The sequence below is a fragment of the Neisseria subflava genome (genome assembly GCF_003044645.1).
Lineage (GTDB): Bacteria > Pseudomonadota > Gammaproteobacteria > Burkholderiales > Neisseriaceae > Neisseria > Neisseria subflava_B.
In genome coordinates this window covers 56,234-142,833 of record NZ_POXL01000008.1, presented here as the reverse complement: position 1 = coordinate 142,833, position 86,600 = coordinate 56,234, and the positions used below count along the sequence as shown (strand labels likewise).

The following is an 86,600-nucleotide window of genomic DNA, read 5'->3' as shown; positions in this document are numbered from 1 at the left end:
GCGAATCGAATTATACAGTACATTTAGCAAATGTCAACTAAAATTATCGAAAATTTTAACTAACTGTGTTATACTGTCTGCTTCGTTTTCTTCACCGCGTCAGCAGCGAAGAACCGAACTATACGCCCCAAAACAAAACCAGTCAACACCTTTCGCAAAATTATTTCTAGAAATTTAACCACCACCCTGTTTTAACAGGGTTTTTATTTTTCCAAAAACACCTCAGATCTTCCCTATTCTCTTTCCAAATCCAACCCTATTCAATACTAAGGCTGTCTGAAATTTTGGTTTCAGACGGCCTTTTTTATGTTTTCCATTTATCCAATACGGTGAAGGATAATTTCTAGGACAAATTTACTGCCTACATAGGCAAAAATCAGACTAACAAATCCGACAATAGTCCAAACGGCGGCTTTTTTGCCACGCCATGCGGTCATACTGTGTTTCAACAATAATGCGCCATAAATCAGCCACGACATAATACTGAAGATGGTTTTATGCGTGAAGGTCATGGGTTTGCCGAAAACGACTTCGGCAAAAAACGTACCGCTGATAACGGAATAGGTCAATAAAATGAAACCTGCCCAAATACCTTGGAACATGAGTTTCTCCAAACTCAATAAAGGTGGCAAGAAGCTGACCAATGCGGAAAAACGGCGTTTGTGCAGATTGCGGTCGAGCAAAAGGATCAGGATGGCAAATAAGGTAACGATACCAAATAGTCCGTATGCAAGCAATGATGATGCGATGTGCGACAGCGGTAATAAGTCTACGATTTGACGACCTGAAAAATCCCCCGGGAAAAGGAAACCCAACAATAAGGTCAATGCGGCACAGGGATACAATAAGAGTTGTACCCCGCGCAGACAATAAAAGAAGCTGCCCAAACAGTACATCATCAGCATCAGCCAGACTATCAGACTGAGCGAATAGCCAAAACCGGTAATCAATACCCTGTCCTGCAATACTGGGAACATCAATGCTGCGCCATGTACCAATAATGCGCCACTTAAAATTAGCAGCTCGGTTTTCAGCGGGTAAGACTTATTATTGTGCTTTTTATGTTGCAACCAGGAAAATGCGCCCAATCCAGCATACACCAGCATAAGGCAGATTAAGACAATCGGCATAAATATCTTTCTCAATAGAGGTGAGAACACTTGACGGACAGCTGGCAGGGTTTCAGACGGCCTTGGTGCGCGTATTTGTGTTCTTGAAGCATAACTTCGGACTATCGTGTAAAATAATCCGAATTTTATTTTAACAAAGAATGCCCTGTATTGGGCAGCTATTCTCATTATCAAGGATAAGTATGTTAGACAACCTAACCAACCGCTTCAGCAAGGTACTTAAAAATATTCGCGGCCAATCAACGCTGACCGAAGACAATATTAAAGAAGCCTTGCGCGAGGTTCGTCTTGCCCTGCTGGAAGCCGACGTTGCATTGCCCGTCGTTAAGGAATTCGTCAACACAGTCAAAGAACAGGCCCTTGGCCAAGAAGTCGTCGGCAGCCTGACGCCTGACCAAGCCTTTATCGGCGTGGTCAACCAAGCCTTAGTCGAACTGATGGGCAAGGAAAACAAAACGCTGGATTTGTCGGTTTCACCGCCTGCCATTGTTTTGATGGCCGGTTTGCAGGGTGCCGGTAAGACAACAACTGTCGGCAAACTCGCCCGCCTGTTGAAAAACGATCAGAAGAAAAAAGTTTTGGTGGTATCTGCCGACGTTTACCGCCCTGCCGCGATTGAACAGCTGCGCCTATTGGCCGAACAAGTCGGCGTGGACTTTTTCCCATCCGATACCAACCAAAAACCGGTTGAGATTGCAACTGCCGCCGTTGATTACGCCAAAAAACATTTTTACGATGTATTGATGGTCGATACCGCAGGCCGTTTGGCAATCGATGAAGAGATGATGAACGAAATCAAAGCGCTTCATGCGGCGGTCAATCCGGTTGAAACCTTGTTCGTTATTGATGCCATGTTGGGTCAGGATGCGGTGAACACTGCTCAGGCATTTAATGAAGCCCTGCCGCTGACCGGTGTCGTATTAACCAAGATGGACGGCGACTCGCGCGGCGGTGCGGCATTGTCCGTACGCCATGTAACCGGCAAACCGATTAAATTTATCGGTGTCGGCGAGAAAATCAACGGCCTCGAACCTTTCCACCCCGACCGTCTTGCCAGCCGTATCCTCGGCATGGGCGACGTATTGACCCTGATTGAAGACGTTCAAAAAGGTATTGATGAAGAAGCCGCCGCCAAAATGGCGAAAAAGCTGCAAAAAGGCAAAGGCTTCGACCTCAATGACTTTAAAGAACAAATCCAACAGATGCGCAATATGGGCGGCTTGGAAAACCTGATGTCAAAAATGCCGGGCGAACTGGGTCAAATATCGAAACAAATCCCCGAAGGTACGGCTGAAAAAGCGATGGGCAAAGTAGAAGCCATCATCAACTCAATGACTCCAAAAGAACGCGCCAACCCTGCCCTGCTCAAAGCCAGCCGCAAACGCCGTATTGCGATGGGTGCGGGCACGACCGTGCAGGAAGTGAACAAATTGCTCAAACAGTTTGAACAAATGCAACAAATGATGAAGATGTTCAGCGGCAACGGCTTGGGCAAACTGATGCGCTTGGCCAAAGGCATGAAGGGAATGAAAGGCATGTTCCCAGGTTTGTAAGCCGATTTGACAGAAAACGCCGTCTGAAAAGTTTCAGACGGCGTTTTTGTTTTGTATTCAGATTTAAAATCATGAGGCCTTAAGCAACCATTTCTTCTATAACATCTAATATAAAAGGCCGTCTGAAATCTATTTTCAGACGGCCTTTATTCATTCAGCCTTCAACTTATTGTGGCTTTTTCTGCTCTTCGCGTACTTTGTCCACCAACTGGTCAATCGTGGTCATGCCGGACTGCCAGTCTTTAAATTCGACTTGGTATTTGCCGCCGACAATAACGGTCGGTGTGCCGCTGATTTGGAATTTATTGGTCAATTCTTCCATTTGAGCCGCACGCGCTTGGCTTTCAGGAGCCTCAAATGCAGCCAATACTTTTTTGCCGTCAAACGCTGTTTGCTCGGACAGCCATTTTTTCAGGGTATCGGTATCGGCCAAGTTGATTTTTTGGTTAACCATCGCATCGAAAATATGGCTGTTGGCTTTATCTGATTCACCGGCCATTTCCACTGCGGCCGCCAAACGTGCCAAAGGTTTCATTTCATCACCCCACACGACATGCTCGCGACGCATATAGGTATCGTCTTTAAACGTTTTGATGTGCTCGCTCAAAACCGGTTCAAGATGGGCGCAATGCGGGCAGAAGTAGCCGAAGAATTCCAATACTTCGATTTTGCCGGCCTGCTGTTGCGGAATCGGATTGGACAATACGGTGTAATTGACACCTTCGGTCAATGCGGCAGGGGCTGCTGGAGCGGATGTGTTGCTTTGGGCGCTGTCTGCCGGAACGCTGGTTTCCGCCTGTTTGCCGCAAGCGGCCAATGCCAACAGGGTTAATGAGGTCAAGGCTAAGGTTTTCAGTTTCATAGGTATCTCTTTACATTCAAATCAATGGGCGGATTTTATGGCATTTTGTTGGAGGTGTGTTCGATTTGAGTGAAAAAATGTGTTTAGTTTTATTTCAACCTTTATAAAAGGCCGTCTGAAATATGGCTTAGATCATAGCCTTATTTTCAGACGGCCTTTGCCTGATTTCATCAGAAACGGTAATTTACCCGGGCAGTATAGCCGCGCGGATTACCCGGCATGGCATCCGAACGCCAATATTTTTGATTGAGCAGATTGGCCGCGGCAAAGGTAACGTTGACGTTTTTATGGTTCCAGCCGAGCATGGCATCAACTCGGGCAAAGCCGGGAAGCGTGGTGGTTGCTTTTTGGCTAGAGTTGTAGCCGTAGCGTTTACCCGTACCGGTTACGCCGATTTCGCCGTAGAGGTTTTCGGTTGGTGTGTAACGGAAAAACAGGTTGCCGGTAACGTTGCTGGTGTTATTCAAATGGATGCCCACTCGGTCGGGATTGTCTTTGTCTTCAACGACTTTCGCCTGCATCACGCCCAACGAACCGCGCAGATAGAGTTTTTTGGGAATGATTTGCCCGATGGCGGACAATTCCACGCCGCGCGAACGATGTTTACCGCCGACTGCCCAAGTATAGGGATCATTTTGCGCGTCGGGGCGGTAGCGGATATTGAAGCGTTCGATTTGGTAGGCGGACAATGTGGTGCTGAGGCGGTCGTCCAGCCAACTGCTTTTGACGCCGGTTTCGTATTGGCGGGTGTACTCGGGATCGGCGTTGAACACGGCGGAAGACGACGTATCGATGCTCAAATAGCCGCGTCCGCCATAAGGTGCGAAGCCTTTGTTATACGAGGCGTAGAGCGTGTGGGCGGGCGTTACGTTCCACACTGCGCCGATGTTGGGGCTGAATGAGTGACCGCTGTATTGGCGGCTGTTGCCGGTGAGTTTGTTTTCTGAATTGAAGGTGTACTTGTCGTAACGGCCGCCGAGGACGAATTTCAAATCGGGCGTGGCGGAGAAGATGTTTTGCACAAAGATGCCGTAGGAGTCGGCTTTGTGGCGGTTTTGGGTGAGGACGGGCTGCAATCTGCCCGAAGCCGGCCAGCTTGCGCGGTCGTAAGGGTCGATGGAGGCAGTAAAGGCGCGGCTGTAACCCAATGTCGGGTTGCGGTGTTCGCGGCTGTAATCCATGCCTACGGTCAGGTGGTTTTCAAAACGGCCGATGTTGTAGTCGCCGTTGAGCGTGAAATTGGACGACAGGGTTTTGTTGTCGGTTTGCTGCCAGGCGTAGTTGCGTTTGATTCGGCTGCCGTTTTCGCTGCCTGCATGAAAATGGTCGAAATCCTGCGCCGCCGTGCGGTGGGCAAGCTGCCATTGGGCGCGCCATTTGTCGTTGAAGGCGTATTCGAGGTCGGAACGCCAAACTTGCAGCTTGTCTTTGACAAAATCATTCGGGTGGGCGAACCCCATGCGGTAAGGCAGTCCGAAGCGGTCGTACACGGACTTGGTCGGGCTGCGGTCGGGCGTGCGCTCCACATTGTCGTAGGTGTATTGCCCCGTCCATTTCAAGCCGTTGTCGAGTTTGACGGTAATGCTGGGCGAAACCATGACGTTTTTGCTGTCTATGCCGCTGCGGAACGAATTGGCGCGCCCGACTTCGCCGGTAAGGCGGATGGCGACGTTTTTGTTCAGCACTTCGTTGATGTCCATATTCAAGCTGCGGTTTGCCCACGAGCCGTAAACCGCTCCGATGTTGCGGCTTTGTTTGAAGTTGGCGTATTTGCTGACCATGTTGATGACGCCACCGCCGTTGGTGCGGCCGTAAAGCACGGAAGACGGGCCTTTCAGAATTTCCACGCGCTCGATGTTGGCAGTGCTGCGGCGCACTTGTCCGCTCTCGCGCACGCCGTCGCGGTAAATATCGGATGCGTCAGCTTGAAAACCGCGCAGGAAAATGCTTTCGCCGCGCATATCGTAGGCAGCGTCAATGCCGGCATTGCCTTCGAGGATGGAACTCAAATCGTTCGTACCGTAATTTTTGTTTTTCTGGATATTGAGCGTATCGACGGTTTGCGGCGTTTCTTTGATGAGCTGGCCGTTGCGGGTAACGGCGGCTTCGTCGTAGTTGATGTAGCCTTTGAGTACGCTGGTATCGGACTGTCCGACCACGGAAACGGTAGGTAGCGTGGCGGTGTAATGTTCACCATTGTCCTGCGTATCGGCGGCAGCAACAGGGAAGGAAGCGATAATCAGCGTGGGTAATAAAGCCAAATGAAATGGTATTTGCATTTTTATACTCAATTTAACGAAACAGCTGAATTATATTGCCTCATAAAAGAAATGAGAATAGTTTCTTTTAATTATATTTAACATGATATTTGCAAACAAAGGCCGTCTGAAACACATATCGGTTTCAGACGGCCTTTGTTTATTAATAGACATTTCTAAACTACTTACTCAACAGCATTTCCTGCATCAGCTTCATGCCCCATTGCCAGCCGCCGAGTGCGCCGTTTAACCGGCCGGAATGCGGCGATTGAAGCAGGCGTGCATGCCAGCGGTCGGCCTGTTCTTGCGCCCAATCGCGTGGCGTGCCGTTTGTTTCGGCAATAACCAGCGCTGTACGACAAGGGCAACGGACGCGTTGGAACGTATGGATTTCGTCTTCGGGAAAAGCTTCGGGACGCGGCGAGACCAAAATAATATTGGTCAGGCGTTTTTGCGTCAGGATGTCGGCTTGGTACAGCCATGCTAAAAATGCAGACACGCCGGCACCATGAGCCACGACGGCAATATTTTTGCTGACGATATGGTCAAAGGCCGTCTGAATGGCGTGTTGCCATTCGGAAATGGTTTGCCGCCCATCGGCTTCGGCAGTTTGGACAATCGGATAGCTGACCGCCCAGCGGTCTATCCACATTTCCGCTTCATCCGCATCGCGAATCAGAAACAGCGCCATTTCTTCGAGTTCGAAGCTCTGCATTTTCAGACGGCCTATTTGAGCAAGTCGTTGAGTGTAAATGCGATCAACAAAGCGGCAGGCACGCTGAGGATGGCACAAGTCGCCAGACAAAGTACGATGTTGGCAATCAGCCGCCAGCCCTTCCAAGCAAAGCATTTGGCCGCAATCAACAGGCAAGGCAGAGAAAACAGCAGCCATACCAACGCCCACGTTGGATTGGCCTTGGTCGGCGCAACCCAGCCGGACATCCGCGCCAGCATGAATATTGCCCACACCAGCATAGGCAGCACAAATGCCGCTACAACCCAAACCGCACCTACGCCGGTTTTACTGTTTATATTCCAGTCGTACTTACCAAAAAACTTATTCGGCAACATAGTCATACTCCACAACTAAAGGGGCGTGATCCGAGAATTTTTCATCTTTATAAACATGTGCGGAAACGGCTTTGGCGGCCAGCTCCGGCGTAACCATCTGATAATCGATGCGCCACCCGACATCTTTCGCGTACGCTTGTCCGCGGTTGCTCCACCAGGTATAGCCCGGCACATCGGGATAAAGTGTGCGCCACATATCCGTCCAACCGAGCTTGTGGATGACTTTGCCTATCCATTCGCGTTCTTCAGGCAAGAAGCCTGAGTTTTTCTGATTGCCCTTCCAGTTTTTCAAGTCGATGTTTTGGTGGGCAATGTTCCAGTCGCCGCAGACGACGATGTCGCGTCCTTCGTTTTTCATGGCTTCGAGCATGGGATAGAACGCGTCCAAAAAGCGGTATTTCACTTGTTGGCGCTCTTCCGCGCTGCTGCCGCTGGGCAGATACAGCGAAATTACCGACAATTTGCCGAAATCGCAACGGACAAAACGGCCTTCTCTGTCAAATTCTTCAATGCCCATACCGATTTGAACATTGTCGGGTTTGCGTTTACTGTACACCGCCACGCCACTGTAACCGCGTTTTTCGGCGCAATGCCAGTAGCCGTGCATACCGTGCGGATTTTTCATATCGTCTGACAGATCAGCCTCTTGAGCTTTCAGTTCCTGCACGCAAACTATGTCAGCACCGGAAGCGGCGATGTATTCATAAAAACCTTTTTTATAGGCGGAGCGGATACCGTTGACGTTGGCAGAGGTGATTTTCAACATAAGATTTGAGTAATTTTTAAAAACGGATAATAGGATTGAGGTTTTCAGACGGCCTGCAAGTCATAAACAAATACTTTGGAATTGCGGCCGTTGGCATTGTATTCCTGCCGGCGTTCGGCAGGCAGGTCATCGGCTGAGGCCGTCTGAAAGCCCCGTTCGACAAACCATTCGCCCGTATGCGTGGATAAGGCGAAGAGCGTTTTAATATTTAAGGCGCGTGCTTTTTGAAACAGATGTTCCAACAGCAATTCGCCGTAGCCGCCATCACGCGCTTCGGGCGACACCACCAGGCAGGCCAATTCACCGCAGTCCGGTTCGGCAAAAGTTTTCAGCGCCACGCAACCGTAAATGTTTTGATCGTGTTCCAATACGGAAAAACTGGAAATATGGTTTTCCAAATACTCGCGGCTACGGTGTAACAAGATGCCTTGTTCCGCCAACGGACGGATTAAGGCGATGATGTGCGGAATGTCGTCGCTGCGTGCCTGACGGATGGAAACAAACGGCTCACGCGCAATAGATGTACCGCTGCCCTCGCGGGTAAACAGCTCGCGCAACAGGCTGCCGTCTTCACGGCCGTTGAGAATCTGTACCCGCGATACGCCGTTTTCCAACGCACCTACCGCCGCATGCAGTAAATCGGCCGGCGCATCGGGATTCTCGTGTATCAGTTCCTGCACTTCACCGACAGACAAAGTATTGGCCAACGAGCCGTCGGCACGACGAATACCGGCTTCTTCGGTCAAGAAAACCAGTTTCTCCGCCTGCAAAGCCATGGCCACTTCCTGAGCGGTTTCGCACATGCTCAGATTGAAGGTTTTGCCGCTGTACGAATGTCCCAAAGGGCTGATAAGCACCACCGCGCCGCCATCCAAGCGCAAACGGATTTCTTCCGCGTCGATTTTGCGGACGGTACCGGTATAGCCCATGTCCACGCCGTCGATAACGCCCAACGGACGGGCGGTAATAAAGTTGCCGCACGCGATAACCGGCGGCTTGCTCCGTTGTTGTGCAGATACGCTGCTGAACAAGGCGGCTTCGATATCGCTGCGGATAATTCCCGCCACCTGCTTCACTTCCATCAGGGTCGCTTCATCGGTAATCCGTCGGCTGCCGCTGTATTTCGGAACAAAATTCCGACCCGAAGCCAATTTGTCGAGCAAATGCCGCGAACCGTGTACCAAGACCAAACGCAAGCCCAAACTGGCCAACAGATTCAAATCTGCGGCCAAACGAATCAAGGTTTCGCCTTCCAACAGGCTGTCGGTCACGCCGACCACCATGGTTTTGCCGCGCAAATATTGGATATAGGGCGCGGCCTCACGAAAGCTGGCGACAAAATGGGCGATGGCACTCATAGCAGGGCAAGATAAAAGAGTTGCATAATCAAAACCGTCAGCGCAATCAGCGATGCCAACGTCCAGTTGAAACCGTCCTTGCGCGTTTTGACCACCGCCTGCTCTTCCGCCTTAGGCTCTTCCTTAAGCGCGCTATTGAGCAAATCGGAAATTTCTTTGCGCGAGAGTTTGGAATGCTTGAGGATTTGCGCGCCGATGTTATGCACGAGGCGCACATCCGTTACCGCCACAGGCAGATGGGCCGGATCGGCCGGCAGGTTGCCCGACAGATAATCCTTGGCCTTAAACATCCCCGAACAACGCGTGCAGACCACGAAACCCTGCGCCACGTTCAACTGGGCATCTTTCACCCAATGCGGTGTTTTACAATGAGGACAAGAACAAGCAGGCATGAGTATTTCCGTAAGTGTATTGAATCAAAAATATATTTTAACTAATGTTTCAGGCCGTCTGAAAACTGTTTCAGACGACCTGAGCATGATGTTATGGTTTAAACCGCGCCGTAACGTTCACGATAGGCCTTGACCGGCTCGAAGAAGCCGCCAAATTCGGCATTGTTTTGCAAGAGCGTGAACAAGTCGTTCAAGTTGGCAATCGAAACCACCGGCAGGCCGTATTGTTTTTCCACTTCCTGCACCGCCGACAATTCACCCGTGCCTTTTTCCATACGGTCGAGCGCAATGGCCACTGCGGCTGGCGTTGCGCCTTCGGCCTCAATCAGTTTGACCGACTCGCGCACGGATGTACCGGCGGAAATCACATCATCGATAATCAGCACGCGGCCTTTCAAAGGCGCGCCCACCAACACGCCGCCCTCGCCGTGGTCTTTGGCTTCTTTGCGGTTGTAGGCAAACGGTACGTTTACGCCTTTTTCCGCCAACATCATCGCTGTTGCCGCCGCCAAAATAATGCCTTTATAGGCCGGGCCGAACAGCATATCGAACTTCACGCCGCTGGCAATAATGGCCTCGGCGTAAAACTTCGCCAGCTGCAAAGTCGATGCGCCGTCATTGAACAAACCGGCATTGAAAAAATAAGGCGACTGACGGCCGGCCTTGGTCGTAAATTCGCCGAATTTCAACACGTTTTGTGCCAAAGCGAATTTGAGGAAGTCTTGACGGAAATCGGACATTTGGGTTCTCCCGAAAGATGTTGATTTATCAAAGAAACGATTATAAAGGATTCATGCGGAAAAATCAGGCCGTCTGAAAGCAGGTTCAGCCCCGCTTTAAACCAACTTGCCCTATTCCCTTTCAAACTGACAAGGCGGCATTGCCGTCTTATCCCAGCAATCAAAACAGATTATTCCCGATGATACGGATGATTGTGCAAAATCGAAACGGCACGATAAAGCTGCTCGGTCAGCAAAACGCGCACCATGCCGTGCGGTAAGGTCAGGCTGGAAAGGCGCATCATCATGTTTGCCTGCTGCTTCAATCGGTCGGTCATGCCGTCTGCGCCGCCGATAATAAAGCAGACGTGTTCGCCGTTTTGCTGCCAGCCTTTCAAATGTTGCGCCAATTCGACCGAAGTCGGCGCTTTGCCGCGCTCGTCCAATACCACCAGAAACGCGCCCTGCGGTATGGCTTCCAACAGGCGTTTTTCTTCAGCCGCCATGCCCTGAGCCGCATTCACACCCGCGCCGCGTTTCTCTGGCTTGATTTCTTTCAGCGCATAATTGACATCGCGCCCGAAGCGTTTGGCGTACTCGCCGACGGCTTCATCCACCCAACGCGGCATTTTCGTGCCGACAGCCAAGACGGTGATATTCATGGAGTATCCTTTTGTTATCGAATTGTCGGTTGGATATTATGGTCAAGCAGGTTCTTAACCTTTCAAACCATGAGCCAATGCCCACGCAACCGACTGAAAATAAAAGGCCGTCTGAAAGCCGAATGTATCCCGTTCGGCTGTTTCAGACGGCCTTTCAATGATTAGCAGTGAACCAGCGTACCTTCGTTTTCGCCGGTTACTACGCGTTTGAGCGAGCCTTCTTTAGCAATACCGAATACCACGATATTGAGCTTGCGTTCGCGGCAGAGGGCGAAGGCGGTGGCATCCATCACTTTGAGGTTTTTCAACAAGGCTTCATCAAAAGTAATGGTTTCATAGCGTGTTGCAGATGGGTCTTTTTTCGGGTCTGCGGTGTACACGCCGTCAACGTTGGTCGCTTTGAGCATCACGTCGCAGTTCATTTCCGCACCGCGCAATGCGGCGGCAGTGTCGGTCGTGAAGAATGGGTTACCTGTACCGGCGGCGAAAATCACGACTTTGCCTTCTTCCAAATATTGAATGGCTTTGGGGCGAGCGTAAGTTTCAGCGATTTGCTGCATAGACAGTGCGGATTGTACGCGCGCTTTGATGCCCAAAGTTTCAAATGCGTCTTTGAGTGCCAACGCGTTCATCACGGTTGCCATCATACCCATGTAGTCGGCAGTGGCGCGATCCATGCTGCCTGCTTGTGCAGATACGCCGCGGAAAATGTTACCGCCGCCGACAACGATACCGACTTGCACGCCCATTCTCACGATTTCGGCAATTTCGCCGACAGTTTGAACGATGGTATCGTGATTGATGCCGAACGGATCGGAACCCATCAGAGATTCGCCGGAGAGTTTCAGTAATACGCGTTTGTATTTGATTTGCTGTGTCATGGGATACCTTGCTTTCTTGAATGTCGTCGGTCGGAGTTTGGGTCGTCTGAATTTTCAAACGGTCGGATTACAATGATATGGTGTGTCGTTCTATTATTGTTTTGGTTTTCAGACGGCCTTTATATTCGGTCGTCTTAAAATAGGTACCGTAAAGGGTTTTCTCAAAAAAAAGCACCCTGATTCGTTTGGAATCTAGGTGCTTTCTTTTTCATAAGTGCCTTACACTTTAGCAGCGGCAGCAACTTCGGCTGCGTAGTCAACAACAGCTTTCTCGATACCGTCGCCTACTTTGTAGCGTACGAAGCTGATCACTTCAGTGCCGTTTTCTTTAGCGAATTGGGCAACAGTTTGGTCAGGGTTCATCACGAATGCTTGGCCGTTCAGAGTGATTTCAGCCAAGAATTTACGGATACGGCCTTCAACCATTTTAGCGGCGATGTCGGCAGGTTTGCCGGAAGCGATAGCTTGTTCGGTGTAGATGTGGCGTTCTTTTTCAACGGTTTCAGCATCTACTTCGGCTTCGCTTACGCATTGTGGTTTAGCGGCAACGATGTGCATACCGATTTTGCGTGCTACGTCTTCAGAGCCTTTGAACTCAACCAATACGCCTTCGGTAGCCAATGCACCGTGGATGTAGGCAACCAGTTGGTTGGCAGTGTCAATCACTTGGAAGCGGCGAACAGACATGTTTTCGCCCAATTTAGCGATGATGGCTTTACGTTCTGCTTCAACCAGTTCGCTCAGTTCTTCAACAGAAGCCGGTTTTTTCTCAGCAGCAGTTTTAGCAACGAAGTTGGCAAATTCTACGAAGCCGGCGTCTTTAGCAACGAAGTCGGTCTCGCAGTTTACTTCAACCAATGCACCAACATTACCGTTGATTGCATAAGCCAATACGCCTTCGGCAGCAGTACGGCCAGCCAGTTTACCGGCTTTCGCACCAGATTTAATACGCAGGATTTCTTCGGCTTTGTCGAAGTTGCCTTCAGCTTCAACCAAGGCTTTTTTGCATTCCATCATGCCCAGGCCGGTAGCGGCGCGCAGGTCGGCAACCATTTTTGCAGTAATTTCTGCCATTTTGAATCTCCTAGATTTTTGGGAACACGGCCATTGCCGTGTTTGGAAATAGTGGCCGTCTGAAACGGATTTCAGAACGGGATTTGAGAAAAGGGGCATAACGCCCCTCTTCTGTGTACCGAATTACTCGGCAGCAGCTTCTTGGGCAGCGGCTACAGTTTCTTGCAGCGCTTGGTTTTTGCCTTCCAAAACTGCGTCGGCGATGCCGCGGCAGTACAGGCGGATAGCTTTCGCGGAGTCATCGTTACCAGGGATAACGTATTTCACGCCGTCAGGGCTGTTGTTGGTATCGACTACGGCGATAACAGGGATGCCCAGTTTTTCAGCTTCAACCAGAGTACCTTTTTGGTAGCCGGTATCGATAACGAAAATCGCGTCAGGCAGGCCTTTCATGTTTTTGATACCGCCCAAAGAACGTTCCAGTTTTTCAACGTCGCGTTGCATTTCCAGAATTTCTTTTTTGTTGAAACCGCCTTCAGCAGCGTTTTCCAGGGCAGCAGTTTTTTCTTCCAGGCGTTTGATGGATTGCTTAACGGTTTTGTAGTTGGTCAGCATACCGCCCAACCAGCGGTAATCAACGAAAGGCATACCGGCACGGGTAGCTTCTTCGCGGATGATGTCGCGGGCTTGGCGTTTGGTACCTACGAACAATACTGTACCTTTGTTGGCAACCAGACGACGTACGGCTTCTTGCGCCTCTTGGAACATCGGCAGGGTTTTTTCCAAGTTTACGATATGGATTTTGTTGCGCGCACCGAAAATGTATTGAGCCATTTTCGGGTTCCAGAAACGGGTTTGGTGACCGAAGTGAACACCGGCTTCAATCATCTGACGCATAGTAATTTGAGACATGTTATTTCCTTGAAAGGGTTAAAGAGCACACATTCAATCGCATAGAACTTGATAGGCGGCGCCTATTGTCAAGCACCCTTCGGCGAAAGTGGGCATAAGTTTTAAAAAATAAAAGAGTGTTTCCGAAATGGAAAACTGACGGATTATAGCTGATAAGAGGCCGTCTGAAAAGGGATTTTATACCTTTCCGTCCTGTTTTTCATCCGTCTGTACCGCCTTTTGTCGGGCCGCCTCAAACTCCGCCTGCTCCTGCCGTTTCATCAGGCGGTTGCGGCGGCGGATGGTCACGACGAAGACCGTGAACACAGTGGGCAACACTGCCCAAAAAACCAAATAAATCAACGCGCGCGCAATACTCGGCTGCGCGGCGGAAAACATCACGGCAACAAAAAGATAGCCGATGGCGACAATGTGCCACATCGTGTGCGTCCTGTTTGAATGTTAACAAAATCGTTATAATCGCAACATTCTACCGCAATCCCGAAAGGCCGTCTGAAAATGAGGAATCCCGAAAAATCGGCACTACGCAAACAGTTCCGCCGCGCACGCGCCCAAATGAGCGCCGACGAGCGCAACGCCGCCACAGAAACCATCAACCGCCTGCTCAAACCCTACATCAAAAAAGGACGGAAAATCGGCGTGTATTGGCCGATGGGCAAGGAATTGCGATTGGACGGCTTTGTCCGTGCCGCACAAAAACGCGGCGCAAAACTCTACCTGCCCTATATCGAACCGAACACGCGGCGGATGTGGTTCACCCCCTACCCTGCCGACGGCGCCAAACAAGAACGCAAACGCGGCCGCGCCAAATTGCATGTCCCCCAATTCACCGGCCAAAAAATCCGTGTCCACCAACTCAGCCTACTGCTTGTCCCCATCGTCGGCATCGACAAACGCGGCTACCGCCTCGGACAGGCCGGCGGCTATTACGACGCCACCCTCTCCGCCACGAAATACCGCCTGCAAACCCAAACCCTGGGCGTAGGCTTCGGCTGCCAACTGACTGACACCCTACCGACCGAACCGCACGACCTGCCGCTGGACGGGTTTGTATCGGAGTCGGGCGTGCTGGTGTTCAAACATCATTAATCAATAGCTTTCAGACGACCTCAGAGATGCTGTCCGCTAAGACACTATAAAAGGTCGTCTGAAAACTCAAACCATCAAATACAAAGGAAACCCCATGACTGATTTCTCATCCACTCCCGTTTTATCCTTCGACCGCGTCCGTCTCGAACCTTTAACAACGGCACACGAAGCCGGTTTGCGCGAAGCTGTTTGCGACGGCGAAGTTTGGAAGCTCAACGTAACCACCGCGCCCGAACCCCACCAAGTGGCGGACTATATCCGTACTGCTATGCAAACCCGTCTCGCCTTTGCCGTCATCGACGAAGATACGGGCAAAATCGTCGGTTCGACTTCGCTTTACCACATCGACCCCGCCATCCCGCGTCTGTATATCGGTTACACATGGTATGCCCTGTCGGCACGGCGCACACGCATCAATACCGCCTGCAAAATCATGTTGCTCGACTACGTTTTCGACACTTTAAACTGCCGCTGCGCCTGCTGGCAGACCGACAACCTCAACACCGCCTCCCAACGCGCCATCGAACGCTTGGGTGCACACCAAGACGGCATCTTGCGCTGCCACAAGCTGCGGAAAGACGGCAGCGTGCGCGATACGGTTGAATACAGCCTGCTGCGTGAGGAATGGCCGCAGGCAAGGGTAAAACTGCTCGAAAAAGCGGCAGCTTATGACGCGTCCTGAAAAAACGTTTTCTTCTTCATTTTTTCATCAGAACACGCCCATCTTGCTGACAATCCGAACTCTTTAAAAAATTAATGAAATAAGGTGCAACACCGTCAATCCCCTGATAAATAAAGGCCGTCTGAAAGTTTCAGACGGCCTTTTTTCTGTTTTATATTTCTCTTTTATATCAATCAGCGGCATTCAAAGCTATCTGCTTTATTTTCATTCCCGCCGGTATAAGTGGCGACTTTCGGATAGGCGCAAATCGGCATTTGTTTATTCGGGAAGGATTTCCCTTGTGCAATCATGCGCCCGGGGGCTTGGTTTTTGCCATGCCAGTTTTCCAAAAGTGTGAGCGGATCTACATCATTGAAGGCTTGGCCGCCGCCGCAGTGGTTCATGCCGGGTATCATAAACAGGCGGCTGAAGTTTTGGGCGCTTGGCGTGTCGGCATTCATTTGGCGGAACCATGCCACCTGGTCTTTGGCGGAAAACACGGGGTCGGACACGCCGGTGAGCACAATCAGTTTGCCACCGCGTGCGCGGAAGGTGCTCAAATCGGTGGACACCGCATCGTTAATTGCGCCGGTTTGGTATGTTTTGGGCGTATCGCGGTCAAAATCAAATTTGCTCACATCAAAGTTCGGCACGGCGGGAGTCATGAAATACCAAGTAAGCGAACCTGCACCGAGCGTTACGCCGCGTGAATCAGGATTGGCGGTTTGCGAGCTGCCGAGCTTCCATTTACGCCAGTCGGGCTGATTCATACCCACATCGTAATACCAGCCGCTGTAAATCGGGTTGCCGCGTGAGTCGCGTGCGCCGTCCATCACGGCTTTGAGGGCGGCGGTTTTGGCAGGGGAGAGGCCGGCGTGTTCGGCTTTGAAATCGCAGCTTTCCCATGCGTTAATCACGCCGTCTTTCAGGCCGTCGCGCGCGTCGCAACGGTTTTTCACCGCTTCGCTCACTTTGTCCAAATCGGCTTGGGTCAGGGCATTAGCTAGGATTTTGTTGCCTTGTGCGTCTTTGGGGGCAATTTTCATAAACTGCTGGTAATCCCACTGTTGGGCGACGGCAGCACGCGACAGGCGGAAGCCGGGATTGGCGGCAATCACACCGTCAAATTCTAAAGGATAGCGTTGTGCGGCCATCATCGCTTCACGTCCGCCGTTGGAGCAGCCCATGAAATAGCTGTGTTTCGGCGCAACGGCATACATCTTTTGAATCAACTGCTTGGCAACGGCGGTTACTTTTCCTGTGGACTGGTAAGCGAAGTCTAAACGCGCCTGCTGGTCTGCGCCGAAGTTGGGCGTGGGCGTAGGATGGCCGCCGTCCATGCTGACCACGGCGTAACCACGCATCAGCGCTGGCGTAGAGGTAGAGGTGCGCACGGGGATACTACCCACGGCGGGTGCAACAAAGCCGTCCACCCCGCCACCGCCTTGAAACAGGAAACCTCCGTTCCAATTTTCAGGTAGCCTGAGTTGGAATTTCGTGCCGTAATGCTTGCCGTCTGCACCGGTGCGCGCGCCAATTTCGCCTTCCACCACGCAATGCGGTTTGGACTGTAAGACATTGGTTGAACCACCGGTGAGGGAAGACATTCTGTCGGCACTGATTTCGCCGTTCGACCATTCGGCTTTAGTGATGACAGTATCGGTGATAGAGATATTTTTCAGGGTAATGCACTGATTTTGTGCATTTTGAGCGGGTGCTGCATGAACAGAGGAAATACCGGCCAAAAATAGCACGACAGCAAATGGGGAAAGTCGGGGTTTCATTGATACAGCTCCAATTTGAAGGTGGGCTTAAGGAATTTAAAAATTCCCGTAACTGAAAAATAAATTGATAAAACTGTCTGGAATGATATTTTTAGACTGCCTTTCAAGGGCGAGTATGGTAATCCATATGTTCGGCATTTTTTACATAAATTTCATAATTCCAGCCGTTATCATAGGGATAAATCAAATGTTTACCGACTAAACCTCTTGAATCTTGTGTATCAAATGTTGCAATTTTACTCCTTTTTACTATTTATCGAGTATTAGTACCGTAGCAACTGTATTTTTTACCCCGTCGGGCAAAAATACAGTTGCTACAGAATACGGCTTTTCCAAGCTTGAAACTGATGGAATCCGTTTAAAAGCAGCATTTGCAGCTCTTCTCCAGAAGATATGACGGTATAGTTATTACTATATTCTTCCGGCAAATGTTGTGCAGTATCTTGTTCTAATAAGATAAATAAGGGTTCAGTATCGCTAAATTGCGGATTAACAATCACCCAATCCGCAGCACGGCACAACTCATAGATGAAACTACACTCCTCATCCGTTAAATATGCATGGCCAATATTTCCTTCAAACTGGCATTCCCTATCATTGAAATCCGTTATTTCCAAATCTGTGGAACAGTTATCAAATTCTAAATAGTTGCCGTCCTTATCACGAAGGCAGCTATCTAGTCCCCTGCTGTTTAAAAATGATTTTGCTCCTTCGCGGTTGCCGTCTACCTGTTCGCCATTTTCAAAGCGGTAGAAATATAGGGAAAAGCCCATTGTTACTCCTTATTTAATCTTCAGGTTGGGTTTTACACATCAATTTTAATGTGTAGGCTGCTTTTGTAGACTTTGAAAACCTACCGCAAGTCAGATTCTTGAATCTGACATCTTGTAGTAACAGATGTGTCGAAACACAAGAATTATCTGACCTGCGGCTGCTCCGCGTTCAGGTAGCTTACTTCGCATCTTTAAACCCGCGCTTCAAATGCACCATCAGCAAAGCCACCGCTGCTGGGGTTACTCCGGAAATTCGGCTGGCTTGTCCGACGGTTTCGGGTTTGTGTTGGTTGAGCTTTTGCTGCACTTCGGCGGATAAGCCTTTGACTTTGCTGTAATCAATGTTTTCAGGTAGCCTCAATGTTTCCAAATCGCGGCGGCTGTCGATTTCTTCGTTTTGGCGGTCGATATAGCCTTGGTATTTGACTTGGATTTCGACTTGTTCGACCACGCTGTCGGCAAGTTCGGTTTCAGGTTGTGCGTCGGGCAGGGTCATCAGCGCGGCGTAGTCGAGGTTCGGGCGGCGCAGGAGGTCGTGCAGGTTGGCTTCGCGGCTGAGTTTTTGGCCGAATACGCGCAGCTGCTCTTCTTCGGCGAGTTTTTGCGGCGTGTACCACGTTGTTTTCAAACGTTGGATTTCGCGCTCAATGGCTTCGCGTTTTTCGTTGAACATACGCCATTGTTCTTCACCCACCAAGCCGATTTTGTAGCCGTCTTCGGTCAGGCGCATGTCGGCGTTGTCTTCCCTGAGTTGCAGGCGGTATTCGGCGCGGCTGGTGAACATTCGGTAAGGTTCGTTCACGCCTTTGGTGATGAGGTCGTCCACCAATACGCCGAGATAGGCTTGTTCGCGGCGCAGCAGGAGCGGGTCTTGTTCACGGATGTATTGCACGGCGTTTGCACCGGCGAGCAGGCCTTGCGCGGCGGCTTCTTCGTAGCCGGTCGTGCCGTTGATTTGTCCGGCAAAGAAGAGGCCTTGGATGGTTTTGGTTTCGAGGCTGGCTTTAAGGTTGCGCGGATCGAAATAGTCGTATTCGATGGCGTAGCCGGGGCGCAGGATATGGGCGTTTTCAAGGCCTTTCATGCTGCGGACGAGCGCGATTTGGATGTCGAACGGCAGGCTGGTGGAGATACCGTTGGGGTAGTATTCGTGCGTGGTCAGGCCTTCGGGTTCGAGGAAAATCTGGTGGCTGTCTTTGTCGGCGAAGCGGTTGATTTTGTCTTCAATAGACGGACAATAACGCGGACCCACGCCTTCGATTTTGCCGGTAAACATCGGGCTGCGGTCGAAGCCTGAGCGGATGATGTCGTGGGTTTGCGTGTTGGTATGCGTAATCCAGCAGGACACTTGGCGCGGGTGCATATCGGCGCTGCCGCGTACGGACATTACGGGCACAGGCGTGTCACCGGGCTGTTCGGTCAGTTGGGAGAAGTCAATCGTGCGTCCGTCAATACGCGGCGGCGTGCCGGTTTTCAGACGGCCTTGAGGCAGGTTCAATTCACGCAAACGGCCGCCCAAGGATTTGGCGGCGGGATCGCCGGCGCGGCCGCCTTCGTAGTTTTCCAAACCAATGTGGATTTTGCCGGACAAAAACGTGCCTGCGGTCAATACGACGGCGCGTGCTTTAAACTCCACGCCCATCGCGGTAACCACGCCGCTGATGCGTTCGCCGTCGAGCGTTACGTCTTCGACGGCTTGTTGGAAAAGGTCGAGGTTTTCTTGGTTTTCCAACATTTCGCGGATGGCGGCTTTATATAGGATGCGATCGGCCTGCGCGCGCGTGGCACGGACGGCCGCGCCTTTGCTGGCGTTCAAGCGGCGGAACTGGATGCCGGATTTATCGGTCGCCAACGCCATCGCGCCGCCGAGCGCGTCAAGTTCGCGTACTAAATGTCCTTTGCCGATGCCGCCGATGGACGGGTTGCACGACATTTGTCCGAGCGTTTCGATGTTGTGTGTGAGCAAAAGCGTCTGCGCGCCCATGCGTGCGGCGGCAAGCGCGGCTTCGGTACCAGCATGGCCGCCACCGACAACAATCACGTCGTAGGTTTTGGGGTAAATCATGTAAGTCATGTTTGTGTGTTCTGTAAAGGTTTCAGACGGCCTTTTGTTGATCAGACCGTCTGAAAAGTGGAATCAAATCTTAAAACCAAGCTTAGAAGGTATAGCCTGTTTCCAATTCGTCATCGCCGACCAATTCGACCAGCAACGCATAAAGCGGCGCCAAATCGTTGTAACGGCGGGATACACGGCGCAAATAGTTCAAGAAGCGCGGGATTTCAGGGCGGTATTTGTCTTTGCCGTCGCGGTAGTACAGGCGGGCAAAAATACCGGCCACTTTCAAATGGCGTTGTACACCCATCCATTCAAACCAGCGGTAGAACTCGTCAAACTCGGCAGGTACAGGCAGCTGGGCAGCGCGTGCTTTTTCCCAGTAACGGATGACCAAGTCCAATACAAATTCTTCTTCCCATTCGATAAACGCATCACGCAGCAGCGACACCAAATCATAGGAAATCGGGCCGTAAAGCGCGTCTTGGAAGTCCAACACGCCCGGACGGCCTTTCGCCAGCATCAGATTGCGGACGATAAAGTCGCGGTGGACATACACTTTAGGTTGTTCCAACAAGGGCGGCAGCAGCGTATCGACGGTTTGCTGCCACAACTGGCGTTGCTTGAAGGTCAACTCGCGGCCCAATTCTTTGGCCACAAACCATTCGGGGAATAAGTTAATCTCGCGCAGCATGACTTCACGGTCGTATTCCGGCAGTTTGTCCGGCTGGCTGGCTTTTTGCAGTTCGATCAGTTCGTCGATGGCTTCGAGCAACAGGGCTTTGTGGGCGGTTTCGCTGTTTTCCTGATTCATGGCGGTCAGGAATGTGGTATTGCCCAAATCGTTCAACACCATAAAGCCCAACGCTTCATCCACATGAAGCACTTGCGGCACATTGACCATGTTAAACAGTTTTTGCACTTTCAAATAAGGCGCAACACTCATCTTCTCAGGAGGCGCGTCCATACAGATAACGGTCTGCCCGTCTGAAAACGTCGCACGGAAATAACGGCGGAAGTCGGCATCGGCTGCCGCAAAGCTCAATTCGAACGACTGGTTCGGGTAAACAGACTCCAGCCAGTTTTGTAATTCGGTTTGTCGTTGCATAGCGGTATCGCAGAATTTCAGGTTACAATAACCGCTATTCTAACTGGCAAACCGATTTAAGGGGCGATTTTGGCTCGTTTATTTTCACTCAAACCCTTGGTACTCGCCTTAATTATGGGCTTTGGCGCAACAGCCGTGCGCGCGGAAGATGCTTCTGTTCCGCAGGCGGAAGACTATACCCCTGCCCACACCGCCGCATCCAAACCGGCAAAAACCAGCCAAAGCGAAGCTGATCCGCTTTCCTTGGGCAGCACTTGCCTGTTTTGCGACCACGAAGATGCCAAGCCGGCCGAAACCGCCGAAATCAAACGCAGCGGCGAGCCTGCCCTGCCTGCCGATTACACCCGCGTCAACGCCGATAAAATAGAAGGTCAGACCCAAGTCGGCGTCCGTGCCGAAGGCGACGTCATTGTCGAGCGCAATGCCGATGTTCTCAACTCCGATTGGGCGCAATACGACCAAGCCACCGATACCGTTACCGCCGGCGACCGCTTCACCCTGTATCAAAACGGTTCGACCGTATCCGGCGATCAATTGGTTTACAACCTCAAAGACCAGACCGGTTCCGGCACCGCCGTGCGCCTCAATACCGAACAAGGCGGCCGCCGTCTTCAAAGTGTCAGCGAAAAAGCCGAACTCAAAGGCAAAGGCCTCTACAAGCTCATCAATACCAAATTCAACACCTGTTCGCCCGGCGATGCCAGCTGGTATATCCAAGCGCAAAGCATTGAAGCCGATGAGTCGACAGGTATCGGCGTGGCCAAACACGCTTCGCTCGTATTCGGCGGCGTCCCCGTCCTCTACACGCCTTGGGCAGACTTTCCCATCAACGGCAACCGCAAAAGCGGCCTGCTCGTTCCGACCATTGCCACAGGTTCAGACGGCCTTGAGCTGAGCCTGCCCTACTACTTCAACCTTGCCCCAAATTTGGATGCCACCATCCGCCCGGGCATCATCAGCAAACGAGGTGTGCAACTGGGCGGCCAAGTCCGTTATCTGCAACCGAATTACAGCGGCGAAGTCGATGGCGACTGGATGCCCAACGACCAAAAAAGCATCCACAACAACCGCTACCAGTTCAAATGGAAACACCAGCAGCAGCTGAACAGTAAAATCAGCGGCGGCATCAACTACAACCAAGTTTCCGACGACGATTACTACCGCGACTTCTACGGCCGCGAAGACATCGCGCGCAACGTCAATCTCGACCGTCAGGCATGGCTCAATTACAGCGACAAACTGCTAGGCGGCAGCTTCGACGGCTCGTTGCGCGTACAAAAATATCAAACGCTGGCCAACCAAGACGGTTATAAAGACGAACCTTATGCCATCATGCCCCGCCTGACCGGCCGTTGGCAAAGCCATATCGGCAAGGCGCAACTTAACGTATTAGGCCAATTCACCCACTTTGACCACGATACTAAGCAAGACGGCAGCCGCGTGGTGCTCTACCCGAGCATCAAATGGGATTTCCACAACCAATGGGGCTACATCCGACCTAAAGTCGGTGTACATGCCACTTATTACAGCCTCAACAGCTTCAACGGTCAAAGCGGCCGCAATGTCAGCCGCGTCCTGCCGATTATCAACGTCGACAGCGGCCTGACTTTCGAGCGCAGGGCCCGGCTCTTCGGCGGAGAATACCTGCAAACGCTTGAACCGCGCCTGTTTTACAACTACATTCCGACCAAGTCCCAAAACGACCTGCCCAATTTTGACAGCTCCGAAAACAGCTTTAGCTACTCGCAGCTGTTCCGCGAAAACCTGTATTCGGGCAACGACCGCATCAATTCGGCCAACAGCCTGACGCTGGCCACACAAAGCCGTATCCTCAACCCCAACACCGGTGCGGAACTCTTCCGTGCAGGTATCGGCCAGAAGTTTTATTTCAAAAAAGACAACGTCCTGCCTGACGGCAACGTCAGCAATTATCCGCGCAGCCAATCCGACTGGGTAGCCTTTGCACACGGCAACCTTACTCCGAGCACACGCATTGATTTGGACATCCACTACAACCAAAACTTAAGCCGTGCCGAAAGCTACGCCGCAGGGATTACCTACAATCCTGAACCCGGCAAAGTCTTAAGCGCGCGCTACAAATACGGACGCAACGAGCGCATCTATCTGCAGGCCAACGGCGACTATTTCTATGACAGGCTTAGCCAAATCGACCTTGCCGCCCAATGGCCGTTGAGTAAAAACCTGTATGCCGTTGCCCGTTACAACTATGAAATCGAAGCCAAAAAACCGCTGGAAATGCTCATCGGTGCAGAATACAAAAGCAACTGCGGCTGCTGGAGCGCAAGCTTGGTCGGCCAACGCTATGTTACTGGCGAAAACAGCCACAAAAACGCCGTATTCTTCAACCTCCAACTCAAAGACTTGAGCAATATCGGCAACAACCCATTCGAAAAACTCCGCTTAGCCATCCCCGGTTACAGCAAAACCAACGAGGTAGCCAAACAATGAACTTCAAACCCCTGATTCTCGTCGCCGCACTCACTCTCGCAGCAGGCGCACACGCCGCCCCTAAAGCCAAAGCGACCAAAGCGCGTGCCAACAAAACTCCAGTCGTCAGCGCCACCACCATGCCTGCCGTACAAAGCAGCGTACATCTTTCAGACGGCATTGCCGCAGTTGTCGACAACGAAGTCATTACCCACCGCCAAGTAGAACAAGCCGTAGCACAAGCGCGTCAAACCATGCCGAAAGGCACACAAATGGACGCCAACGAGCTGCGCCAACAGGTTTTGGCACAAATGATCAACCAATCCCTGATCCTCCAAGCCGGCAAACGCCGCAACATCCAAGCGACCGATAGCGAAATTGAAGCCGTCATCGCGCACAACCCCAACATCAAAAATCCTTCTGCCGCCGTCCGTCAAGACATCGCCGACAGCATTATTGTTGAAAAAGTGCGCCAACAGGCCATCATGCAAAACAGCCGCGTGAGCGACTCCGAAGTGGCACGCTACATCGAGCAGGCCAAACAACAAGGCATCACCCTGCCCGAAGCCGACCCTGTGCGCCAATATCATGCCCAACACATCCTCATTAAAGCCGACAACGACAATGCCGCCGTCGGCGCAGAAAGCACCATCCGCAAAATCTACTCACAAGCCCGCAGCGGCGCAGATTTCGGCGGTTTGGCACGCCAATACTCGCAAGACAGCAGCGCCGGCAACGGCGGCGACTTGGGCTGGTTTGCCGACGGCATGATGGTTGCCCCATTTGAAGAAGCCGTCCACAAACTCAAACCCGGCCAAATCAGCGCCCCTGTCCGCACCCAATTCGGCTGGCACATCATCAAGCTAAACGATGTCCGCGAAGCAGGTACGCCTGAAGAGCGCCAACAAAACGCCGTCCGCCAATACCTGTCCCAACAAAAAGCGCAACAGGCGACCACCAACCTCCTGCGCGAACTGCACAGCAGCTCCTACGTTGACGTACGCTAATCGCGCGTATTGTTAAAAAGGCAGAAATCCGTACAATAAGGCCGTCTGAAAACCATTATTCAGACGGCCTTTTTCCTTCAGTAACCCATTGATTAAAGCACCCCATCATGTCGATCCGTCCCAACTGGCAAGCCGCCACCCTGCTGCAAGCCGAAGAAACTGCCCTTACTTCCGCCCACACCGGCCGCACCTACCGCATTCAAGCCGCGGCACTCGGCGAGCGTCCGACAAGCGGCTATCCCGTGCTGTATATTCTTGACGGAGATGCCTTTTTCCCCGCCATCCTCAATATGGCGCAATCCCTGCTCATCAACCCCATCACCAAAAGCCATGCCGCCTGCCTGATTGTCGGTATCGGCTACACCGGCGGCACCATCCGCGACTTAAGCCAACGCGCCCTCGACTACACGCCGCCGCTGCCCGACAACGCGCCCGAATCCGAACGCAAACAATACGGCCAAGCCGACCGCTTCAGCCGCTTTATCGATGACGAACTCTCCACCCTGCTCAACAGCAAATACCGCATCGATACCCAAAACCAAGCCGTCTTCGGCCACTCATTCGGCGCCTTGTACGGTCTCTATTCCCTGTTCACCCGCCCCGAACGATTCCGCCATTATTTGCTGGTGTCACCGTCTATCTGGTGGCAAGACCGCCGCGTCCTCGATTGGCTGCCCGGCACATTGCCGCAAGGAATCGGTATCCTCCTCGGTGCAGGCGAACATGAAGGCAGAAACAACCGCCCCGACCAAACCAGCCGCGGCATGGTTGCACAAGCCAAAATTCTTGCCGGCACTTTGCACCACCTCGGCGCGGATGTCCGCTTTACCCTCTACCCCAACGCCAATCACGGCAACGCCCCGTTTTACGCCCTGACCGACTGCATCGAATATTTACGCAGCGCATGGCAGCGTTGAAACAGGTTTGCCAAACACTCAGGCCGTCTGAAACGCAAACACCAAAGCGTATTGAACCTATCGGATCAATTTAAAACCTCTAAAGCCCAATCAAAAAAGGCCGTCTGAAATCTATTGTTCAGACGGCCTTTGATATACGGTTTGCCAATCAGCCATTATCCCTGCTTTTTCCACTCCAAAGCCAAATCATACAGCGCCTTTTTATTCTCGCCGGTAATCTTAGCGGCAAGCTCGGCGGCTTGTTTGGTCGGCAACTCGGCCGCAAGGATTTTCATGGTATTTTGCGCCGCCTCGGGCAAATCGCTGTGCTTCTCTTTCACGGCAGGGTGCAACACCAGCACCATCTCGCCACGCGTTTGGTTGCTGTCGTTTTTGAGGGCAGCTTGGATTTCGGCAACCGTGCCGCTGAGGAAGGTTTCAAATGTTTTGGTGATTTCGCGCGCCAAAGTCAAACGGCGTTCGGGGAACTGCGCGACCATATCCGCAAGGCTTGCCTCGATACGGTGCGGCGTTTCAAACATCACAATCGGAAAATCGGCTTCCGCCCATTTGGCCAGCAGCTTTTGGCGTTCGCCGGCCTTAGGCGGCAGGAAACCGTTGAAGTAAAAATCAGATTCCGTCACACCGGCCACGCTCAACGCCCCCATGACCGCGCTTGCGCCGACCACAGGCACCACTTTAAATCCGGCTTCGCGCACGCGGGCGGCAAGTTTCGCACCGGGATCGCAAACCGCAGGCGTACCCGCATCCGAAACTTGGGCAACGCTCAGGCCGTCTGAAAGATAGGCGATGATTTTATCGGCCATTTGCTGCTCGTTGTGTTCGCGAACGCTCACGAGTTTGCCCTGAATACCGTACGCACTCAAAAGCTGGGCGGTAACACGGGTATCCTCGGCGCAGATAATGTCGGCCTTTTGCAGCACGGCCAGTGCGCGCAACGTTATGTCGGCTAAATTGCCGATGGGTGTGGCAACAACGTATAATATCTGTTTTTCGATGCTGTCGACGGCTTTTTGCAGGTGTTTTGTGTACATAGATTCAAGGCCGTCTGAAACGGCGTCTCTTTAAAAACAATGATTATATAACGGGTAAACTTTTCATGCGCTTAAACCACAAACAGGGGGCGGCGGCCGAAGATGCGGCGCTGGCATTCCTGCTGGACAAAGGCTGCTCGCTGTTGGCGCGGAACTGGCATTGTGCCTACGGCGAAATCGATTTAATCGTCAAAAACGGCGGTACGATTGTGTTTGTTGAAGTAAAATACCGCAAAAACCGAGGTTTCGGTGGAGCCGCATACAGCATCTCGCCGTCCAAATTATTGAAATTGCAACGAAGTGTAGAGTATTATCTGCAAAAGCACGGGTTAAACCATGCGCCCTGCCGCCTGGATGCGGTACTGATCGAGGGCGACGGCCCGCCCGAATGGATTCAAAATATTACAGGTTAACCTCATGACAACATTACAAGAACGCGTTTCCGCACATTTTGCCGAGAGCATCCGCGCCAAGCAGGAAGCTGAAAAAGTACTGGTCGAGCCGACCGCACAGGCCGCCGAGCTGATGCTGCAATGCCTGATGAACGACGGCAAAATCCTGGCCTGCGGCAACGGCGGTTCGGCTGCCGACGCGCAGCACTTCGCCGCAGAAATGACCGGCCGTTTTGAAAAAGAACGCATGGAATTGGCCGCTGTCGCGCTGACAACAGACACTTCCGCCCTGACCGCCATCGGCAACGACTACGGTTTCGACCATGTATTCAGCAAACAAGTGCGCGCACTCGGACGTGCCGGCGACGTATTGGTCGGCATCTCCACCTCCGGCAATTCCGCCAACGTCATCGAAGCCATCAAAGCGGCACACGAACGCGATATGCACGTCATCGCCATGACCGGCCGCGACGGCGGAAAAATCGCCGCCATGCTCAAAGATACCGACGTTTTGCTCAACGTCCCTTATCCGCGCACTGCCCGCATTCAAGAAAGCCATATTTTGCTGATTCACGCCATGTGCGACTGCATCGACTCCGTCCTGCTTGAAGGCATGTAACCCTTTCTTTTCAGACGGCCCATCCCTTAGAGGCCGTCTGAACGCCCACCCGTCCATACCCAAGGAAAAGGATATGAAGAATATCAAACGCTACGCCCTCCCCGTTCTGACAGCGACCCTCTTGAGCCTGAGTCTGAGCGGCTGCGTCGGCGCACTGATCGGCGGTGCAGCCGTCGGCACCAAATCCGCCGTCGACCGCCGCACCACCGGTGCGCAAACCGACGACAACGTTATGGCCCTGCGCGTCGAAACCACTGCACGCTCCTACCTGCGCCAAAACAACCAAGTCGAAGGCTACAAGCCCAAACTGAACGTTGTCGGCTACAACCGCCACCTGCTCCTGCTCGGCCAAGTGGCTACCGAAGGCGAAAAACAATTTGTTGAACGCATCGCCCGCTCCGAACAAGCCGCAGAAGGCGTGTACAACTACATCACCGTTGCCTCGCAAGCGCGTTCGCTCGGTGATGTGACCAACGATACTTGGGGTACATCTAAAGTTCGTGCAACCCTGTTGGGCCTCAGCCCGGCCACCCAGGCACGCGTCAAAATCGTGACTTACGGCAACGTGACCTATGTGATGGGCATCCTCACGCCTGACGAACAAGCCCGCGTGACCCAAAAAGTCAGCACGACCGTTGGTGTACAAAAAGTCGTGACCCTCTATCAAAACTACGTTGCCAACTGATTCACAGGCAACCCGGGGCCGTCTGAATATTCAGACGGCCATTCCTCCAACGATTACCCGCCCCATCATGTCCAAGAATAATAAAACCCCTTTCCAACTTAAGCCCAAACACCTAATCCGCGCTTTATTCCTTGTCAGCTTTATCGCCGTCGCAGCCCTTGTTGCCGGCGTATTCAGCACCCTAAACTCCGGTAAAACCGACGTACCCGAAAAAAGCCCTGCCGAACAAACCGACACACGCATTGAAGTTTGGCGCCCCAACGGCACTGTCGAACCTGAAACCGTTCAGCCTACCAAAGACGGCGACGCAAAAACCGCCTCCGGCAACCCGATTGTTCCCCAAACCGAAAAAAGCGATAACGCCGAAGAAGGTGCAAAAAACGACCGTCCTGCCGCACACCGCAGCAAACGCACAGAAAACAAACGCACTGAAACCGACAAATCAGAAAACACACAATCCGACAACAACAGCTCTGCCGCTCAAAACAAACCTAAAGCAGACAGCCAGCCGGTAGAAAACAAAGCCGCAAGCAACAAACCTACCGCACAAGCAGTAGAAAACAAACCGGAAAAAGCCAAAGCCCCCGAGTCCAAACCGACTCCGAAAGCCGAGCCTGAGGCCAAACCACAAGCCAAACCGCGCAATAAAGACAATCTCGACAACCTGTTTTAAACAGACGGCACACCCGTCCCGTTCAGACGGCCTCCATGCCGTCTGAAACAAGAAGGAAACCTCATGGACAAAGTCATCATCAAAACCCCCGAAGAAATCGAAAAAATGCGTGAACTCGGCCGCTTGGTCGCCGAAGCCCTCGACTACATCGGCCAATTCGTCAAACCCGGCGTAACCACCAACGAAATCGACAAACTCGTTTACGACTACCACGTCAACGTTCAAGGCGGTTATCCGGCCCCCCTCAACTACGGCAACCCGCCCTACCCAAAATCCTGCTGCACCTCCGTCAACCACGTTATCTGCCACGGTATTCCCGACGACAAGCCGCTGAAAGAAGGCGATATCGTCAACATCGACCTGACCATTAAAAAAGACGGCTTCCACGGCGATTCCAGCCGTATGTTTACCGTCGGCAAAGTCTCCCCGATTGCCCAACGCCTGATCGACGTGACCCACGCCTCCATGATGGCAGGTATCGAAGCGGTCAAACCCGGCGCCACCCTCGGCGACGTCGGCTATGCCTGCCAACAGGTTGCCGAAAATGCCGGCTACTCCGTCGTACAGGAATTCTGCGGACACGGCATCGGCCGCGGCTTCCACGAAGCGCCGCAAGTAGTCCATTACGGCCGCAAAGGCGAGGGCCTCGTTCTGAAACCGGGCATGATTTTCACCATCGAGCCGATGATCAACCAAGGCAAACGCCACCTGCGCATCCTGAACGACGGTTGGACAGTGGTCACCAAAGACCGTTCCCTCTCCGCCCAATGGGAACACGAAGTTTTGGTTACCGAAACCGGCTACGAAATCCTTACCATCAGCCCTGCCACCGGCAAGCCTTAAACTTGAGAAATTTTCAGGCCGTCTGAAAATACAGATTCAGACGGCCTGAAATTTATCCACTTTCCCAACCTGTCAAACCGAATAAAAGCTCAAAATTAAGTTTTTACCCATAATGAATTGTTTAGTTATGTAAAAATTTGCCCACGCCATATTTAAGATAATCGCATAATTTAATGATTTATATGCCAAAAATTATACGAAATAATGAATTAAGAAATATTTACACAAATTATGGCAAACAGCGGCAAACTTCTTTCGAATATACTGTCTAATTATCTAGATCAGTCATTTGCAATACGCCCACATATCACCCCAAAAGCCTACAGGAAAAGGGATGCCGGCATTCTTGCAGACCCATTTTTATGCCTAGAGGCATGCAACAAATACCACAATAAGGAAGATTCATGAAATCGTTCGAAAAAATTGAAAACATCCGCGATATCCGTAAAAAACTCGGCCTGAACCAAATGGACTTCTGGAGCCGCATTGGTGTGACTCAATCCGGTGGTTCCCGTTACGAATCCGGCCGCAATATGCCTAAACCTGTACGCGAATTGCTGCGTTTGGTACACATCGAGCGCGTAGATTTGGCTAAAGTAAACCGTGACGACTTGGCCGTTGCTTCCCTGCTGAAAAACCGCGACCCTGAGTTGTACGCTTCTCTGAAAAAAGAAGCCAAAGCCGACAACAAAGGCAAATAATCAAGCCATTCAAAAAGCCGTCTGAAATTCGTTTTCAGACGGCCTTTTTACTTTCTACACACTAAGGGCATGTCTGCATACATGCCCTTTTTCATTTACGGCTGATACTGTTTGAAATAGTCCAACACTGTTTGCGGCAGCCATTGCAGATTCAGACGGCCTTGATCGCGGCTGACGAAGCCGACATGACCGCCGTATGCCGGTTGCAGCAGCGTAACGGCCGAGGACACGTCCCGCCCGGTCGGCAGGGCTTCCGGCGGCAGGAAAGGGTCATTGACAGCATTGAGCAGCAGCAACGGCGTATCCACGCCTTTCAGGAACGGTTTGCAGGAGTTGCGGCGGTAGTAATCATGACGGTCGGCAAAACCGTGTAGCGGCGCGGTAAAGCGGTCGTCAAAATCGCCAAGCGTTTTGCAGTTTTGCTGGCTTAAGGCCGTCTGAAACTGAGGAATCGCCTGGGCTTTCGGCAACAGCGAATTTAAAAAATAGCGCGTGTAAATCAGTCGCGTCATGCCCTGATCAAAACGCGTACCGGCCGCCACAGCATCAACCGGTGCGGAAACGACGGCAGAAGCGCGCGGAACGGCATTGCTGCCCTGCTCGCCCAAATATTTGGCCAAGGCATTGCCTCCCAAAGAAACGCCGACGGCGTAGATGGTTGAATAGCGTCGGGCCAGCGTGTCGAGCATAAAGGCGATTTCGGGCGTATCGCCGAGGTGGTAGAACACGGGCGCGGTGTTTGCTATGCCGCCGCAACTGCGGAAATGGGCAACCACGCCGTTCCAACCGCGCTGCTGAACGGCTTTCATCAGCTCGACCGCGTAATGACTCTCGCTGCTGCCTTCCAGTCCGTGGAACAAAACCACCAGCGGCGCATCAGGATCGGCGCTGTCGACAAAATCGTAGGCAACTTGGGTTTTGCCGGTACTGTCGGGCAGAAGCTCGCGGCGGTAGTCGGGCGCCTTGCCTTGCAGCAGCTTGGCAAACAGGGTGTCGGCATGGCCGTTTCTGAGCCAATAAGGCGTGTTGGGTGAACGTGTATTCATGATTTATTTCTTCTATTTTTCAGACGGCCTGAAGATGAGCATATACACCAGCAAGGCAGTCAGCGTGCCGTTTGTCCAGCCTGCCCAAACGTCGGTGGGATAATGCACGCCCAAATAAATGCGTGAAAACCCGGTCAGCAAGGCAAAGGAAATACCGCCTATCCAAGCGGCGCGGCGGTAGCGCGTGCGGCGGCAAAGCAATATCAGCATGACGGCAATGGCGGCGGAAAACGTACTGTGGCCGCTGGGGAAGGAAAAATTGCTCTCTTCAATCAGGCGCGGCCAAAGCAACGGGCGTTCGCGGGCAAACCATACCTTCACAATCAGCATGTTCAAAGTCGGCACCAATGCCGCCAACACGCAAAACAGTGCTTCGCGCTTCTTATCGGCAAAATACAGGGCGGCGGCGACCGCGCCGATCAGTGGCACGGCAATCGCGGTTTTGCCCAGATAGTGCAACACGGTAGCAATCGGATCAAACCATGTGCCCGCATGGGCATGGACGGCGTGCATCAGCGGCGGCTCAAAAGCAAAGCCGCCATATTGCGCCAGCCAAATGCCGATGATGAGGGTCGGCGGCAAAAACAGCAAAGAGGCAAAAGTCAGTGCGCGTCTGGATTGGGCCGGGGATAAGTGCATCATTCCACCGTTTCTTTCAAAGTCGCGCCAATCGCCTGCAAACCCTGCAACGCATCTTCCCACGCAGCATCCAGCAAGCAGCAGGCCTCGCCTTCCGCTTTAATGCCGAACTCGATATGCGGCGGAGTGTAACGGCCGTCTGAATCGGTACGGCCCACGGTGGGCAGGCTGTACGAACGGATACCGGCGTAGGTATGTTCAAGATGTTCCATAATCGGCGTAATGCGCGATTCTGGTTGGTCGAACACATACACGCTGCGGCTGCCGCGTTCGGTTTGGTTGAAGCGGTCGGCGTAATAAGTTTCCAAAACCCATTCGGCCATCGGGTGCGCCATCACGGGGAAACCGGGGAAGAAATAATGCTCGCGGATGGAAAATCCGGCGATGTTGTTAAACGGATTGGGCACCAATTCCGCGCCTTCGGGAAAATCCGCCATCTTCAGGCGTTGGGCGTGTTCCGGCGAATCAAGCGGCTCGCCGCGTTTCAGGGTTACGCCTTCGATAAACTTGGCGGCTTCAGGATGGCGGACGACAGGCAAATCCAAAGCGGCTGCGGCGGCTTGGCGCGTGTGGTCGTCAGGCGTAGAACCGATACCACCTGTAACGAAAGTCGGCAGGCCGTCTGAAAAACTGCGGCGCAGTTGTTTGACCAACAAATCGGGTTCGTCGGGTAGGTATTGCACCTGATTGAGCTTCAGCCCGTGCGATTCCAATAAAGATTTAAAAAAGGCGAAGTGCTTGTCTTGACGGCTGCCGTGCAGGATTTCATCGCCGATGATAATGAGGTTAAAAGCGTTCATGATGAGGTTTCTTTAATACGGCCCTCCAAACATTCAGACGGCCTAATTGCTGACAATGTATTCCATTTATAAGATAATGGTTTCAACTTTTCAAGTCTGGAGGAATCCCAATGAGCCAAAACCATACCATTTTACAAAATCTCCCCATCGGTCAAAAAGTCGGCATCGCCTTCTCCGGCGGTCTTGATACCTCTGCCGCGCTGTTGTGGATGAAACTCAAAGGCGCGCTGCCTTACGCCTACACCGCAAACCTCGGTCAGCCCGACGAAGACGATTACAATGCCATTCCTAAAAAAGCGATGGAATACGGCGCAGAAAACGCCCGCTTAATCGACTGCCGCGCACAGTTGGCACATGAAGGCATCGCCGCCATCCAATGCGGCGCATTCCACGTTTCCACCGGCGGTATCGCCTACTTCAACACCACGCCTTTAGGCCGCGCCGTGACCGGCACCATGCTCGTTTCCGCCATGAAAGAAGACGACGTGAATATCTGGGGCGACGGCAGTACCTACAAAGGCAACGACATCGAGCGTTTCTACCGCTACGGCCTGTTGACCAATCCAGCGTTGAAAATCTACAAACCTTGGCTCGACCAACAATTTATCGACGAACTCGGCGGCCGTCACGAAATGAGCGAATTTTTGATTGCCAACGGCTTCAACTACAAAATGTCGGTTGAAAAAGCCTACTCTACCGACTCCAACATGCTGGGTGCCACCCACGAAGCCAAAGACTTGGAATTCCTCAACAGCGGCATCAAAATCGTTAAGCCCATCATGGGCGTTGCCTTCTGGGACGAAAGCGTCGAAGTCAAACCCGAAGAAGTCAGCGTACGCTTTGAAGAAGGCGTGCCGGTTGCACTAAACGGCAAAGAATACGCCGATCCTGTCGAACTCTTCCTCGAAGCCAACCGCATCGGCGGCCGTCACGGCTTGGGCATGAGCGACCAAATCGAAAACCGCATCATCGAAGCCAAATCTCGCGGCATCTACGAAGCCCCGGGCATGGCATTGTTCCACATCGCCTACGAGCGTTTAGTGACCGGTATCCACAACGAAGACACCATCGAACAATACCGCATCAACGGCCTGCGCCTCGGCCGCTTACTCTACCAAGGCCGCTGGTTTGACAGCCAAGCCCTCATGTTGCGCGAAACCGCCCAACGCTGGGTTGCCAAAGCCATTACCGGCGAAGTCACCCTTGAACTGCGCCGCGGCAACGACTACTCGATTCTGAACACCGAATCACCTAACCTGACCTACCAACCGGAACGCCTGAGCATGGAAAAAGTCGAAGACGCAGCGTTCACACCGCTCGACCGCATCGGCCAACTGACCATGCGCAACCTCGACATCACCGACACCCGCGCCAAACTGGGTATTTACTCGCAAAGCGGTTTGTTGGCATTGGGCGAAGGCTCCGTATTACCGCAGTTGAATAATAAGGAGTAGAATCAGGGGGCTTTAAAGCCCCCTTGTTTTTAAAGGAATAAAATGAAAGAATATAAAGCCGTCATTTATCAAGAGAACCTTATGTCCAGTTTGGTTTTCGGCAGCGCCAAAATCAATCCGGTCAAATTCAGCGATTTCCTCAATAGCCATGCTTCGCAAGGCTGGAAGGTCGTTACCATGGAAAAAGACCAGCGCCGCATGCTACTGTTTTTCGTGCGTGAAGCCTACGTCGTCATTTTGGAAAAAGAACGTGTTTAAACTCGGCGTCTATGCCTGTCTCGGATTGTTCGTCAGCTGGGTGTTGCTCTTGATTTTGCAACTTTGGTTTTCCTTCGTCGATGCCGATTTGTTTCTCAAAATCACCCTGACCATGGCAGGTCTTTTCATTATCATTCTGGCCAGCTTACTGGTCATCGGCCAGTATTTTTCCGAAAAGAAAATGAAAGACGACGGATTTATCAACTGATACTACTTCGGGAAGCGCCATGTATGCTTTATCCGAAACCTTGACGCAAAATCCTTGTTTAATAGACAAGGCCGTCTGAAATGTAAGTTTCAGACGGCCTGATTACCCTTCCCAAATTTATCAAATACCATGAAATTCTTTTCTCACTTTTATCTTGAAAATCATATGTATTTCCACGACTACTTGAAATATATCCTGATTTTCGCCGCCCTCGTCATCCTCCTGCTCACCGTATCGCAATACCTGCGCCACCGCATGGACACCAAATACCGCGACCTGAGCATTATTGCGCTGTTGCTGCTCATCCTCATCTGCGGCACGCAATATCTTTCATACAGCGAGCGTCAAAACTTTGCCGCCGATACTTCGCGCATGGTGGGTTTTCTCAATGCCTTGATTGAAAACCAAAAAGTTGAAAAACAAGACATCATCGTCAACAGCACGCGCCTGTTCAACGGCATGATTATCGGCATCAAAAACCAATACTACGAAGTCCATTTCAATCAAGACTTCTCCGCCTACACGCTGACACCCATCAATTTGGTCAACAACAATATCGAACTCATCGATAAAGAATAACAGGATACACACACATGGAAGCATACTCCCTGCTCGCCCTCAAACTACTGATGGGTATTTTAGGTTTGATTTTGCAAATCAACCTCTTAGGTAAAGGCAACCTCGCGCCGACCTCTGCCATGGACCAAGTGCAAAACTATGTACTCGGCGGCATCATCGGCGGCGTGATTTACAGCGACAGCGTCGGCCTATTGCAATTTTTCCTCGTGCTGATTTTGTGGACGCTGTTGGTCTTGAGCCTGAAATTCATCAAAAACCACAACCGCTGGGTCAAATCCATCATTGACGGCAAATCCGTCTGGGTTATCGTCAACGGCAAAATCCAAACCGATGAATGCATGAAAAACGGCATCAGCGCACACGACCTCATGTTCAAACTCCGCGCCGCCGGCATCTACGAAATCTCTGCCGTCAAACGTGCCGTGATGGAACAAAACGGCCAGCTCGCCGTCATTAAGTACGGCGACGAAAGCCTGCGCTATCCACTGATTACAGACGGCCAAGTTGACCCCGACATCCTCGAAATCATTAAGCGTGATGAAGAATGGCTGCAACAGGAACTCGACCGCCTCCACCTTGAAGCCTCGCAAGTCTATATCGGCGAATACATAGACGGAAAATTGGTGGCACACCGTTATCCTTCTTGATTTGAAAATAGCAGGCCGTCTGAAACCTTAATTTCAGACGGCCTTTTTATATCCGGTTCAAACACTGATTTTTTAATCGCGATATTCAAACGTTGTGCCCAAAAATTGAGCCAGCGCAGAGACGTGAGAATGTCGGGGATCTTTGACGGCGGTCAGCAGCAGGATATTGCCGTGTTGCCGCTCCAAATCCAGCAGCCGCTTGATGGCGGCCTGCTCGGCATCGCCTTGCAGCTCTTCATGATAACGGCTGACAAAACCGTCAAAATTCTCAGCCGGATTTTCGTGATACCAGCGACGCAGGTTTGCACTGGGCGTAATGTCTTTCAGCCAAAGTGCAGTGGCAAAAACCTCTTTGCGGACGCCGCGCGGATAGAGGCGGTCGAGAAAGACGGCGGTCTGTTCGGGATTGGGCTGATACGCGTAAATGCGCTGTACGGTAAACATTTTTTCTCGTCTCCAATGGATTCAGGCCGTCTGAAAATTCAGACGGCCTGATGTTTTTTAGGTTTAGAACAGTTTTTTGACTTCGGCTTCAATATCGTCGGCACGCATAAAGGTTTCGCCGATCAGGAAAGTATGCACGCCGTGGCCGCGCATGAAATCGACGTCTTCTTTGTTGCGGATGCCGCTTTCGGTTACAACGGTTTTGCCGTTCAATTCAGGCAAGAGGTCGAGGGTTTGTTGCAGGGTTACTTCAAACGTACGCAGGTTGCGGTTGTTGACGCCCCACAACGGCGTGGTCATGTTGCGGCATTTTTCCAGCTCGGACGCATCGTGCAATTCCAACAATACGGTCATGCCCAATTCGTGGGCAACGGCTTCAAAACGCTCAAGCTGCCCGGCTTCCAATGCGGCGGCAATCAGAAGAACCGCATCCGCACCCCACGCACGCGCCTGATAGATTTGGTATTCGTCGATGATGAAATCTTTACGCAAGACCGGCAGTGCCACGACCGCACGCGCCTGTTTCAAATACTCGGGCGAACCTTGGAAGTAAGGTTCGTCCGTCAATACGGACAAACAGGCCGCACCGGCTTTTTCATAAGCAACGGCAATTTCGGCAGGATGAAAATCAGGACGGATCAGGCCTTTGCTCGGGCTGGCTTTTTTGACTTCGGCAATAATGGCAGGCAGATTCTGCGCGTGTTTTTCACGGATCGAGCCGATAAAGCTGCGAACCGGCGCAGCAGCCTGCGCTTGGGCTTTGATGTCTTCCAAGGAAACGGCGGCTTTTTGGGCGGCCACTTCTTCTGCTTTGGTGGCAAGGATTTTGTTGAGAATATCGGTCATGGCGTTTTTCTATTGGGGCTGATTTTCGGGTTTGAATCGTGCAACATGCTGCTGCAGATTAGATTTCAGACGGCCTGAATGCCGCTATTTTAATGGTTTGAAAAAAGGCGGGCAAGAATGCCCGCCTTTGTGTCTGCTTCAATTTAGTGATGAATGCCCAAAACGGACGCGTTGTGGCTGATGATTTCGTCCGCCAAAGACGGATTGTCGTTCAGCTTGATACCGTAGCCGGGCACCAATTCTTTCAGACGGCCTGACCATGATTCGGCATGATCTGGGAAGCATTGGTTGATCAGCTTAATCATCAAAGGTACGGCGGTTGATGCGCCTGGGGACGCGCCCAGCAATGCGGCCAACGAGCCGTCGGCATGGGCGACGATTTCGGTACCGAATTGGAGTACGCCACCTTTTTTCGGGTCTTTTTTGATGATTTGCACACGCTGACCGGCGGTAATCAGTTCCCAATCGTCAGGGTTGGCTTCGGGATAGTAGTCGAGCAGCGAGGCGAAGCGTTCTTCTTTGGTTTTGCGCAATTCGCCCAAGAGGTATTTTGTCAACGGCATATTAGCCCAACCGGCACGGAGCATAGGATAGAGGTTGTCCATGTGGATGGACATCGGCAAATCCATGAGCGAGCCTTGTTTGAGGAAGTTGGGGCGGAAGCCTGCATATGGGCCGAACATCAAATGGCGTTGGCCGTCCACGTTGCGGGTATCCAAATGCGGAACGGACATAGGGGGCGCGCCGACGGAGGCTTGGCCGTACACTTTGGCGTTGTGTTGCGCGGCCGTTTCGGGATTGCTGTTGCGGAAGAAGAGGCCGGAAACCGGAAAGCCGCCGTAGCCTTTGCCTTCGGGGATACCGGATTTTTGCAGCAGGGTCAGTGCGCCGCCGCCTGCGCCGAGGAAGACGAAACGGGTGCGGAGTGTCAACGGATCGTCATCGTCTTTGGTGCTGCTGGTTTTCAGCACCCATGCGCCGTCCGATTCGCGGTTGAGGTCGTCGACATGACGGTTGAATTTGATTTTTACGCCTTTGTCGCTCAAGTATTTGACCATCTGGCGGGTCAGGCTGCCGAAATCGACGTCTGTGCCTTCGGCGGAGTAGTTGGCGGCGATGGATTGGTTTTCATCACGGCCGTTGATAACCAGCGGCGCCCATTCGGCGATTTTGGCGCGGTCGGTAGAAAACTCCATTTTTTCAAAGAGTTTTTGGTTTTTGAACACGTCGAAACGTTTTTGCAGATAACTGCAATGGTCGGCGTTCATCACCAGCGACATATGGGGGACGGAATTGATGAAAGTGCGGTCGGTCAGTTTGCCTTCTTCGACCAAAGTCGACCAAAATTGGCGGCTGATATGGAATTGTTCGGCAATATTAAGGGCGCGGGTCGGATCGATCGTGCCGTCGGCAGTCAGGGGCGCATAGTTCAATTCGCACAGCGCAGAGTGTCCCGTACCGGCATTGTTCCATGCATTTGATGATTCCAACGCTACATCTTCCAAGCGTTCGATCAGGGTGATTTCCCAAGATGGTTCGAGTTCTTTGAGCAATACGCCCAAAGTGGCGCTCATAATGCCGCCGCCTACTAATACGACATCGGTTGCTTCAGCCATGGTTTTACTCCTACTAAAGTCAGGCATGGTTTGCCTTGTGGTTATCTATCATTATAAACAACTGATTTCATAGGAATTATTTTGTATTTTTGTTGTGTGTGAAACTTTTGTTGCCTGCTGAGTTTCCGAGCGTAAATGGCGGAAGGCAGTTTCGGTTTGGGTTCCAGATTTCAGGTCTTTATAATATGTTATTGAGAATTTAGTAGATTTTACGGAGAAATGCAAAGATTTTCTGTTCGGTTCATATAAAAATAAGAGATTAGGCCGTCTGAAAACGTTTTTTTAACCTTTATCCGCCAACGTTTGCCAAGAAAAAAGAATTTTTCATTTCTTTTTTAATTGACCGTTTTTGTCAGCAATTTCAGCGCTAACAAACGTGAATCAACCGCCAATCTGCTATCATTTCGACTTATCCCACAACAAGGCAAACCGCCATGTATCTGACACAAGAAAAGCCCTACCGCCCCCTATTGGTCGCACTGATGTTCCTCACCCTGCCGCTGGCGATGATATTGCACAATATAGTGCAAATCGCCTTTTCAGACGGTCAAGGCCTGCTGATAACGGTCAAAGACGGCGCATGGGCATGGCAAAGCGGTTGGCAGGATTCCGTCGCATGGTTTGTCTGCGGGATGTTTGCCTTCCTCAACCTGCCGATTGCCGGCGGACTGACCAAGCTGGCATATAAAAAAATGATGCGCCGGCATTCGCGTTACGCCATTTTCCTTGCCGGTGTCGCAGCGTGTGCCTCGGCGGCGGCAGGTTTGATTTTTGAAGCCATCTTAGGCAATACCGCATTGGCCGGTATGCGCGGACAAGGCGTGTTCTACTACACCCTCTCCGTTTGGATCATCGCCATGCTGACCCTGCCCAAACAGCTCACGCGCGCGCCGGAGCAGCCCATCGTCTTTCACAAAATGAAACGTTGATTCAACAGGCGCAAACATTTTCAGACGGCATGCTTTCCGTTACCATTACATCCAACGCGTTTTAACCAATAAGGAATAACAAATGAATCAGGCGCAACAGCTCCGCGACGGCATACAGGCACTGGGTTTGGACATCGACGAAGCCAAACAGACCAAGCTTCTAGACTATGCCGCCCTGCTGCAAAAGTGGAACAAAACCTACAACCTGACCGCCCTGCGCAATCCCGCCCAAACCGTCAGCCATCACCTGCTAGACAGCCTGACCCTCCTGCCCTATATCGAACACGCGCAAACCATGCTCGACGTCGGCTCCGGCGGCGGACAGCCCGGCATACCCACCGCCATCTGCTGCCCCGACCTCGACATCACCCTCCTCGATGCCAACACCAAAAAAACCGCCTTTCTGCAACAAGCCGTCATCGAACTCGGCCTTAAAAACGTCCGCGTCATCAGCGGCCGCGTAGAAGCCGCTGCCGACTGCCGTGCCGACGTCATCACCAGCCGCGCCTTTGCCGAACTCGCCGACTTCGTCAACTGGACAGAGCACCTCCTCAAAGACGGCGGCTACTGGGCAGCCATGAAAGGCGTATATCCGCAAGAAGAAATCGACAAACTACCCGAAAGCGTCGCCGTCGAAAAAGTCGAAGCATTGCACGTCCCCCAACTCAATGCCGAACGCCATATCGTCATTATCCGCAAAAAGGCCGTCTGAAAACAACCCAAGCATACCGAATAACGGTACAATCCAGCCATCCACACTTAACACGACAGCAAAGCACATGAGCGCACAAATCCTCGCCGTCGCCAACCAAAAAGGCGGAGTCGGCAAAACCACCACCACCGTCAACCTAGCCGCCTCCCTAGCCTCCAAAGGCCGCCGCGTCCTCGTCGTCGACCTCGACCCCCAAGGCAACGCCACCACAGGCAGCGGCATCAACAAAGCCACCATCGAAAACGGCGTTTACCAAGTTGTCCTCGGCGAAACCGACATCCCCAACGCCGTCGTCCGCAGCAAAGAAGGCGGCTACGACGTATTGGGCGCCAACCGCACACTGGCCGGCGCAGAAGTCGAACTCGTCCAAGAAATCGCACGCGAAATCCGCCTCAAAAACGCCCTGCAGCTCGTTGCCGACGACTACGACTACGTCCTCATCGACTGCCCCCCGTCCCTGACCCTGCTCACCCTCAACGGCCTGGTCGCCGCCAACGGCGTCATCGTCCCCATGCTTTGCGAATACTACGCCCTCGAAGGCATTTCCGACTTAGTGGCCACCGTCCGCAAAATCCGCCAAGCCATCAACCCCGACCTCGACGTAACCGGCATCGTCCGCACCATGTACGACAGCCGCAGCCGCCTCGTCGTCGAAGTCAGCGAACAGCTCAAACAACACTTCGGCAACCTGCTCTTCGACACCGTCATCCCCCGCAACATCCGCCTTGCCGAAGCCCCTAGCCACGGCCTCCCCGCCCTCGCCTACGACGCCCACGCCAAAGGCACACAGGCTTATCTCGACTTGGCCGATGAACTGATTGCACGGTTGGAAAAATAAACAGAAATATGAATATAAAAAAGGCCGTCTGAACGTACTTCAGACGGCCTTTGGTTTATTTTAAATAACCGTTATATGATATTTCTATCGTATTTTGTTTATATAAATCAAAATATTTTTCTGTTTGAACAAAACCAAAATAATTAAAAATCTTCTCAAATTCAGAAAGTTTTTGTTCACTTACAGAAAGTAAAGGCTTCTCCGTCCCTAACTCAGCAAAAGACCTTTGAAACAACTTTATACCAATCCCTTTATTTTGGAATTCAGGCATGATCCTTAAACAGCATAATTTCTTTTCTTCAATCTCATTTTTTAGAATTGCCAAACCAGCAATCTTCCCATCACGCCATTCAAGCAAAATTGAACGAGTACCATCATAAAGACCAGTAAACACCTTTCTCTCCAGCCAATTACCAAAATTTGGATATTGTTCAGAAAGCATAATTAAATTGATAAATACATGATTTATAAGTGGTAACATCATATTTTCTTGTTTCAAAACTGACTCAAAGTCAATAAGAGGAACTTCTATAAATTCAGCACTCTGGAACTGATTTCTATTGAAAGTAAGTAATGAGGTATCAAAATATAGAGCCTTGCTTACAGGATAAAAATTATACGTCATCATAAACTCCTTATTTTAAATAGTAAAAACCCTGTGGAGGATGCTTTTTTCCACAGAACTCTTCCAATTTTAATGGCTCTGGCAGTAACTCAAAGTTTGCAATCCCTATAGCATAAGCTTTATCACATTTACTAAAATATTGGAAAAACTCTTCTTCTGTTATACCAGAATTATATTTTGTTTTCTCCCATATAGAAACTAAATTATCAGCAATAACTTGCTGTACCTCAAATTTTGCAACAACTCTTGAAAGGGGACGAGTACCATAAATATAAACTGTTTGTACCTTCATTTTAGGTAATATTTTTCTATATTCAAATTTCTTTATTCCGGATTTAATTTGTTCAATATGATTGGGGTGTATAGATAATAAAATTTTCATCATAGAGAATCCCACCATTCTTCTATTGTTTTCTTAATCAATATCCCTTTATATTTAATAAAAGAACAAATATTATTAAAAGTTTTTTTTATTCCAACTATTAATAGCCATACAAACACTATAGAAATTACTACAATAATTACATTTTCCTGAAAACCATCACCTCTATCAAAGAAAGAACTAGAAAAAAGATTATCATTAATTATATTATTATACTCCACATTATCAGAACCCAATAAAGTAACTATTAAACTCGCACCAGAATTTGAAATTAACCCTATAAAAAAAAGAAAAGCTAGAAAAGTAAGAATTTGGAACTTTGAAGATTCAATTCTAGAGAACCTTCCTAAAAGGCTAAAGCTTTCTACAGAGTCTATCTCCTCGTTACTCTTTTTATTTGTTCTCCAATGGTAACCCAAACTATTTTCAATACTAACGTCATTACCCAAAGATAAATAGCTTTTCCAAATACTCTCCTCTCTCAATGAGCGGCTAGTATTATAATTTTTACTGTGGTCCCCAAGTTCATATTCTTGATCTATCGTTAAGAAAAAATGAATTTTTTTAAACTTTACTAAGTTATGACTATTATTTAAATCAGGTGTTAACCACCTGCTCTCATTAACTCGCACATCTAATATTTTAGTTCGTGTATTTGAACTTAATATCCCTTTATCTTCTGGAGCAAATGATTTGATTAGCTTAGCCCTCGATGCATTTTTAATTCTAAATCTTATATAAATTTTTAGAGACTTATCTCCTTTACACATTTCTTTTATTTTTTCTAAATTAATAGTTAATTCAGTACAAAGAGTATTAGTATCATAAGATATATTATTATTAGGATTAAATGGTATCAAAACAATTTGATCGTTACTTCTTTTTATAACAGTAAAATTTTCTTTTATACCTTCTGGAATTATAGGCTCATTAAAAATAGCATTAACGATCTTGAAATTAGTGGACAATACCATCCCTAAATCTTCCACATCTTCAAAATCATATTTTCCTGGCACACTAATCAATAATGATTCACTATTTAATTCCTCCACATCAATCAATAGTCCTAAATCCAGATAAGTACATTTCTTATTATCAAAATCCCATAAATTTAGATGTAACTCATCTAACTCTAGATTAGTACTAGAAGATTTTTTGGGAACTCTAAAAAGTAGACATGAGATTTTTTGTGTAGTCATAATTTACTCATTTTAAAAATAGATCCATATAATGATAAAACAATACACAATCATTATATAACTATTTTTTGCATCAAACCTTCCCACTCCTTCAACAATCTCTTCACCGACACCGGATACGGTGTCTTCAATTCCTGCGCGAACAGCGACACCCTCAATTCTTCAATCATCCATCTAAACGCGGCGAGGTCGTCTGAAACGGGCTGTCCTTGTTTCACCAAACCGTCGGTTTTTTCCTGCCACATTTGTTCCAGCTCTTGAATATCGGCTTCGCGGGCTGCGTCGCGGGCGGGGTTGCTGCTGTATTTTTCGAGGCGCAGGGTCATGGCTTTGAGGTAGATGGGGAGGCGCGGCCATTGTGCCCACGGGGTGCGGGTGGCGAAGCCGGCGGCGAGCAGGGTTTGCAGGCGTTGGCGCAGGAGCTGGGTGAGCGGGTGTTTGCCGAGTTTGCCGTTCAGTTCGGCGTAGGCGGCGGCGGTTTCCTGCAGGTAGCGGCTGAGGGCTTCTTTGACGGCGGGCAGGCGGCTGCGGGCGCGTTTGATTTGTTCTTTGAAGGCTTTTTCGTTGCGCGGCAGATCGTCTTCGCCGATAAAGGCGCGGTCGCAGACGGCCTGGGTGAGGTCGTCGCGCAGGGTGTCAGCGTTGATGTGTTTAAGCAGCATGGCGGCTTGGGTAAAGCCTTGGATGCCTTTGTTCAGGTCTTTAACTTGTTCTTTTAGTTGTAATTTCATGAGTTCGATCACGCCTAATCTGTGGGCTTGTTCGGCGGCGGCAGACGTGTCGAACAGGCGCAGGGCGATGCGGCCGTCTTTTTCTTTTTGCAGGCCGAGGTAGCCGGTGAGCTGTTGTTTGCCGCGTGCGAACTTGATGGATTCGGGCAGGGTACCGATGTCCCATGCGGTAACGTTGTCGCGCTCGAATTCTTGGGTGTTGTCGCGGAAGGTAACGGCGGCGGCTTGGCCGAGCTGTTGTTGCAATTCGTGCAGTTTGCGGCCGCCGGCAAGCTCTTGTCCGCCGTCGTCGATAATGCGCAGATTCAGATAGCAGTGTTCGGGCAATTCTTGCGCCACCCATGCGTCTTGGTCGATTTGCTCGAGAATCCGCATATCGCCGGCGCTTTTGGCAATAAAGTGCGCCAACTGGGGAATGATGGCCGCTTGGCGGTCGGGATTGCTTTCGAGAAATTTGGTGATGAAATCGGGTACGGGCACACAAATGCGGCGGATTTGCTTCGGTAGGGCTTTAATCAGCAGCTGGATTTTTTCGCGCAACATACCGGGCACCAGCCATTCGAGCGACGGCGCGTGCAGACGGTTGAGTACGGTCAGCGGCACGGTCATGGTCACGCCGTCGAGCGGATGGTGCGGCTCGAAGCGGTAGGAAAGTTTGAACTTGCCATCTGCGGTTTGCCAGAATTTGGGAAACTGCTCTTCGGTAATGTGTGCGGCAGCGTGTTGCATCAAATCGTCGCGGCTGAGGAACAGCAGGCACGGATTGTCGCGTTCGGCGGTTTTGAGCCAGGCTTCAAAGGTGCGGATATCGGCAAGGGGCAAAGGTTTCAGACGGCCTTTTTGAGATGCTGGCTGCTTTTTGGGTTTGGGGTCGTCTGAAACATTTTGACGGGTATGTGAACTCGGTTCATGCTCGCGGTTGTCCGCATCTTTGGAATCTGCGTGTGCGGCTTGCGCGACACTCCCTGCGTTGCGCTGGTTTGCTTGTCCATTTTGTCCGGCTGTCTTGTCCGACTGGGTTTGTCCGCCCTCTTCGCTTCCCCAAACGCCGCCTTTCGCGTCTTTCCACACCAGCTCGGGCAGCCGTTCGTTATAAAACGCAAACAGGGCTTCGTCATCGACCAATACGTCTTGCTTGCGCGATTTGTGTTCGAGTTCGGTAATTTCTTTAATCAGCTTTTTATTGTGAACAAAAAAGGCCGTCTGAAGATTGCTTTCTTGCGCCACCAATGCGCCGCGGATAAAGATTTCGCGCGCTTCTTCGGGCGCAACTTTGCCGTAAGACACGGGGCGGCGCGGCAATACGGTCAGGCCGTAAAGCGTCACGCGTTCGCTGGCGACGACTTCGCCGCGTTTTTGCTCCCAGTGCGGCTCGAAATAGTGGTAGCGGACGAGGTGCGGCGCTTCCTGCTCGATCCATTCGGGCTGGATAACGGCGACGTCGCGCGCGTAAAGGCGCGTGGTCTCAACCAATTCTGCCGCCATCACCCATTTGGGTTTGGCTTTGAACAGGGCTGAGGCGGGAAACAGGTGGAAACGGCTGCCGCGCGCACCGGTGTAGTCGTTGCCGTCGGGCGATTTCATGCCGACGTTGGCGATAAGGCCGGTGAGCAGGGCGCGGTGGATTTGTTCGTAGCCGGCTTCTTTTGCGGCGCGGATTTGGGCGCGGTGTTGTTTCTTATCCAGTTGTTTTTGTTTGAGTTTAGCCGCCAAATCTTGATCGCCTTGGCTTTCAGACGGCCTTAATTGTTCTTGGGAAGGAGGTTGTCTAAACGCGGCTTCTTTGGTGGTCAAACCCATTTCAATCGCGGTTTGGGCAAGCTGGTGGTGCAGCTCGCGCCATTCGCGCATCCGCAGGTGCGACAGGAAATATTGGCGGCACCACTGCACCAGCTGCTTGTTGGACAAACCTTTGTCGCGCTCGCGCTGGAAACTGTCCCAAATATTCAGATAGGCAAGAAAGTCGGATTGCTTGTCGGTAAAGCGTTCATGCGCCTTGGCCGCGACATCGCGCGCTTCCAGCGGCCGCTCGCGCGGGTCTTGAATCGACAGCGCGGACGCGATCACCAATATTTCCGCCATGCAGTCGTGTTTCTTCGCCGCCAGCAAAATGCGTGCGATTTTCGGGTCAATGGGCAGGCGCGCCATTTGTTCGCCGAGGTGGGTGAGGCGGTAGCGCGTGTTGGTACCGATATGACCCGAACTGTTTTGCAGGCCGTCTGAAACATTGGCTGGGTTGGATCGGGCATCCATGCCTGATCCGCGTACTTGGTTTTTCATATTTTGCATAGTCTTGTCGGTCGGGCATCTTCCCCGACATCATCTAAATTTGTCTTTATTGGTTTTCACGCCGCTTATTGCGGATAAACATATTCCGCCTTGCCGTCGCGAATGTTCAAGCTGCCTGCATCGCCCGTAATCAGGTTGCCCGTTACCGAGCCTTCGCTACAACCTGAAACCGGCATATCGTAGCCCAGCGTGTGAATCAGAAACGTTGAAAGCTGCTGATGAAAGGCAATCTCGCAAGGTGCAAAAGCCTGGTTGGCAGCCTGTTGCACGGCCTTATCCGGACTGTACAACACCAGCGGCACAAGATAGCTGTCGGGCTGCACCGTGCCTTGATTGTAGGTATCTTGGCGCACATACTGGCCATGATCGGAGGTATAGGCAAACAGCCAGTTGCCGTCAGGCTGCTTTTGCAGCTGCTCGAATACGGTTTGGATCATTTGGTCGGTTTTGTGGATGGTGTTGTCGTACTTATCCACAATATTGGCTTCACCGAATACTTTATCTTGAGGCTGCAACAATGCGCCGTATGGGACGTGCGAACCGCGTTGGTGCAACACGATAAAATGCTTGCCCTGCTGCAAATTGATTTTGTCAAACAGCGGCAGCAGTTTCTCATCAGGCATATTGTCGCTGTTGCCGTAGCCAAGCTGCGTCGGCTGAATCAGATGGTCTATCCACTTTTTACCGATTAAGTTCAAAATCGCCATCTCGTTTTCAGCCTGCGCGCTGTAAAAATACGTTTCATAGCCCTGCTCTTTGGCAAGGCGGAACATATTGGTATCGCCGCTGCTGATTTGCTCGTAGCCGTTGGCATGCGGTATCGCATTGAAAAAGCTGGGCAGGGACACAGCCGTCATCAAAGCGGCGGAATAGCTTTGCTTCACAATCGGCTTAAAGTCGGCTTGCGACAGCTGGGTTAAAAACGGCGAAGTTTCGCGTCCGTAGCCAAACAGTTTCAAATGCGCCGCGCTTTCGCTTTCACCCATAATCAGGATGATATTTTGAATACTGCCTTGCCCGATTTTGCTTGGCGCAGGCTGTTTGAACACAGGAATCTTGCTTAAATCAAACAACTGATACGGCAATACGCGCCCGACAAAATAGCCGAAGCTGAAATAATTGGCTTTGATACGACTGTATGTCGGTTTGGGCGAAATACCGTGTTCCTGCGTCGTACTGAATGAACGTCCAAAAATCAGCAACATCGCCGCAATAAACACAATATCGGCGGCAAAATGCGTCTTACGGCGGAACTTGGCAAGGCTGCAAAACAACACGACTTCCAACACGCCCCACAATACAGGCAACCACAACTTATCCAACATCGACGCGCCCGCGCTGCCAACTTCGGTAACCTCTTTCAGCATCAGCCAATAATTAATGCCCGTCATCCAACTTTGATAAACCGCGTAATGCACATTGTTGGCAATAATGCTGAGCGCAAAAAACACCGCAATCAGCAAACGCGTCACCTTATAACGCGCAAACAGATAAAGCGCAGCAATCACAAATGTCAGCGCAAACGTTTCCGCCATTTTCGCAGCCGGCAGGGTTTCAATCCCGAATACAAAGCGATAGGCGATTTCGCTGGCAGTAAGTAGAGATGAATAGAGGAAGAGAACAAAAAGAGATTTTTTCATAATGGGAAATTTCACAATAAAACTTGCAGGCTGAGTTTGGGGATTCGACAACGGTATTCTTCAGCAGCTATCTGTTTACAGATTGTTTCTTAAAAACGAGGTCGTCTGAAAAGGGTTTGTGTGGTGGATTAAGGGAGATATTTTCGGAGAATCTTATGCTACCACCAATTCCTGAAATTCATCATCAATATCTTGTAAATCGGACATTACCCAAAATGGAACACCATAAAAAATACGGGGAATTTTCAGGTCGATAGGCAGGCACGCCATTTGTTCGCCGAGTTTGGTCAGGCGGTAGCGAGGGGTGTTTGACGGGACAGCTTTGGGGCTACCTGAAAGGGTGTAGGTGTTTTGCATTGTCTTGTTTTGAATGGGATTGGATAATTGTGGCTGCCTGAAAACAGGGTGGCTCGTTTTCTATTGGGATTGCATGTCCGTATGTTTGGTCGGTAATTATTGAATAAAACGGCGGGCTGATGCCCGCCTGCAAACTATCGGTTGTGTCGGAATCATAATCTGTGTGGTTATGCCGCTTTCTGACTGACGGATTCGGCTTCCATATCGTTCAATAGCCGTACTAATGCACGCCCGACGGCATAGGCTAGGTTGACGGGGACGGCATTGCCGATTTGTCTGTATTGCGCACCTAGCGAGCCTTCAAACTGCCAGTCGTCGGGGAAGGTTTGGATGCGGGCGTATTCGCGCACGGTTAGCGGGCGGGTTTCTTCGGGGTGGCAGCGTTCGGTCTGTTTTTGCGCAGGGGCGCAGGTCAGCGTCAGGCTGGGTTCGTCCCATGCCAGCCGCCGCGCCATACCGGTTTTGCCGCCGCCGAGAAAATAGCTTTTCTGCATGTATTCGCGCTGCAACGCGTCGGGAAGGTCTTTCCAATAACCGCCTGCGGGCACTTGCGCCATGATTTCCGCCTTGCGCTGTGGGTATTTCTGCCCTGCCGAAGGCGGTACGTCATCGGCGTAGAGTTCTCCCGCTTTCAATGCGTCTTGCAGGGTCAGGATACGGTGATAGGGTGATGGCCAGTGGAACTCAACTTTGTCTGCCAAATCTTTGCGTATGCCGATTAAAAACAGTCTTTCTCGCTTTTGCGGTACTTTGTAAAACACGGCTTTAAGTACGCGGGGCGGCACGAGGTAATAGCCGAGTTCATCGATAATATCGGTAATCGCCGCCAGCGTGCGCCCTTCGTCGTGTGCCAGTAGGCCGCGCACGTTTTCGGCTACAAATACTTTGGGATTGGTTTCTTTCACGGCACGGGCAAACTCGAAAAACAGTGTGCCACGCGTGTCTTCAAAGCCTAATTTTTTACCCGCATAGGAAAACGCCTGACACGGAAAGCCGCCTGACAGGATGTCAATTTGGTCGCGGTAGGGGGTAAAGTCCAGTTTGGCAATATCGCCTTCCACCACATTCCAATTCGGACGGTTTTTCCGCAGGGTTTTGCAGGCTGCCGCGTCGATTTCATTGAGCAATACGGATTCGAACCCTGCCTGCTCCATACCGATTGCCAAGCCGCCCGCACCTGCGAACAGCTCCAAAAGTTTATACGGTCGTTTCGGGCGTATGGCGGCTTCTTCCTGCCAGCGGCTGTCAAACAACAGGCGTGCTTCCTCAAATACTTCGAGCTGTTCGCGGCCGTACAGGCGGTAGTTGTTGTCAGTTTGGCGTTGCGGGACAAGTGTGCCGTTTTTGTCCCAACGGCGCAGGGTTTCTTTGGAAACGCTTAATATATCTGCAACTTGAGCGATGGTGTAGTGTTCGGGACTTTGCATAATTTGTCTAAACCTTAGTTATGGTTATTAATTGCAGCATAATCTAACCTGAAATGCTAGAGTCGTCAAACATTATTCATGGTTACTTAAATTTTGCACAGTTTCGCTGGAGGCAAGTGTTTTGATAATGCGGTCGAAATCCTTGCTGAAATCGGCCTCCACAGCAACCAAACCGATGGCGTTGATGAGTTCGTGATAAAAACCTTCATCGCCCGTCAGCCTGTGCCACAAATCTTTGCCGATGACTACATCGTAGTCGTATTGCTCGGTAATGCGGCGGTAATGGCTGCTCAAATCTTCTGGTTCGCCGTAAAGTACGCCGACAATCATGTCGTCGTTAGGGATTTTCAGATGATTGGTACGCGACAGATTGCGTACCGATTTGAAATGTCCGGCAATGGTTTCCACATCATCGGCATTGATGGTGTTCGGCCCAGCTTTAAGCTGGCAGTATTTCTTGCGTCCGTCGGTTTGGTCTGTAAATTCGATGTCCATACCGCTGGCAGTGCTGCCGACGGCATTTTGAATGGCGGAAATAAAGCCCTGCATATTCTGCCCGAACGATGTGTTGATGGACGTACCCAACACGCGCGGAAACAGCAGGGCTTTCGCGATGCTTTCGGGGCTGGAATTACCCGTCAGAAAATTGGCAAGATAAACCGTTAAAAAAGGGTTGATGTTGAACTGTTTCGGGTCAGTCAGTTTTTCGGTATTTTTGATGTGGTTTTGCGCGATACGGTTGCGAAACCATTGTTTGGCGGCATCCAGTATTTTTTGTTTTTGTGCTGTGTTCAAAGACATGGGTATTTCCTTTATCAAGTTGAAAATGACAGCCTGTGCAGGCTGCTTTTTATTTTCAGGTAGCCTGTTTTCAGACGGCCTCCACCGCCCCCAATTCCAGCAACACCTGAAAACCATCGTTGATATACCGCGAATCGGGCATTTCTAAAAATGGGAATGCCGCTACGTCGCCCAGGTTCAGCGATGCCATGCGCAGGATGACGGCGGCGAGGTTGCTGCGGACGATTTCTGGGTCGGTAAATTCGGGGCGACTGTTGAAATCTTCTTCTGAAAACAGTCGGATACATACGCCTGCGGAGACGCGGCCACAGCGGCCGGAGCGTTGGCGGGCGGCGGCTTGGGAGATTTTTTCGACATGAAGCTGCTCCACTTTCGCCCGTGCGGAATAGCGTTTGACACGCGCGAGACCGGTGTCGATGACGTATTTGATGCCCGGCACGGTGAGCGAGGTTTCGGCGACGTTGGTTGCTAACACGATGCGGCGTTTTGCGCCGGAGGGGTGGAAGATTTTGTGCTGCTCGGCGTGCGACAGGCGTGCGAACAGGGGCAGGATTTCGTCGTTGCGGCGCAGTGTGGATTTGCGCAGGGCTTCGGCGGCTTCGCGGATTTCGCGTTCGCCCGGCAGGAACACCAAGATATCGCCTTCGCCATATCGCGCCAATTCGTCGGCGGCATCGACAATCGCGTCGGTCAGCTCGACTTCTGCGTCGTCTTCGTCTTTACTGGTCAGCGGTCGGTAGAGGATCTCGACCGGATAGGTGCGCCCGCTTACTTCCAGCACGGGCGCGCCGTTGAAGTGTTGGGAGAAGCGTTCTGCGTCTATTGTTGCCGAGGTGATGATGACTTTCAAATCAGGGCGGCGCGGCAGTAGCTGTTTCAAATAGCCCAAGAGGAAGTCGATGTTCAGGCTGCGCTCGTGCGCTTCGTCGATGATAATCGTATCGTAGGCGGCGAGATAACGGTCGGTTTGGGTTTCTGCCAACAGGATGCCGTCGGTCATCAGCTTGACGCAGGCATCGCGCGAGGTGTGGTCGGTAAAGCGTACTTTATAGCCGACCGCGCTGCCGATTTCGGATTTCAGCTCTTCGGCAATCCGCTCTGCCACGGAGCGTGCGGCCAAACGGCGCGGCTGGGTATGCCCGATCAGCCCTGCCGCCCCGCGCCCGAGTTCCAGACAAATCTTGGGCAACTGCGTGGTTTTGCCCGAACCGGTTTCGCCGCAAATAATCGTTACCTGATTCTCGGCAATGGCTTTTTTGATTTCGTCGAGTTTTTCGTGAACGGGCAGCGTATTGTCGAATTCGGGCTTGGGCAGTTTGGACAGGCGTTGCAGATAGAGGTCGTGCGATTTTTTGTATTTTTCCTCAACCTTGGCCAAGCCGCCGTATTTATTGGGGTTTTTAAAGGCAGATCGCAGAAAATGGCGGTCTTTGGAGAGGGTTTGGGCGAAATCGGGTTGCGGCATGATGGTGCAATAAATTGAATAATGTGAAAAGAATGGAATTATAGCAAAAGGCCGTCTGGAACTTGCTTGCTTTCAAGTTTCAGACGGCCTTTGTATGGATAAACCGTTTTAGTCGGCGGCGTGCCAAGGTTTTTGCATACCGGCGTGGAAACTCGGTTTTTCTCCGCCCCACAAGGTGTCGATGTCGTAGAAGTCGCGCACGGCAGGGAGCATGACGTGGACAACGAGGTCGCCTGCGTCGACAAGCGTCCATTCGCCGCTGTCGCCTTCGGTGCTGAGGATTTCAAAACCGGCTTCTTTCAAATCGACGGCAACGTTGTTCGCCAGTGCTTTGACTTGGCGTGTGCTGTCGCCGCTGGCAATAATCATGCGGGCGAACAGGGAGGTTTTGTCTTGGGTTTCCAAAACAGAGATGTCTTTGGCTTTAATGTCTTCGAGGGCGTTTACGGCCACTTCGACCATTTTTTGCAGGTCTTGCAATTCTTGTTCGTTCATTGTTTTCCTAGTTGAAATGTTTTCAGACGGCATTATAGCTTATCTGCCTGAATAAACGCTATTTTTCATAGAGTTTGTGTTGGCGGATGTATTGGGCAACGGGTTGCGGCAGGCCGTCTGAATGGTGCGTTTTGGCGAGATCGGCGCGGATTTGGGTGGAGCTGGTGTTGTGCAGCGGCGCGTTGAGGATGCGGACGCTGCCGTTTTGCAGGGCTTCGCCGAGCCATGCGTGCAATTCGCGCGGGGTTTTGTTGAGGTTGTCGCCTTGGCGCATGGCGATGGCGATATGGGTCTGGCGCACGAGGGTTTGCCATTTTTTCCATGTGTGCAGCTGCATCAGGCTGTCGCTGCCCATCAGCCACCACAGTTGCGCGCCGGGAAACTGCTGGCGGAAGATTTGGACGGTGTCAAACGTATAAGTCGCGCCGTCGCGGACGATGTCACAGTCGCTGGCGGCGAATTTCGGCTCGTCGGCGATGGCGAGTTCGACCATATTGAGGCGCTCTTGTGCCGGCGTGCGCGTACTGTCTTTGTGGTACGGGTCGCCTGCAGGCAAGAAGACGACGAGATCCAAACCAATTTCGTCGGCGAAAGCGCGGGCGATGTGGAGGTGGCCGTTGTGGATGGGGTCAAACGTGCCGCCGAATAATCCGATGTTTTTCATTTCGTGGTGGTGTCTGCGTTAGATGTTTTGGCCGTCTGAAGCAGGCAGGCTGCCGTCAACAATCAGGTTGAGCTTGCCTGTGGTCGGGTGGATGACCAGGCCGTGGATGGCGATGTTGTCGGGCATCAGCGGATGTTTGCGAATCAGTTCGACGGTATGGCGCACGCTGTCTTCGACGTTGTCAAAACCGGTCAGCCAGCCGTCCAAATCGATACCGGCATTGCGCAGGGTTTCGATGCGGTCGTCGGGGATATTGCTGTCGTGTACGCGTTGGAGGAACTCTTCGGCGTGTAGTCCGCGCATACCGCAGTCGTGGTGGGCAATGACCATGATTTCTTTGACTTTGAGTTCAAATACGGCGACCAACAAACTGCGCATCACCGAACCCCAAGGGTGGGTCACCAGCGCACCGGCGTTTTTGATGAGCTTGGCATCGCCGTTTTTCAAGCCCAAGGCATTGGGCAGCAATTCAATAATGCGTGCATCCATGCAGGAAAGGATGGCCAGCTCACGGCCGGGGTATTTGTTGGTGAAATATTTTTCGTATTCGCCCGTTTCGACGAAATGTTGGTTATAGGCGAGGATTTCGCTCAATTCGCTCATGATGTGCTCGTTTCGGATGGTTTACTCTATTATAGCGGTTTTCGGGTAGTGCGGTTGTTTTGCAAATTTGCCGTAAACAGCTAAAATCGACGTATCTTTAGTTCTTTTGGAGGATGCGCCATGTCTCAGTCTTTCCGTTTTGAACAGGTATTCGCGTCCGATATCCACGACGCATTGTGGGATTGGGCGCAAACCAGCTATGGCGCATCCGACGATTGGTGCATTCTGTATCTCAACGGCCTGCCTTTAGGCCGTCTGAACCCGTTATGGCGCGAACGCCTCGGGCAAGATTGGACAGGCAGTCAGTCGACCCTTTCAGACGGCCTGAATTTGGAAACAGACAGCTGGGCTCAGATGGGCGACAGTTTGCAAACGCTGGCGCAACAATGGAGCGAGTGCGGTTGGCTCAAAGGTTGGCGCGGTGAAAAGTTCAACATCTGCGACCAGTCGGGCAAGCCTTTATGCTCACTCGAACGCGCAGCCTTCCGTCCGTTCGGCCTGATGAGTCAGGCAGTGCATTTGAACGGATTGGTCGAAACAGAAGACGGTTTGCGCTTTTGGATAGGCCGCCGCAGTCCGCACAAAGCCGTCGATCCAAACAAACTCGACAATCTGACCGGCGGCGGCATCAGCAGCGGCGAGAGGCCGTCTGAAGCCGTCTGCCGCGAGAGTGAAGAAGAAGCCGGCATTCCCGCTTCACTGACACCCCATATCCGACCGACTGCCCAAATATATAGTTTGCGCTCCGTTAATCGCGGTGTCCACAACGAAATCCTGTATATTTTCGACATCGTCCTGCCCGAAGGCTTCCAACCCGCCAACCAAGACGGCGAAGTTGCCGGTTTTGAACTGATGGACATCCCCACCCTGATCGATGCCATGTTGGGCGGACACATGATGCACGATGCCCAGCTGGTCACGATCGAAGCCTGCCGTCGATACGGCTTAATCGACCCCAAACATCCGCTGTCCGCATGGCTCGACAGCATCCGTTGCCGACCCCATTTTTAAAGGCCGTCTGAAACCATGTTGCAACTCAAAAACATCAACAAACGCTTCGGCAGCAAAACCGTTGCCCAAGACATCAACCTAAACGTCGAAGCAGGCGAAATCCTCGCCGTACTCGGCCGCTCCGGCTGCGGCAAATCCACCCTGCTCAAAACCATCGTCGGCCTGGTGCGTCCCGACAGCGGCGAAGTCTGGCTCAACGGCGACAACATCACCGACATGCCGTCTGAAAAACGCAATATCTCGCTGATGTTTCAAGACTACGCCCTTTTGCCGCATTTAACCGCCCTCGACAACGTCGGCTTCGGCCTTAAAATGCGCCGCCTGCCCAAAGCCGAAATCGAAGAACAATCCTTGCAGGCCTTGCGCGACATCGGTTTGGAACACGAAGCGCAACGCAAACCCGAAAGCCTCTCCGGCGGCGAACAGCAACGCCTCGCCCTCGCACGCGCCCTCATCACGCGCCCGTCGCTGTTGCTCTTGGACGAAGCCTTCTCCAGCCTCGACACCCACCTGCGCCACCACCTGCGCACCCTGACCGCCGAACGCATCCGCAGTCAAAACATCCCCGCCATCCTCGTGACCCACTCCGCCGAGGAAGCCTGCACCATGGCCGACACCATCGCCATCATGCACGAAGGCCGCATCCTCCAACACGGCACGCCGGAAACCCTTATCCGACGCCCCGTCAACGCCCAAGCCGCCCTGCTGCTCGGTTTGGCCAACACCGGCGACACACGCTACATTCCCCAACACGCCATCCGATTCGACCCGAACGGCACAGCCGTCCGCATCAGCGAAGCCGTCCCCCTCGCCGAAGGCATACGCCTTACCCTCGCCCATCCGCAATACGGCGATTTGATTTGGTATCCCCACGCCGACCACGATACGGATAAACCGCAAACCGGACAGGAAATCCGCATCAGCGTGGATGAAAGTCAGATTGTTTGGTTTGATTGAATTTGATGGATTGAAAAAGAAAAAGGCCGTCTGAAATTTAAGTTTCAGACGGCCTTTGTTATCTAAGCCATCAATCAGACAAACCTATCTGATCTACAAGCACTTTTTACTTCACTTTCGTACATACCTCACGGGCAGTCCCGTCTTCAGACACCAATTTGCCTGTTTTATCCAGTTGATACACTTCATCTTCACCGGGCTTGTCCATCTGCGCGACCAATCCGGTGTATATCATGCTTTCCAAGAATTGGCCGTCTTCTGATTCTTCCAACCACGCCAATGTTTCAGGGCTCTGGAGTCGTAAAACTTCACTGTACTTGATTTGGCTTTGGGTTAAGGCATTGTTCTCAAAACGCCATTTACCCCCACCGACAACATGGTATGCCAAGACATTGCCGTCATCGTCCACTTTGAGCTTAGCGTCGCCACGGAAACTGCCGTCCTGAAGATATTCGACTTTTGTATCACCGTGAATGTTTTCATCAGAGCCAACGCAATGCCATGTACCGACAATTGGAGAAGCCAGGGCGGTTGTTGCGGATAAAAGCACCGGCAGAATAAAGAGTTTCATCTATTTCCTTTCTTAAAAGAGGCCGTCTGAAAAGTTGCAACGACATTGAAGCTGCATTTTCAGACGGCCTTTGCGAGTATTTTACTGCAGGCGGACGTTCAAGAAATATAAATCACGAGACCGGCAATCAGCACCAGCTGGACACCCAACTTCATCAGTGCGGTACGACTGACGAAGTAGATAAACCAAGTGCCGGTCAAAATCAACAGTAGAATAATCAACCACGGCCGCCATTTGTTGAGGTGGACGGCTTCGGTAAAGCAGGTATAAATATGAAGCACGACGATGGCGACGATGAACAATATAGGCACGATGAAGTCCATCATTTGATTTCCTTTTAATGAGGCCGTCTGAAAACCCTGGTTTCAGGTTTTCAGACGGCCTTGTTTAAATCAAAATCAGTCTTTCAACTTCGCCAACTGAGTTTGAACTTTCGCCATTTTGTCTTCCAATTCCGCCAAATCGGCTTTGTCTTTTTCCACCAAATGCGCCGGGGCTTTTTCGGTGTAGCCGGGTTTGGAGAGTTTGGCGTTGAGTTTGTCCAAGGCTTTTTGCAGCTTCTCGGCTTCTTTGCTCAAACGGGCGGTTTCGGCGGCTTTGTCGATTTCAACTTTCAGCATCAGGCGCGCGCAATTGCAGACGGCGCTAGGTGCGTCTTCGCTTTCGGGCAGGGCGGCGACTTGCTGTGCTTCGGTCAGGCGGGTCATCATCGGCAGGTATTTGAGGTAGTCCGCCAAGTCATCCGCGCTTTCGACAAACAGCGGCGCTTTCACGTTCGGGGCAATGCCCATTTCGCCACGCAGGTTGCGCACGGCGCCAATCAGGTCTTGCAGTTGCGCCATTTTGTCAAAAGCAGCCTGCACGATTTTTTCCGGGTCGGCTTTGGGATAGGCGGCCAGCATAATGCTGTCGGCGGTTTTGGCGTTGGCCAGCGGGGCGACGGCCTGCCACAGCTCTTCGGTAATGAACGGGATAATCGGGTGCAGCAGGCGCAATGCGGCTTCCAGCACGCGAACCAAGGTGCGGCGCGTGGTGCGCTGGGTGGTGGGGCAGCCGGTTTGGATTTGCACTTTGGCCAATTCGATATACCAGTCGCAATAGTCGTTCCACACAAATTCGTACAGCGTTTGCGCAGCAAGGTCGAAGCGGTAGGTTTCAAAGGCTTCGGCAACGGCGGCTTCGGCTTGTTGCAGTTTGCCGATAATCCATTGGTCGGCAAAGGTAAACGCCAACGGCTGCATTTCGTCTTGGCCGCAGTCTTTGTCTTCGGTGTTCATCAACACGAAGTTGGTTGCGTTCCACAATTTATTGCAGAAGTTGCGGTAGCCTTCGGCACGCTTGAAGTCGAAGTTGACGCTGCGGCCGAGGCTGGCGTAGCTCGCCATGGTGAAGCGCAATGCGTCCGCACCCATGCTCGGAATGCCTTCGGGGAAAAGTTTTTTCGTGGCTTCTTCCACTTTCGGCGCGGTTTCGGGTTTGCGCAGGCCGGTGGTACGTTTTACCAGCAGTTTTTCCAAGTCTATACCGTCGATCAAATCCACAGGGTCGATGACGTTGCCTTCGGATTTGGACATTTTTTTGCCTTCGTGGTCGCGCACGATGCCGTGGATGTACACGTCTTTAAACGGTACTTTGCCGGTGAAGTGGGTGGTCATCATAATCATGCGCGCCACCCAGAAGAAGATGATTTCGTAGCCGGTGACCAAGACGTTGGACGGCAGGAAGGCTTTGAGTTCGTCGGTTTCAGACGGCCAGCCCAATGTGGAGAACGGCACGAGCGCTGAGGAGAACCATGTATCCAATACGTCTTCTTCGCGGGTCAAACCGGTTTTGCCGGCTTGTTTTTCGGCTTCTTCCTGATTACGGGCGACGTACACATTGCCTTCGTTGTCGTACCATGCAGGGATTTGATGACCCCACCACAGTTGGCGCGAGATACACCAGTCTTGGATGTTGTTCATCCATTGGTTGTAGGTGTTGACCCAGTTTTCAGGGATAAAGCGCACTGCGCCGCTGTCGACGGCTTTTTTAGCTTTGTCGGCAAGGCTCAAGCCTTTGAACTCGCTGTCAGGCTCGCCGCCGTTTGGCGTGGCGGACATGGCGACAAACCATTGGCTGGTCAGCATCGGCTCAATCACTGAACCAGTACGGTCGCCTTTCGGCGTCATCAGCGTGTGCGGTTTGATTTCGACCAAGAAACCTTGTTCTTGCAAATCGGCAACCATTTGTTTGCGTGCGGCAAAGCGGTCTAAGCCTGCGTATTTTTCAGGCAGGGCAAAGCCTGGTTGCGCTTCGCCTTTGAAGTTGAACACTTCGGCGTTAGCCAGCACTTTGGCTTCCAAATCGAACACATTAATCAGGCGCGTGTCGTGGCGTTTGCCGACTTCGTAGTCGTTAAAGTCGTGCGCAGGCGTGATTTTCACGCAGCCGGTACCGAAGTCTTTTTCAACGTATTCGTCGGCGATAACCGGAATGGTGCGGCCGGTCAGCGGCAGGATTAATTCCTTGCCAATCAAATAGGTATAACGTTCGTCTTCAGGATTGACGGCAACGGCCACGTCGCCCAGCAGTGTTTCGGGGCGGGTGGTGGCGACGATAACGGCTTCGGCAGGATTATCGGCCAGCGGATAGCGGATGTGCCACATAGAGCCTTGTTCTTCCACGCTTTCCACTTCCAAATCAGACACTGCCGTACCCAATACCGGATCCCAGTTCACCAAGCGTTTGCCGCGGTAAATCAAGCCTTGCTCAAACAGGCGCACAAACACTTCGGTTACGGTTTCGGCGCGCACGTCGTCCATCGTGAAATATTCGCGCGTCCAGTCGGCAGAGCAGCCCACGCGGCGCATTTGCTGCGTAATCGTGCCACCGGAAACTTCTTTCCATTCCCACACTTTTTCCAAGAATTTCTCGCGGCCTAAGTCATGACGAGACACGTTTTGCGCGGCAAGCTGACGCTCGACCACGATTTGCGTGGCGATGCCCGCGTGGTCGGTGCCCGGAATCCAGGCGGTGTTGCAGCCTTTCATGCGGTAGTAGCGGGTCAGGCCATCCATGATGGTTTGGTTGAAGGCATGGCCCATGTGCAGCGTGCCGGTTACGTTGGGCGGCGGCAGTTGGATGGAGAAAGACGGTTTCGTCAAATCCATATCAGGCTGGAAATAGCCCTGCTTTTCCCAGTTTTGATAATGTTTGGATTCGATTTCGGCTGGATTGTATTTGTCTAACATGATGGAACTTTGTGAAATTAAGGTTATTTTTGATGTGCGGATTATAACGCAAAAAGGCCGTCTGAATCATTTCAGACGGCCTTTGGCATACGGGTTTTAAAAATGGAACAACACCAGGCTGACGGCAATCACCGCCATGCCTGTTGTCAGGCCGTAAACGGTTTCATGGCCGTCTGAATAGCGTTTGGCGGCCGGCAACAACTCGTCCAACGCCAAAAACACCATCACGCCGGCTATCACGCCGAACACCGAACCAAACACGGCAGGCGACAAAAACGGCTGCAAAACCAAATAGCCCAAAGCCGCCCCCAACGGCTCGGCCAAGCCGGATAGCAGACACGCCCATACCGTTTTCTTACGGCTTCGGGTGGCAAAATAAACCGGCGCGGCGATGGAAATGCCCTCCGGAATATTATGGATGGCAATCGCCAAGGCCAAAGGCATCCCGACCGCCGGATTTTCCAAGGTGGCAAAAAACGTCGCCAAGCCTTCGGGAAAATTGTGTGCCGTAATCGCAAACGCCGCCATCATACCGACTCGTGCGATATGGCGGCGTTTACTTTCTTGAAACGACGGGTCTTGCGCATCCAAGGTTTCATGCGGGTTCGGCACCAGGCGGTCAATCAGCGCAATGCCGCCCATCCCGGCCAAAAATGCCATGGTCGCCGCCGCAAACGCGTGGTCTTTATCATAAATTTCAGCGAACGCCTCGCTGGATTTACTGAGAATCTCCGTCAGAGAAACATAAACCATCGCACCGCCGGCAAATGCCAAACCAAACGACAACACACGCGGATTGGGCGTTTTGGAAAACATCACCAAGCCGCTGCCTAATACGGTAAACAAACCGGCAGCCAGCGTGATGGAAAAAGCAACGGCCAAATTGGACATCGAAAAATCGGGCATGAGAAGACCTGCGCTAAAAGCTGGGACAGGTTCAGACTAACACTTTTTAATGCGTATGATAATAGTTATTATTTATTTTATTGATTGGATACCCGGATTTTGAAACAAAAGGCCGTCTGAAAAATGGTTTTCAGACGGCCCTTAAGTTTGAAATGTCACTAAACCTTATCGCTTTCCAGCTTAAGCCTGATAGCGCGACAGGCTCAAGTCGTCGCTGCGGATTTCGGTGTCTTTGCCGCTCACGATATCGGCGGTTAATTTTGCCGAGCCTAGCGACATGGTCCAGCCCAAAGTACCGTGGCCGGTATTCAGGAACAGGTTGTCAAAGCGGGTGCGGCCGATTAACGGCGTGCTGTCGGGCGTCATCGGTCTGAGACCACTCCAGAACAATGCTTGTTTCAAATCGCCGCCTTCGGGGAACAAATCGTTGACGACCAAAGCCAGCGTTTCGCGGCGTTTTTCGGACAGTTTGATTTCGTAGCCGGACAATTCCGCCATGCCGCCGACGCGGATTCTGTTATCAAAGCGCGTGATGGCGACTTTGTAGCTTTCATCTAAAACGGTGGAAACCGGTGCGCCGTCTGAATTGGTGACGGGCAGAGTCAAGGAATAGCCTTTGACGGGATAAATCGGCAGATTGAGATCCAACTGAGCCAACACAGTCCTGCTGAAGCAGCCGAGCGCGCAGACAACGGCATCTGCTTCAAACCGCCCTGTTTCAGTTTCAACGGCTTTGATGCGCAGCCCATTGTGGTCGATGCGGCGGATGGTTTGGTTGAAATGAAACTGTACGCCCTTTTCCTGACACAATTTGTATAGGTTTTCAGTGAAGAGGTGGCAGTCGCCGGTTGCGTCCGCAGGCAGGTGCAGGCCGCCGGCAATTTTGGCGGTAACGCGCGCCAGCGCAGGCTCGAATTCTGCGCATTCTTCGGGTTTCAGACGGCGGTACGGCACGCCGTAGCGTTCCAAAACGGCAATGTCTTGTTCTGCCGCTTCGACTTCTTTGGCTTGACGGAAAATCTGCAAAGTGCCTTTTTTGCGTCCCTCGAAATTCATGCCGGTTTGCGCTTCAAAACGGCGGAACATTTCACGGCTGTATTCGGAAATCCTGACCATGCGCTCTTTGTTGGTTTGATAGCGCGCTGCCGTGCAGTTTTGCAGCATTTGCCACAGCCATTCGATTTGATACAGGCTGCCGTCAGGGCGAAACAGCAAAGGCGGATGGCTTTTAAACAGCCATTTCAGCGCTTTGGTCGGGATACCGGGTGCCGCCCAAGGCGTGGTATAGCCGTAGGAAAGCTGGCCTGCATTGGCAAAACTGGTTTCCATCGCCACACCCTCTGCGCGGTCGATGACCGTTACTTCATGTCCTGCTTCTGCCAGATACCACGCGGAAGATACGCCGGCAACACCAGCACCTAAAACAAGCACTTTCATTTTTCTCCTCCTCTGACTTTTTTCCAAACAGACTTAATATACATCGGGCCATCTGAATGTTCAGATTCAGACGGCCTTGGATATTAATGCGGCAATTCGCCGTTTTTGATTTTTTGTTTGAAGTCGCGCGTTTCATTGACGATGACTTTAGCCATCAACAAAAGCGCAATCAGGTTGGGCAATGCCATCAAGCCGTTGAATGTGTCCGAAGCCAGCCACACCAAATCAAGGCTCAACACGGTACCCAGCATGACGGAAGAAACATAACCGACGCGGTACAAACCGGCAAACTTCTCGCCGAAGACGTAAACCGCGCATTTCTCACCGTAATAACACCAGCCGAGAATGGTTGAGTAGGCGAAGAAAATCAGGCCGATGGTGACAATCCAGCCGCCGATGCCGGGCAGCATTTTTTGGAAAGTGACGGTTGTCAGTGCCGCGCCGCTCAATTCAGGTTTCACAAACTCGCCGCCTGCGCCGAGCAGACCCATGACCAAAACGATACCGGTAATCGAGCAGACAACGATGGTGTCCAAAAAAGTACCGGTCATGGAAACCAAAGCCTGACGGACGGGGTGGTCGGTTTTCGCGGCGGCGGCGGCAATCGGCGCAGAACCCATACCTGCCTCATTGGAGAACACACCACGCGCCACGCCGTAGCGGATGACCGTACCGATGGCACCGCCGGCCACAGCTTGCGCGCTGAACGCATCGGAGAAAATCAGTTTGACGGCAGGCATCAGTGCGTCAGAATTCACGACAATAATGGAAATACCGCCCACTACATAAAACACTGCCATGGCAGGTACGATAAAGGACGCGGCTTTGGCAATGCCCTTAATGCCGCCCAAAAGCACGATGGCCGTTAATACGGTCAATATCACGCCGGTATAGGCAGGTTCGACGCCGAAGCTGGTTTGTACTGCCTGCGCAACCGAGTTGGACTGCACCGAGCTGCCGATACCGAAGGAAGCGAATGTGCCGAACAGCGCAAACGCAACGGCCATCCATTTCCAGTTTTTGCCCAAGCCTTTTTCGATGTAATACATCGGGCCGCCGGACATTTCGCCTTTGGAATTGGTGACGCGGTATTTCACCGCCAACACGCCCTCGCCGTATTTGGTGGCCATACCGAAAATGGCAGTCATCCACATCCAAAATACTGCGCCCGGACCGCCGGTTACCACCGCAGTCGCCACACCGGCAATGTTACCCGTACCGATGGTGGCAGACAGCGCGGTCATCAACGCCGCAAAATGGGAAATATCGCCTTCGTGGTCTTCGCCGTTTTCATGCTTCTTTGACGGCACAAACGCCTGTTTCAGAGCATAACCCAACATGGTGAACTGCAAACCTTTCAGCAACACGGTCAGCAAAATGCCCGTACCAACCAGCAGCATCAACATAATAGGTCCCCAGACCCAGCCGCTGATGGTTTCGAAAAAGGCTTTGAGATTGTCTAAAAACAATTGCATGGCTTTCTCCTTTGTCTGTTTTATTTTTTATGCACTACTTTTTGTAGTGTCATGTAATTTCAGCACAGAATATTCAATAAGACAATATCTTTCTTTTTAAAAAGATTTTTGAGGTTTTACCCTAAAAAGATATTTATTTAGACCGGTCAGATTGTTTACAATCCGCTAAAAATAAAGGCTGAGGCCGAGATAAAATGCCAAATGAAAGTTAATCAACCATCAATTAAGACTGCAACAATTAAAATGACACAATCGACAAATGGCACATTATTGAAAAATACAAACACGCAAATCTTGTTTTAAAAAAAGCCTCAGGCCGTCTGAAAGATGGTTTTCAGACGGCCTGATGCTTGTTAACTATATTGATTCAGGTTGATGAATGTTGCCCAAGCAACTGCGCCAACAGTCGGGCAAAGCGTTCCGGCGCGCCTTCGCTGGTGTGCAAATACAGGGCGGGCTCGATGAGTTCCAATTCATTGAGCAGGAAGGTGTCGCCGACCAATGTACCGTCCACTCGGGCATAAACCGGTATTTGTGGCAAAGCGGCCAGTACGTCTTGCGCGGCATGGATAGCAAATTCGGGCGGCTCAATACCGAACACCGACACGCCATAGGCCGAGTTGGCGCGCCATTCGCCTTGTGGCGGCTGACGGCGCACGGCATGGCTGAATATGCCGTTGAAAAACACCAGCGATGTTTCGCCTACTGTTTCGATTTCGCGGATATACGGTTGAACAATCATGCCTTGCGGATAATCCGCCATGTTCACGTCCAATACCTCCGCACAAATTTTGACCACGCCTTTGCCACTCTGCCCGAATGCCGGCTTGATGACCGCTTCCGTCCAGCCTTGTTGGTTCAAAATGTCGGCCAATTCGGCTGTTTGCGGCGGAACGAACACGCTGGGAATCACTTGCGCGCCGCGCGCCGCCAAATCACACAAATAAGTCTTTTCCATATTCCAAGCCATCAGCTCGGGCGGATTGATAAAACGCTGCCCCACCCGCTCGGCTTGCTCCAGCCATTGGCGGAAAGCTTCGGGTTCGGCGGCATAATCCCATGCGCACAAAGGCAGTAAAAACGGCGCGGACGGATGGTTTTGCCACGCATCAAATACGGTTTTTACGCCCATATTTTCCAAGCATGCCGCCAATGTTTTCAGGTTGTCCGATGGTTCGGGATAGGTTTGGCAGGTAATGAGTGCCAAAACGGTTTGCTCGGTCATGGTTGCCGCCTCATTGCTAAAACCAAAATTATATAGCAAAATCAAACCAAAAGATTTTTCAGACGGCCTGATACATGGGGCTGATTCTGATAAAATGGTCTCCCCCTTTTCCGTCGGCACATGCTCATGAAATCTGCTCACGTCCTTGTCTGGTTCCGCCGCAACCTCCGCCTGCACGACAATGCCGCGCTTAATGCCGCCGTTGCAAGCGGTTTGCCCATCGCCTGCGTCTGGATCAGCCAAAGGCCGTCTGAAAACCACAATCCGCGTCAAAGCCTGTTCCACTATCAAGCCGCGCAGGAGCTGCATATCCGTCTGGCGGCGCATCATATTCCTTTATATGTCGTCGCTTCCGATGAAGACCTCCTCCCCTTGGCTGCTGCGCTCAATGCCCATACCATCATCACAGACGAAGCCTACACCGAAGCCGAAATCCGCCAAGACAACCACCTCTGGCACAATTTCGACCGAGCAGGCATTACCCTGCAACACGCCAACGACCGCGGCATTTTGGCCAAATCCCCCCTCATGGATGCCAACGGCCTGCCCTACACCGATTTTGCCGCCTATAAACAAGCATGGTTGCAGGCTTATTCAGGACAAAGGCCGTCTGAAACCGAATTGCCTGTTCAAACCGGACAAAACGTTCCACTGTTTCCAGCCCATACCGGCGCAGTATTGCCTGCCTATCAACAGGGCGGCGAAACCGCAGCCTTAACGCAATGGCACGCGTTCAAACAGAATTTGGTTCACTATCCGATTACCCAAAACTTTCCGGCACGAAAAAACACCAGCCTCCTCAATGCCTACCTGTCCGCAGGCTGCATTTCACCGCACCTGCTGGCTGCCGAAAGCTTGGCAAACCGACATTTCGAGTGGCTGGACAAGCTCATTTTCCGCGACTACTGCTACCAGCTCGCCTACCACCGCCGCCTGCCCGAAACAACCGATGCCGCTCCGGTACGCGAATACTGGCGACACGGCCAAACCGGCGTACCCGTCATCGATGCCTCCATCCGCGGCCTCGAAGCCACCGGCCACTTACACCCCGTTCTCCAGCAGCTGTGCGCCCACTATTTCTGCCATGCGCTCAACTTCGACCCCAACCAAGGCATCGCGTGGACAGCCTCCGTCCAAACCGGCACCGACCCCGCGCTCAACCAAGCCAACTGGCACTTCGCCGCACAAGACACGGCCACCGTACGCTATGCCCACCGTTCGCATCAAATCGATCCCGACGGCAGCTACATCCGCAGTTACGTCCCCGAATTGGCGCACCTGCCGTCCACCCTTATCCACACGCCGTGGGCCGCCGCCGATGACATCGATACACACGGCTACCCCTTTCCCAAGGCCGTCTGAAACTTGCGTTCACACCAAAAAACCACACTAGATACAGCTGAAAAACATTCAAACAAAATATTTTGGTTTCAGACGGCCAAACAGATTGAATAGCCAAGATTTACACGGTAAACTTACGTCATTAAAAAATTTTATTATTTCATTACAATGAAACCCGCATTCGACATAAAAACGTCACGGTTGGACGTCTTATCCATCCATCTGCACACCGCAGATCTAACAGAATTGGAAGAATTCCTGCGCCAACTGGCAGGCCAATCCCAAGACGAATTCGTTCCCTTCATTTTAGACGTACAAGATTTCGACCATCCCGAATCCATCGATTTGGGCGGCATGATTTCCCTGTTTGCCCGTTACGGTATGCAAATTTTAGGGCTGCACCACACCAGCGACACATGGGCAACAGCGGCAGCGCGTTACCACTTGGTCTTCAAACAAGGAAACTCCACCCAGGCAGCCGACACACAGGCAACGCCTGCCCCGCGCCAAGCACCGCAGCCGCAAGACGTACAAGCCACCGTTATCAACAATCCGACCGTATTGGTCAGCACGCCCGTGCGTACCGGCCAGCAGGTTTACGCCGAAAACGGCGACCTCATCGTTACCGGCATCGTCAGCCAAGGTGCGGAACTTATCGCCGACGGCAACATCCATATTTACGCCCCCATGCGCGGCAGAGCGTTGGCCGGTGCAAAAGGCAATACCAACGCGCGCATCTTTATTCATTCCATGCAGGCCGAATTAGTCTCCGTTGCCGGTATCTACCGCAACTTCGAGCAAGACCTGCCCGAGCATCTGCACAAAAAACCCGTACAAGTATCATTGCAAGACAACCGACTGGTTATCAGCGCAATCGACGCCGAATAAACATTAGTACTTAAAAAGGAAATATCGTGTCCAAAATCATCGTAGTAACCTCAGGTAAAGGCGGCGTAGGCAAGACCACTACCAGCGCCAGCATCGCAACCGGCCTGGCCCTGCGCGGCCACAAAACTGCCGTGATCGACTTCGACGTCGGTTTGCGCAACCTCGACCTGATTATGGGTTGCGAACGCCGCGTCGTATATGACCTCATCAACGTTATCCACGGCGAAGCGACTCTCAACCAAGCCCTGATTAAAGACAAAAACTGCGAAAACCTCTACATCCTGCCTGCATCGCAAACCCGCGATAAAGACGCGCTGACCCGCGAAGGCGTGGACAACGTGATGAAAGAGCTGGCCAGCAAAAAAATGGGCTTCGAATTCATCATCTGCGACTCCCCTGCCGGTATCGAACAAGGCGCACTGATGGCGCTCTACTTTGCCGACGAAGCCATCATTACCACCAATCCGGAAGTATCCAGCGTCCGCGACTCCGACCGTATCTTGGGCATTTTGCAAAGCAAATCCCGCAAAGCCGAACAAGGCGGCACAGTTAAAGAACACCTGCTGATTACCCGCTACTCCCCTGAGCGCGTAGCCAAAGGTGAAATGCTGTCTGTACAGGACATCTGCGACATCTTGCGTATTCCATTGATCGGTGTGATTCCTGAATCACAAAACGTTCTGCAAGCTTCCAACGCCGGCGAACCTGTCATCCACCAAGACAATGCCGCAGCAGCAGAAGCCTATAAAGACGTTATCGCCCGCCTCTTGGGTGAAAACCGCGAAATGCGTTTCCTCGAAGCTGAGAAGAAAAGCTTCTTAAAACGACTGTTCGGAGGTTAATACATGTCACTGCTCGATATGCTGTTCGGCAGAAAGCCGAAAACCGCCACAGTCGCGCGCGACCGCCTGCAAATCATCATCGCGCAAGAACGCGCACAAGAAGGCCAAGCTCCGGACTATCTGCCAACCCTGCGTAAAGAGTTGTTGGAAGTCCTGTCCAAATACGTCAACGTATCATTGGACGACATCCGCATCTCCCAAGAGAAACAAGACGGCTTGGACGTTCTTGAGCTGAACATCACCCTGCCGGAACAAAAAAAGGCTTAACACATGACCTTGACCGAATTGCGTTACATCGTAGCCGTCGCACAAGAACGTCACTTCGGACGTGCCGCACGACGCTGCTTTGTCAGCCAGCCCACCCTCTCCATCGCCATCAAAAAGCTGGAGGAAGAGCTGTCGGTATCCCTGTTCGACCGTAGCAGCAACGACATCATCACGACCGAAGCGGGCGAGCGCATTGTCGCCCAAGCCCGCCGGGTTCTGGAAGAAGCAGAACTCATCAAACACCTTGCCAATGAAGAGCAAAACGAATTGGAAGGCGCGTTCAAACTCGGCCTGATTTTTACCGTTGCCCCCTACCTTCTGCCCAAGCTCATTACCGCGCTGCGTGAAACCGCGCCGAAAATGCCGCTGATGCTGGAAGAGAACTATACCCACATCCTGACCGAGTCGCTCAAACGTGGCGATGTCGATGCAATCGTCGTTGCCGAACCGTTCCAAGAGCCGGGCATCGTAACCGAGCCTCTGTATGACGAACCTTTCTTCGTCATTGTTCCCAAAGGACATCACTTTGAAGAACTCGATGCCGTTACGCCTCAGCTTTTGGGCGAAGAACAAGTGTTGCTGCTGTCCGAAGGCAACTGTATGCGCGACCAAGTGTTGGCAAGCTGTTCCGAATTGGCTTCCAAGCAAAAAATCCAGGGCTTGACCAATACCCTGCAAGGCAGCTCCATCAACACCATCCGCCACATGGTTGCCAGCGGTTTGGCCATCAGCGTCATGCCTGCTACCGCATTGACCGAAAACGACCATATGCTTTTCAGCATTATCCCGTTTGAAGGCACTGCACCGCACCGCCGTGTCGTTTTGGCCTATCGCCGCAACTTTGTCCGTCCCAAAGCACTGACTGCTTTGCGCACGGCTATTTTGCAATCGCAACTGACCGGTGTAACGTTCGTCAACGAATAAACCGTAAAACAAAAGGCCGTCTGAATGTTCAGACGGCCTTTTTTATTTTTAACCGAATAAAGGATTAGTAGCGGGTATGAACCTGGCTGCCGATAACGCCACCCAAAGCTGCGCCACCCAAGGTAGAGCCGGTATCGCCACCAATCAAGTTACCTGCCACGCCACCCAATACCGCACCAGCAGCAGTGTTGCGTTGGGTTTGAGTCATATTGGCACATGCACCCAAAGAAGCGGCCAGCATGATCAAGGTCACAGTTTTTGCAAAAGTTTTCTTCATGGTTTGATTCTCCATCAGGGGGTTAAGCTGTATATGGAGCAGTATGGCACAACCTTTCATTAATATATTTTCTGATAAGTAAAGACAGATTAAACTAAGATAACGCCCTTGATGAACGGTTAACTTCAAAAATAAACGGCAATTCCAATAGAATATTTATAAAATTTAATATATTTGGCATAAAATTGCGCATACATCAACTGTATTCGGTAGTGATACAATGACGACTTGTCTGAATTACCGGAAACACCCGTCATGAGTATCTACGCACTGGCACACATCATCCACGTTTATTGCGCGATTGCCTTTGTCGGCGGCGTATTTTTCGAAATGCTGGTCCTCTCCGTTTTACACACCGGCCGCGTTTCACGCGAATCGCGCCGCGAAGTCGAACGTGCCATGTCCTATCGTGCCGTCCGCGTAATGCCGCCTGTCGTCATTACCCTGTTCATCAGCGGCATCGTGATGGTGTACAACCGCTACCTGCCGATACTGCACCACCCATTCGACAGCTCCTTCGGCATCATGCTGAGCATCAAAATCCTGTTGGCAGTAAGCGTTTTGGTACATTTTGCCATCGCCGTCGTCAAAATGGCCCGACACACCCTTACCGTCGGTTGGTCGAAATATATACACGCCGTCGTATTCAGCCATATGCTGTTTATCGTCTTTTTTGCCAAGGCGATGTTCTACCTGTCTTGGTAAACCTTACCCATACCCCACACACAAGGATTGTTTATGACCCAATACCCGTCCGTCGGCTCGCCGATGTTTTACGGCATCTTCTTTATTTCCGTCTTAATCATGATCGCCATCGATATGGTATCGCTGAAAAAAAACGGCGCCCACAAAGTCAGCATAAAAGAAGCCCTCGCTTGGAGCGGCATTTGGGTGGCCGTATCCTGCGCATTTGCAGGCTGGCTCTATTTCGAACTGGCGGGCAACCCGGCTTACGGGGTCGTTGTCGCCAAAGAAAAAGTCCTCGAATTCTTCACCGGCTATGTACTCGAAAAATCCCTCGCCGTCGATAACATCTTTGTCTTCCTGATGATTTTCGGCTACTTCAAAATCGAACCCAAATTCCAACACCGCGTCTTGCTCTATGGCGTATTCGGCGCCATCGTCCTGCGCACCATCATGATCTTCATCGGTGCCGCCTTGATACAACAATTTGAATGGATTTTGTACCTCTTCGGCGCCTTCCTCTTATACACCGGCATTCACATGATGAAGCCCGAAGCCGAAGCTGAAGAAGACCTTTCCCAAAACAAGATCCTGACCCTGCTCAAAAAAGTCATCCCGACCAGCCAACAGTTTGACGGTGAAAAATTCTTTACCATTGAAAACGGCAAACGCATCGCTACGCCGCTTTTGCTGGTATTGATTATGATCGAATTGAGCGACGTCATCTTCGCCGTAGACAGCATCCCCGCTATTTTTGCCGTAACCACCGACCCTTTCATCGTCCTCACTTCCAACATTTTTGCCATCTTGGGCCTGCGTGCCATGTACTTCTTACTAGCAGACTTTGCCGAACGCTTTATTTTCCTCAAATACGGCTTGGCTTTCGTGTTGAGCTTTATCGGTATCAAGATGCTGATTATGCACTGGATACATATCCCGATTTCCATTTCCCTGTCCGTCGTCTTCGGCGCACTGGGTGCGTCCATCCTGACTTCCTTGGTGTACACGCGTCAGCAAGAGAAAAAATAATCTGCCGATATAAAAAGGCCGTCTGAACATTTCAGACGGCCTTTTCAAATATCAAACACCAGCTTATTTAGCAGCGTCTTTCAATTTGTCGGCAGCTTCTTGAGTCGCATCGGCTGCTTTACCCATAGCGTCTTTAGCTGCGTCTTTGGCAGCATCTTTAGCATCAGAAACCGCATCTTTAGCTTCTTCAACCGCTTTACCGGCAGCATCTTTAGCATCAGAAACTGCTTTATCCGCAGTTGCTTTAGCATCTGCAGCAGCATCTTTAACATCAGAAACAGCTTGCTCAGCTGCACCTTTGGCTTCAGAAGCAGCAGCATCTACAGCAGAAGCTGCATTTTCAGCAGCAGCGTTTACATCGGAAGCAACAGCAGAAGCCGCCTCTTGGGTTTCTTTTTTCGCTTCTTGTGTACACGCAGCCAGACCGGCTACCATCATTGCAGCAATCAATAATTTTTTCATATTGTATATCCTTTGGTCTAAAAAATATCTGTCAAAACTGACAGACCCAAAAATCATAACATAATAAATGCTCAAAAAAGGAAGAATTAACGCCAAATGACAGCCAATTTACGTTTTTTGAAAAAAATTTCAAAAAAACAGTTGACGAAAAGAAACAATCTCCCTATAATGCACAGCTTATCGGGTCGTTAGCTCAGTCGGTAGAGCAGCGGACTTTTAATCCGTTGGTCGAGCGTTCGAATCGCTCACGACCCACCAAATATGAAAACCTGCTTTGAAAAAAGCAGGTTTTTTTATATTCTCCATCAAGCCTTTCTTCAACTTGATACCTTTCTCATCATCAAAATCAAGCAATATTCGAGCTTTGTCACAATGCTGTTATGGATGCAACTCAAGGCATCACAAACCTCTTGAATCAATCAAACCCAACTCCTCACCCAACATCTTTTTCTAAAAACTTCCAAATACCTATCATCAACCCACGCTAAATCCTCTTGTATGCCAGACAATTTAGGCATAGACTAAAACTACATCCAACTACAACAACAGGAGAAGGTTTGATGAAACAACTGTCTATGTATATCAACGGCCGCTTTGAAACTGACTTTAACGGCACATGGCGTGATGTATTGAATCCGGCAACCGAAGAAGTCATCGCGCGTGAGCCTAAAGGTGGAAAAGCCGATGTTGATCGTGCTGTTGCCGCAGCCAGAGATGCACAAACTGCATGGGAGCGTTTGCCTGCCGTTGAACGCGGCGCATACCTGCGCAAAATTGCCCAAGGCATCCGCGAACGCGCCGACGAGCTGACCGACACCATTGTCGCCGAAGGCGGCAAAACCAAAGATTTGGCACGCATAGAAGTTATGTTCACTGCCGATTATCTCGACTACCAAGCCGAATGGGCGCGCCGTTATGAAGGTGAAATCATCCAAAGCGACCGCCCGCGCGAAAATATTTTATTGTTCAAACGTCCTTTGGGCGTAATCGCCGGCATTTTGCCGTGGAACTTCCCATTCTTCCTGATCGCCCGCAAAATGGGCCCGGCTTTGGTAACAGGCAATACCATCGTCGTCAAACCAAGTAGCGTTACCCCGATTAACTGCCACATTTTTGCTGAAATCGTTCATGCTTCAGGCTTACCGGCCGGCGTATTCAATGTCGTCAACGGTCCTGGCGCAGAAATCGGCAATGCCTTGGCATCGCATCCGCAAGTCGATATGGTCAGCCTGACCGGTTCTGTAGAAGCAGGCCGCCAAGTAATGGAAGCCGCCTCCGCCAACATTACCAAAGTCTCACTGGAACTGGGTGGCAAAGCCCCTGCCATCGTTCTGAAAGATGCCGACTTGGATCTGGCCGTCAAATCCATCTTGGCTTCACGCGTGGGCAATACCGGCCAAATCTGCAACTGCGCCGAACGCGTGTATGTCCACAGCAGCCTGAAAGACGCGTTTATCGAAAAAATGACCGCCGCCATGAAAGGCGTGCGCTACGGCAACCCAGCCGAAGCCGAACCCGGCACACTGGAAATGGGCCCATTGATTGAAGAACGCGCCGTCAAAGCCGTTGCCGAAAAAGTCGAACGCGCAGTTCGACAAGGCGCAACTTTGGTTTGCGGCGGCAAACGTGCCGACGGCAAAGGCTACTTCTTCGAACCTACCCTGCTGACCGATACCGACAACAGCATGGACATTATGAAGGAAGAAACCTTCGGCCCAGTCCTGCCGGTTGCCACTTTCGACACGCTTGACCAAGTCATCGCTTTGGCAAACGACAGCGAGTTCGGCCTGACCAGCTCCGTCTATACCACCAATCTGAATGAAGCGTTTTATGTAACCCGCCGCCTGCGTTTCGGCGAAACCTACATCAACCGCGAAAACTTTGAAGCTATGCAGGGCTTCCATGCCGGTTGGAAAAAATCAGGTATCGGCGGCGCCGACGGTAAACACGGTTTGGAAGAATATCTGCAGACCCAAGTTGTTTATTTAGAAACCGATATCTAACCGCCGACACGGCCCTTCATGAAACAAAAGGCCGTCTGAAACCGATTTTTCAGGTTAAACTGCACCCAAAAAGTTGCCACTCCAACTAACAAGGTGCAGTTTTTTTATAACTAATTTTTATTAAATAGGAAAGTAACCATGTTGCACAAAATCGGGATAATGAGCGCGTTGATCTTGGGTCTTGCCATGCCAGCTGCTGCCGAATGTTTGATTCAAAAAGACAGTATCGGAGGAATTAAATTGGGGCAAAACTTGAAGCAGGTAAAACAGAAATTTCCGAAAGCAAAAATGGATAAAACAAGCGATGCCGATGGCGTGTCTTTTGTTGCCATCGCACTGTCTAAAGACGTCTTGGTTTTCGCTTCTCAAGATGGGGAAGATGATCCTGATACCCCTATAAAACTGCATAAAAAAATTAATTTTTTGGAAACCGATTCTCCTACCTGTCACACGGCTTCAGGTGTACACCCGGGCATGAAGATTAAAGACGCAGAAGCCAAGCTGGGCAAAGTCAAAGGAATCCAACTATCAGAAATCGAAGCGCGTGAATACGCAACATTTGCCCGCCAACCAAAACATTTCGGATTTAGAGTAGAACAGGGGACAGAGATTTATCCGGGTAAAGGTGAAGCGCCGAATCAAACTCGGCGTTACCGTCAAACGGGACGTATTGAGGCAATTTCCGTATCTCAATCCAGAGGTTTTGATAATTGAAGAGTAAGGTATTAGACAGAATGAACTGCACCCCAAAAGTTGCCCCCCCCCAACTAACAAGGTGCAGTTTTTTATGACCCAATATACATTACACTTCAAATACCAAACCGTATTCCACTACCTGTCCGCGTACACAGACCAATACCACATTTCACGCCCCCATCTGCGACGTTAAATAACCACCTGTCAGGAGGGTGGCATCGGCGCACTCAAACCCTTCAGTCCAAAATCATGACCGACTACCGCAAAAATCCATTCATCGCCGACAAGCCGATCACAAAAATACAGTTTGGGGAGGCAGTTCAGGTTTCGGACGGCCTTTCTGCCTTTATAGAAAAAAACACCGACATCGCGTAAAATAGAGCCAATTTTTCACTTTATTCAGGCCGTCTGAAAACTCAGGCAGCCTGACTCATTTTTCCGGAAAACACCATGAGCGAACAAAACAATCCGCAAATCGAGCCGCAGTTGGACGAAAACCAGATCATCGCCCTGCGCCGCGAGAAACTGCACAACATCCGCAAAGAACGCAACGCCTACCCTAACGATTTCAAACGCGACAGCTTTGCCGCCGACCTGCATACCCAATACGGCGAAATCAGCAAAGAAGAACTCGACCCACAAGGCATTCCCGTCAAAGTGGCCGGCCGCATGATGCTCAAACGCCAAATGGGCAAAGCCAGCTTCGCCACCATTCAAGACGTTACTGGTCAAATCCAGCTTTATTTAAACAACAAAGGCGTGAGCCAAGAAGTTTTGGACGACTTCAACCACTGGGACTTGGGCGACATCGTCGGCGCGGAAGGTACTTTGTTCAAAACCAACCACGGTGAATTGACCGTGCGCGTGTCCAACATCCGCCTGTTGTCTAAATCCCTGCGTCCGCTGCCGGACAAACACAAAGGCTTGAGCGATCAGGAAACCAAATACCGTCAACGCTACGTCGATTTGATTGCCAACGAAGAATCACGCAATACCTTCATCAAACGCAGCCAAATCATCCAATCCGTGCGCAATTTCATGGTCAACGAGCATTATTTGGAAGTTGAAACCCCAATGATGCACCCGATTCCGGGCGGTGCGACAGCGAAACCATTCGTGACCCACCACAATGCCTTGGACATTCCGCTTTACCTGCGCATCGCCCCCGAGCTGTATCTGAAACGCTTGGTGGTAGGCGGTTTGGAGCGCGTGTTTGAAATCAACCGCAGCTTCCGCAACGAAGGCATGTCCGTGCGCCACAACCCCGAATTCACCATGATTGAATTCTACGAAGCTTTCTCCGACTACGAACGCATGATGCAGATGGCGGAAGACATCATCCGCAACGCTTCCCGTGCGGTAAACGGCACAGCAAAAATCAGCTACAACGGAAAAGAAGTCGATTTGGAAAGTCCGTTTGAACGCCTGACCATTCTCGGTGCCATCAAAAAATACAATCCGCACTACACCGATGAACAGTTGAACGATGAAGAATGGCTGAAAAAAGAAATCGTCAAACACGGCGAAAGCCTGCCTCCTTCTCCGGGCATCGGCAGCCTGCAACTTGCCCTGTTTGAAGGTTGCGCAGAAAGCAAACTGTGGAACCCGACTTTCATCATCGACTACCCTGTCGAAGTGTCGCCATTGGCACGAGCATCCGACAGCAAACCGGGTTTGACCGAACGCTTCGAGCTCTTCGTTGTCGGCCGCGAGCTGGCAAACGGCTACTCCGAGTTGAACGATCCGGAAGACCAAGCCGAACGCTTCAAGGCGCAAGTGGCGCAAAAAGATGCCGGTGACGACGAAGCCATGCACTACGATGCCGACTACATCCGCGCGATGGAATTCGGCCTGCCGCCGACAGGCGGTTGCGGCATCGGCATCGACCGCTTGGTCATGTTGCTGACTGATTCGCAAACCATCCGCGACGTGATTCTGTTCCCGCAAATGCGTCCTGAATAACGCATTGAAATAAAATCAAGGCCGTCTGAAAACAAGACTCTGTTTTCAGACGGCCTTTTTGTTCAAATATGTAAAACGGAAAAATTAAAATCGATAAATCCTTTACACCATAATAATAAAATTACATGATAATCAAAAAGATAATATAAAAAAGAATATGTAAACGTTTTTCAGTTTGTTGACAGTCTGCTAGAATACATCCAGTTACAGGCAGCCTCCACACACAGGCCGTCTGAAAATGGAGAAACTCTGAAAGGTTTGTATGGATCAATTTTTCGAACAGCTTCACGGCTGGATAAACGCCATCAACGACCAAATGTGGTCGGGGTTGGTATATATGCTTTTAGGCGCAGGCCTCTTTTTCACCGTTACCACCAGTTTTGTACAATTCCGCCTCTTCGGCCGCAGTATCAAAGAAATGCTGAGTGGCCGCAAACAAGGTGATGATCCGCACGGAATCACACCGTTCCAAGCATTCGTTACCGGCTTGGCCAGCCGCGTAGGCGTGGGCAACATCGCCGGCGTGGCGATTGCCATCAAACTCGGCGGGCCGGGCGCGGTATTCTGGATGTGGGTAACCGCCTTAATCGGCATGAGTTCGGCGTTTGTCGAATCTTCACTGGCCCAACTCTTTAAAGTCCGGGACTACGACAACCACCACTTCCGCGGCGGTCCTGCCTACTACATCACTCAAGGCCTGGGACAAAAATGGCTGGGCGTTTTGTTCGCCCTGAGCCTGATTTTCTGTTTCGGCTTTGTATTTGAAGCCGTACAGACCAATACCATCGCCGATACCACCAAAGCGGCATGGGGCTGGGATCAACACTATGTCGGCGTCGCCCTGGTCATTCTAACTGCCCCGATTATCTTCGGCGGTATCCGCCGCGTATCCAAAGCCGCGGAAATCATCGTTCCGCTGATGGCGGTTTTATATCTCGTCATAGCACTCTTCATCATTGCTACCAATATTTCCCTGATTCCTGACGTGTTCGGTCAGATTTTCTCCAACGCGTTCAACTTCGATTCGGCTGCAGGCGGTTTCCTCGGCGGTCTGATTTCGACTACCATGATGCAGGGTATCAAACGCGGCCTGTATTCCAATGAGGCGGGTATGGGTTCCGCGCCGAATGCCGCCGCCGCTGCCGAAGTGAAACACCCCGTCTCCCAAGGCATGATTCAAATGCTGGGCGTTTTCGTCGATACCATCATCGTCTGCTCATGCACCGCCTTTATCGTCTTGACCTATCAGCAGCCTTACGGCGACCTGAGCGGTGCAGCGTTGACGCAGGCGGCGATTGTCAGCCAAGTGGGTCAATGGGGCGCGGGCTTCCTTGCCGTCATCCTGTTTATGTTTGCCTTTTCAACCGTTATCGGTAACTATGCCTATGCCGAGTCCAACGTCCAATTCATCAAGAGCCATTGGCTGGTTACCGCCGTTTTCCGTATGCTGGTTTTGGCATGGGTCTACTTCGGCGCAGTTGCCAACGTACCCTTGGTATGGGATATGGCAGACATGGCCATGGGCATCATGGCATGGATTAACCTCGTCGCCATCCTGCTCCTGTCACCACTTGCCTTCCTGCTGTTGAAAGACTACACAGCCAAGCTGAAAATGGGTAAAGACCCAGAGTTCAAACTCTCTGAACACCCGGGCTTGAAACGCAAAATCAAATCCGATATCTGGTAAAACCAAAGGCCGTCTGAAATTTCAGACGGCCTTTTTAATCCCTGCCATTTAGACAAAACGATGCCCCTTAAAGCAAAAGCCTTAAGGGGCAGAGCGTTGCGGCACATCTTTTCAGACGGCCTTATTGTAGCAACGTTTCTCATTTCGCAGTGCAACAATATGGACAGATTCTAATTCCAAACCGGTACCCAGTCAAGCATTTCGTTTGCATAGTAATACTTACCTAGGATATATTTATACTTACCAAACATCATATTACGGAGAAACTGATGGCTGCATTCAAACCCAATCCAATCAACTACATCCTCGGCCTCGATATCGGCATCGCATCCGTCGGCTGGGCGATGGTAGAAATTGACGAAGAAGAAAACCCCATCCGCCTAATTGATTTGGGTGTGCGCGTATTTGAGCGGGCCGAAGTACCGAAAACAGGCGACTCTCTCGCAGCGGCAAGACGCTTGGCACGCAGCGTCCGCCGCCTGACCCGCCGTCGCGCCCATCGCCTGCTTCGGGCCCGCCGCCTATTAAAACGCGAAGGCGTATTACAAGCCGCCGATTTTGATGAAAACGGCTTGATCAAATCCTTACCGAATACACCATGGCAACTTCGCGCAGCCGCATTAGACCGCAAACTGACGCCTTTGGAGTGGTCGACAGTCTTGTTGCATTTAATCAAACATCGCGGCTATTTGTCGCAAAGAAAAAACGAGGGCGAAACTGCCGATAAGGAGCTTAGCGCTTTGCTTAAAGGCGTAGCCGACAATGCTCATGCATTACAGAAAGGCGATTTCCGCACACCGGCCGAATTGGCTTTAAATAAATTTGAGAAAGAAAGCGGCCATATCCGCAACCAACGCGGCGATTATTCGCATACGTTCAGCCGCAAAGATTTGCAGGCAGAGCTGAATTTACTGTTTGAAAAACAAAAAGAATTTGGCAATCCGCATGTTTCAGACGGCCTTAAAGAAGGTATTGAAACCCTGCTGATGACGCAACGCCCTGCCCTGTCCAGCGATGCCGTTCAAAAAATGTTGGGGCATTGCACCTTCGAACCGACAGAACCTAAAGCCGCTAAAAACACCTACACAGCCGAACGTTTCATCTGGCTGACCAAGTTGAACAACCTGCGTATTTTAGAGCAAGGCAGCGAGCGGCCATTGACCGCTACCGAACGCGCCACGCTTATGGACGAGCCATACAGAAAATCCAAACTGACTTACGCACAAGCCCGTAAGCTTTTGGAGCTAGACGATACCGCCTTTTTCAAAGGCTTGCGCTATGGTAAAGACAATGCCGAAGCCTCAACATTAATGGAAATGAAGGCCTACCATGCCATCAGCCGTGCGCTGGAAAAAGAAGGATTGAAAGATAAAAAATCCCCATTAAACCTTTCTCCCGAATTACAAGATGAAATCGGCATGGCATTTTCCCTGTTCAAAACCGATGAAGACATTACAGGCCGTCTGAAAGACCGTGTACAGCCCGAAATATTAGAAGCGCTGTTAAAACACATCAACTTCGACAAGTTCGTCCAAATTTCCTTGAAAGCATTGCGCCGAATTGTGCCTCTAATGGAGCAAGGCAAACGCTACGATGAAGCCTGCGCCGAAATCTACGGAGACCATTACGGCAAGAAAAATACGGAAGAAGAGATTTATCTGCCGCCGATTCCCGCCGACGAAATCCGCAACCCCGTCGTCTTGCGCGCCTTATCTCAAGCACGTAAGGTCATTAACGCCGTTGTACGCCGTTACGGCTCCCCTGCTCGTATCCATATTGAAACGGCAAGGGAAGTAGGTAAATCGTTTAAAGACCGCAAAGAAATCGAAAAACGCCAAGAAGAAAACCGTAAAGACCGGGAAAAAGCCGCCGCTAAGTTCCGAGAGTATTTCCCCAATTTTGTCGGCGAACCCAAATCCAAAGATATTCTGAAACTGCGCCTGTACGAGCAACAACACGGCAAATGCCTGTATTCGGGCAAAGAAATCAACTTAGGCCGTCTGAACGAAAAAGGCTATGTCGAAATCGACCATGCCCTGCCGTTCTCGCGCACATGGGACGACAGTTTCAACAATAAAGTGCTGGTATTGGGCAGCGAAAACCAAAACAAAGGTAATCAAACCCCTTACGAATACTTCAACGGCAAAGACAACAGCCGCAAATGGCAGGAATTTAAAGCGCGTGTTGAAACCAGTCGTTTTCCTCGCAGTAAAAAACAACGGATTCTGCTGCAAAAATTCGACGAAGACGGCTTTAAAGAACGCAATCTGAACGATACACGCTACATCAACCGTTTCCTGTGTCAATTTGTTGCCGACCATATGCGGCTGACAGGTAAAGGGAAAAGGCGTGTCTTTGCCTCAAACGGACAAATTACCAATCTGTTGCGCGGCTTTTGGGGATTACGCAAAGTGCGTGCGGAAAACGACCGCCATCACGCCTTGGACGCCGTCGTCGTTGCCTGCTCAACCGTTGCCATGCAGCAGAAAATTACCCGTTTTGTACGCTATAAAGAGATGAACGCGTTTGACAGTAAAACCATAGACAAAGAAACAGGAGAAGTGCTGCATCAAAAAACACACTTCCCGCAACCTTGGGAATTTTTCGCACAAGAAGTCATGATTCGCGTATTCGGCAAACCGGACGGCCAACCCGAATTTGAAGAAGCGGATACTCCCGAAAAACTGCGTACCCTGCTCGCAGAAAAATTATCATCTCGCCCCGAAGCCGTACACGAATACGTTACGCCACTGTTTGTTTCACGCGCGCCCAATCGGAAGATGAGCGGTACGCATAAAGATACTTTGAGATCTGCTAAACGATTTGTTAAGCATAATGAAAAAATTAGTGTTAAACGAGTATGGTTAACCGAAATCAAGTTGGCAGACCTTGAAAATATGGTTAATTATAAAAATGGTAGGGAGATCGAATTATATGAGGCTCTTAAGGTGCGTTTAGAGGCATATGGAGGTAATGCTAAACAAGCATTTGATCCTAAGGACAATCCATTTTATAAAAAGGGAGGGCAACTAGTTAAAGCTGTGAGGGTCGAAAAAACCCAAGAGAGCGGAGTCTTATTAAATAAAAAAAATGCTTATACCATTGCAGATAATGGAAACATGGTACGTGTTGATGTGTTCTGTAAAGTGGATAAAAAAGGAAAAAATCAGTATTTTATTGTTCCCATCTATGCTTGGCAGGTTGCTGAAAACATTCTTCCCGATATTGATTGTAAAGGATACCGGATTGATGATAGCTATACATTCTGTTTTAGCTTGCATAAGTATGATCTGATTACTTTTCAGAAAGATGAAAAATCTAAAGTAGAATTCGCCTACTATATCAACTGTGATAGCTCTAATGGACGATTCTATTTAGCTTGGCATGATAAAGGCTCTAAAGAACAGCAATTCCGTATTAGTACCCAAAATCTTGTATTGATACAAAAATACCAAGTTGATGAACTCGGCAAAGAAATCAGACCATGCCGTCTGAAAAAACGTCCACCTGTCCGTTAAATTAATCTATCCCTGTTTCAGACGGCCTGAAGCAGGGATTTTTTATATAAAAATAAGGGGAAAAACATGACTTGGCGCAGCCTGCTTATTCAAAACGGCGGCAAACTATCCTTGCAACGCCGGCAACTGCTGATTCAACAAAACGGCGAGTTCCACACCGTACCATTAGAAGACATCGCCGTTATCATCATCGGAAACCGCGAAACCCTGATTACGGCCCCACTCCTATCAGCCTTAGCCGAATATGGCGCAACCTTACTGACATGTGACGAACAGTTCCTGCCCTGCGGACAATGGCTGCCTTATGCCCAATATCACCGCCAACTTAAAATCCTCAAGCTGCAACTGAATATAAGCGAACCCTTAAAAAAGCAACTTTGGCAACATATCATCCGCCAAAAAATCCTGAATCAAGCATTTGTCGCAGACGAAACAGGCAATGATCTTGCAGCCAAACGGCTGCGCACTTTGGCAGTCGAAGTCCGTTCAGGCGATACAGGAAACCGTGAAGCCCAAGCAGCCGCCCTCTACTTCCAAGCCCTCTTTGGAGAAAAGTTTACCCGTAATGACAACAATGCCGTCAATGCCGCATTGAACTACACCTACGCCGTACTCCGTGCAGCAGTTGCACGCGCCCTGACCTTATATGGTTGGTTGCCTGCATTAGGCTTGTTTCATAGAAGCGAATTGAATCCATTCAACCTCGCCGATGACTTTATAGAACCCTTACGCCCATTGGCCGATCTAGTCGTTATACATATGCACGAACAAGGCCGTCTGAAAACTGCACTGACACCCAATATAAAACAAAACCTTATCAAAACCCTTCACTGTCAAATCTGCATCGAACGGCAACATTTCAGCACCTTAGCTGCCATCGACAAAATGATTTCTTCATTTCAAGCCAGCGTAACCGACAAAAACGCCAAACAGCTGAAACTACCTGAAATCTTGCCATTGAAAGAATACCAATATGAGTGAGGCTAAATTTATGAGGATAATCGTCTTCTTCGACCTACCGGTAACCACAGCGGTAAAGCGCAAAGCCGCCAATCAATTCCGCCAGTTTCTATTAAAAGATGGATACCAAATGCTCCAACTTTCCGTATACAGCCGTATTGTCAAAGGTCGAGATTCGTTGCAAAAACACCACAATAGACTATGTGCAAACCTACCGCAAGAAGGCTCAATCCGCTGTTTGGAAGTAACAGAAAAGCAATATGCCACCATGAAACTGCTGTTGGGAGAGCTGAAAACCCAAGAAAAAAGAGTAAATTCCGACCAACTATTATTATTTTAAGCTCATTTTTTTAGACAAAATAAAACGGGAAACCCTTACATGATAAGGATTTCCCGTTGAGGTATTGTAGCACTGCGAAATGAGAAAGGGAGCTACAACTACGGTTTCCTGCCGATGGGTTACAAGATTATTGTAGCACTGCGAAATGAGAAAGGGAGCTACAACCTATGGGGTGTGGGCGCATTCACACGGCGTATTGTAGCACTGCGAAATGAGAAAGGGAGCTACAACTCAAAGACCAAATCGGAAACAGACCGGGACATTGTAGCACTGCGAAATGAGAAAGGGAGCTACAACCAGTGTAGGGTGTATGCAACGCAAATCGACATTGTAGCACTGCGAAATGAGAAAGGGAGCTACAACCCAACAGGGCAAGCTGCGCCTGTTTCAGACATTGTAGCACTGCGAAATGAGAAAGGGAGCTACAACAGGATTATTTGAGCCTACTCTCTCAAATCAATTGTAGCACTGCGAAATGAGAAAGGGAGCTACAACGTGTAACAGTGCCGTTCAGCCGGTAAGCAGATTGTAGCACTGCGAAATGAGAAAGGGAGCTACAACAGTTATTGACACGAGGCGGATTGTAACTCTGCGCAATGATAAAGGGTCTATCCAAATAAAAAAGCACCACCTAAACAGGTAGTGCTTTCATATTAATTTGCTTATTCAGCAGAATCAGCTGCTTTATCAACCAATTCAACCAATGCCAAAGGAGCATTGTCGCCTTTACGGAAACCGTATTTCAGTACACGAATATAGCCGCCGTTACGAGCAGCAAAGCGTGGACCCAATTCGTCAAACAATTTAACTACAACATCACGATCGCGAGTGCGGTCAAAAGCCAAACGACGGTTTGCCAAAGAAGGTTTTTTACCCAAGGTAATCAAGGGCTCAACTACGCGGCGCAATTCTTTTGCTTTAGGCAAAGTTGTCACGATGGTTTCGTGAGTCAACAAGGAATTCGCCATATTGCGCAGCATCGCAGCACGGTGGCTGCTAGTACGGTTTAATTTGCGGTTGCCATTACGATGACGCATGTCATTATCCTTTAATCTTCAAACTTACGGCTTTTCTAAGCCTACAGGCGGCCAAGCTTCTAATTTAGAACCTAATGTCAGACCTTTAGAGGCCAACACTTCTTTGATCTCATTCAAAGATTTACGACCCAAATTAGGGGTCTTGAGAAGCTCGGTTTCAGTACGTTGAATCAAATCGCCAATATAGTAAATATCTTCAGCTTTCAGACAATTAGCTGAACGTACGGTTAATTCCAAATCATCTACAGGACGCAGCAAGATAGGATCGATAGGAGGCGCTTTTTCTTCAACCTCTTCAACCGGAGTACCTTGCAGATCTGCAAAAATAGACATTTGGTCAATTAAGATACGTGCGGCACTACGTACAGCCTCTTCCGGATCAATAGAACCATTGGTTTCAATATCTAAAACCAATTTATCCAAATCCGTGCGTTGCTCTACGCGTGCAGGTTCAACTTCAAAGCTAACACGACTGATGGGCGAAAAGCTCGCATCCAACTGAATCGCACCAATCTGTTTGTTCTCATCACGCAATACGCGACGGCCTGAAACAGATTGATAACCACGACCTTGCTCTACTTTAATTTCCATGTCAATTTGGCCATTGTCAGCCAAGTGGCAAATAACATGCTCAGGATTGATAATTTCCACATCGTGTGGCAAATCAATATCACCGGCTACAACTGCACCGGCACCTGTTTTTTTCAAAGTCAACTGAACTTGGTTACGACCGTGAAGCTTGAATACGATACCTTTAATGTTCAAGAGAACGTCAACAACATCCTCCTGAACACCATCAATAGTAGAGTATTCGTGCAATACGCCGGAAATAACTACTTCAGTTGGGGCAAAGCCATTCATGGATGACAGTAAGATACGACGCAAAGCATTACCTAAAGTATGACCAAAACCACGTTCAAATGGCTGCATAGACACCTTGGCCCGAGTGGAAGACAAAGTATCTACATCAATTTGACGAGGTTTCAAAAATTCGGTTGTGCTATTTTGCATTTAACTGTCCCTCATTGAGCTAGCATTATTTAGAGTAGAACTCTACCACCAGCTGTTCATTAATATCGCCAGACAATTCTGAGCGATCCGGCATATTTTTGAATACGCCTTCCAATTTGTCGGCATCAACAGACACCCAGCTTGGCAAGCCAATTTGAGTAGCTAGGCTCAATGCTTCTTGGATACGTACTTGTTTCTTAGCTTTTTCACGAACAGCTACAACATCACCTGCTTTAACTTGGAAAGAAGGGATATTAACAACTTGACCGTTTACGACGATAGCTTTGTGAGAAACCAATTGACGTGCTTCGGCGCGAGTAGAGCCGAAACCCATACGGTAAACGACATTATCCAAACGAGACTCCAGCAATTGCAACAGCAATTCACCGGTAGAGCCTTTACGACGAGCTGCTTCCGCGAAGTAACGACGGAATTGACGCTCTAATACGCCATAAATACGACGGATTTTTTGTTTTTCACGCAATTGCAAACCATAGTCTGACAAACGTGGTTTTTTTGCACCGTGTTGACCAGGTGCAGAATCCATTTTACATTTGGAATCCAAAGAGCGACGTGCACTCTTCAAAAACAGATCCGTACCTTCGCGACGTGCTAATTTACATTTAGGGCCAATATAACGTGCCATGTTTTAAATCACTCCAATATTAAATACGACGTTTTTTAGGCGGACGGCAACCGTTATGAGGCAACGGGGTAACGTCAGTAATGCTGGTAATCTTGAAACCAAGAGCGTTTAAAGCACGTACAGAAGATTCGCGACCAGGGCCAGGGCCTTTAATGCGAACTTCTAAATTTTTAACGCCATACTCTTGGGCAACTTTACCAGCTGCTTCTGCTGCAACTTGTGCTGCAAATGGTGTACTTTTACGAGAACCTTTAAAACCAGCGCCGCCAGAGGTAGCCCAAGACAATGCATTGCCTTGACGGTCAGTGATTGTAATGATGGTATTGTTGAAAGATGCATGAACGTGCACAATACCTTCGCTTACGGTTTTACGTACTTTTTTACGTACACGCGAAGCTGTGTTTGCTTTAGCCATTAATCAAATTCCTTAAAATTTATTTCTTACCGGCAATCGCTTTGCGCGGACCTTTACGGGTACGAGCATTTGTGCGAGTGCGTTGACCACGACAAGGCAAGCCACGACGATGACGGAAGCCACGATAGCAACCCATATCCATCAGTCGTTTAATGCTCATCGTTACTTCACGACGCAAATCGCCTTCAACTTCATATTTAGCAACTTGCTCACGCAAAGCGTCTAATTGAGCCTCGTCCAAATCTTTTGCTTTAGTAGTAGGAGCAATATTTGCTGCCTCACAAATCAATTTAGCACGAGTCGCACCAATACCATAAATAGCCTGAAGGCCAATTACGATATGGGCATTATTAGGGATATTTACCCCTGCAATACGAGCCATATTTTTTCCTTTTTAGGGCAAATTATGTCACTATACCACAAAATCAATAGTTAAGAAAACTAGCTTCTTAACCTTGACGTTGTTTGTGACGTGGGTCAGTACAAATTACGCGAACTACACGATTACGACGAATAATCTTGCAATTGCGACAAATTTTCTTTACAGAAGGTTGTACACGCATTTTATTTCCTTTTATCGTTTATCTTGCTCGGAAAACAATCCGAGCACGGGTTAAATCATAAGGAGTTAATTCAACTGTTACCTTATCACCTGGAGAAATACGGATATAGTGCATCCGCATTTTGCCAGATATATGACCAAGTACTACATGATCATTTTCCAGTTTTACTTTAAATGT

The 86,600-nt window shown here is 50.8% G+C and carries 91 protein-coding genes, 1 tRNA gene and 1 CRISPR repeat array (1 of these 93 cut by a window edge); of the genes, 38 read left to right on the top strand and 54 right to left on the bottom strand.

From position 1 onward, the window contains the following. Window positions 1-317: 317 nt before the first annotated feature. Window positions 318-1,130: a cytochrome C assembly family protein gene (locus DBY97_RS09835; protein WP_107737957.1), complete on the bottom strand. Its 813-nt coding sequence runs from the start codon at window positions 1,128-1,130 to the stop codon at window positions 318-320. Between the two features lie 182 nt (window positions 1,131-1,312). On the opposite strand from DBY97_RS09835, the gene ffh reads away from it, so the two are divergent. Next, entirely contained in the window at window positions 1,313-2,683 is a 1,371-nt protein-coding gene (gene ffh, locus DBY97_RS09830) for a signal recognition particle protein (protein WP_003684000.1), read from the top strand. 166 nt (window positions 2,684-2,849) lie between these two features. Here the strand turns inward: ffh and DBY97_RS09825 are convergent, their stop codons facing one another. The 13 genes from DBY97_RS09825 to DBY97_RS09760 form a co-directional block, all read right to left on the bottom strand. Beyond that, on the bottom strand, window positions 2,850-3,545 hold the full coding sequence (locus tag DBY97_RS09825) for a thiol:disulfide interchange protein DsbA/DsbL (RefSeq protein ID WP_003749428.1): 696 nt from the start codon (window positions 3,543-3,545) through the stop codon (window positions 2,850-2,852). Between the two features lie 170 nt (window positions 3,546-3,715). Further along, window positions 3,716-5,824: a TonB-dependent receptor gene (locus DBY97_RS09820; RefSeq protein WP_107858213.1), complete on the bottom strand. Its 2,109-nt coding sequence runs from the start codon at window positions 5,822-5,824 to the stop codon at window positions 3,716-3,718. Between the two features lie 160 nt (window positions 5,825-5,984). Then, on the bottom strand, window positions 5,985-6,518 hold the full coding sequence (locus DBY97_RS09815; protein WP_107858212.1) for an alpha/beta hydrolase: 534 nt from the start codon (window positions 6,516-6,518) through the stop codon (window positions 5,985-5,987). An 11-nt stretch (window positions 6,519-6,529) separates the two neighbouring features. Continuing rightward, window positions 6,530-6,874 carry a hypothetical protein gene (locus DBY97_RS09810; protein ID WP_003749424.1) on the bottom strand — a complete coding sequence of 115 codons (345 nt, stop codon included), beginning with the start codon at window positions 6,872-6,874 and terminating at the stop codon, window positions 6,530-6,532. Continuing rightward, the gene (locus tag DBY97_RS09805) at window positions 6,861-7,640 is read right to left on the bottom strand and encodes an exodeoxyribonuclease III (RefSeq protein WP_107858211.1); all 780 of its coding nucleotides are present in this window, start codon (window positions 7,638-7,640) and stop codon (window positions 6,861-6,863) included. The genes DBY97_RS09810 and DBY97_RS09805 overlap by 14 nt, the downstream gene beginning before the upstream one ends. A gap of 44 nt (window positions 7,641-7,684) precedes the next feature. Then, window positions 7,685-8,998 carry an amino-acid N-acetyltransferase gene (gene argA, locus DBY97_RS09800; RefSeq protein WP_107858210.1) on the bottom strand — a complete coding sequence of 438 codons (1,314 nt, stop codon included), beginning with the start codon at window positions 8,996-8,998 and terminating at the stop codon, window positions 7,685-7,687. Then, window positions 8,995-9,390, bottom strand: a complete 396-nt coding sequence (locus DBY97_RS09795) for an MJ0042-type zinc finger domain-containing protein (protein WP_107858209.1) — start codon at window positions 9,388-9,390, stop codon at window positions 8,995-8,997. The genes argA and DBY97_RS09795 overlap by 4 nt, the downstream gene beginning before the upstream one ends. Window positions 9,391-9,488: 98 nt before the next feature. Continuing rightward, a complete protein-coding gene (gene pyrE / locus DBY97_RS09790; protein ID WP_003682682.1) occupies window positions 9,489-10,130 on the bottom strand; it encodes an orotate phosphoribosyltransferase in 642 nt (213 codons plus the stop codon). A gap of 170 nt (window positions 10,131-10,300) precedes the next feature. Beyond that, a complete protein-coding gene (gene rlmH, locus DBY97_RS09785) occupies window positions 10,301-10,771 on the bottom strand; it encodes a 23S rRNA (pseudouridine(1915)-N(3))-methyltransferase RlmH (RefSeq protein ID WP_003682681.1) in 471 nt (156 codons plus the stop codon). A gap of 161 nt (window positions 10,772-10,932) precedes the next feature. Then, the gene (gene pyrH / locus DBY97_RS09780; protein WP_003708812.1) at window positions 10,933-11,652 is read right to left on the bottom strand and encodes a UMP kinase; all 720 of its coding nucleotides are present in this window, start codon (window positions 11,650-11,652) and stop codon (window positions 10,933-10,935) included. Window positions 11,653-11,871: 219 nt separating this feature from the next. Beyond that, entirely contained in the window at window positions 11,872-12,726 is an 855-nt protein-coding gene (gene tsf / locus DBY97_RS09770) for a translation elongation factor Ts (protein ID WP_063076188.1), read from the bottom strand. A 123-nt stretch (window positions 12,727-12,849) separates the two neighbouring features. Further along, window positions 12,850-13,578, bottom strand: coding sequence for a 30S ribosomal protein S2 (gene rpsB, locus DBY97_RS09765; protein WP_002230071.1), 729 nt, complete (start codon window positions 13,576-13,578; stop codon window positions 12,850-12,852). Between the two features lie 177 nt (window positions 13,579-13,755). Further along, entirely contained in the window at window positions 13,756-13,998 is a 243-nt protein-coding gene (locus DBY97_RS09760; RefSeq protein ID WP_004520263.1) for a hypothetical protein, read from the bottom strand. Window positions 13,999-14,076: 78 nt separating this feature from the next. Here DBY97_RS09760 and DBY97_RS09755 point away from each other — a divergent pair, with 78 nt between their 5' ends. Both DBY97_RS09755 and DBY97_RS09750 read left to right on the top strand, forming a co-directional pair. Further along, window positions 14,077-14,667, top strand: coding sequence for a 5-formyltetrahydrofolate cyclo-ligase (locus DBY97_RS09755; protein ID WP_107858208.1), 591 nt, complete (start codon window positions 14,077-14,079; stop codon window positions 14,665-14,667). Window positions 14,668-14,761: 94 nt separating this feature from the next. Then, on the top strand, window positions 14,762-15,349 hold the full coding sequence (locus DBY97_RS09750; RefSeq protein WP_107858207.1) for a GNAT family N-acetyltransferase: 588 nt from the start codon (window positions 14,762-14,764) through the stop codon (window positions 15,347-15,349). Window positions 15,350-15,522: 173 nt separating this feature from the next. On the opposite strand, the gene DBY97_RS09745 is transcribed toward DBY97_RS09750, so the two are convergent. From DBY97_RS09745 to amgK, 5 genes are all read right to left on the bottom strand, one after another. After that, window positions 15,523-17,112 (bottom strand): tannase/feruloyl esterase family alpha/beta hydrolase, encoded by a 1,590-nt coding sequence (locus tag DBY97_RS09745; RefSeq protein WP_107858206.1) that lies wholly within the window; start codon window positions 17,110-17,112, stop codon window positions 15,523-15,525. 103 nt (window positions 17,113-17,215) lie between these two features. Further along, entirely contained in the window at window positions 17,216-17,347 is a 132-nt protein-coding gene (locus tag DBY97_RS11635) for a phenolic acid decarboxylase (protein WP_079453712.1), read from the bottom strand. Window positions 17,348-17,426: 79 nt separating this feature from the next. Continuing rightward, complete coding sequence (locus DBY97_RS09735) at window positions 17,427-17,885, bottom strand: hypothetical protein (protein WP_107858205.1); 459 nt, start codon at window positions 17,883-17,885, stop codon at window positions 17,427-17,429. Window positions 17,886-18,063: 178 nt separating this feature from the next. Continuing rightward, window positions 18,064-19,959, bottom strand: a complete 1,896-nt coding sequence (gene mnmG, locus DBY97_RS09730; RefSeq protein WP_107858204.1) for a tRNA uridine-5-carboxymethylaminomethyl(34) synthesis enzyme MnmG — start codon at window positions 19,957-19,959, stop codon at window positions 18,064-18,066. Window positions 19,960-20,041: 82 nt separating this feature from the next. Next, a complete protein-coding gene (gene amgK, locus DBY97_RS09725; RefSeq protein WP_107858203.1) occupies window positions 20,042-21,046 on the bottom strand; it encodes an N-acetylmuramate/N-acetylglucosamine kinase AmgK in 1,005 nt (334 codons plus the stop codon). Between the two features lie 69 nt (window positions 21,047-21,115). Here amgK and DBY97_RS09720 point away from each other — a divergent pair, with 69 nt between their 5' ends. From DBY97_RS09720 to DBY97_RS09710, 3 genes are all read left to right on the top strand, one after another. Continuing rightward, entirely contained in the window at window positions 21,116-23,515 is a 2,400-nt protein-coding gene (locus tag DBY97_RS09720) for an LPS-assembly protein LptD (RefSeq protein WP_349290044.1), read from the top strand. After that, the gene (locus DBY97_RS09715; RefSeq protein ID WP_107858201.1) at window positions 23,512-24,501 is read left to right on the top strand and encodes a peptidylprolyl isomerase; all 990 of its coding nucleotides are present in this window, start codon (window positions 23,512-23,514) and stop codon (window positions 24,499-24,501) included. Before DBY97_RS09720 ends, DBY97_RS09715 begins: the two co-directional genes overlap by 4 nt. A gap of 107 nt (window positions 24,502-24,608) precedes the next feature. Further along, window positions 24,609-25,418, top strand: a complete 810-nt coding sequence (locus DBY97_RS09710) for an alpha/beta hydrolase (RefSeq protein WP_107858200.1) — start codon at window positions 24,609-24,611, stop codon at window positions 25,416-25,418. Between the two features lie 155 nt (window positions 25,419-25,573). On the opposite strand, the gene rsmI is transcribed toward DBY97_RS09710, so the two are convergent. Then, on the bottom strand, window positions 25,574-26,452 hold the full coding sequence (gene rsmI / locus DBY97_RS09705; protein WP_107858199.1) for a 16S rRNA (cytidine(1402)-2'-O)-methyltransferase: 879 nt from the start codon (window positions 26,450-26,452) through the stop codon (window positions 25,574-25,576). A gap of 65 nt (window positions 26,453-26,517) precedes the next feature. Between rsmI and DBY97_RS09700 the strand changes: the two genes are divergently transcribed. The 6 genes from DBY97_RS09700 to DBY97_RS09675 all read left to right on the top strand — a co-directional run bounded on the left by DBY97_RS09700 (window position 26,518) and on the right by DBY97_RS09675 (window position 30,365). Further along, window positions 26,518-26,865: a YraN family protein gene (locus DBY97_RS09700; RefSeq protein WP_070712220.1), complete on the top strand. Its 348-nt coding sequence runs from the start codon at window positions 26,518-26,520 to the stop codon at window positions 26,863-26,865. Between the two features lie 4 nt (window positions 26,866-26,869). Beyond that, window positions 26,870-27,463, top strand: a complete 594-nt coding sequence (locus tag DBY97_RS09695) for a phosphoheptose isomerase (protein WP_107858198.1) — start codon at window positions 26,870-26,872, stop codon at window positions 27,461-27,463. A gap of 73 nt (window positions 27,464-27,536) precedes the next feature. Further along, the gene (locus DBY97_RS09690; protein ID WP_049330858.1) at window positions 27,537-28,148 is read left to right on the top strand and encodes a BON domain-containing protein; all 612 of its coding nucleotides are present in this window, start codon (window positions 27,537-27,539) and stop codon (window positions 28,146-28,148) included. 67 nt (window positions 28,149-28,215) lie between these two features. Next, entirely contained in the window at window positions 28,216-28,821 is a 606-nt protein-coding gene (locus DBY97_RS09685) for a hypothetical protein (protein ID WP_049343739.1), read from the top strand. A 42-nt stretch (window positions 28,822-28,863) separates the two neighbouring features. Beyond that, window positions 28,864-29,664 (top strand): type I methionyl aminopeptidase, encoded by an 801-nt coding sequence (map, locus tag DBY97_RS09680; RefSeq protein ID WP_425413706.1) that lies wholly within the window; start codon window positions 28,864-28,866, stop codon window positions 29,662-29,664. Between the two features lie 404 nt (window positions 29,665-30,068). Next, on the top strand, window positions 30,069-30,365 hold the full coding sequence (locus DBY97_RS09675) for a helix-turn-helix domain-containing protein (protein ID WP_003680641.1): 297 nt from the start codon (window positions 30,069-30,071) through the stop codon (window positions 30,363-30,365). 95 nt (window positions 30,366-30,460) lie between these two features. Here DBY97_RS09675 and DBY97_RS09670 read toward each other — a convergent pair whose 3' ends face one another. From DBY97_RS09670 to DBY97_RS09660, 3 genes are read right to left on the bottom strand one after another with little or no spacing between them, the layout of a single operon-like run. Next, window positions 30,461-31,411, bottom strand: coding sequence for a YheT family hydrolase (locus tag DBY97_RS09670; RefSeq protein WP_107858197.1), 951 nt, complete (start codon window positions 31,409-31,411; stop codon window positions 30,461-30,463). A 12-nt stretch (window positions 31,412-31,423) separates the two neighbouring features. After that, window positions 31,424-32,050 carry a phosphatase PAP2 family protein gene (locus tag DBY97_RS09665; protein WP_070748568.1) on the bottom strand — a complete coding sequence of 209 codons (627 nt, stop codon included), beginning with the start codon at window positions 32,048-32,050 and terminating at the stop codon, window positions 31,424-31,426. After that, window positions 32,050-32,850 carry a competence/damage-inducible protein A gene (locus tag DBY97_RS09660; protein ID WP_107858196.1) on the bottom strand — a complete coding sequence of 267 codons (801 nt, stop codon included), beginning with the start codon at window positions 32,848-32,850 and terminating at the stop codon, window positions 32,050-32,052. Before DBY97_RS09660 ends, DBY97_RS09665 begins: the two co-directional genes overlap by 1 nt. 110 nt (window positions 32,851-32,960) lie before the next feature. Between DBY97_RS09660 and argG the strand changes: the two genes are divergently transcribed. From argG to DBY97_RS09635, 5 genes are all read left to right on the top strand, one after another. Beyond that, the gene (gene argG, locus DBY97_RS09655; RefSeq protein ID WP_070645264.1) at window positions 32,961-34,304 is read left to right on the top strand and encodes an argininosuccinate synthase; all 1,344 of its coding nucleotides are present in this window, start codon (window positions 32,961-32,963) and stop codon (window positions 34,302-34,304) included. Between the two features lie 42 nt (window positions 34,305-34,346). Beyond that, complete coding sequence (locus DBY97_RS09650; RefSeq protein WP_107858195.1) at window positions 34,347-34,562, top strand: DUF4177 domain-containing protein; 216 nt, start codon at window positions 34,347-34,349, stop codon at window positions 34,560-34,562. After that, window positions 34,555-34,770: a hypothetical protein gene (locus DBY97_RS09645; RefSeq protein ID WP_107858194.1), complete on the top strand. Its 216-nt coding sequence runs from the start codon at window positions 34,555-34,557 to the stop codon at window positions 34,768-34,770. The genes DBY97_RS09650 and DBY97_RS09645 overlap by 8 nt, the downstream gene beginning before the upstream one ends. A gap of 129 nt (window positions 34,771-34,899) precedes the next feature. Beyond that, window positions 34,900-35,349, top strand: a complete 450-nt coding sequence (locus DBY97_RS09640) for a DUF3290 domain-containing protein (RefSeq protein WP_107724199.1) — start codon at window positions 34,900-34,902, stop codon at window positions 35,347-35,349. 14 nt (window positions 35,350-35,363) lie between these two features. After that, window positions 35,364-35,996: a DUF421 domain-containing protein gene (locus tag DBY97_RS09635; RefSeq protein WP_049336846.1), complete on the top strand. Its 633-nt coding sequence runs from the start codon at window positions 35,364-35,366 to the stop codon at window positions 35,994-35,996. A 72-nt stretch (window positions 35,997-36,068) separates the two neighbouring features. On the opposite strand, the gene DBY97_RS09630 is transcribed toward DBY97_RS09635, so the two are convergent. From DBY97_RS09630 to DBY97_RS09620, 3 genes are all read right to left on the bottom strand, one after another. After that, window positions 36,069-36,440 (bottom strand): DUF488 domain-containing protein, encoded by a 372-nt coding sequence (locus DBY97_RS09630; protein ID WP_107858193.1) that lies wholly within the window; start codon window positions 36,438-36,440, stop codon window positions 36,069-36,071. Between the two features lie 63 nt (window positions 36,441-36,503). After that, entirely contained in the window at window positions 36,504-37,286 is a 783-nt protein-coding gene (gene trpC / locus DBY97_RS09625; RefSeq protein WP_107858192.1) for an indole-3-glycerol phosphate synthase TrpC, read from the bottom strand. A gap of 143 nt (window positions 37,287-37,429) precedes the next feature. After that, window positions 37,430-38,902 (bottom strand): malate:quinone oxidoreductase, encoded by a 1,473-nt coding sequence (locus tag DBY97_RS09620; RefSeq protein WP_107858191.1) that lies wholly within the window; start codon window positions 38,900-38,902, stop codon window positions 37,430-37,432. Window positions 38,903-39,336: 434 nt separating this feature from the next. Here DBY97_RS09620 and DBY97_RS09615 point away from each other — a divergent pair, with 434 nt between their 5' ends. The 3 genes from DBY97_RS09615 to DBY97_RS09605 all read left to right on the top strand — a co-directional run bounded on the left by DBY97_RS09615 (window position 39,337) and on the right by DBY97_RS09605 (window position 41,381). After that, a complete protein-coding gene (locus DBY97_RS09615) occupies window positions 39,337-39,831 on the top strand; it encodes a hypothetical protein (RefSeq protein ID WP_107858190.1) in 495 nt (164 codons plus the stop codon). An 82-nt stretch (window positions 39,832-39,913) separates the two neighbouring features. After that, window positions 39,914-40,543 (top strand): 16S rRNA (guanine(527)-N(7))-methyltransferase RsmG, encoded by a 630-nt coding sequence (rsmG, locus tag DBY97_RS09610; protein WP_107858189.1) that lies wholly within the window; start codon window positions 39,914-39,916, stop codon window positions 40,541-40,543. A gap of 67 nt (window positions 40,544-40,610) precedes the next feature. After that, window positions 40,611-41,381 carry a ParA family protein gene (locus tag DBY97_RS09605; RefSeq protein WP_049336841.1) on the top strand — a complete coding sequence of 257 codons (771 nt, stop codon included), beginning with the start codon at window positions 40,611-40,613 and terminating at the stop codon, window positions 41,379-41,381. Between the two features lie 55 nt (window positions 41,382-41,436). On the opposite strand, the gene DBY97_RS09600 is transcribed toward DBY97_RS09605, so the two are convergent. The 12 genes from DBY97_RS09600 to DBY97_RS09545 form a co-directional block, all read right to left on the bottom strand. Continuing rightward, window positions 41,437-42,009 (bottom strand): GNAT family N-acetyltransferase, encoded by a 573-nt coding sequence (locus DBY97_RS09600; RefSeq protein ID WP_107858188.1) that lies wholly within the window; start codon window positions 42,007-42,009, stop codon window positions 41,437-41,439. 7 nt (window positions 42,010-42,016) lie between these two features. Further along, the gene (locus DBY97_RS09595) at window positions 42,017-42,391 is read right to left on the bottom strand and encodes an ASCH domain-containing protein (protein ID WP_159069490.1); all 375 of its coding nucleotides are present in this window, start codon (window positions 42,389-42,391) and stop codon (window positions 42,017-42,019) included. Continuing rightward, a complete protein-coding gene (locus tag DBY97_RS09590) occupies window positions 42,388-43,587 on the bottom strand; it encodes a hypothetical protein (protein WP_107858186.1) in 1,200 nt (399 codons plus the stop codon). Before DBY97_RS09590 ends, DBY97_RS09595 begins: the two co-directional genes overlap by 4 nt. Window positions 43,588-43,640: 53 nt before the next feature. Beyond that, on the bottom strand, window positions 43,641-46,607 hold the full coding sequence (locus tag DBY97_RS09585) for a DUF3418 domain-containing protein (protein ID WP_107858185.1): 2,967 nt from the start codon (window positions 46,605-46,607) through the stop codon (window positions 43,641-43,643). Between the two features lie 65 nt (window positions 46,608-46,672). Then, a complete protein-coding gene (gene lpt3 / locus DBY97_RS09580; protein ID WP_199900764.1) occupies window positions 46,673-48,250 on the bottom strand; it encodes a lipooligosaccharide phosphoethanolamine transferase in 1,578 nt (525 codons plus the stop codon). A gap of 150 nt (window positions 48,251-48,400) precedes the next feature. Then, window positions 48,401-48,604: a hypothetical protein gene (locus DBY97_RS09575; RefSeq protein ID WP_107858184.1), complete on the bottom strand. Its 204-nt coding sequence runs from the start codon at window positions 48,602-48,604 to the stop codon at window positions 48,401-48,403. Between the two features lie 167 nt (window positions 48,605-48,771). After that, window positions 48,772-50,031 carry a DNA (cytosine-5-)-methyltransferase gene (gene dcm / locus DBY97_RS09570; RefSeq protein WP_107858183.1) on the bottom strand — a complete coding sequence of 420 codons (1,260 nt, stop codon included), beginning with the start codon at window positions 50,029-50,031 and terminating at the stop codon, window positions 48,772-48,774. A 72-nt stretch (window positions 50,032-50,103) separates the two neighbouring features. After that, window positions 50,104-50,832 carry a PmeII family type II restriction endonuclease gene (locus DBY97_RS09565; protein ID WP_107858182.1) on the bottom strand — a complete coding sequence of 243 codons (729 nt, stop codon included), beginning with the start codon at window positions 50,830-50,832 and terminating at the stop codon, window positions 50,104-50,106. Window positions 50,833-50,902: 70 nt separating this feature from the next. Next, the gene (gene hrpA / locus DBY97_RS09560) at window positions 50,903-52,297 is read right to left on the bottom strand and encodes an ATP-dependent RNA helicase HrpA (protein WP_107858181.1); all 1,395 of its coding nucleotides are present in this window, start codon (window positions 52,295-52,297) and stop codon (window positions 50,903-50,905) included. A 108-nt stretch (window positions 52,298-52,405) separates the two neighbouring features. Continuing rightward, window positions 52,406-52,792: a ribosome silencing factor gene (rsfS, locus tag DBY97_RS09555; RefSeq protein WP_002246503.1), complete on the bottom strand. Its 387-nt coding sequence runs from the start codon at window positions 52,790-52,792 to the stop codon at window positions 52,406-52,408. A 58-nt stretch (window positions 52,793-52,850) separates the two neighbouring features. Further along, window positions 52,851-53,456: a nicotinate-nucleotide adenylyltransferase gene (nadD, locus tag DBY97_RS09550; protein WP_003684732.1), complete on the bottom strand. Its 606-nt coding sequence runs from the start codon at window positions 53,454-53,456 to the stop codon at window positions 52,851-52,853. Between the two features lie 18 nt (window positions 53,457-53,474). After that, window positions 53,475-54,059 (bottom strand): beta-class carbonic anhydrase, encoded by a 585-nt coding sequence (locus DBY97_RS09545; protein WP_049322449.1) that lies wholly within the window; start codon window positions 54,057-54,059, stop codon window positions 53,475-53,477. Between the two features lie 120 nt (window positions 54,060-54,179). Between DBY97_RS09545 and DBY97_RS09540 the strand changes: the two genes are divergently transcribed. Together DBY97_RS09540 and DBY97_RS09535 are read left to right on the top strand one after the other, a co-directional pair. Continuing rightward, complete coding sequence (locus tag DBY97_RS09540; protein ID WP_107858180.1) at window positions 54,180-55,070, top strand: NUDIX hydrolase; 891 nt, start codon at window positions 54,180-54,182, stop codon at window positions 55,068-55,070. 15 nt (window positions 55,071-55,085) lie between these two features. Beyond that, on the top strand, window positions 55,086-56,027 hold the full coding sequence (locus DBY97_RS09535; RefSeq protein ID WP_107858179.1) for an ABC transporter ATP-binding protein: 942 nt from the start codon (window positions 55,086-55,088) through the stop codon (window positions 56,025-56,027). Between the two features lie 106 nt (window positions 56,028-56,133). Here DBY97_RS09535 and DBY97_RS09530 read toward each other — a convergent pair whose 3' ends face one another. From DBY97_RS09530 to DBY97_RS09500, 7 genes are all read right to left on the bottom strand, one after another. Beyond that, complete coding sequence (locus DBY97_RS09530; RefSeq protein WP_107858178.1) at window positions 56,134-56,598, bottom strand: hypothetical protein; 465 nt, start codon at window positions 56,596-56,598, stop codon at window positions 56,134-56,136. 98 nt (window positions 56,599-56,696) lie between these two features. Further along, a complete protein-coding gene (locus tag DBY97_RS09525; protein ID WP_070645656.1) occupies window positions 56,697-56,924 on the bottom strand; it encodes an enterochelin ABC transporter in 228 nt (75 codons plus the stop codon). A gap of 72 nt (window positions 56,925-56,996) precedes the next feature. Further along, complete coding sequence (locus DBY97_RS09520) at window positions 56,997-59,828, bottom strand: valine--tRNA ligase (protein ID WP_107858177.1); 2,832 nt, start codon at window positions 59,826-59,828, stop codon at window positions 56,997-56,999. A 96-nt stretch (window positions 59,829-59,924) separates the two neighbouring features. After that, window positions 59,925-60,734: a zinc transporter ZupT gene (zupT, locus tag DBY97_RS09515; RefSeq protein ID WP_107858176.1), complete on the bottom strand. Its 810-nt coding sequence runs from the start codon at window positions 60,732-60,734 to the stop codon at window positions 59,925-59,927. 180 nt (window positions 60,735-60,914) lie between these two features. Beyond that, window positions 60,915-62,171, bottom strand: coding sequence for a D-amino acid dehydrogenase (locus DBY97_RS09510; protein ID WP_107858175.1), 1,257 nt, complete (start codon window positions 62,169-62,171; stop codon window positions 60,915-60,917). A gap of 83 nt (window positions 62,172-62,254) precedes the next feature. Then, entirely contained in the window at window positions 62,255-63,646 is a 1,392-nt protein-coding gene (locus tag DBY97_RS09505; RefSeq protein WP_049330762.1) for an alanine/glycine:cation symporter family protein, read from the bottom strand. Window positions 63,647-64,013: 367 nt separating this feature from the next. Continuing rightward, on the bottom strand, window positions 64,014-64,871 hold the full coding sequence (locus tag DBY97_RS09500) for an ATP-grasp domain-containing protein (RefSeq protein ID WP_107858174.1): 858 nt from the start codon (window positions 64,869-64,871) through the stop codon (window positions 64,014-64,016). A gap of 126 nt (window positions 64,872-64,997) precedes the next feature. Between DBY97_RS09500 and DBY97_RS09495 the strand changes: the two genes are divergently transcribed. The 5 genes from DBY97_RS09495 (at window position 64,998) to DBY97_RS09475 (ending at window position 69,133) form a co-directional block, all read left to right on the top strand. Further along, on the top strand, window positions 64,998-66,233 hold the full coding sequence (locus DBY97_RS09495) for an FAD-binding domain-containing protein (protein ID WP_234394550.1): 1,236 nt from the start codon (window positions 64,998-65,000) through the stop codon (window positions 66,231-66,233). Window positions 66,234-66,380: 147 nt separating this feature from the next. After that, window positions 66,381-67,100 carry a septum site-determining protein MinC gene (gene minC / locus DBY97_RS09490; protein ID WP_107858172.1) on the top strand — a complete coding sequence of 240 codons (720 nt, stop codon included), beginning with the start codon at window positions 66,381-66,383 and terminating at the stop codon, window positions 67,098-67,100. 26 nt (window positions 67,101-67,126) lie between these two features. Then, window positions 67,127-67,942 carry a septum site-determining protein MinD gene (minD, locus tag DBY97_RS09485; RefSeq protein ID WP_070645666.1) on the top strand — a complete coding sequence of 272 codons (816 nt, stop codon included), beginning with the start codon at window positions 67,127-67,129 and terminating at the stop codon, window positions 67,940-67,942. A 3-nt stretch (window positions 67,943-67,945) separates the two neighbouring features. Beyond that, entirely contained in the window at window positions 67,946-68,209 is a 264-nt protein-coding gene (minE, locus tag DBY97_RS09480) for a cell division topological specificity factor MinE (protein ID WP_003680625.1), read from the top strand. Between the two features lie 3 nt (window positions 68,210-68,212). Continuing rightward, window positions 68,213-69,133, top strand: coding sequence for a hydrogen peroxide-inducible genes activator (locus tag DBY97_RS09475; RefSeq protein WP_049330768.1), 921 nt, complete (start codon window positions 68,213-68,215; stop codon window positions 69,131-69,133). Window positions 69,134-69,197: 64 nt separating this feature from the next. Here the strand turns inward: DBY97_RS09475 and DBY97_RS09470 are convergent, their stop codons facing one another. Further along, complete coding sequence (locus tag DBY97_RS09470; RefSeq protein WP_003684747.1) at window positions 69,198-69,410, bottom strand: glycine zipper 2TM domain-containing protein; 213 nt, start codon at window positions 69,408-69,410, stop codon at window positions 69,198-69,200. A gap of 255 nt (window positions 69,411-69,665) precedes the next feature. Here DBY97_RS09470 and DBY97_RS09465 point away from each other — a divergent pair, with 255 nt between their 5' ends. Continuing rightward, window positions 69,666-70,115: a CopD family copper resistance protein gene (locus tag DBY97_RS09465; protein ID WP_036493576.1), complete on the top strand. Its 450-nt coding sequence runs from the start codon at window positions 69,666-69,668 to the stop codon at window positions 70,113-70,115. A 33-nt stretch (window positions 70,116-70,148) separates the two neighbouring features. Further along, a complete protein-coding gene (locus DBY97_RS09460; protein WP_107858171.1) occupies window positions 70,149-71,123 on the top strand; it encodes a TerC family protein in 975 nt (324 codons plus the stop codon). A gap of 63 nt (window positions 71,124-71,186) precedes the next feature. On the opposite strand, the gene DBY97_RS09455 is transcribed toward DBY97_RS09460, so the two are convergent. Beyond that, on the bottom strand, window positions 71,187-71,585 hold the full coding sequence (locus DBY97_RS09455; RefSeq protein ID WP_003684724.1) for an Ag473 family lipoprotein: 399 nt from the start codon (window positions 71,583-71,585) through the stop codon (window positions 71,187-71,189). A 182-nt stretch (window positions 71,586-71,767) separates the two neighbouring features. Between DBY97_RS09455 and DBY97_RS09450 the strand changes: the two genes are divergently transcribed. From DBY97_RS09450 to cas2, 9 genes are all read left to right on the top strand, one after another. Further along, window positions 71,768-71,843 (top strand) — tRNA-Lys (locus DBY97_RS09450). 302 nt (window positions 71,844-72,145) lie between these two features. Beyond that, window positions 72,146-73,588 carry an aldehyde dehydrogenase gene (aldA, locus tag DBY97_RS09445; protein ID WP_107858170.1) on the top strand — a complete coding sequence of 481 codons (1,443 nt, stop codon included), beginning with the start codon at window positions 72,146-72,148 and terminating at the stop codon, window positions 73,586-73,588. Window positions 73,589-73,726: 138 nt separating this feature from the next. Continuing rightward, window positions 73,727-74,302 (top strand): hypothetical protein, encoded by a 576-nt coding sequence (locus DBY97_RS09440; RefSeq protein ID WP_107858169.1) that lies wholly within the window; start codon window positions 73,727-73,729, stop codon window positions 74,300-74,302. A gap of 231 nt (window positions 74,303-74,533) precedes the next feature. Beyond that, window positions 74,534-74,659, top strand: coding sequence for a hypothetical protein (locus DBY97_RS11600; protein ID WP_283120761.1), 126 nt, complete (start codon window positions 74,534-74,536; stop codon window positions 74,657-74,659). Window positions 74,660-74,734: 75 nt separating this feature from the next. After that, window positions 74,735-76,246 carry a lysine--tRNA ligase gene (gene lysS, locus DBY97_RS09430; RefSeq protein WP_107858168.1) on the top strand — a complete coding sequence of 504 codons (1,512 nt, stop codon included), beginning with the start codon at window positions 74,735-74,737 and terminating at the stop codon, window positions 76,244-76,246. 262 nt (window positions 76,247-76,508) lie between these two features. Beyond that, window positions 76,509-77,933, top strand: a complete 1,425-nt coding sequence (locus tag DBY97_RS09425) for an alanine/glycine:cation symporter family protein (RefSeq protein ID WP_107858167.1) — start codon at window positions 76,509-76,511, stop codon at window positions 77,931-77,933. Window positions 77,934-78,202: 269 nt separating this feature from the next. After that, entirely contained in the window at window positions 78,203-81,451 is a 3,249-nt protein-coding gene (cas9, locus tag DBY97_RS09420; RefSeq protein WP_107858166.1) for a type II CRISPR RNA-guided endonuclease Cas9, read from the top strand. A 66-nt stretch (window positions 81,452-81,517) separates the two neighbouring features. Further along, window positions 81,518-82,432 carry a type II CRISPR-associated endonuclease Cas1 gene (gene cas1, locus DBY97_RS09415; protein ID WP_107858165.1) on the top strand — a complete coding sequence of 305 codons (915 nt, stop codon included), beginning with the start codon at window positions 81,518-81,520 and terminating at the stop codon, window positions 82,430-82,432. Next, window positions 82,425-82,751, top strand: coding sequence for a CRISPR-associated endonuclease Cas2 (gene cas2, locus DBY97_RS09410; protein ID WP_107858164.1), 327 nt, complete (start codon window positions 82,425-82,427; stop codon window positions 82,749-82,751). The genes cas1 and cas2 overlap by 8 nt, the downstream gene beginning before the upstream one ends. 63 nt (window positions 82,752-82,814) lie before the next feature. Next, a CRISPR array of direct repeats spans window positions 82,815-83,312; the repeat unit is 36 nt; unit sequence ATTGTAGCACTGCGAAATGAGAAAGGGAGCTACAAC. Between the two features lie 101 nt (window positions 83,313-83,413). Here cas2 and rplQ read toward each other — a convergent pair. The 7 genes from rplQ to infA all read right to left on the bottom strand — a co-directional run. Beyond that, a complete protein-coding gene (rplQ, locus tag DBY97_RS09405; protein ID WP_039862272.1) occupies window positions 83,414-83,788 on the bottom strand; it encodes a 50S ribosomal protein L17 in 375 nt (124 codons plus the stop codon). A 24-nt stretch (window positions 83,789-83,812) separates the two neighbouring features. Continuing rightward, window positions 83,813-84,799, bottom strand: a complete 987-nt coding sequence (locus tag DBY97_RS09400; RefSeq protein ID WP_003684706.1) for a DNA-directed RNA polymerase subunit alpha — start codon at window positions 84,797-84,799, stop codon at window positions 83,813-83,815. Between the two features lie 25 nt (window positions 84,800-84,824). Further along, window positions 84,825-85,445, bottom strand: coding sequence for a 30S ribosomal protein S4 (rpsD, locus tag DBY97_RS09395; protein WP_039863983.1), 621 nt, complete (start codon window positions 85,443-85,445; stop codon window positions 84,825-84,827). Window positions 85,446-85,464: 19 nt separating this feature from the next. After that, complete coding sequence (gene rpsK / locus DBY97_RS09390) at window positions 85,465-85,860, bottom strand: 30S ribosomal protein S11 (protein ID WP_002216249.1); 396 nt, start codon at window positions 85,858-85,860, stop codon at window positions 85,465-85,467. A 19-nt stretch (window positions 85,861-85,879) separates the two neighbouring features. Next, window positions 85,880-86,242: a 30S ribosomal protein S13 gene (rpsM, locus tag DBY97_RS09385; RefSeq protein ID WP_003749295.1), complete on the bottom strand. Its 363-nt coding sequence runs from the start codon at window positions 86,240-86,242 to the stop codon at window positions 85,880-85,882. Between the two features lie 67 nt (window positions 86,243-86,309). After that, window positions 86,310-86,423 (bottom strand): 50S ribosomal protein L36, encoded by a 114-nt coding sequence (gene rpmJ / locus DBY97_RS09380; RefSeq protein ID WP_003697674.1) that lies wholly within the window; start codon window positions 86,421-86,423, stop codon window positions 86,310-86,312. 18 nt (window positions 86,424-86,441) lie between these two features. Continuing rightward, window positions 86,442-86,600: the 3' portion of a translation initiation factor IF-1 gene (gene infA, locus DBY97_RS09375; protein WP_003684714.1), read on the bottom strand. It continues 60 nt past the right edge of the window; 159 of the gene's 219 nt are visible here — the last part of the coding sequence; its start codon lies off the right edge, out of view; its stop codon occupies window positions 86,442-86,444.

Excerpts from the sequence above, each read along its gene's own strand:
- minC (WP_107858172.1), top strand. The coding sequence starts at position 66,381 with ATGAAACCCGCATTCGACATAAAAACGTCACGGTTGGACGTCTTATCC.
- DBY97_RS09835 (WP_107737957.1), bottom strand. The coding sequence starts at position 1,130 with ATGCCGATTGTCTTAATCTGCCTTATGCTGGTGTATGCTGGATTGGGC.
- DBY97_RS09760 (WP_004520263.1), bottom strand. The coding sequence starts at position 13,998 with ATGTGGCACATTGTCGCCATCGGCTATCTTTTTGTTGCCGTGATGTTT.
- DBY97_RS09505 (WP_049330762.1), bottom strand. The coding sequence starts at position 63,646 with ATGCAATTGTTTTTAGACAATCTCAAAGCCTTTTTCGAAACCATCAGC.
- DBY97_RS09510 (WP_107858175.1), bottom strand. The coding sequence starts at position 62,171 with ATGAAAGTGCTTGTTTTAGGTGCTGGTGTTGCCGGCGTATCTTCCGCG.
- DBY97_RS09820 (WP_107858213.1), bottom strand. The coding sequence starts at position 5,824 with ATGCAAATACCATTTCATTTGGCTTTATTACCCACGCTGATTATCGCT.
- hrpA (WP_107858181.1), bottom strand. The coding sequence starts at position 52,297 with ATGCCGCAACCCGATTTCGCCCAAACCCTCTCCAAAGACCGCCATTTT.
- DBY97_RS09825 (WP_003749428.1), bottom strand. The coding sequence starts at position 3,545 with ATGAAACTGAAAACCTTAGCCTTGACCTCATTAACCCTGTTGGCATTG.
- DBY97_RS09595 (WP_159069490.1), bottom strand. The coding sequence starts at position 42,391 with ATGATGAAAATTTTATTATCTATACACCCCAATCATATTGAACAAATT.
- cas1 (WP_107858165.1), top strand. The coding sequence starts at position 81,518 with ATGACTTGGCGCAGCCTGCTTATTCAAAACGGCGGCAAACTATCCTTG.
- DBY97_RS09795 (WP_107858209.1), bottom strand. The coding sequence starts at position 9,390 with ATGCCTGCTTGTTCTTGTCCTCATTGTAAAACACCGCATTGGGTGAAA.
- DBY97_RS09425 (WP_107858167.1), top strand. The coding sequence starts at position 76,509 with ATGGATCAATTTTTCGAACAGCTTCACGGCTGGATAAACGCCATCAAC.
- DBY97_RS09615 (WP_107858190.1), top strand. The coding sequence starts at position 39,337 with ATGTATCTGACACAAGAAAAGCCCTACCGCCCCCTATTGGTCGCACTG.
- tsf (WP_063076188.1), bottom strand. The coding sequence starts at position 12,726 with ATGGCAGAAATTACTGCAAAAATGGTTGCCGACCTGCGCGCCGCTACC.
- DBY97_RS09530 (WP_107858178.1), bottom strand. The coding sequence starts at position 56,598 with ATGAAACTCTTTATTCTGCCGGTGCTTTTATCCGCAACAACCGCCCTG.
- DBY97_RS09470 (WP_003684747.1), bottom strand. The coding sequence starts at position 69,410 with ATGAAGAAAACTTTTGCAAAAACTGTGACCTTGATCATGCTGGCCGCT.
- DBY97_RS11600 (WP_283120761.1), top strand. The coding sequence starts at position 74,534 with ATGACCGACTACCGCAAAAATCCATTCATCGCCGACAAGCCGATCACA.
- DBY97_RS09545 (WP_049322449.1), bottom strand. The coding sequence starts at position 54,059 with ATGAGCGAATTGAGCGAAATCCTCGCCTATAACCAACATTTCGTCGAA.
- DBY97_RS09520 (WP_107858177.1), bottom strand. The coding sequence starts at position 59,828 with ATGTTAGACAAATACAATCCAGCCGAAATCGAATCCAAACATTATCAA.
- minE (WP_003680625.1), top strand. The coding sequence starts at position 67,946 with ATGTCACTGCTCGATATGCTGTTCGGCAGAAAGCCGAAAACCGCCACA.
- DBY97_RS09565 (WP_107858182.1), bottom strand. The coding sequence starts at position 50,832 with ATGTCTTTGAACACAGCACAAAAACAAAAAATACTGGATGCCGCCAAA.
- rplQ (WP_039862272.1), bottom strand. The coding sequence starts at position 83,788 with ATGCGTCATCGTAATGGCAACCGCAAATTAAACCGTACTAGCAGCCAC.
- rpsD (WP_039863983.1), bottom strand. The coding sequence starts at position 85,445 with ATGGCACGTTATATTGGCCCTAAATGTAAATTAGCACGTCGCGAAGGT.
- DBY97_RS09745 (WP_107858206.1), bottom strand. The coding sequence starts at position 17,112 with ATGAAACCCCGACTTTCCCCATTTGCTGTCGTGCTATTTTTGGCCGGT.
- DBY97_RS09670 (WP_107858197.1), bottom strand. The coding sequence starts at position 31,411 with ATGAATACACGTTCACCCAACACGCCTTATTGGCTCAGAAACGGCCAT.
- aldA (WP_107858170.1), top strand. The coding sequence starts at position 72,146 with ATGAAACAACTGTCTATGTATATCAACGGCCGCTTTGAAACTGACTTT.
- DBY97_RS09600 (WP_107858188.1), bottom strand. The coding sequence starts at position 42,009 with ATGATGACGTATAATTTTTATCCTGTAAGCAAGGCTCTATATTTTGAT.
- DBY97_RS09460 (WP_107858171.1), top strand. The coding sequence starts at position 70,149 with ATGACCCAATACCCGTCCGTCGGCTCGCCGATGTTTTACGGCATCTTC.
- lysS (WP_107858168.1), top strand. The coding sequence starts at position 74,735 with ATGAGCGAACAAAACAATCCGCAAATCGAGCCGCAGTTGGACGAAAAC.
- pyrE (WP_003682682.1), bottom strand. The coding sequence starts at position 10,130 with ATGTCCGATTTCCGTCAAGACTTCCTCAAATTCGCTTTGGCACAAAAC.
- pyrH (WP_003708812.1), bottom strand. The coding sequence starts at position 11,652 with ATGACACAGCAAATCAAATACAAACGCGTATTACTGAAACTCTCCGGC.
- DBY97_RS09675 (WP_003680641.1), top strand. The coding sequence starts at position 30,069 with ATGAAATCGTTCGAAAAAATTGAAAACATCCGCGATATCCGTAAAAAA.
- DBY97_RS09585 (WP_107858185.1), bottom strand. The coding sequence starts at position 46,607 with ATGCAAAATATGAAAAACCAAGTACGCGGATCAGGCATGGATGCCCGA.
- DBY97_RS09750 (WP_107858207.1), top strand. The coding sequence starts at position 14,762 with ATGACTGATTTCTCATCCACTCCCGTTTTATCCTTCGACCGCGTCCGT.
- DBY97_RS09695 (WP_107858198.1), top strand. The coding sequence starts at position 26,870 with ATGACAACATTACAAGAACGCGTTTCCGCACATTTTGCCGAGAGCATC.
- DBY97_RS09755 (WP_107858208.1), top strand. The coding sequence starts at position 14,077 with ATGAGGAATCCCGAAAAATCGGCACTACGCAAACAGTTCCGCCGCGCA.
- DBY97_RS09735 (WP_107858205.1), bottom strand. The coding sequence starts at position 17,885 with ATGGGCTTTTCCCTATATTTCTACCGCTTTGAAAATGGCGAACAGGTA.
- ffh (WP_003684000.1), top strand. The coding sequence starts at position 1,313 with ATGTTAGACAACCTAACCAACCGCTTCAGCAAGGTACTTAAAAATATT.
- DBY97_RS09620 (WP_107858191.1), bottom strand. The coding sequence starts at position 38,902 with ATGGCTGAAGCAACCGATGTCGTATTAGTAGGCGGCGGCATTATGAGC.
- DBY97_RS09400 (WP_003684706.1), bottom strand. The coding sequence starts at position 84,799 with ATGCAAAATAGCACAACCGAATTTTTGAAACCTCGTCAAATTGATGTA.
- dcm (WP_107858183.1), bottom strand. The coding sequence starts at position 50,031 with ATGCAAAGTCCCGAACACTACACCATCGCTCAAGTTGCAGATATATTA.
- rlmH (WP_003682681.1), bottom strand. The coding sequence starts at position 10,771 with ATGAATATCACCGTCTTGGCTGTCGGCACGAAAATGCCGCGTTGGGTG.
- rpsK (WP_002216249.1), bottom strand. The coding sequence starts at position 85,860 with ATGGCTAAAGCAAACACAGCTTCGCGTGTACGTAAAAAAGTACGTAAA.
- DBY97_RS09660 (WP_107858196.1), bottom strand. The coding sequence starts at position 32,850 with ATGAACGCTTTTAACCTCATTATCATCGGCGATGAAATCCTGCACGGC.
- DBY97_RS09715 (WP_107858201.1), top strand. The coding sequence starts at position 23,512 with ATGAACTTCAAACCCCTGATTCTCGTCGCCGCACTCACTCTCGCAGCA.
- DBY97_RS09635 (WP_049336846.1), top strand. The coding sequence starts at position 35,364 with ATGGAAGCATACTCCCTGCTCGCCCTCAAACTACTGATGGGTATTTTA.
- cas9 (WP_107858166.1), top strand. The coding sequence starts at position 78,203 with ATGGCTGCATTCAAACCCAATCCAATCAACTACATCCTCGGCCTCGAT.
- DBY97_RS09590 (WP_107858186.1), bottom strand. The coding sequence starts at position 43,587 with ATGACTACACAAAAAATCTCATGTCTACTTTTTAGAGTTCCCAAAAAA.
- DBY97_RS09540 (WP_107858180.1), top strand. The coding sequence starts at position 54,180 with ATGTCTCAGTCTTTCCGTTTTGAACAGGTATTCGCGTCCGATATCCAC.
- trpC (WP_107858192.1), bottom strand. The coding sequence starts at position 37,286 with ATGACCGATATTCTCAACAAAATCCTTGCCACCAAAGCAGAAGAAGTG.
- DBY97_RS09495 (WP_234394550.1), top strand. The coding sequence starts at position 64,998 with ATGAAATCTGCTCACGTCCTTGTCTGGTTCCGCCGCAACCTCCGCCTG.
- DBY97_RS09525 (WP_070645656.1), bottom strand. The coding sequence starts at position 56,924 with ATGATGGACTTCATCGTGCCTATATTGTTCATCGTCGCCATCGTCGTG.
- rsmI (WP_107858199.1), bottom strand. The coding sequence starts at position 26,452 with ATGTACACAAAACACCTGCAAAAAGCCGTCGACAGCATCGAAAAACAG.
- DBY97_RS09650 (WP_107858195.1), top strand. The coding sequence starts at position 34,347 with ATGAAAGAATATAAAGCCGTCATTTATCAAGAGAACCTTATGTCCAGT.
- zupT (WP_107858176.1), bottom strand. The coding sequence starts at position 60,734 with ATGCCCGATTTTTCGATGTCCAATTTGGCCGTTGCTTTTTCCATCACG.
- DBY97_RS09690 (WP_049330858.1), top strand. The coding sequence starts at position 27,537 with ATGAAGAATATCAAACGCTACGCCCTCCCCGTTCTGACAGCGACCCTC.
- DBY97_RS09535 (WP_107858179.1), top strand. The coding sequence starts at position 55,086 with ATGTTGCAACTCAAAAACATCAACAAACGCTTCGGCAGCAAAACCGTT.
- DBY97_RS09605 (WP_049336841.1), top strand. The coding sequence starts at position 40,611 with ATGAGCGCACAAATCCTCGCCGTCGCCAACCAAAAAGGCGGAGTCGGC.
- rsfS (WP_002246503.1), bottom strand. The coding sequence starts at position 52,792 with ATGAACGAACAAGAATTGCAAGACCTGCAAAAAATGGTCGAAGTGGCC.
- DBY97_RS09440 (WP_107858169.1), top strand. The coding sequence starts at position 73,727 with ATGTTGCACAAAATCGGGATAATGAGCGCGTTGATCTTGGGTCTTGCC.
- argG (WP_070645264.1), top strand. The coding sequence starts at position 32,961 with ATGAGCCAAAACCATACCATTTTACAAAATCTCCCCATCGGTCAAAAA.
- rpsM (WP_003749295.1), bottom strand. The coding sequence starts at position 86,242 with ATGGCTCGTATTGCAGGGGTAAATATCCCTAATAATGCCCATATCGTA.
- DBY97_RS09575 (WP_107858184.1), bottom strand. The coding sequence starts at position 48,604 with ATGCAAAACACCTACACCCTTTCAGGTAGCCCCAAAGCTGTCCCGTCA.
- DBY97_RS09455 (WP_003684724.1), bottom strand. The coding sequence starts at position 71,585 with ATGAAAAAATTATTGATTGCTGCAATGATGGTAGCCGGTCTGGCTGCG.
- nadD (WP_003684732.1), bottom strand. The coding sequence starts at position 53,456 with ATGAAAAACATCGGATTATTCGGCGGCACGTTTGACCCCATCCACAAC.
- cas2 (WP_107858164.1), top strand. The coding sequence starts at position 82,425 with ATGAGTGAGGCTAAATTTATGAGGATAATCGTCTTCTTCGACCTACCG.
- DBY97_RS09465 (WP_036493576.1), top strand. The coding sequence starts at position 69,666 with ATGAGTATCTACGCACTGGCACACATCATCCACGTTTATTGCGCGATT.
- DBY97_RS09810 (WP_003749424.1), bottom strand. The coding sequence starts at position 6,874 with ATGTTGCCGAATAAGTTTTTTGGTAAGTACGACTGGAATATAAACAGT.
- rpsB (WP_002230071.1), bottom strand. The coding sequence starts at position 13,578 with ATGTCTCAAATTACTATGCGTCAGATGATTGAAGCCGGTGTTCACTTC.
- DBY97_RS09640 (WP_107724199.1), top strand. The coding sequence starts at position 34,900 with ATGAAATTCTTTTCTCACTTTTATCTTGAAAATCATATGTATTTCCAC.
- DBY97_RS09700 (WP_070712220.1), top strand. The coding sequence starts at position 26,518 with ATGCGCTTAAACCACAAACAGGGGGCGGCGGCCGAAGATGCGGCGCTG.
- argA (WP_107858210.1), bottom strand. The coding sequence starts at position 8,998 with ATGAGTGCCATCGCCCATTTTGTCGCCAGCTTTCGTGAGGCCGCGCCC.
- DBY97_RS09685 (WP_049343739.1), top strand. The coding sequence starts at position 28,216 with ATGTCCAAGAATAATAAAACCCCTTTCCAACTTAAGCCCAAACACCTA.
- DBY97_RS09665 (WP_070748568.1), bottom strand. The coding sequence starts at position 32,050 with ATGCACTTATCCCCGGCCCAATCCAGACGCGCACTGACTTTTGCCTCT.
- DBY97_RS09710 (WP_107858200.1), top strand. The coding sequence starts at position 24,609 with ATGTCGATCCGTCCCAACTGGCAAGCCGCCACCCTGCTGCAAGCCGAA.
- DBY97_RS09815 (WP_107858212.1), bottom strand. The coding sequence starts at position 6,518 with ATGCAGAGCTTCGAACTCGAAGAAATGGCGCTGTTTCTGATTCGCGAT.
- rsmG (WP_107858189.1), top strand. The coding sequence starts at position 39,914 with ATGAATCAGGCGCAACAGCTCCGCGACGGCATACAGGCACTGGGTTTG.
- DBY97_RS09630 (WP_107858193.1), bottom strand. The coding sequence starts at position 36,440 with ATGTTTACCGTACAGCGCATTTACGCGTATCAGCCCAATCCCGAACAG.
- mnmG (WP_107858204.1), bottom strand. The coding sequence starts at position 19,959 with ATGACTTACATGATTTACCCCAAAACCTACGACGTGATTGTTGTCGGT.
- DBY97_RS09475 (WP_049330768.1), top strand. The coding sequence starts at position 68,213 with ATGACCTTGACCGAATTGCGTTACATCGTAGCCGTCGCACAAGAACGT.
- DBY97_RS09500 (WP_107858174.1), bottom strand. The coding sequence starts at position 64,871 with ATGACCGAGCAAACCGTTTTGGCACTCATTACCTGCCAAACCTATCCC.
- amgK (WP_107858203.1), bottom strand. The coding sequence starts at position 21,046 with ATGCAACGACAAACCGAATTACAAAACTGGCTGGAGTCTGTTTACCCG.
- rpmJ (WP_003697674.1), bottom strand. The coding sequence starts at position 86,423 with ATGCGTGTACAACCTTCTGTAAAGAAAATTTGTCGCAATTGCAAGATT.
- DBY97_RS09805 (WP_107858211.1), bottom strand. The coding sequence starts at position 7,640 with ATGTTGAAAATCACCTCTGCCAACGTCAACGGTATCCGCTCCGCCTAT.